General features: G+C 76.0%; 91 protein-coding genes, 1 tRNA gene and 2 pseudogenes (1 of these 94 only partly in view). 43 read left to right on the top strand and 51 right to left on the bottom strand.

Annotated elements, in window-relative coordinates; translation table 11 throughout:
• A protein-coding gene (locus LO771_RS09525) for a MarR family winged helix-turn-helix transcriptional regulator (RefSeq protein ID WP_230649778.1) crosses the window boundary here: on the bottom strand, positions 1–124 show its start. 308 nt of this gene lie to the left of the window's left edge; only the first 124 of its 432 coding nucleotides appear in the window; it begins with the start codon at positions 122–124; its stop codon lies off the left edge, out of view.
• A gap of 92 nt (positions 125–216) precedes the next feature.
• On the opposite strand from LO771_RS09525, the gene LO771_RS09520 reads away from it, so the two are divergent.
• A complete protein-coding gene (locus LO771_RS09520; RefSeq protein ID WP_230649775.1) occupies positions 217–1,242 on the top strand; it encodes an NADP-dependent oxidoreductase in 1,026 nt (341 codons plus the stop codon).
• Between the two features lie 64 nt (positions 1,243–1,306).
• Here LO771_RS09520 and LO771_RS09515 read toward each other — a convergent pair whose 3' ends face one another.
• Positions 1,307–1,954, bottom strand: coding sequence for a hypothetical protein (locus LO771_RS09515; protein WP_230649773.1), 648 nt, complete (start codon positions 1,952–1,954; stop codon positions 1,307–1,309).
• 244 nt (positions 1,955–2,198) lie between these two features.
• Positions 2,199–2,480, bottom strand: coding sequence for a hypothetical protein (locus LO771_RS09510; protein ID WP_230649770.1), 282 nt, complete (start codon positions 2,478–2,480; stop codon positions 2,199–2,201).
• Between the two features lie 413 nt (positions 2,481–2,893).
• Here LO771_RS09510 and LO771_RS09505 point away from each other — a divergent pair, with 413 nt between their 5' ends.
• A complete protein-coding gene (locus LO771_RS09505; protein WP_230649768.1) occupies positions 2,894–3,388 on the top strand; it encodes a DUF3145 domain-containing protein in 495 nt (164 codons plus the stop codon).
• 148 nt (positions 3,389–3,536) lie between these two features.
• On the opposite strand, the gene LO771_RS31020 is transcribed toward LO771_RS09505, so the two are convergent.
• The 7 genes from LO771_RS31020 to LO771_RS09470 all read right to left on the bottom strand — a co-directional run bounded on the left by LO771_RS31020 (position 3,537) and on the right by LO771_RS09470 (position 10,416).
• Positions 3,537–4,280 carry a class F sortase gene (locus tag LO771_RS31020; protein WP_304944784.1) on the bottom strand — a complete coding sequence of 248 codons (744 nt, stop codon included), beginning with the start codon at positions 4,278–4,280 and terminating at the stop codon, positions 3,537–3,539.
• Between the two features lie 125 nt (positions 4,281–4,405).
• The gene (locus LO771_RS09495; RefSeq protein ID WP_230649766.1) at positions 4,406–5,098 is read right to left on the bottom strand and encodes a hypothetical protein; all 693 of its coding nucleotides are present in this window, start codon (positions 5,096–5,098) and stop codon (positions 4,406–4,408) included.
• Positions 5,099–5,377: 279 nt separating this feature from the next.
• A complete protein-coding gene (fabF, locus tag LO771_RS09490; RefSeq protein WP_230649764.1) occupies positions 5,378–6,646 on the bottom strand; it encodes a beta-ketoacyl-ACP synthase II in 1,269 nt (422 codons plus the stop codon).
• Between the two features lie 142 nt (positions 6,647–6,788).
• Complete coding sequence (locus LO771_RS09485; protein WP_230649762.1) at positions 6,789–7,031, bottom strand: acyl carrier protein; 243 nt, start codon at positions 7,029–7,031, stop codon at positions 6,789–6,791.
• A 109-nt stretch (positions 7,032–7,140) separates the two neighbouring features.
• Positions 7,141–8,187 (bottom strand): beta-ketoacyl-ACP synthase III, encoded by a 1,047-nt coding sequence (locus LO771_RS09480; protein WP_230649760.1) that lies wholly within the window; start codon positions 8,185–8,187, stop codon positions 7,141–7,143.
• Positions 8,184–9,146 carry an ACP S-malonyltransferase gene (locus tag LO771_RS09475; protein ID WP_230649758.1) on the bottom strand — a complete coding sequence of 321 codons (963 nt, stop codon included), beginning with the start codon at positions 9,144–9,146 and terminating at the stop codon, positions 8,184–8,186. Before LO771_RS09475 ends, LO771_RS09480 begins: the two co-directional genes overlap by 4 nt.
• Before the next feature lie 91 nt (positions 9,147–9,237).
• Positions 9,238–10,416: a CdaR family transcriptional regulator gene (locus LO771_RS09470; protein ID WP_230650224.1), complete on the bottom strand. Its 1,179-nt coding sequence runs from the start codon at positions 10,414–10,416 to the stop codon at positions 9,238–9,240.
• A 436-nt stretch (positions 10,417–10,852) separates the two neighbouring features.
• On the opposite strand from LO771_RS09470, the gene LO771_RS31295 reads away from it, so the two are divergent.
• The gene (locus LO771_RS31295; protein ID WP_230649756.1) at positions 10,853–11,626 is read left to right on the top strand and encodes a pirin family protein; all 774 of its coding nucleotides are present in this window, start codon (positions 10,853–10,855) and stop codon (positions 11,624–11,626) included.
• 92 nt (positions 11,627–11,718) lie between these two features.
• On the opposite strand, the gene LO771_RS09460 is transcribed toward LO771_RS31295, so the two are convergent.
• A complete protein-coding gene (locus LO771_RS09460) occupies positions 11,719–12,552 on the bottom strand; it encodes a serine hydrolase (RefSeq protein ID WP_230649755.1) in 834 nt (277 codons plus the stop codon).
• Positions 12,553–12,777: 225 nt separating this feature from the next.
• Between LO771_RS09460 and LO771_RS09455 the strand changes: the two genes are divergently transcribed.
• A complete protein-coding gene (locus LO771_RS09455) occupies positions 12,778–13,281 on the top strand; it encodes a MerR family transcriptional regulator (RefSeq protein ID WP_230649754.1) in 504 nt (167 codons plus the stop codon).
• Positions 13,278–14,285 (top strand): aldo/keto reductase, encoded by a 1,008-nt coding sequence (locus LO771_RS09450; RefSeq protein WP_230649752.1) that lies wholly within the window; start codon positions 13,278–13,280, stop codon positions 14,283–14,285. Before LO771_RS09455 ends, LO771_RS09450 begins: the two co-directional genes overlap by 4 nt.
• Before the next feature lie 70 nt (positions 14,286–14,355).
• On the opposite strand, the gene LO771_RS09445 is transcribed toward LO771_RS09450, so the two are convergent.
• The 3 genes from LO771_RS09445 to aceE form a co-directional block, all read right to left on the bottom strand.
• Positions 14,356–14,706 (bottom strand): MmcQ/YjbR family DNA-binding protein, encoded by a 351-nt coding sequence (locus LO771_RS09445; RefSeq protein ID WP_230649750.1) that lies wholly within the window; start codon positions 14,704–14,706, stop codon positions 14,356–14,358.
• A 99-nt stretch (positions 14,707–14,805) separates the two neighbouring features.
• On the bottom strand, positions 14,806–16,008 hold the full coding sequence (locus LO771_RS09440; protein WP_230649748.1) for an alpha/beta hydrolase: 1,203 nt from the start codon (positions 16,006–16,008) through the stop codon (positions 14,806–14,808).
• A 435-nt stretch (positions 16,009–16,443) separates the two neighbouring features.
• Positions 16,444–19,194 (bottom strand): pyruvate dehydrogenase (acetyl-transferring), homodimeric type, encoded by a 2,751-nt coding sequence (aceE, locus tag LO771_RS09435; RefSeq protein WP_230649747.1) that lies wholly within the window; start codon positions 19,192–19,194, stop codon positions 16,444–16,446.
• Positions 19,195–19,822: 628 nt separating this feature from the next.
• Between aceE and LO771_RS09430 the strand changes: the two genes are divergently transcribed.
• The 5 genes from LO771_RS09430 (at position 19,823) to LO771_RS09410 (ending at position 23,935) form a co-directional block, all read left to right on the top strand.
• Entirely contained in the window at positions 19,823–20,263 is a 441-nt protein-coding gene (locus LO771_RS09430; protein WP_230649746.1) for a DUF3052 domain-containing protein, read from the top strand.
• A 331-nt stretch (positions 20,264–20,594) separates the two neighbouring features.
• A complete protein-coding gene (locus tag LO771_RS09425; RefSeq protein WP_230649744.1) occupies positions 20,595–21,053 on the top strand; it encodes a peroxiredoxin in 459 nt (152 codons plus the stop codon).
• Positions 21,054–21,324: 271 nt separating this feature from the next.
• Positions 21,325–21,900 (top strand): TerD family protein, encoded by a 576-nt coding sequence (locus LO771_RS09420; RefSeq protein WP_230649742.1) that lies wholly within the window; start codon positions 21,325–21,327, stop codon positions 21,898–21,900.
• A gap of 252 nt (positions 21,901–22,152) precedes the next feature.
• Positions 22,153–22,728: a TerD family protein gene (locus LO771_RS09415; RefSeq protein ID WP_230649740.1), complete on the top strand. Its 576-nt coding sequence runs from the start codon at positions 22,153–22,155 to the stop codon at positions 22,726–22,728.
• A 73-nt stretch (positions 22,729–22,801) separates the two neighbouring features.
• Positions 22,802–23,935, top strand: coding sequence for a DUF475 domain-containing protein (locus tag LO771_RS09410; protein WP_230649738.1), 1,134 nt, complete (start codon positions 22,802–22,804; stop codon positions 23,933–23,935).
• 302 nt (positions 23,936–24,237) lie between these two features.
• On the opposite strand, the gene LO771_RS09405 is transcribed toward LO771_RS09410, so the two are convergent.
• On the bottom strand, positions 24,238–25,308 hold the full coding sequence (locus LO771_RS09405; RefSeq protein WP_230649736.1) for a DUF2637 domain-containing protein: 1,071 nt from the start codon (positions 25,306–25,308) through the stop codon (positions 24,238–24,240).
• 333 nt (positions 25,309–25,641) lie between these two features.
• Between LO771_RS09405 and LO771_RS09400 the strand changes: the two genes are divergently transcribed.
• Positions 25,642–26,361, top strand: a complete 720-nt coding sequence (locus LO771_RS09400; protein ID WP_255744066.1) for a Tellurium resistance — start codon at positions 25,642–25,644, stop codon at positions 26,359–26,361.
• Between the two features lie 60 nt (positions 26,362–26,421).
• On the opposite strand, the gene LO771_RS09395 is transcribed toward LO771_RS09400, so the two are convergent.
• Positions 26,422–27,318 (bottom strand): TerD family protein, encoded by an 897-nt coding sequence (locus LO771_RS09395; protein WP_230649734.1) that lies wholly within the window; start codon positions 27,316–27,318, stop codon positions 26,422–26,424.
• Between the two features lie 463 nt (positions 27,319–27,781).
• Here LO771_RS09395 and LO771_RS09390 point away from each other — a divergent pair, with 463 nt between their 5' ends.
• From LO771_RS09390 to LO771_RS09375, 4 genes and pseudogenes are all read left to right on the top strand, one after another.
• Complete coding sequence (locus LO771_RS09390; RefSeq protein WP_230649732.1) at positions 27,782–29,023, top strand: HpcH/HpaI aldolase/citrate lyase family protein; 1,242 nt, start codon at positions 27,782–27,784, stop codon at positions 29,021–29,023.
• A gap of 354 nt (positions 29,024–29,377) precedes the next feature.
• Positions 29,378–32,224, top strand: a pseudogene (locus LO771_RS09385) (phosphoribosyltransferase).
• A 169-nt stretch (positions 32,225–32,393) separates the two neighbouring features.
• Complete coding sequence (locus tag LO771_RS09380; protein ID WP_230649730.1) at positions 32,394–33,284, top strand: HAD family hydrolase; 891 nt, start codon at positions 32,394–32,396, stop codon at positions 33,282–33,284.
• Positions 33,281–34,060, top strand: coding sequence for a GDSL-type esterase/lipase family protein (locus LO771_RS09375; protein WP_230649728.1), 780 nt, complete (start codon positions 33,281–33,283; stop codon positions 34,058–34,060). Before LO771_RS09380 ends, LO771_RS09375 begins: the two co-directional genes overlap by 4 nt.
• Before the next feature lie 412 nt (positions 34,061–34,472).
• Here LO771_RS09375 and LO771_RS09370 read toward each other — a convergent pair whose 3' ends face one another.
• Both LO771_RS09370 and LO771_RS09360 read right to left on the bottom strand, forming a co-directional pair.
• On the bottom strand, positions 34,473–34,694 hold the full coding sequence (locus LO771_RS09370; RefSeq protein ID WP_230649726.1) for a zinc ribbon domain-containing protein: 222 nt from the start codon (positions 34,692–34,694) through the stop codon (positions 34,473–34,475).
• A gap of 204 nt (positions 34,695–34,898) precedes the next feature.
• Complete coding sequence (locus LO771_RS09360; protein WP_230650218.1) at positions 34,899–36,155, bottom strand: hypothetical protein; 1,257 nt, start codon at positions 36,153–36,155, stop codon at positions 34,899–34,901.
• A gap of 344 nt (positions 36,156–36,499) precedes the next feature.
• On the opposite strand from LO771_RS09360, the gene LO771_RS09355 reads away from it, so the two are divergent.
• Positions 36,500–36,571, top strand: a tRNA-Val gene (locus LO771_RS09355).
• Between the two features lie 103 nt (positions 36,572–36,674).
• Here the strand turns inward: LO771_RS09355 and LO771_RS31290 are convergent.
• Positions 36,675–36,812, bottom strand: a complete 138-nt coding sequence (locus LO771_RS31290) for an integrase (RefSeq protein ID WP_308188870.1) — start codon at positions 36,810–36,812, stop codon at positions 36,675–36,677.
• A 435-nt stretch (positions 36,813–37,247) separates the two neighbouring features.
• On the opposite strand from LO771_RS31290, the gene LO771_RS09345 reads away from it, so the two are divergent.
• The 3 genes from LO771_RS09345 (at position 37,248) to LO771_RS09335 (ending at position 39,149) form a co-directional block, all read left to right on the top strand.
• The gene (locus LO771_RS09345; protein WP_230649724.1) at positions 37,248–37,787 is read left to right on the top strand and encodes a GNAT family N-acetyltransferase; all 540 of its coding nucleotides are present in this window, start codon (positions 37,248–37,250) and stop codon (positions 37,785–37,787) included.
• 215 nt (positions 37,788–38,002) lie between these two features.
• A complete protein-coding gene (locus LO771_RS09340; RefSeq protein ID WP_230649722.1) occupies positions 38,003–38,686 on the top strand; it encodes a DUF6000 family protein in 684 nt (227 codons plus the stop codon).
• 253 nt (positions 38,687–38,939) lie between these two features.
• Positions 38,940–39,149 (top strand): dehydrogenase, encoded by a 210-nt coding sequence (locus tag LO771_RS09335; RefSeq protein ID WP_230649720.1) that lies wholly within the window; start codon positions 38,940–38,942, stop codon positions 39,147–39,149.
• Between the two features lie 177 nt (positions 39,150–39,326).
• On the opposite strand, the gene LO771_RS31285 is transcribed toward LO771_RS09335, so the two are convergent.
• Both LO771_RS31285 and LO771_RS09325 read right to left on the bottom strand, forming a co-directional pair.
• Complete coding sequence (locus tag LO771_RS31285) at positions 39,327–40,094, bottom strand: RNA polymerase sigma factor (RefSeq protein WP_230649718.1); 768 nt, start codon at positions 40,092–40,094, stop codon at positions 39,327–39,329.
• Positions 40,095–40,651: 557 nt separating this feature from the next.
• Complete coding sequence (locus LO771_RS09325; RefSeq protein ID WP_230649717.1) at positions 40,652–41,704, bottom strand: acetylserotonin O-methyltransferase; 1,053 nt, start codon at positions 41,702–41,704, stop codon at positions 40,652–40,654.
• Between the two features lie 756 nt (positions 41,705–42,460).
• On the opposite strand from LO771_RS09325, the gene LO771_RS09320 reads away from it, so the two are divergent.
• The 3 genes from LO771_RS09320 to LO771_RS09310 all read left to right on the top strand — a co-directional run bounded on the left by LO771_RS09320 (position 42,461) and on the right by LO771_RS09310 (position 45,299).
• The gene (locus LO771_RS09320; protein WP_230649715.1) at positions 42,461–43,264 is read left to right on the top strand and encodes a hypothetical protein; all 804 of its coding nucleotides are present in this window, start codon (positions 42,461–42,463) and stop codon (positions 43,262–43,264) included.
• 223 nt (positions 43,265–43,487) lie between these two features.
• The gene (locus tag LO771_RS09315) at positions 43,488–44,261 is read left to right on the top strand and encodes a hypothetical protein (RefSeq protein WP_230649714.1); all 774 of its coding nucleotides are present in this window, start codon (positions 43,488–43,490) and stop codon (positions 44,259–44,261) included.
• A gap of 213 nt (positions 44,262–44,474) precedes the next feature.
• Positions 44,475–45,299, top strand: coding sequence for a ZIP family metal transporter (locus LO771_RS09310; RefSeq protein ID WP_230649712.1), 825 nt, complete (start codon positions 44,475–44,477; stop codon positions 45,297–45,299).
• A gap of 160 nt (positions 45,300–45,459) precedes the next feature.
• On the opposite strand, the gene LO771_RS09305 is transcribed toward LO771_RS09310, so the two are convergent.
• The gene (locus LO771_RS09305; RefSeq protein ID WP_230649710.1) at positions 45,460–46,578 is read right to left on the bottom strand and encodes an LCP family protein; all 1,119 of its coding nucleotides are present in this window, start codon (positions 46,576–46,578) and stop codon (positions 45,460–45,462) included.
• Between the two features lie 618 nt (positions 46,579–47,196).
• On the opposite strand from LO771_RS09305, the gene LO771_RS09300 reads away from it, so the two are divergent.
• The 3 genes from LO771_RS09300 to LO771_RS09290 all read left to right on the top strand — a co-directional run bounded on the left by LO771_RS09300 (position 47,197) and on the right by LO771_RS09290 (position 54,448).
• Complete coding sequence (locus LO771_RS09300) at positions 47,197–50,874, top strand: bifunctional glycosyltransferase family 2 protein/CDP-glycerol:glycerophosphate glycerophosphotransferase (RefSeq protein WP_230649708.1); 3,678 nt, start codon at positions 47,197–47,199, stop codon at positions 50,872–50,874.
• 192 nt (positions 50,875–51,066) lie between these two features.
• On the top strand, positions 51,067–53,619 hold the full coding sequence (locus tag LO771_RS09295) for an ATP-binding protein (RefSeq protein ID WP_230649706.1): 2,553 nt from the start codon (positions 51,067–51,069) through the stop codon (positions 53,617–53,619).
• A gap of 145 nt (positions 53,620–53,764) precedes the next feature.
• Positions 53,765–54,448 (top strand): response regulator, encoded by a 684-nt coding sequence (locus LO771_RS09290; protein WP_230649704.1) that lies wholly within the window; start codon positions 53,765–53,767, stop codon positions 54,446–54,448.
• Here LO771_RS09290 and LO771_RS09285 read toward each other — a convergent pair.
• The 6 genes from LO771_RS09285 to LO771_RS09260 all read right to left on the bottom strand — a co-directional run bounded on the left by LO771_RS09285 (position 54,411) and on the right by LO771_RS09260 (position 62,149).
• Complete coding sequence (locus tag LO771_RS09285; RefSeq protein WP_230649703.1) at positions 54,411–57,125, bottom strand: ATP-binding protein; 2,715 nt, start codon at positions 57,123–57,125, stop codon at positions 54,411–54,413. The genes LO771_RS09290 and LO771_RS09285 overlap by 38 nt on opposite strands.
• 152 nt (positions 57,126–57,277) lie before the next feature.
• Positions 57,278–57,907: a potassium-transporting ATPase subunit KdpC gene (gene kdpC / locus LO771_RS09280; RefSeq protein ID WP_230649701.1), complete on the bottom strand. Its 630-nt coding sequence runs from the start codon at positions 57,905–57,907 to the stop codon at positions 57,278–57,280.
• A 66-nt stretch (positions 57,908–57,973) separates the two neighbouring features.
• The gene (gene kdpB, locus LO771_RS09275) at positions 57,974–60,139 is read right to left on the bottom strand and encodes a potassium-transporting ATPase subunit KdpB (protein WP_230649700.1); all 2,166 of its coding nucleotides are present in this window, start codon (positions 60,137–60,139) and stop codon (positions 57,974–57,976) included.
• Between the two features lie 3 nt (positions 60,140–60,142).
• A complete protein-coding gene (gene kdpA, locus LO771_RS09270) occupies positions 60,143–61,801 on the bottom strand; it encodes a potassium-transporting ATPase subunit KdpA (protein ID WP_230649699.1) in 1,659 nt (552 codons plus the stop codon).
• Complete coding sequence (gene kdpF, locus LO771_RS09265; protein ID WP_230649698.1) at positions 61,801–61,890, bottom strand: K(+)-transporting ATPase subunit F; 90 nt, start codon at positions 61,888–61,890, stop codon at positions 61,801–61,803. Before kdpF ends, kdpA begins: the two co-directional genes overlap by 1 nt.
• A gap of 55 nt (positions 61,891–61,945) precedes the next feature.
• A complete protein-coding gene (locus LO771_RS09260) occupies positions 61,946–62,149 on the bottom strand; it encodes a hypothetical protein (protein WP_230649696.1) in 204 nt (67 codons plus the stop codon).
• Positions 62,150–62,489: 340 nt separating this feature from the next.
• On the opposite strand from LO771_RS09260, the gene LO771_RS09255 reads away from it, so the two are divergent.
• Together LO771_RS09255 and LO771_RS09250 are read left to right on the top strand one after the other, a co-directional pair.
• Positions 62,490–63,041, top strand: a complete 552-nt coding sequence (locus LO771_RS09255; protein ID WP_230649694.1) for a universal stress protein — start codon at positions 62,490–62,492, stop codon at positions 63,039–63,041.
• Between the two features lie 190 nt (positions 63,042–63,231).
• Positions 63,232–63,702 (top strand): hypothetical protein, encoded by a 471-nt coding sequence (locus LO771_RS09250; RefSeq protein ID WP_230649693.1) that lies wholly within the window; start codon positions 63,232–63,234, stop codon positions 63,700–63,702.
• A gap of 93 nt (positions 63,703–63,795) precedes the next feature.
• On the opposite strand, the gene LO771_RS09245 is transcribed toward LO771_RS09250, so the two are convergent.
• The 3 genes from LO771_RS09245 to LO771_RS09235 form a co-directional block, all read right to left on the bottom strand.
• Positions 63,796–65,763 (bottom strand): amino acid transporter, encoded by a 1,968-nt coding sequence (locus LO771_RS09245; protein ID WP_230649692.1) that lies wholly within the window; start codon positions 65,761–65,763, stop codon positions 63,796–63,798.
• 334 nt (positions 65,764–66,097) lie between these two features.
• Positions 66,098–67,474, bottom strand: a complete 1,377-nt coding sequence (locus LO771_RS09240) for a deoxyribodipyrimidine photo-lyase (RefSeq protein WP_230649690.1) — start codon at positions 67,472–67,474, stop codon at positions 66,098–66,100.
• Positions 67,475–67,666: 192 nt separating this feature from the next.
• Positions 67,667–67,957: a hypothetical protein gene (locus LO771_RS09235; protein ID WP_230649688.1), complete on the bottom strand. Its 291-nt coding sequence runs from the start codon at positions 67,955–67,957 to the stop codon at positions 67,667–67,669.
• 280 nt (positions 67,958–68,237) lie between these two features.
• Between LO771_RS09235 and LO771_RS09230 the strand changes: the two genes are divergently transcribed.
• The 3 genes from LO771_RS09230 to LO771_RS09220 are packed head-to-tail and all read left to right on the top strand — an operon-like array spanning position 68,238 to position 71,745.
• Entirely contained in the window at positions 68,238–69,497 is a 1,260-nt protein-coding gene (locus tag LO771_RS09230; protein WP_230649686.1) for a PP2C family protein-serine/threonine phosphatase, read from the top strand.
• Entirely contained in the window at positions 69,494–71,308 is a 1,815-nt protein-coding gene (locus LO771_RS09225; protein ID WP_230649685.1) for a CHASE3 domain-containing protein, read from the top strand. Before LO771_RS09230 ends, LO771_RS09225 begins: the two co-directional genes overlap by 4 nt.
• Positions 71,305–71,745, top strand: a complete 441-nt coding sequence (locus LO771_RS09220; protein ID WP_230649683.1) for a response regulator — start codon at positions 71,305–71,307, stop codon at positions 71,743–71,745. Before LO771_RS09225 ends, LO771_RS09220 begins: the two co-directional genes overlap by 4 nt.
• A 78-nt stretch (positions 71,746–71,823) precedes the next feature.
• Here LO771_RS09220 and LO771_RS09215 read toward each other — a convergent pair whose 3' ends face one another.
• Positions 71,824–72,999: an exo-alpha-sialidase gene (locus LO771_RS09215; protein WP_230649681.1), complete on the bottom strand. Its 1,176-nt coding sequence runs from the start codon at positions 72,997–72,999 to the stop codon at positions 71,824–71,826.
• A gap of 165 nt (positions 73,000–73,164) precedes the next feature.
• Here LO771_RS09215 and LO771_RS09210 point away from each other — a divergent pair, with 165 nt between their 5' ends.
• Complete coding sequence (locus tag LO771_RS09210; RefSeq protein ID WP_230649679.1) at positions 73,165–74,598, top strand: NAD(P)/FAD-dependent oxidoreductase; 1,434 nt, start codon at positions 73,165–73,167, stop codon at positions 74,596–74,598.
• Here LO771_RS09210 and LO771_RS09205 read toward each other — a convergent pair.
• The 6 genes from LO771_RS09205 to LO771_RS09180 form a co-directional block, all read right to left on the bottom strand.
• Entirely contained in the window at positions 74,586–75,461 is an 876-nt protein-coding gene (locus LO771_RS09205) for a DedA family protein (RefSeq protein ID WP_230649677.1), read from the bottom strand. The two genes, LO771_RS09210 and LO771_RS09205, sit on opposite strands and share 13 nt — an antisense overlap.
• A 149-nt stretch (positions 75,462–75,610) precedes the next feature.
• Positions 75,611–76,747 (bottom strand): acyl-CoA dehydrogenase family protein, encoded by a 1,137-nt coding sequence (locus LO771_RS09200; RefSeq protein WP_230649675.1) that lies wholly within the window; start codon positions 76,745–76,747, stop codon positions 75,611–75,613.
• A complete protein-coding gene (locus LO771_RS09195) occupies positions 76,744–77,967 on the bottom strand; it encodes an acyl-CoA dehydrogenase family protein (RefSeq protein ID WP_230649674.1) in 1,224 nt (407 codons plus the stop codon). Before LO771_RS09195 ends, LO771_RS09200 begins: the two co-directional genes overlap by 4 nt.
• A gap of 3 nt (positions 77,968–77,970) precedes the next feature.
• The gene (locus tag LO771_RS09190; RefSeq protein ID WP_230649672.1) at positions 77,971–79,191 is read right to left on the bottom strand and encodes an acyl-CoA dehydrogenase family protein; all 1,221 of its coding nucleotides are present in this window, start codon (positions 79,189–79,191) and stop codon (positions 77,971–77,973) included.
• Between the two features lie 10 nt (positions 79,192–79,201).
• Positions 79,202–79,654, bottom strand: coding sequence for a MaoC family dehydratase (locus tag LO771_RS09185; protein ID WP_230650215.1), 453 nt, complete (start codon positions 79,652–79,654; stop codon positions 79,202–79,204).
• A 211-nt stretch (positions 79,655–79,865) separates the two neighbouring features.
• Positions 79,866–80,630, bottom strand: coding sequence for a DUF4239 domain-containing protein (locus tag LO771_RS09180; protein WP_230649670.1), 765 nt, complete (start codon positions 80,628–80,630; stop codon positions 79,866–79,868).
• Between the two features lie 999 nt (positions 80,631–81,629).
• Between LO771_RS09180 and fdh the strand changes: the two genes are divergently transcribed.
• The 4 genes and pseudogenes from fdh to LO771_RS09160 all read left to right on the top strand — a co-directional run bounded on the left by fdh (position 81,630) and on the right by LO771_RS09160 (position 87,959).
• A complete protein-coding gene (fdh, locus tag LO771_RS09175) occupies positions 81,630–84,893 on the top strand; it encodes a formate dehydrogenase (RefSeq protein ID WP_230649668.1) in 3,264 nt (1,087 codons plus the stop codon).
• The gene (locus LO771_RS09170; protein ID WP_230649666.1) at positions 84,890–85,912 is read left to right on the top strand and encodes a 4Fe-4S dicluster domain-containing protein; all 1,023 of its coding nucleotides are present in this window, start codon (positions 84,890–84,892) and stop codon (positions 85,910–85,912) included. The genes fdh and LO771_RS09170 overlap by 4 nt, the downstream gene beginning before the upstream one ends.
• Positions 85,909–86,907, top strand: a pseudogene (nrfD, locus tag LO771_RS09165) (NrfD/PsrC family molybdoenzyme membrane anchor subunit); the annotation flags it as partial. The gene LO771_RS09170 and the pseudogene nrfD, both read left to right, overlap by 4 nt.
• Before the next feature lie 236 nt (positions 86,908–87,143).
• On the top strand, positions 87,144–87,959 hold the full coding sequence (locus tag LO771_RS09160; RefSeq protein WP_230649664.1) for a trypsin-like peptidase domain-containing protein: 816 nt from the start codon (positions 87,144–87,146) through the stop codon (positions 87,957–87,959).
• A 213-nt stretch (positions 87,960–88,172) separates the two neighbouring features.
• Here LO771_RS09160 and LO771_RS09155 read toward each other — a convergent pair whose 3' ends face one another.
• Both LO771_RS09155 and LO771_RS31620 read right to left on the bottom strand, forming a co-directional pair.
• A complete protein-coding gene (locus LO771_RS09155; protein WP_230649662.1) occupies positions 88,173–89,219 on the bottom strand; it encodes a cytochrome P450 in 1,047 nt (348 codons plus the stop codon).
• Between the two features lie 143 nt (positions 89,220–89,362).
• Positions 89,363–89,443 (bottom strand): tryptorubin family RiPP precursor, encoded by an 81-nt coding sequence (locus LO771_RS31620; protein WP_374228126.1) that lies wholly within the window; start codon positions 89,441–89,443, stop codon positions 89,363–89,365.
• Positions 89,444–89,995: 552 nt separating this feature from the next.
• On the opposite strand from LO771_RS31620, the gene LO771_RS09150 reads away from it, so the two are divergent.
• Entirely contained in the window at positions 89,996–90,727 is a 732-nt protein-coding gene (locus tag LO771_RS09150) for a sensor domain-containing protein (protein WP_230649661.1), read from the top strand.
• Between the two features lie 139 nt (positions 90,728–90,866).
• On the opposite strand, the gene LO771_RS09145 is transcribed toward LO771_RS09150, so the two are convergent.
• The gene (locus LO771_RS09145; RefSeq protein WP_374228117.1) at positions 90,867–91,871 is read right to left on the bottom strand and encodes a TetR/AcrR family transcriptional regulator C-terminal domain-containing protein; all 1,005 of its coding nucleotides are present in this window, start codon (positions 91,869–91,871) and stop codon (positions 90,867–90,869) included.
• A 185-nt stretch (positions 91,872–92,056) separates the two neighbouring features.
• On the opposite strand from LO771_RS09145, the gene LO771_RS09140 reads away from it, so the two are divergent.
• Both LO771_RS09140 and LO771_RS09135 read left to right on the top strand, forming a co-directional pair.
• Complete coding sequence (locus tag LO771_RS09140; RefSeq protein ID WP_230649656.1) at positions 92,057–93,265, top strand: FAD-dependent monooxygenase; 1,209 nt, start codon at positions 92,057–92,059, stop codon at positions 93,263–93,265.
• A 418-nt stretch (positions 93,266–93,683) separates the two neighbouring features.
• A complete protein-coding gene (locus LO771_RS09135; RefSeq protein ID WP_230649654.1) occupies positions 93,684–95,150 on the top strand; it encodes a cellulose binding domain-containing protein in 1,467 nt (488 codons plus the stop codon).
• 127 nt (positions 95,151–95,277) lie between these two features.
• Here the strand turns inward: LO771_RS09135 and LO771_RS09130 are convergent, their stop codons facing one another.
• The 6 genes from LO771_RS09130 to LO771_RS09105 form a co-directional block, all read right to left on the bottom strand.
• The gene (locus tag LO771_RS09130; protein WP_230649653.1) at positions 95,278–96,789 is read right to left on the bottom strand and encodes a CdaR family transcriptional regulator; all 1,512 of its coding nucleotides are present in this window, start codon (positions 96,787–96,789) and stop codon (positions 95,278–95,280) included.
• A 445-nt stretch (positions 96,790–97,234) separates the two neighbouring features.
• On the bottom strand, positions 97,235–98,185 hold the full coding sequence (locus LO771_RS09125; protein WP_230649651.1) for a DUF3618 domain-containing protein: 951 nt from the start codon (positions 98,183–98,185) through the stop codon (positions 97,235–97,237).
• Positions 98,161–98,598, bottom strand: coding sequence for a phage holin family protein (locus LO771_RS09120; protein WP_230649649.1), 438 nt, complete (start codon positions 98,596–98,598; stop codon positions 98,161–98,163). Before LO771_RS09120 ends, LO771_RS09125 begins: the two co-directional genes overlap by 25 nt.
• Positions 98,599–98,819: 221 nt before the next feature.
• Positions 98,820–99,827, bottom strand: coding sequence for a rod shape-determining protein (locus tag LO771_RS09115; protein WP_230649647.1), 1,008 nt, complete (start codon positions 99,825–99,827; stop codon positions 98,820–98,822).
• Positions 99,828–100,086: 259 nt separating this feature from the next.
• Positions 100,087–100,455 carry a co-chaperone YbbN gene (locus LO771_RS09110; RefSeq protein WP_230649645.1) on the bottom strand — a complete coding sequence of 123 codons (369 nt, stop codon included), beginning with the start codon at positions 100,453–100,455 and terminating at the stop codon, positions 100,087–100,089.
• Positions 100,456–100,644: 189 nt separating this feature from the next.
• Entirely contained in the window at positions 100,645–101,475 is an 831-nt protein-coding gene (locus LO771_RS09105; protein WP_230649643.1) for a VOC family protein, read from the bottom strand.
• Positions 101,476–101,683: 208 nt separating this feature from the next.
• Here LO771_RS09105 and LO771_RS09100 point away from each other — a divergent pair, with 208 nt between their 5' ends.
• From LO771_RS09100 to LO771_RS09085, 4 genes are all read left to right on the top strand, one after another.
• Positions 101,684–102,490: a rhomboid family intramembrane serine protease gene (locus tag LO771_RS09100; protein WP_230649641.1), complete on the top strand. Its 807-nt coding sequence runs from the start codon at positions 101,684–101,686 to the stop codon at positions 102,488–102,490.
• Positions 102,491–103,078: 588 nt separating this feature from the next.
• The gene (locus tag LO771_RS09095) at positions 103,079–104,293 is read left to right on the top strand and encodes an EfeM/EfeO family lipoprotein (protein ID WP_230649639.1); all 1,215 of its coding nucleotides are present in this window, start codon (positions 103,079–103,081) and stop codon (positions 104,291–104,293) included.
• The gene (efeB, locus tag LO771_RS09090; protein WP_230649637.1) at positions 104,290–105,534 is read left to right on the top strand and encodes an iron uptake transporter deferrochelatase/peroxidase subunit; all 1,245 of its coding nucleotides are present in this window, start codon (positions 104,290–104,292) and stop codon (positions 105,532–105,534) included. The genes LO771_RS09095 and efeB overlap by 4 nt, the downstream gene beginning before the upstream one ends.
• Positions 105,535–105,738: 204 nt before the next feature.
• Entirely contained in the window at positions 105,739–107,595 is a 1,857-nt protein-coding gene (locus LO771_RS09085) for a phospholipase C (RefSeq protein ID WP_230649635.1), read from the top strand.
• Between the two features lie 189 nt (positions 107,596–107,784).
• Here the strand turns inward: LO771_RS09085 and LO771_RS09080 are convergent, their stop codons facing one another.
• The 4 genes from LO771_RS09080 to LO771_RS09065 form a co-directional block, all read right to left on the bottom strand.
• On the bottom strand, positions 107,785–108,597 hold the full coding sequence (locus LO771_RS09080) for an SAM-dependent methyltransferase (protein ID WP_374228116.1): 813 nt from the start codon (positions 108,595–108,597) through the stop codon (positions 107,785–107,787).
• Positions 108,598–108,930: 333 nt separating this feature from the next.
• On the bottom strand, positions 108,931–111,348 hold the full coding sequence (locus LO771_RS09075) for an EAL domain-containing protein (RefSeq protein WP_308188869.1): 2,418 nt from the start codon (positions 111,346–111,348) through the stop codon (positions 108,931–108,933).
• Positions 111,345–112,145, bottom strand: a complete 801-nt coding sequence (locus tag LO771_RS09070) for an SAM-dependent methyltransferase (RefSeq protein WP_230649632.1) — start codon at positions 112,143–112,145, stop codon at positions 111,345–111,347. The genes LO771_RS09075 and LO771_RS09070 overlap by 4 nt, the downstream gene beginning before the upstream one ends.
• Positions 112,146–112,318: 173 nt before the next feature.
• On the bottom strand, positions 112,319–113,965 hold the full coding sequence (locus tag LO771_RS09065; RefSeq protein WP_230649630.1) for a M4 family metallopeptidase: 1,647 nt from the start codon (positions 113,963–113,965) through the stop codon (positions 112,319–112,321).
• 316 nt (positions 113,966–114,281) lie between these two features.
• Here LO771_RS09065 and LO771_RS09060 point away from each other — a divergent pair, with 316 nt between their 5' ends.
• Positions 114,282–115,262 carry an NAD-dependent epimerase/dehydratase family protein gene (locus LO771_RS09060; RefSeq protein ID WP_308188868.1) on the top strand — a complete coding sequence of 327 codons (981 nt, stop codon included), beginning with the start codon at positions 114,282–114,284 and terminating at the stop codon, positions 115,260–115,262.
• The last annotated feature ends 81 nt before the right edge of the window (positions 115,263–115,343 follow it).

Below are 115,343 nucleotides of genomic sequence, written 5' to 3'. Positions count from 1 at the left end.
TGGCCTGGGCGCCGGTCAGCGAGCGGGCGGCGGCCGCCTCCTCGTACTCCTTGTGGAAGAGGGAGACCAGCTTCGCCATGAGGTCGACGACCTCGAGGGTGAGGGGATCCGACTGTCGCGACATGCGACACAGCCTAGCTGAATATTTGACAAGGTGAACTTTTCATCCCCATGGTTGCTTCAGTACCTCGATCTTTTCGGAAGGGACGCGACACCATGGCAGACCAGGCAATCCCCGCCACCGGCCGCGAGTGGCACCTGACCGCCCGGCCCCAGGGCTGGCCGACCCCGGAGGACTTCGCACTCCGCGAGGCCCCCGTGCAGCAGCCCGGACCCGGCCAGATCCTGGTGCGCAACGCGTACATGTCGGTCGACCCCTACATGCGCGGAAGGATGAACGACGTCAAGTCCTACGTCCCCCCGTTCCAGCTGGACCGGCCCATGGACGGCGGCGCCGTCGGCCGCGTGGTGGCCTCGCAGGCCGAGGGCTTCGCCGTCGGCGACGCCGTCCTCCACGGGCTCGGCTGGCGGGAGTACGCCCTCCTCGACGCCGAGCGCGCGGTGAAGGTGGACGCCGACGCGGCGCCGCTCTCGTACTTCCTCGGCGTGCTCGGCATGCCGGGCCTCACCGCCTACGCGGGCCTGCTGGAGGTCGGCTCCTTCAAGGAGGGCGACGCCGTCTTCGTCTCCGGCGCGGCCGGCGCGGTCGGCGGCCTGGTCGGCCAGATCGCCCGCCTCAAGGGCGCCTCGCGGGTCGTCGGCAGCGCCGGCTCCGCGGAGAAGGTCGCGAAGCTGGTCGACGAGTACGGCTTCGACGACGCCTTCAACTACAAGGACGGCCCGGTCGCCGAGCAGCTCGCCAAGGCCGCCCCCGACGGCGTCGACGTCTACTTCGACAACGTCGGCGGCGAGCACCTGGAGGCCGCCATCGGCGCGATGAACGTGCACGGCCGCGCCGTCCTCTGCGGCGCCATCGCCCAGTACAACGACACCGAGCCGCCCGCCGCCCCGCGCAACCTGGTCCAGGTGATCGGCAAGCGGCTGCGCCTGCAGGGCATGCTGGTCGCCGACCACGCCGGACTGCAGCAGCAGTTCACCGAGGAGGTCGCCGGCTGGCTGCGCGACGGCCGCCTCCGCTACGACGAGACCGTCGTGGACGGGATCGACGGCGCCGTCGACGCCTTCCTCGGCATGCTGCGCGGCGCCAACACCGGCAAGATGGTCGTCCGCCTGGCCGGGTGACCCGCCCCGCACGGACCGGAGGCCGTCCCCGCCCGGGGGCGGCCTCCGGCCTGCCGAGAGGCCGTCAGGAACCGCCGTCCGCCGCGTTCCCGTCCCGGGGAGGCGGCACGGCGGCGCCGCGGGGCCCCGCGGGGGGCTCCTCCAGCGGTGCGAGGCGCCCCCCGGCGTCCGCCGCCACGAGCAGGACCAGCGCCCCGCCCCGCCGCTCGGGCCGCACATGGCCGCGGGTGGCCACCCGGTCGGCGGCGCCGGCGGTCCCCCCGCCCCGGAGGGACACCCGCTCGATCGCCGACCGGTCCAGCAGCTCCCCCACGGCGAGGGTCCCGGTGAGCGACGCCGCGCCGGGGTAGCGGACGGCCCGGCCGCGGCCCAGGGCGTGGGACGCCGCCGCGGCGTTCGCCGCCTCTGCGGCCGGGGCGGCGCCGTGCCGCCGGTGCCCCCAGGACGCGCCGCCGCCGGGCACGGCGTCCGCGGCGGCCCGCAGCAGGGGCCAGACCGACGGGGCGTCGGCGGCGGACACCTCCACGGTGACGGCCACGTGCGGGTGCTCGCCCAGGATCCGGTGCGTGCAGGCCACCGTGTCCGCGGGCAGCCCGGCCAGGGCGTGCAGGAGCGCGTCGGCGGCGGGCAGGTCGGCGGTGCCGGTGTCCAGGCCCAGCACGGACCGCGGAGCGGCGGCCCGGACCGCGGGAGCGGGCGCGGGCGCCGTCATGCCGGCCGGGGCCGGGCCGCGGCGGTGCCGCAGGGGGTGCCGGTGGTGGCCGGGGTGGACTGTCGGTGCCCCATGGGGACTCCTCGCTCGCCGGGATGCCGTACGGGTGCGAGGCCGATGCTGGGCGGTCCGGGTGAACGCCGGCCGTCGTGTGCGTGAGACCGCGCCGTACGCCGGATGTGCGTCCGGCGGCCCGCAGCCGGCGGGCCGTACCCGGGGCCCCGCCCGGAGGCCGGAGGGGCCGTCACCCGTCCACGAGCCACTCCACCACGGTCACCCGGAACCAGAAGACCCGGGTGGCGCCCCGGACGTGCACGTGCCAGACGCCGTCGTCCTGGCGGAACGCCTGGCGGGCCTGCGGGCGCGAGGGGTGCTGGGGCCGGTGGGTACGGGCCACCTGCTCCGCGAGGCGGCACGCCTCCTGCCGGTCGCGGCCGCCCGGCAGGAAGAAGGGAGTGCGCAGGGCGACCCCCGACCCGTAGCCCGGCTCGGTCTCCTCCACCATCACGTGCCACCCGCCGTCCACGGCGCCTCCTCCTCGGGCCGTCCGGCCGTCCGGCCGCCCATGCTGCCACCCGCCGTCGGCGGCGCCACCGCCGGGAGGGGTGCTGCGGGCGCCTCCGGCGGTGGCTGATTCCGGCCGGGTCCGATCGACCGTCACCCGCGACGGTCCGCCCCGCGATAACGTGTGCTCCAGCAGCGGCCCCGTGGAGCGGTGCGGTGCCGCTGAGGGGTACTCAGCTCTGGATCCGATCACCTGGGGTGACAATCTGTCCGCTTTGGTGGATTTAGTGATCGGATAGCGTTTACCGAAAGTCACGCCGGGTAGTGGTGCAGTAGTGGCAGTTGGTGCAGAATGACGGTGCCGGACTGGAAGCACGGGCAAGGGGCACGAGGACGCTGGGGAAGGCGACCCTCGTCCACAGCCTGGAGGTCCCGGTGACGACACGTGGAGTTCTGTACGTCCACTCCGCGCCGCGCGCGCTCTGCCCGCACGTCGAGTGGGCGGTCGCGGGCGTGCTCGGCGTGCGCGTCAACCTCGACTGGATCCGCCAGCCCGCCGCGCCGGGCACCTGGCGTGCCGAGTTCTCCTGGCAGGGGGAGCCCGGTACCGCCTCGCGGCTCGCCTCCGCCCTGCGCGGCTGGCACCTGCTGCGCTTCGAGGTGACCGCTGAGCCCTGTGCCACGGCCGAGGGCGAGCGCTACAGCAGCACGCCCGAACTCGGCATCTTCCACGCCGTCACCGGCATCCACGGCGACATCCTCATCCCCGAGGACCGCCTGCGTGCCGCCATGGCCCGCGCCCGCACCGGCGAGGCCGACCTCGAGGCCGAGGTCTCCCGCCTGCTGGGCAAGCCCTGGGACGACGAGCTGGAGCCCTTCCGCTACGCCGGCGAGGGCGCCCCGGTCCGCTGGCTCCACCAGGTCGTCTGAGCCGCCCGGTCCGGCCGGACGCCACCGGCCGGACCGCCGCCGCGAACGGAACGCGCCGCACCCGACGGGGGACGTCGGGTGCGGCGCTTCTGCGTGGGTCCCGGGCCGGGCGTCCGGGGCGGGGGCGCGGCCCGGCCGCGCCCCCGGGTCAGTGCCGGCGGTAGGAGTCCAGGTGGGCGAAGACCACGACGTTGGCCGTGTAGTCCCGCCGCTTGTGGTCGTACGAGCCGCCGCAGGTGATCAGGCGCAGCTGGGCGCTCGGGGTGTCCGCGTAGACCCGCTCGTCCGGGAAGTCGTCCTTCCGGAAGACCTCCACCGAGTCGACCGTGAAGACGGCGGTGGAGCCGTCCGCCCGGGTGATCTCGGCCTTGTTGCCCTTCTTCAGGGCGCCCAGGCCCCAGAAGACGGCCGGGCCCAGCTTGGTGTCCACGTGGCCGAGCACCAGCGCGGTGCCCCGCTCGCCCGGCGTCGCGCCGTCCCCGTACCAGCCGACCAGGTTGCTGTCGGTGTTGGGCGGCGGCTGCAGCACGCCCTTCTTGTCCAGCGTCAACCTGGTGAAGGGCGCGTTCACCCCGATGCGGGGGATGGAGAGCCTGACGGGGGCGGAGGCCGGCATGGCCGGTCCCTGCGGCGCGGGGGCGGCGGCCGGGGCCGACGGCGGGACGGCCTGGGTGCGCGCCGACGCCGCGGGGGTGCCCGGGGTGCCGGAGGCCGGCGCGGGCGCGGCGGCCGGGGCCGGGGCCGGCGGTGAGGTGGCGCCGTCCAGCGAGCTGTGGATCATGAAGAGGCCGAGCAGCACCGCGGCGCCGGCCAGCCGCAGCCGGCCGGCGCCGGCGTCGCGGCCTCCGGCGGACGGTGCCGCGGCGCTGCTCGGCTGTTCCTTGATGCCCATCCTGGCAACCGCCTTCCGTTAGCGGCGGTGTGGCCACCGCCGGGAGTCGGCGGTGGCCACACCGGGTTGTTCAGCAGGACCGGACCGTCCGGGGGGACCGAGCCGTCCGGCGGTTCCCGGCCGTGTCAGATGGCGCGGCCCACGCCGCCGCGGCGGCGCAGGCTCCAGGCGCCGGCGCCGAGGCCGCCCGCGAGCAGGACGCCGCCGGCGGCGAGCCCGCCGGTCGAGGCCATGCCGCCACCGCCGGTGTGGACGCCGCCGTGGGGCCTGCGGCCGTAGCCCTCCCCGCGGCCGTAGTCGCCACCGTTGTCGCGGCCGTAGCCGCCGCCGTAGCCGCCGCCGTTGTTGTGGCAGCAGTCGCGGTTGTCGTCCTTGCCCCAGCCCTTGTCCCAGCCCTTGTCCCAGCCGCGGCCGCGGTCGCAGTCCTTGTCGCGGCCGCGGCCGTAGCCGCCGCCGTGGTCGCCCCCGCGGCCGTAGCCGCCGCCGTAGCCGCCGCCGTGGTCGTCGCCGCGGTTGTCGTCCTTGTTGCCCCAGTCCTTGCCGTGGTCGTCGCCGCGGCCCTCGTCCCGGCCGTGGTCGTCGCCGCGGTTGTCGTCCTTGTTGCCCCAGTCCTTGCCCCAGTCGCGGCCGGAGTCCTTGCCCCAGTCCTTGTCGTCCTTGCCGCCCCAGTCCTTGCCGCCCCAGTCCTTGCCGTGGTCGTCCTTGCCCTGCACGGCGGACTTGCCGGGGTCCCAGGAGTCCGCGTGCGCGGCCGGGGCGGCGAGGGCGAGGGCGGCGGCGCTCAGTGCGGCGCCGGCGACGAACGTGCGTGCACGCATGGCGTTGACCTTCCAGCGCCTCCTACGATCGGTGACAGGAAGTCAACTCAGGGGAATCGCGGAGGCACCTCGCTCACCGTCCGTCACCGGAGTCCCCGGCGCCAGCCGACAGTCGCAATCGGGTGAGATGATGATTCTTTCGGCCGAACCGACGGTCCCTCAGACGCCTCGAACGCGGGTGTTCGAGCACGTCGGGCGGGGTGCCCGCAGACGGCGAGGACCCCGCCCGGATGTCCGGGCGGGGTCCTCGCTGACGGGTCGTCGGGAGCGGTCGCGTGATCAGTCGCGGCGGAAGGCCAGCACCACGTTGTGACCGCCGAAGCCGAAGGAGTTGTTGAGGGCCGCGATCGGCCCCTCCGGCAGGCTCCTGGGCTCGCCGCGGACGATGTCCGCGTCCACCTCGTCGTCCAGGTCGTCGAGGTTGACCGTCGGCGGTGCCGTGCGGTGGTGCAGGGCCAGCACGGTGGCGACGGTCTCGATGCCGCCGGCGCCGCCCAGCAGGTGGCCGGTCATCGACTTGGTGGCGGAGACCGCGATGTGGTCGAGGTCGTCGCCCAGCACCTTGCGCAGCGCCTTCACCTCGGCGACGTCGCCCTGCGGGGTGGAGGTCGCGTGGGCGTTCACGTGCACGACGGAGGCCCTGTCGAGCCCGGTGGACTCGAACAGGTTCGTCAGCGCGGCCGCCACGCCGCGGCCGGAGGGCTCCGGCTGGGCGATGTGGTGGCTGTCCGCGGACAGGCCCTGGCCGACCGCCTCGCAGTACACGCGGGCGCCACGGGCCGCCGCGTGCTCCGCCGACTCCAGGACCACCACGCCGGCGCCCTCGCCCAGCACGAAGCCGTCCCGGGCCTTGTCGTAGGGGCGCGAGGCGCGCTGCGGCTCGTCGTTGTTCTTGGACATCGCCATCATGTTGGCGAAGGCCACGATCGGCAGCGGGTGGATGGCCGCCTCGGTGCCGCCGGCCACCACGATGTCGGCGCGGCCGCTGCGGATCATCTCGATGGCGTAGCCGATGGCCTCCGCGCCGGACGCGCAGGCGCTCACCGGGGTGTGCACGCCGGCGCGGGCGCCGATCTCCAGGCCGACGTTGGCCGCCGGGCTGTTCGGCATGAGCATGGGCACGGTGTGCGGGGAGACGCGGCGGACGCCCTTCTCCTTCAGCACGTCGTACTGGTCGAGCAGGGTGGTGACACCGCCGATGCCGGAGGCGACGACGGTGCCCAGGCGGTCCGGGTCGACCTTGGAGGAGGCGTCGGTCGCCGGGGCGTCGAAGCCCGCGTCGGCCCAGGCCTCCTTGGCGGCGATCAGCGCGAACTGCGCCGAGCGGTCCAGCTTCCGCGCCACCGGGCGCGGCAGGACCTCGCCGGGGTCGACGGCGGCGCGTGCGGCGATCCGCACGGGCAGCTCGGCGGCCCACTCCTCCGTGAGGACGTCCACGCCGGAGCGTCCGGCGAGGAGTGCCTCCCAGGTCGACGCGGCGTCGCCGCCCAGCGGCGTGAAGGCGCCGACACCCGTGACGACCACGGTGGTGCGGTTGTCAGTGGTCACTGGTCTCTTACTCCCACGTGTTCAGCGTGCGAGGCGGCGCTGGTGCCGAGGGGACGCCGGCAGGTGCGCGTCGGCCCGAGCGGTGCTCAGGCGGCCCCGTGGACGGTGGGGGCGGCCCTGCGGCCGCCCCCGGTGCTGTTGGTCAGCTGTTGGCGAGGATGTAGTCGACGGCGTCGCCGACGGTGCGGAGGTTCTTCACCTCGTCGTCCGGGATCTTGACGTCGAAGCGCTCCTCGGCGGCGACGACGACCTCGACCATGGAGAGCGAGTCGACGTCCAGGTCGTCCGTGAAGGACTTGCCCAGCTCGACGTCCTCCGTGGGGATGCCGGCGATCTCGTTGACGATCTCGGCGAGACCTTCCAGGACCTCGTCCTTGGTAGCCATTGCGGCGCTCCTATTCGGGGTGTGTTCTCTGTGGGGCCGGTCCGTCCCGGGCGGGTGCGGACGGCTGTCTGCGGAAAGGGGCGGCAGGCCCCGGTGCCGGGGCCGCGCCCTACGGGAGGGTGACGACCGAGGCGGCGTAGACGAGCCCGGCGCCGAAGCCGATCACCAGGGCCAGGTCGCCGCTCCTCGCCTCGCCGGAGGCGAGCATCCGCTCCATGGCGAGCGGGATGGACGCCGCTGAGGTGTTGCCCGTCTCGGCGATGTCGCGGGCCACCGGCACGGACGCCGGCAGCCTGAGCGCCTTGATCATGGCGTCGGTGATGCGCATGTTGGCCTGGTGGGGGATGAACGCGCCGAGCTGGTCGGCCCTCACCCCGGCGGCGTCCAGCGCCTGCTGGGCGACCTTCGCCATCTCCCACACCGCCCAGCGGAAGACCGTCTGGCCCTCCATGCGCAGCGCCGGCCACCTCACCTCGTCACCGGCGCCGTTGACCGCGTCCTGCTTGGCGAACGCGGTGTCCCACGCCTGGGTCTGCGAGATGACGTCGGCCTGGGAGCCGTCCGACCCCCAGATCACCTTGCCGATGCCGGGCTCGTCGGACGGGCCGACCACGGCCGCGCCCGCGCCGTCGCCGAAGATGAAGGCGGTCGAGCGGTCCGAGGTGTCGGTGAGGTCGCTCAGCCGCTCCACGCCGATCACCAGCACGTACTCGGCGCTGCCGGCGCGGACCATGCCGTCCGCCAGGCCCAGGCCGTAGCCGAAGCCGGCGCAGGCGGCGGAGATGTCGAAGGCGGCGGCGGTGCCGCAGCCCAGCCGGTGCGCGATCTCGGTGGCGATCGCCGGCGTCTGCTTGAAGTGCGAGACGGTGGAGACCACCACCGCGCCGATCTGCTCCGGGGCGATGCCGGCCTGGGCGATCGCCTTGCCGGCCGCCTGCACCGACATCTCGGAGACGCTCTCCTCCGGGCCCGCCCAGCGGCGCTCGGTGATGCCGCTGCGGGTGCGGATCCACTCGTCGGAGGAGTCGATCCACCCCAGGACCTCCTCGTTCGGGATCACCCGGACGGGGCGGTAGCCGCCCACGCCGTGGATCCGCGAGAAGGCCGCGCCGCTGCTGGGGCGGATGCGCGGGGCCGCGCCGGTGGTGTCGGTCATGCGTTCACGCCTTCCGTGGCGGTCGGCCGGGTGGCCTCGCCGTGCTCGGCGACCAGCCCGCGGGCCCTGTCCAGGTCGGCGGGGGTCTTGAGGGCCAGGGTCTCGACGCCCTTGAGGTTGCGCTTGACCAGGTTGGTGAGGGTGCCTGCGGGCGGCACCTCGATGACGCAGGTGGCGCCGAGCCGCTCCAGGGCCTCCATGCACAGGTCCCAGCGCACCGGGCTGGAGACCTGCGAGACGAGGCGGGCCAGGACCTCGGCGCCGGAGGCCACCACGCCGCCGTCCCGGTTGGAGACGTAGGCGGGGCGCGGGTCGGCGGCCGTGATGCCGGGGGCGATCCGGGCCAGGGCCTCGACGCCGGGGGCCATGTGGTGCGTGTGGAAGGCGCCCGCGACGCTCAGCGGCATCAGCCGGGCGCCTGCCGGCGGGTCCGCCTTGAGCGCGTCCAGCTGCTCCAGGGTCCCGGCGGCGACGAGCTGGCCGCCGCCGTTGTTGTTCGCCGCGGTCAGGCCGTGCGCCTCCAGCTTCGCGGCCACCTCGGCGGCGTCCCCGCCGAGGACGACGGTCATGCCGGTGGCGGTCGTGGCGGCGGCGCCGGCCATGGCCAGGCCGCGCTGCCGGACGAAGGCCATCGCCGACTCGTCGCTCAGCACGCCCGCGGCGGCGGCCGCGGTGATCTCGCCCACGCTGTGCCCGGCCACCGCGCCGACCTGCCCGAGGGCGGCGGCGTCGGGCAGCAGGGCGTGGACGGCGGCGAGGCCGGCGGCGACCAGCAGGGGCTGCGCGACCGCGGTGTCCCTGATCTCGTCGGCCGACGCCTCGGTGCCGTGGCGGACGAGGTCGAGGCCGGCGACGGCGGACCACCAGTGCAGCCGGTCGGCCACACCGTCCACCTCGAGCCAGGGGGCGAGGAAGCCGGGCGTCTGGGCGCCCTGTCCGGGAGCGACGAGTACGAGCACGGAATCAACCCTCTCCTGCCGGGCACTCCGGCACGGGTAGACGGCGGTCACCAAGAAACTACACGCGGTTTGTGGATTCCCTACAGCGGCCTCAGCGTCGGCCTTCCGGCGCGTCGAGGCGGCCCAGCGCGAGGGCGATCCGCAGCGTGAAGGCCGAACGGACGTCCGAGGGCGTGTAGCCCGTGACGTCGGTCACACGTCGCAGCCGGTAGCGGACGGTGTTGGGATGGACGAAGAGCATCCGCGCCGCGCCCTCCAGCGACGACGCCTGCTCCAGGTAGACCGAGAGCGTCTCCAGCAGCGCGGAGCCGGCCTCCTCCAGCGGGATGTAGATCTCCTCCACCAGCTGGCGGCGCGCCGCGGGATCACCCGCCAGCGCCCGTTCCGGCAGCAGGTCGTCCGCCAGCACCGGCCGCGGCGCGTCCGGCCACGCGCCGCAGGCCCGCAGCGCCCCCGACGCGGCCTGCGCCGACCGGGTCGCCGACAGCAGGTCGCCCACCGTCGGGCCCACCACCACCGGGCCGGGCGCGAACTGGCCGATCAGCGCCCGCGCGGCGTGCATCGGATCCATCGAGCCGCCGACCACCACCACCAGGCGGTCGCCCAGCACACCGGTCAGCACGTGCAGCCGGGCCCGGCGGGCGGCCCGCCGGATCGCCTCCACCACCAGCTCGCTGTCGCCCTCCGGCGCGCTGCCCATCACCACCATCACCTGGTCGGGGGAGCCCCAGCCCAGGGCCGCGGCCCGCGACAGCACCCCCTCGTCGGCGTCGCCGGACAGCAGCGAGTTGACCACCAGGGCCTCCAGCCGCGCGTCCCACGCGCCGCGGGCCTCGGCGGCCTGCGCGTACACCTGCGCCGTGGCGAACGCCAGCTCCCGCGCGTACACCAGCACCGCCTCGCGCAGCCCCGCCTCGTCGCCGGGGGCGGCCACCTCGTCGATGGCCTCCTCGACCACCTCGATGCTGATCCGGATCATCTCCACCGTCTGACGCAGCGTCACCGCCCGGGTCAGCTCGCGCGGGGCGGTCCCGAACACGTCGGTGGACATCGCCTGCGGCGCCTCCGGGTGGCGGAACCACTCGGTGAAGGCGGCGATGCCGGCCTGTGCGACCAGGCCGATCCAGGAGCGGTGCTCCGGCGGCATGCGCCGGTACCAGGAGAGCGTCTCGTCCATCCGCTGGATCGCGTTGCTGGCGAGCCGGCCCGAGGCCTTCTCCAGGCGGCGGAGCGTCTCGGCGTGCCGCTCGGCGGCGAGCCTGCGCTCCAGTGCGGTGCCGCGCCGCGAGCCGCGGTCCGCGGAGACGGCGGTGTCCGCGCCGTCGGCCGTACCGGGGCCGGCGCCGGGGCCGGCGGCGGCGTCCTCCGTCCCCGCGGCGGAGCCGTCGGCCGTGCCGTCCCCCGCGCCGGCCCGGGGGCGGACGGGCTGCGAGCGGACGGTGGCGCGGGACCGGGCGGCGGGCGGGGCGGCTCTCCGCGCAGCGGCGGGGGCCACGTCGGTCACCGGATCGGTCGCTGCGTTCTTCGCTGAGGCGGCTGGCACAGCACTAGCGTGCCTCACGCATTGCGGTGCTCGTGCACGCCCTCCCGTCCGAAAGCGGTGGCAACGGTCACATATCCGCAGGTCGATCCGGTTGCCGGGGCAATTCCCGATATCTTCCCGGTGCCGGGTCCCCGCCCGGCAGCCCACCGGAAGGGACCGTGCCGTGACCGACCAGCCCCGCCCGCGCGCGGAGGTGCGCCGCGCCGCCGAGCGCTACCGCTCCACCCCGGCCGAGGGTGTCGAGACCCGGCACTCCTTCTCCTTCTCCGGCCACTACGACCCGCGCAACACCCACTTCGGGGCGCTGCTGGCCTGCAACGAGGAGCTGCTCGCCCCCGGCGCGGGCTTCGACGAGCACCGCCACCGCGACGTCGAGATCCTCACCTGGGTCCTGGAGGGGGCGCTCGCCCACCGCGACGACCGCGGCCACGCCGGGGTGGTCCGGCCGGGCATGGTCCAGTACCTGGGGGCCGGCTCCGGCGCCGTCCACACCGAGCGCAACGCCGGGGGCGCCTCCGGGCCGGTGCGGTTCGTGCAGATGTGGCTCCAGCCCGACCGCTTCGGCGCCGAGCCCGTCTACGGGCTGCGCCGCCCGGAGCCCGGGACCGGCGGGACCACCCTGCTGGCCTCCGGCATGCCGCGCGACGCCGGCCGCGACGCCCTGCGGCTGCGCCGCGCCGACGCCGCCCTCCACCACGTCGCGGCGGGCCCCTGGGAGCCGCCGGCCGGACTGCCGCAGGCGCCCTTCCTCCACCTCCACCTGCTGCGCGGCTCGCTGGGCTTCCGCACCGCCGCCGGGCCCCACGGCACCGGGCGCGACCTGCGTCCCGGCGACACCGCCCGGATCACCGGCCCGGCGCTCGTCGCCCCCGCGGCCGGGGAGGACGGCGCCGAGCTGCTGGTGTGGGAGATGCACTCGGGCCTGCTGGTGGGCTGAACCCGGCCCGGCGGGGCTGCCACGGCCCGACCGGCCCGGCGGGGCTGCCACGGCCCGACCGGCCCGTCGCCCCGACTGCCGCGCCGGTTCGGCTACCGCGCCAGTTCGGCGAGGACGCCGTCGGTGAAGGGCGGCCATGCCTCGGCGGACCAGTGGCCGAAGGCCCGGTCCGTCAGGCAGACGCAGGCCGCGCCCGCCGCCGGGTCGACCCACAGGAAGGTGCCGGTCTGGCCGAAGTGGCCGAAGGTCTGCGGCGAGCTGTGTGCGCCGGTCCAGTGCGGGGACTTCCCGCCGCGGATCTCGAAGCCCAGCCCCCAGTCGTTGGGCCGCTGGTGCCCGAAGCCCGGCAGCACCCCGCTCAGCCCCGGGTACGCCACCGTCCGGGTGGCCGCCTCCACCGTGGAGGGGTCCAGCAGCCGCGGGGCCTGCAACTCGGCCGCGAAGCGCGCCAGGTCGGCCGCGGTCGACACCCCGCCCGCGCCCGCCGGGCTCCGGTGGTCGGCGTCGATCCTGGTGGCGGTCATGCCGAGCGGCTGGAACACGGCCTCCGCCGCGTACTGCGCGAAGGGGATCCCCGACGCCTTCTCCAGCGCCTCCGCCAGCACGTCGAAACCGGCGTTCGAGTACAGCCGCCGCGTCCCGGGCGCCGCCATCGAGCGGTGCTCGTCGAAGGCCAGGCCCGAGGTGTGGGCGAGCAGGTGCCGCACGGTGGAGCCCTCCGGGCCCGCCGGGTCGTCCAGCTCGAAGACCCCCTCCTCCACCGCGACCAGCGCGGCGTACGCGCTCAGCGGCTTCGTCACCGACGCCAGCGGGAACGCGTGCTCCTGCGGCCCGTACGACCCCAGCACCGCTCCGTCCCGGCCCCGCACCACGGCGGCCGCCGCCGTCGGCACCGGCCACTGCCCGATCACCCGCAGACTCTCCATGGCCCCGACTCTACGGGCCCGCCCCGGACGGCCCCGGCGCCGGGGCGGTGGACCAGGACGGTGGATCCGGGCCGTGGAGCTGGGCGGTGGACCTGGGCCGTGGACCGGCATGCGGGGCCGGATCCGGGGGAGCAGCCTGACGTGCTTGCCTGGAGTGCACTCCAACTCGCTAGCGTCGAGGACGTCGCACCTCGCACCGAACCGCAGGGAACCAGGGGTACCGCCATGGCCGTCGCCCGTCCGATCACGCCGATCACGCCGACCGCCCCTGCCGCCGCGCCCCGGGCCTCCGCCGCGGCGGAGGCCCGCACCCCGCCCCCGGCACCGGCCGAGCCCGACGACACCCCCCGCCACACCATCGGCGAGGCGGCCGCCCGCAGCGGCCTCAGCGTGCACACCCTGCGCTGGTACGAGCGGATCGGCCTGCTGGACCCCATCGACCGCTCCTACTCGGGGCAGCGCCGCTACAGCGACCGGGACCTGGGCTGGCTGGCCTTCCTCGGCAAGCTGCGCCTCACCGGCATGCCCGTCGCCGACATGGTCCGCTACGCGGAGCTCGTCCGCGCCGGGAGCCACACCTCCGGTGAGCGGCTCGACCTGCTGCGCGCCCACCGCGAGGAGGTCCGGCAGCGCATCTCCGACCTGCAGGCCACCCTCGCCGTCCTCGACCACAAGATCGACCTCTACTCGGACGCCGCACGCGCGGCGGAAGGGAACCGCACCGCATGAACACCCTCCCCACCACCACCCTCGGCACCGGCGGCCCCGTCGTCGGCGTGCAGGGCCTCGGCTGCATGGGCATGAGCGAGTTCTACGGCCCCACCGACACCACCGAGGCGCTCGCCACCCTCGACCGGGCCCTGGAGCTCGGCGTCACCCTCTTCGACACCGCCGACATCTACGGCTCCGGCCACAACGAGGAGCTGATCGGGCCCTTCGTGCGGGCCAACCGCGACCGGGTGGTCCTGGCCACCAAGTTCGCCATCGAGCGGCGCGCCGACGACCCGGCGTACCGGGCCGTCAACAACAGCCCCGCCTACATCCGCTCGGCCGTCGACGCCTCGCTGCGCCGCCTCGGGGTGGACGTCATCGACCTGTACTACATGCACCGCCGCGACCCCGCCGTGCCGCTCGCCGAGTCGGTCGGCGCCATGGCCGAACTGGTGCAGGCCGGCAAGGTCCGCCACCTCGGCCTGTCCGAGGTCACCGGTGCCGAGCTGCGCGAGGCGCACGCCGTGCACCCGATCGCCGCGCTGCAGTCGGAGTGGTCGCTCTTCTCCCGCGACACCGAGCGCTCCGCCGTGCCGGCCGCCGCCGAGCTCGGTGTCGCCCTCGTCCCGTACTCGCCGCTCGGCCGCGGCTTCCTGACCGGTGCGTTCGCCTCCGCCGAGGAGCTGGGCGAGGACGACTTCCGCCGGCACCAGCCCCGGTTCAGCGGCGACAACGCCCGCGCCAACGCCGCGCTGGTCGAGCCGGTCCGCAAGATCGCCGCCGACCGCGGCGCCACCCCCGCCCAGATCGCGCTCGCCTGGGTGCACCAGCGGGCGGAGGTCCACGGCCTGTCCGTCGTGCCCATCCCCGGCACCCGACGCCGCAGCCGCCTGGAGGAGAACACCGCCGCGGCCGCGCTGCACCTCACCGAGGCGGAGCTGGCCGCGCTGGAGCCGATCGCCGGCCGCGTCGCCGGCGACCGCTACCCGGACATGAGCTCCACCTCGGCCGCCCGGGAGTGACCGCCCGGGAACGGCCCCACGGGCAGCCCCCCGCCCGGGGCGGCCGGCCCCCCCGCCGGCCGCCCCGGGCTCAGCCGCGACCGGCCGCGTCGGACTCCCGGACCAGCCGCCTCGGCGCGGTGCGCCGCCACGCCTCCGCCAGCAGGTCGCGCAGCTCGTCGGGGTCGACCCGGCCCAGCTCCACCCGCACCCACCCGAAGCGGCCGGTGTACGGCGCGGGCGAGAAGACCTCCGGATCCTCCGCGACCAGCTCCGCCTGCTCCTCCCGGGACGCCTTCACCGAGACGGCCCCGTCGTCCTCCGCGCCCATGGCGAAGATCCGCTCCCCGACCCTGAGCGTCACCTGCGTCTCCCAGGTCAGCCGCTCCACGGCCCGCGGCAGGGCGAGCCCCATGGCCCTGAACTCCTCGAACGTCACCACGCGCCCAGGCTAGGGGCCGTGTCCGACAACCGGCCCGCCCCCGCGCCGCGGCCGGGCCGCCCCTCCGCCCCCGGGCGCCCGGCGCGTGCGTCCGCGGCCTCAGCGCACGTCGCCGTAGCGGCCGAGGGCGATGGCGGCGAAGTTGTGCAGGCTGGCGGTGCCCGGCGAGAGGTAGCCGGTGTGGCCGGCGGCGCCTGCGGCGGAGACCACCCGGGCGCCGAAGGCCGGCCCGGTGGGGTCGGCGCCGTGGCCGATGCCGGCGATCTCCACGTACGGGACGTCGCCGATCCAGTCCGTGGCGTCGCGCGCCGCCCACAGCCGCACCCCGTCGCCCAGCTGGCGGGCGTGGTCGACGCCCATGCCCGGGCTGCCGAAGACGACCATGTCGGTGACACCGGCCGGGTCGTCCGCGGTGCGCCGGCCGGCCCGGATGCCCGGCGCGGCCGCGCCGCACACGACGGAGCCGTAGGAGTGGCAGAACAGGGACGGCACCCCCGCGTCCGGCGCGGTCGCGGCGAGCCCGGCGAGCAGGCGCCGCAGCCTCGGCGCCCCGGCGCGGGCGAGGCGGTCGGTGGCGGTGTCGGGGCCGAGGCCGACGGGGGTGGTGTACCCGGCCCAGGCGACCACCGCGGTGCGGACGTCCGGCGCCAGCCGCCGCTGCTCGGCGTGGAGGGCCCGGCCCATGCCGGCCGCGGAGTGCGCCGCGTCCTGTCCGGGTGCGGGCTCGCGGTCGAAGCGGCCGAGGTCGGTGTCGGCCCCGGGCACCAGCACCGAGACCCGCCGGGCGGAGGCGAGGTCCCCGTAGACCTCGGCGACCAGGCCGCGTCCGCGCGGGTCGAAGGCGAGGATGCGGCGGCCCGGCCGCAGGAGCCGGTCGCAGACGGCGGCGCGGTCCGCGGCGGCGGAGCGTTCGGCGGCGGGGCGGGCGGGGTCGGCCGCCGTGCGCCGGGCGGCGGACCGCTCGGCGGCCAGGGCGAGCGCGTTGGCGCGGTAGCGCAGGGCGGGCGGCGCCCCGTCGAGGTTGCCGACGACCAGCGGGTAGCGGGCCGTGAGCAGCTGCCGCTCGACCGGGGTCAGGCGGGCGAAGAAGGCGGCCACCGAGGCCGGTGACGCGTCGGCGGGGTCCGGCGGCGCCTGCCCGCCGAACAGCTGCCGGTTCCAGGCGTCGCTCCCGGCCGGGGGAGCGGTGACGGGCACCTGCTCGCCCGCGGCGACCGCGCCTCCGGCCGCGGCGCCCGTGTCGGCGAGGACGGCGACGGCGGCGAGGACGGCCACGCCCAGGCGCCTGAGTTCGATCCGCATGGATGGGTTCCCCCCTGGTACGCCGACCGTCGAGCCGGTCGTGCCCGGAGGTCCTGCTGTGCCGTGTGCCGTCTGCGGCGGCGTCTTTCCGCACGTGGTGCCGTGCGCCGCCCGCAGTGCCGAGTTCCGGGCCCACCCTAAGCGGACGCGGGCACCCCTCCCGACCACGGACGGCCCAGCGAACCAGGATGAAAATGCGCAAAGCGCCTCCTTGGGGAGGCGGTTTTTACGGCTTGCTCACATGCGGATGGTCCGGAGGAGGCGCTCCGTCGCGCGTCGGGGGCGCGTGCTTCCAGCGACCCGCCCCACGCGGGGGTCGACGGCGCCGGGTCCGCCGTCGGCGCCGCCGGGCCCGGCCGGCCCGGCCGGGGGACGCCGCAGGGGCCGGACCCCGGGGAGGGATCCGGCCCCTGCGGAGGAGGCGTACCGGGACGGTCAGGCGTCGCCGCCCGCCGCGCCCGGGTCGGCCGCGGACACGTCCAGCAGCTGGTAGCGGTCGATGGCCGCCTTCAGCACGCTGCGGTCGACCTTGCCCTCCTTGGCGAGCTCGGTCAGCACCCCCAGCACGACGGACTGCGCGTCGATGTGGAAGAAGCGGCGCGCCGCCCCCCGGGTGTCGGCGAAGCCGAAGCCGTCCGCACCCAGCGACTGCCAGGTGCCCGGCACCCAGCGGGAGATCTGGTCCGGCACGGCCCGCATCCAGTCCGAGACCGCGACGAACGGCCCCTCGGCGCCGGCGAGCTTCCGCGTCACGTACGGGACGCGCTGCTCCTCCTCGGGGTGGAGCAGGTTGTGCTCCTCGCACTCCACCGCCTCGCGGCGCAGCTCGTTCCACGAGGTGGCGGACCAGACGTCGGCCTTGACGTTCCACTCCTCGGCGAGGATCCGCTGCGCCTCCAGCGCCCACGGCACGGCCACGCCCGAGGCGAGGATCTGCGCCGGGATCTGGCCGGCGTCGCCGGCCCGGTACCGGTGCAGGCCCTTGAGGATGCCGTCGACGTCCACGTCGGCGGGCTCGGCCGGCATCTGGATCGGCTCGTTGTAGACGGTGAGGTAGTAGAAGACGTCCTCGCCGTTCGGGTGCGCCTCGTCGGAGCCGAACATCCGCCGGATGCCGTCCTTGACGATGTGGGCGATCTCGAAGCCGTACGCCGGGTCGTAGGCGACCACGGCCGGGTTGGTCGAGGCCAGCAGCTGCGAGTGGCCGTCGGCGTGCTGCAGGCCCTCGCCGGTCAGCGTGGTGCGGCCCGCGGTGGCGCCGAGCACGAAGCCGCGCGACAGCTGGTCCGCCATCTGCCAGAACTGGTCGCCGGTCCGCTGGAAGCCGAACATCGAGTAGAAGACGTACACCGGGATGAGGTGCTCGCCGTGGGTCGCGTACGAGGAGCCCGCCGCGATCAGCGAGGCGGTGCAGCCGGCCTCGGAGATGCCGTCGTGCAGCATCTGGCCGGTCGGCGACTCCTTGTACGCCAGCAGCAGCTCGCGGTCGACCGACTCGTAGGTCTGCCCCAGCGGGTTGTAGATCTTCGCCGAGGGGAAGAGCGAGTCCATGCCGAAGGTGCGGTACTCGTCCGGGGCGATCGGCACGAAGCGGTTGCCGATGCCCTTGTCCCGCATGAGGTCCTTGAGCAGCCGGACGAAGGCCATCGTGGTGGCGATGGACTGGTTGCCCGAGCCCTTCTTCATGGCCTTGTAGGTGTCGTCCCCGGGCAGCTGCAGCTTCGTGGGCCGCACCTTGCGGGTCGGCACGTAGCCGCCGAGCTCGCGCCGGCGGTCGTGCATGTACTGGATCTCCTCGGAGTCCCGGCCGGGGTGGTAGTACGGCGGGGCGCCGGACTCCAGCTCCTTGTCCGTGATCGGGAGGTGCAGCCGGTCGCGGAAGCGCTTGAGGTCCTCGACCGTGAGCTTCTTCATCTGGTGCGTGGCGTTGCGGCCCTCGAAGTTCGGGCCGAGCGTCCAGCCCTTGACCGTCTGCGCCAGGATCACCGTCGGCTGGCCCGTGTGCTCGCGGGCGGCCTTGAAGGCGGCGTAGACCTTCCGGTGGTCGTGGCCGCCACGGCCCAGGTGCTGGATCTGCTGGTCGGTCATCGACTCGACCATCTTGCGCAGCCGCAGGTCGCTGCCGAAGAAGTGCTCCCGGATGTACGCGCCGGTCTCGGTCGCGTAGGTCTGGAACTGGCCGTCCGGGGTGGTGTTCAGCTTGTCGACCAGGACGCCGTCGCGGTCCTGGGCGAGCAGCGGGTCCCAGGTGCGGTCCCAGATCAGCTTGATCACGTTCCAGCCGGCGCCGCGGAAGACCGACTCCAGCTCCTGGATGATCTTGCCGTTGCCGCGGACCGGGCCGTCCAGGCGCTGCAGGTTGCAGTTCACGACGAAGGTGAGGTTGTCCAGGCCCTCGCGCGCGGCCAGGCTCAGCTGGCCCAGCGACTCCGGCTCGTCCATCTCGCCGTCGCCGAGGAACGCCCAGACGTGCGAGTCCGAGACGTCCTTGATCCCGCGGGCGGTGATGTAGCGGTTCATCCGGGCCTGGAAGATCGCGCCGAGCGGGCCCAGGCCCATCGACACGGTCGGGAACTCCCAGAAGTCCGGCATGGAGCGCGGGTGCGGGTAGCTGGACAGGCCGTACGGCGCCTTGGACTTCTCCTGGCGGAAGGAGTCCAGCTGCTGCTCGGAGAGCCGGTCCAGCAGGAAGGCGCGGGCGTAGATGCCGGGGGAGGCGTGGCCCTGGAAGAAGATCTGGTCGCCGGAGGCGCCCTCGGCGTCCTTGCCGCGGAAGAAGTAGTTGAAGCCCACGTCGTACAGCGACGCGGAGGAGGCGAAGGTGGCGATGTGGCCGCCGACGCCGATGCCCGGGCGCTGCGCGCGGGAGACCATCACGGCCGCGTTCCAGCGGGTCGCGTTGAGGACCTTGCGCTCGATCTCCTCGTTGCCGGGGAAGAACGGCTCGTTCTTGGTCGCGATGGTGTTGATGTAGTCCGTGCTGCGCATCTCGGGCACGGCGACACGCTTCTCGCGGGCGCGCTCGATCAGCCGCAGCATGAGGTAACGGGCGCGCTCGCGGCCGCGCTCGTCCACGGCCGCGTCGAGCGACTCCAGCCACTCCGCGGTCTCCTCCGGATCGAAGTCCGGGACCTGGCTGGGAAGGCCGCCAATGATGATCGGGTTGCGATCGGATCCGGAAGCCACGCTGTTCCTTCACTGTCGGTCGTAACTGAGGTGGTGTCGCGCCGCCTCCATCGTGTACCGCGCTCGGAGATCCGTCATCTCTACCGATGGGTAACCGGTTCCGCCACCGGGGCGGGCCGGTCGGGCGCCGCAGCGGCGGCCGCACCCGGTGACGGGCCGCGCTGCCCGCACCCTCGGCGCCCGCACCGCTCCGGTGCCGGTTGTTACGACGAGGTGGCCCGACCTGTGCCCGTGAGGGCTGGTGTGAGGGCCAACAGGAGACTCTACGCCGCGTCGCGCGGTGCCTTCGAACGGCGCCCGTCCCGGGCGCCCCCGAAGGGGGCCGGGCGCCGTCGCGAACCGCCGCCGGACGGCGCGCGTCCTCACCGTCGCGCGTGCACCGGATGTACCGCGGGTAGGCGGACGGCGACCGAGCGGTGTCCGGCGGGCCGCCATCCGGCTCCGCCACGCCCGTTCGGATCAGGACAAAACCGGGGCACAGGCCCCACAATCGACAGCGAGGCTTGCTGCGACACGTCAACGTTCGGGCGGGAACGGGCGCCGGGTACTTGCGCGAACCGCCCCGCCCGTGTGGACTACGGCCACAAGCCCGGCACCGACGCCGGGCCGGATACAGGAGGTCATTCCCGTGAGCGCGACCGCGGACCCCGCGGAGGACAGGTCCAACCCGGCACTCCGGTTGGGCTTCGAGCCCGGACAGGTGGTCCAGGAGCTCGGGTACGACGACGACTGCGACCAGGAGCTCCGCGAGGGGATCGAGGGCCTGACCGGCACCGATCTCGTCGACGAGGACTACGACGACGTCGCCGACGCCGTGCTGCTGTGGTTCCGCGAGGAGGACGGTGATCTCACCGACGCCCTGGTCGATGCGCAGGAGTACCTCGCGGACGGCGGCCTGGTGTGGCTGCTGACCCCGAAGACCGGCCGCGACGGCCACGTGGAGGCCAGCGACATCGCCGACGCCGCCCGCACCGCCGGTCTCTCGCAGACCAGCTCGGTGACGGTGGCCAAGGACTGGGCCGGCACCCGTCTGGCGACCCCCAAGGCCGCCCGCCCGGCCAAGCGCTGAGCGGACCCCGATCTGCAGGCCGGTTCCCCGGCCGCACCGCGGGCCCCGCCGGAGACCTCTCCGGCGGGGCCCGCCGCCGTGTGCCGGCGGACCGCCGGTGCTCCCGCCCGCCGGCCGTCGTTTCCGCCGGCCGCGCACCCGCCCGTCCGTCCGTCCGCCCGCCCGCCCGCCGGACCGTCCGCCTATCCGCCCGTCGTTCACCCTTGGCGAACGCGGCTGCACGAGGAGCCCCGGGGTGCAGAGCCCGGCCCCCGGACTCCGGCCCGAAGTGCAAGGATGTGACCCGGCCGCCCCGCCCGGGACGGCGCAGTCGAACAGGAGGGTCGCACCCATGGCGATCGAGGTCGGCAGCAAGGCCCCGGACTTCGAGCTGAAGAACCAGCACGGCGAGCCGGTCAGGCTCTCCGACTACCGCGGTGCCAAGAGCGTCGTCCTGGTCTTCTACCCGTTCGCGTTCACCGGCGTCTGCACCGGCGAGCTCTGCGCGATCAAGGAGGAGCTGCCCCGCCTGCAGAACGACGACGTGCAGATCCTCGCCGTCTCCGTGGACTCGCCCTTCACCCTGCGCGTCTTCGGCGAGCGCGAGGGCCTGGAGTACCCGCTGCTCTCCGACTTCTGGCCGCACGGCGGCGTCGCCACCGCCTACGGCGTCTTCGACGACGAGAAGGGCTGCGCGGTCCGCGGCACCTTCGTCATCGACAAGGAGGGCGTGGTCCGCTGGTCCGTCGTCAACGGGCTGCCCGACGCGCGCGACGAGCAGGAGTACCTCAAGGTGCTCGCCTCGCTCTGACCCGGCCGCACCCCGAGGCCGCCGCGCCGCGGGCCCGCCCCGTCCGGGGCCCGCGGCACCCGCGGTCCGGAGCGCCCGCGGGCCGGGGGCTCCCGGTCCGAGGGCTCCCGGACCGTCCCGTTCCCGGTCTGCCGCGCCTGATCCCCGCCGGGGGAACCCGGCACTACGATCGGGCCGTTGGCCGGACAGACCCCCGGCCGTTTCGGACGCACCGGCCGGGGCAGACCGCACCGCGGGGGCACCGGCGTGCTCCCCGACCATTGGAGGACTCGTGGGTGTCAGCCTCAGCAAGGGCGGCAACGTCTCGCTCACCAAGGAGGCGCCCGGCCTGACCGCCGTCATCGTCGGCCTGGGCTGGGACGTCCGTACGACCACCGGGACCGACTTCGACCTGGACGCCAGCGCCCTCCTGGTCAACGAGGCCGGCAAGGTCGGGGCGGACGGCAATTTCGTCTTCTTCAACAACCTCAAGAGCCCCGACGGCTCCGTCGAGCACACCGGCGACAACCTCACCGGTGAGGGCGAGGGCGACGACGAGCAGATCAAGGTCAACCTGGCCGCGGTCCCCGCCGACGTCGCCAAGATCGTGTTCCCGGTGTCCATCTACGACGCCGAGAACCGCCAGCAGAACTTCGGCCAGGTCCGCAACGCCTTCATCCGCGTGGTGAACCAGGCGGGCGGTGCGGAGATCGCCCGCTACGACCTGTCCGAGGACGCCTCGACCGAGACCGCCATGGTCTTCGGCGAGCTCTACCGCAACGGCGCCGAGTGGAAGTTCCGGGCCATCGGCCAGGGCTACGCCTCGGGCCTGCGCGGCATCGCGCAGGACTTCGGCGTCAACGTCTGAGTCCGGCGCACCACGGCCGCGGCGGGGCCGCCGGGCGAACGGTCCGGCGGCCCCGCGCCCCATGCGGGACCCACACCCGTGCGGAGCGGCGGCCGGCCGGCGAGTCCGGCAAGTCCAGCGGGCCGGGCACCAGCCGTCCGGGCCGGCGGGGGCGCAGTGGTCCTGCGCGCCCGTGCGGCGGCGGCGCGGAGGAGCCGGTCCGGTGTGCACGGGAGATCCCGCCGCCGCGCGGGACACGGGAGGAAGAACCACATGGGCGTCACGCTCGCCAAGGGGGGCAATGTCTCCCTCACCAAGGCCGCACCCAACCTCACCCAGGTCCAGATCGGCCTGGGCTGGGACGCGCGCTCGACCACCGGCGCGCCCTTCGACCTGGACGCCAGCGCCCTGCTGTGCGCCAACGGCCGGGTGCTCGGCGACGAGTACTTCGTCTTCTACAACAACCTCAAGAGCCCCGAGGGCTCGGTGGAGCACCAGGGCGACAACCTCACCGGCGAGGGGGAGGGCGACGACGAGGTCGTCGTCGTCAACCTCGACCTGGTGCCGCAGCAGGTCGACAAGATCGTGTTCCCGGTGTCGATCTACGAGGCCGAGGCGCGCATGCAGTCCTTCGGCCACGTCCGCAACGCCTACATCCGGGTCGTGAACCTGGCGGACGGCAGCGAGCTGGCCCGCTACGACCTCACCGAGGACGCCTCCAGCGAGACCGCGATGATCTTCGGCGAGCTCTACCGCTACCAGGGCGAGTGGAAGTTCCGGGCGGTCGGACAGGGGTACGCGTCGGGGCTGCGGGGTATCGCCCTAGACTTCGGAGTCAACGTTCAGTAAAAAACTGCGGGCAGTGCGGGGGAAAGACGACCTGTCGCTGGCCTGACCACCGACGAAAGGTAGACGTACTCCCGTGTTCTTCCGCACTTTCGGATGGTCCTTCGCCATCACGGTCGTCGGACTCGTCGTGGCCGGCCTCGTATGGGGCCCCACCGGGTTCGGCGTCGTGGCGATCCTGTCCGTCCTCGAGATCTCGCTGTCGTTCGACAACGCGGTCGTCAACGCCTCGGTGCTCAAGCGGATGAGCCCCTTCTGGCAGAAGATCTTCCTCACCGTCGGCGTGCTCATCGCCGTCTTCGGCATGAGGCTGGTCTTCCCGCTGCTGGTGGTGGGGCTCACCGCGCACATCGGCCCGGGGACCGTGATCGACCTCGCGCTCCACTCGGACAAGACCTACGACGGCCTCACCTACGCGCAGCACCTCCAGGAGGCCCACCCGGCCATCGCGGCCTTCGGCGGGATGTTCCTCCTGATGATCTTCCTCGACTTCATCTTCGAGGACAAGGACTACCAGTGGCTGCGCTGGATCGAGCGCCCCCTGGAGAAGATCGGCAAGCTCGACCAGCTCTCCGTGCTCATCGCCATGGTGGTGCTGGCCCTGTCGGCCAACTTCTTCGGCGACGGCCACGCCGAGACGGTGCTGCTGGCCGGCCTCCTCGGCCTCGTCACCTACCTCGCGGTCAACGGCCTCGCCAACGTCTTCGAGGGCACCCTGGAGGACGGCGACGAGGACGAGGCCGAGGAGGGCGAGGCGGCGGAGAAGGCCCCCGCGTCCGCGGGCGCCAACGCGTCCGTCGCGGGCGTGGTCGGCAAGGCCGCCTTCTTCCTCTTCCTCTACCTCGAGGTCCTGGACGCGTCCTTCTCCTTCGACGGCGTCGTCGGCGCCTTCGCCATCACCAGCGACATCTTCCAGATCGCGCTCGGCCTCGGCATCGGCGCCATGTACATCCGGTCGCTGACCGTGTACCTGGTCCGCAAGGGCACCCTGGACGACTACGTCTACCTGGAGCACGGCGCGCACTACGCGATCGGCGCCCTGGCGATCATCCTGATGGTCTCCATCAAGCACGAGATCCCGGAGATCGTCACCGGCCTGATCGGCGTCGCCTTCATCCTGGCGTCGCTGGCCTCCTCGATCCTGCGCAACCGCCGCCTGGAGTCGGCAGGGGGGCCGTCGGAGCCCGAGAGGGTGACCTCCGAGGTCTGACGCGTGCACCGGCGGCCCGGCGGAAGCCGGACCGCCGCCCGCTCCCCGAGCACCGCCCGCGCCCTGCGCACCGCCCCGCCGCCCGAACCGGGCGGCGGGGCGGTGCCGTGTCCGGGGCGGCCCGCCCGGCGCGCCCCCGCAGCCGGCCCGGGTCCCCCGCGGACGCGGGCAGCCCCCGCAGGCCCCCGGGAGAGCCCCGGAAACGCCCCCGGGGCGGCCGACCGGCGTGTGCCGGGCGCGGCCGCCCCGGGGGCGGAGGGGCGTGCGCGGAGGAGCCGGGGCCGGGAGCCCCGGGCCGTCCGTCAGCCCAGGGTCTGCTCGATCGCCCGCAGCTTGCGCTCCAGGGAGTCCAGCCGCGGCATCGCCAGGGTGTCGTCGTCGGCGGTGAGGTCCACCGTGCGGCCCGCCGGCAGCGCCGCCGACTCGGGGGCGGCCGTGACGGCCCGCCGCCCGGTCACCGAGGCCGGCTCCAGGGCGGCCGCGCCGACCGCGCTCTCCGCCGCTCCTGGGGCAGGCTCCGTAACGGGCTGCTGCTCCCCGGCGGCGGTCAGCGCCGGAACCTGGCGCCCGCCGCGGCGGCCGCTCCACACCCGGCCCTGGCGGGCGATGGCCTTGAGCTCGGCGCGCTCGCGCCGGTCCGCGGCCCGGGCCCGGACCTTGGAGTCCAGCTTCTGCTGCCGCTCGTCGCGGACCTCCTCGACGGCCTCGTCCAGGCTGCGCACGCCCTCCAGGAGCATCAGCGACCAGGCGGCGTAGGTCTCGCGGGGGGCCCGCAGCCAGCGGACCATGCGGATCTGGGGGAGCGGGCGCGGCACCAGGCCCTGCTCGCGCAGGGCGGCCTTGCGGGTCTGCTTCAGGGCGCGGTCGAAGAGGATCGCGGCCGAGATGGACATGCCGGAGAAGAACTGGGGGGCGCCGTCGTGGCCGCCGCCGCGCGGGGCGTGGACCCAGTTGAACCAGGCCGAGGCGAAGGCGAAGAGCCACACCAGCAGCCGGGAGCCCAGGGCGGCGTCGCCGTGGCTGGCCTCGCGGACCGCCAGCACCGAGCAGAACATCGCGGCGCCGTCCAGCCCGAACGGCACCAGGTACTCCCAGCCGCCGGACAGGTTGAGGTTCTCCCGTCCGAAGCCGACCAGCCCGTGGAAGGAGAGCGCCGCGGCCACCGCCGCACAGCAGAACAGCAGCACGTAGGAGGCGATGCCGTACACCATCTCCTTGCGGCGGCGGCGCTCCTCGCTGCGCTCCCAGGAGTCCTGGTTCTGCGCCTCGGCGGGAGTCCGCTTGGTGCGGAGCATGACGAGGAGGATGGCCGTGAAGAGCAGCGCGGCGCCGCCGACGACGGCCCAGACCAGCTGTATGGAGGAGAGAGTCATGTGCGGAGTGAGCCTCGGCTTTCCGGCCGTGCAACGGGCAGGTGAGGAGGGTGTCCTGACGTGCGGTCGCGCCGCCTGGGGCGGCGGGGGACACCTGTGCGGCATGACGATATCGCGTCCGGGGGGCCGCATAGTAAGCGGTGAGGCGGAGGGCGGCGGGGGCGGTCGGGCGTTTTCCGGCCGAGTACGGAAAGCTGGTGCCCCGGGCACGTCCCGCGGGTAGTCCCTGGGTGGCGGCGCACCGCCGGCCCGCCGCAGGGCGGGGCGGGTGCGACGTGTACGGACGACGGCTGTACGGGCTTACGGGTGTGGGGGGTGGCATCGGTGACTGCGCTGTGGGACTACCTGCGGCGGTCTCGGCAGGCCGTGGAGGCGGCCGGCCTGCACAAGGTGACGCTGACGAAGGCGTCGCCCCTGGTCTCGCTGACGGACCAGGGGGCGGTCACCGGACACCTGCAGATCAACCTGCACTGGACGATGCGTCAGGCCGACCTGGTGCAGCAGCGCGGCGGCCTGCTGCGGCCCGGGCTCTTCCGCCCGACGCAGCCCCAGGTCTCCACCCGGCCGATGGTCAACGTCGACCTCGACCTGGCCTGCATGTACGAACTGGCCGACGGCAGCCGGGGGGTGGTCCAGCCGCTGGGCAACCTCCTCGGCGACCTCCAGCGGCCCCCGTACATCAAGATCAGCGGCGACGACCGGTACGGCGCCCCGTCCGGCGAGACCATGTACATCAACCTGGACAAGCGGGACAGCTTCAAGCGCCTGCTGGTCTTCGTGTACATCTACGACGGCACGCCCGCCTTCGACCGCACCCACGCGGTCGTGACGCTCTTCCCCTACGTCGGGCCGCGGATCGAGGTGGCGCTCGACGAGCGCGCCCCCCAGGCGCGCTCGTGCGCGGTCGTCATGATCGAGAACAAGGACGGCAACCTGACGGTCCGCCGCGAGGTGCGCTACGTCTACGGGTTCCAGGCCGAACTGGACCGGCTGTACGGCTTCGGCATGCAGTGGCAGCGGGGCTACAAGACGCCGCAGGGCACACCCGAGTGAGGGAGCCGCCCCGGCCGTCCCGGGGCGGCCGCCCGGTGCCGCCGGGCCGGCCGGACCCGCTCAGCGCGGCTGGAACTGGGGGCCCTGCGGCGGCAGCGTGAACACCGCCGGGTCGGGCTGCGACGGCTGCGGCTGCGGCTGCAGCGCCTGGGGCTGGAGGGGCTGGAGCGGCTGCTGCGGGGGTGCGGACGGCGCCCGCGGCGGCGGGGGAGGGTACGCCGTGGCCGGATCCGGCCGGGGCGGCTCCCAGGCGGGCGCTGAGGGTCCGTCGGGGGACGCGGCCGCGGCGCGCTGCTGCGGCCGGGCCGCCGGGTCCTCCCGCTCCGAGGGCGGTGCCGGCGCGGGCCCGGGCGGCGCCGGCGCGGTGGCCGCCTGCGCGGGGGCGCCCTCGGCCGCCCCCGCCGGTACCGGCCCGTCCTCCTCCACCGCGATCCCGAAGTCCGTCGCGAGCCCCGCCAGTCCGCTGGCGTAGCCCTGGCCGATGGCCCGGAACTTCCAGCCGTCGCCCCTCCGGTAGAGCTCGGCGCAGAGCAGCGCGGTCTCCTCGCCGGCGTCCGCGATGTCGAACCGCGCCAGGGGCTCGCCGTCCTCGGGCGCCGCGGCGTCGTACAGCAGCACCTGCAGGTCCGGCACGGCGCCGAAGGGGCCCTCCTCGGCGGAGCCGGCGAGCACCACCCGGTCCACGTCCGCCGGGAGCTGCGCCAGGTCCACCTCGACGGTGTCGGCGACCGCGTCGCCGACCCGCTGCTTGGCGCGGTGGCGCACCAGGCCCGACGGGTGGTGCGGCTGGTTGTAGAAGACGAAGTCCTCGTCGGAGCGGACGCTGCCGTCGGCCCCCAGGAGCAGCGCGGAGGCGTCCACGTCGGGCGCGCCGGACGCCGCGCCCCAGCGCAGCACCGCGCGCACCGCGGCGGCGGACAGCGGGATGTTGGAACCCTTCACCATGACCTGCGTCATGGCGCACCATCCTGCCCGGTGCGGGGCCCCGCGGACAACGCGCCCTCCCGTCGGCGCGCCCTCCCCGTCCCGAGGGGCCTCCCGGCGGCCCCCGGGACGCCGCGCGGCGGCCGGGGGACGGCTCCGCCTGTGAACCGGAAGGCAATGCTCCGATAATTCGATGTTGCGGGTCTGGATTCCGGACCCGGGGTACGTACGATGGTCGGCCAACGGCCTCCGGCCCGCAGGGCGCACGGCGGACGGCGGACCCATGGAACGGCTGCCACGGGGTAGCGGGGGAGTCGTGCGGTCGCGGCCGTCGTCGTGGTGCACACCGCAGGGCGCCGCCGCAGCCGCCCTGCCCCGTCCCGGCCGCCGGGTCCCACCCCTCCGCTCGTCCGCACCGACGCACGCCCGCACACCGACCGACCGCCACCGGCCACCACCCCCGCGACCCGCGGGACGGACCACCAGGGGAGAGCACATGCGCCACTTCGGGCACCTGGACGACGACGTCCGGCAGAGGCTCTTCCACCGCGAACCCGAGCACTTCACCCGCGGCGCCGATCCCGCCGTCCTCGCCACCGCCCTCGGCGCCACCCTCTACAGCCCCGCCACCCGCCCCCGCCTCCTGGAGGACGTCCGCAGGCAGGCCGCCCGCGGCGTCGTCTCGATGGTGCTCTGCCTGGAGGACGCCATCGACGACCGCGACGTCCCCGCCGGCGAGGCCAACCTCGTCGCCCAGCTCCGCGCGCTCGCCGACGCCGCGGAGCACGGCGGCCCGGCGGACGGCACCCCGCACCACGGCGGCCCGGCGGACGCCACCCCCGAGGACGACGGCGACTGGCCGCTGCTCTTCATACGGGTCCGCACCCCCGAGCAGATAGGCGACCTCACCCGCCGCCTCGGCCCCGCCCTGCGGGTGCTCTCCGGCTTCGTGCTGCCGAAGTTCACCGAGGACTCCGGTGCGGCCTTCCTGGAGGCGCTCGCCGCCGCCGAGGCCGCCTCCGGCCACCGCCTCCTCGCCATGCCGGTCCTGGAGTCCCCCGAGCTCGCCCACCTGGAGACCCGCCGCGACGTGCTGACCGGCGTCGCCCGCGTCCTGGAGAAGTACCGCGACCGGGTCCTCGCCGTGCGCCTCGGCGTCACCGACCTGTGCTCCGCCTACGGCCTGCGCCGCTCCCCGGACCTCACCGCCTACGACGTCGCCCTCGTCGCCTCCGTGATCGGCGACGTGGTCAACGTCCTCGGCCGCGCCGACGGCACCGGGTTCACCGTCACCGGCCCGGTGTGGGAGTACTTCCCCGTCCACGAGCGGATGTTCAAGCCGCAGCTGCGCCGCTCGCCCTTCCTCCAGCAGACCGACCCGCCCGGCGAGGCGGTCCGCCGCAGGATCATCGAGCACGACCTCGACGGCCTCATCCGCGAGATCGAGCTCGACCGCGCCAACGGCCTGCTCGGCAAGACCTGCATCCACCCCAGCCACGTGCCCGCCGTGCACGCCCTCTCCGTGGTCACCCACGAGGAGTTCTCCGACGCCGCCGACATCCTCCACGAGGACCGGTCCGGCGGCGGCGTCCTGAGGTCCGCGTACACCAACAAGATGAACGAGGTGAAGCCGCACCGCGCCTGGGCGCAGCGCGTCATGCTGCGCGCCTCCGCCTTCGGCGTCGCCCGCGAGGACGTCACCTTCGCCGAGCTCCTCTCCGCGTGCCTGTGCTCCTGAACGCCCCGCCCGCGCGCCGGGCGCCCCCGCCCGCACGCCCCCGGGCCGCCACCGCTCCGGACACCCGCCGGACGGCCCGGCGACACCCCGCCGTCACCGCCGCATGGTCACCTGGGCCCCGACCTCGGTGACGGTCCCCGCGGCGGGGCACGTACCGTCGTACGGGCGTTCCCGGCCGGCCGCCCGCGGCCGGCGTGCGCCCCGCGGGGCCGCCCGGCCCCGGACGGACCCCGGGACGCACCGCCGGACACCCCCGCCGCCGCGGACGGCGCCCCGCCGCGGACGACGGGGAACCGCGGACGGCAGGGACGACAGAGACCGCAGAGACGACAGAGACGACAGAGAGCAGGGACCTTGACCCACCAGGACACCTGGACCGGCCAGTGGGTGGCCGACCGCCTCGGCGTGCGCGTGGACGGCGACCCCGCCCTGCGCGGCCTCCTCGGCCTCGCCCTGCGCCGCAACCCCCGCCGCGCCCACCTCCTGGTCTCCACCGTCCTCGGCAAGCACGTCCCCCAGCTCCCCGCCGCCGTCCACGGCGCCGGCCTGGCCCTCGGCGCCCGCGTCCGCGACCTCCTCGGACCGGACGAGGCCCGCCGCGCCGTCGTCCTCGGCTACGCCGAGACGGCCACCGCCCTCGGCCACAGCGTCGCCGACGGCCTCGGCAGCGCGCCCTACCTGCACTCCACCCGCCGGCCCGTGGCCGGCGTCGAACCGGTGGGCGGGTTCGAGGAGGAGCACTCCCACGCCACCTCCCACCTGCTGCTCCCCGAGGACCCGCACCTCCTCTCCGGCGGCGGGCCGCTGGTGCTGGTCGACGACGAGTTCTCCACCGGCCGGACCGTCCTCAACACCATCCGCGCCCTGCACGCCGCGCACCCCCGCGACCGCTACGTCGTCGTGTCCCTCGTCGACATGCGCGACCCCGGGCAGCGCGGGCACCTCGCCGAGGCCGCCGCCGCACTCGGCGCCCGCCTCGACCTGGTCGCCGCGGCCTCCGGCACCGTCCACCTGCCCGCCGACGTCCTGCCCCGCGCCCAGGCGCTGGTCGAGGCGCACGACGAGGCCCACGGCGGGGCCCACGGCGGGGCCGCCGCCGGCACCGGTCCCGCCCCCCTCGTCCGCGCCGGCCTCGACTGGCCCGCCGGCCTCCCCGACGGCGGCCGCCACGGCTTCACCCCCGAGCACCGCCGCCGCCTGGAGGCCGCCCTGCCCGGCCTCGGCCGCCGCCTCGCCGCCGCCCTCACCGGCACTCCGCGCCGCGTCCTCGTCCTCGGCTCCGAGGAGCTGATGTACGTCCCGCTGCGCCTCGCCGAGGCCCTCGGCCACGCCCTCGGCGACCGCGCCGAGGTCCGCTTCTCCACCACCACGCGCTCGCCCGTCCTCGCCGTCGACGACCCCGGCTACGCCATCCGCACCCGGCTGGCGTTCCCCGCCCACGACCGCCCCGCCGACGGCCCCGGTACCCGCTACGCCTACAACGTGGCGCCCGGCGCCGACCCCTCCCGGCGCTTCGACGCCGTCGTCCTCGTCGTCGACGACACCGCCGACACGCCCGAGCTCCACCGCTCCGGCGACGGCCTCGCCGCCCTCCTCGCGCAGGTCACCGACCAGGTCGTCCTGGCCGTCGTCCCCTCCCGCCTGCCCGGCCCCCGCACCCCGCGGGGAACCGGAACGGCCCCCCGGGACGTTGGAACACACCGAACCCACCCGGGCCCCGAGCCCCTCCGTACCGGGCCCGCCCGTACCGGGCCCGCCGGCACCTGACCCGCCGGGCCCCCTCCGCCCCCGACCTCCGGCCCCCGACCTCCGGCCCCCGACCTCCGGCCCCCGACCTCCGGCCCACCGACCCCGCACGCACCGGCGGCAGCGACCCCGGCCACCCGCCCGAACCATTCGGCGCCCACACCGAAGGCGAGCATGACCACGATGCCGAGCACCGCCGTCCCGGCCCAGCCCCGGGCCGCGGGAGTGCTGCCCGGGCCCCTGCACGGGCCCCAGTTCTCCTCCTACGCCGCCCACGAGGTCTCCTGGCTGCTCACCGACCTCTCCGACGTGCCCCTGGAGGCCCCCACCGAGGAACGGGAGGAGGCCATCCAGTCCGGCGGCGCCCACTACGCCGAGATGCTGCCGGTGGAGTACCAGCCGAGCCCCGACTACCAGGAGCTCTTCCACCAAGCGCTGCGCGCCTCCGCGCCCCGCATCGCCCGCGCCGTCGGCGCCGTCACCGAGACGCTCCTCGCCGAGCGCGGCACCCGCTCCGACAGCGGCGGCGTCGTCCTCGCCTCGCTCGCCCGCGCGGGCACCCCGGTCGGCGTCCTCATGCGGCGCTGGGCCGCCTACGCCCACGGGGTCGACCTGCCCCACTACGCGGTCTCCATCGTCCGCGGCCGCGGCATCGACCCCGTCGCCCTGCGCTACCTCGCCGCCCACCACGACCCGCTCGACGTCGTCTTCGTCGACGGCTGGACCGGCAAGGGCGCCATCACCCGCGAACTCCACGACGCCCTCGACGGCACCGGCTTCGACCCCGGCCTCGCCGTCCTCGCCGACCCCGGCCGCTGCGTCTCCACCTACGGCACCCGCGAGGACTTCCTCATCCCCTCCGCCTGCCTCAACTCCACCGTCTCCGGCCTGGTCTCCCGCACCGTGCTGCGCACCGACCTCATCGGGCCCGACGACTTCCACGGCGCCAAGTACTACCGCGAACTCGCCGCCGCCGACGTCTCCCGCGCCTTCCTCGACACCGTCGCCGACCACTTCCCGGCCGTCCGCGACGACGCCGTCCGCGACGCCGCCGACCTCGTCGAGGCCGACCCCGCCGACCGGGCCCCCACCTGGGAGGGCTGGGCCGCCGTCGAGCGGATCAGCGAGGAGTACGGCATCGGCAGCGTCAACCTGGTCAAGCCCGGCGTCGGCGAGACCACCCGCGTCCTGCTGCGCCGGGTGCCCTGGCGGGTCCTCGCCCGCCGCGGAGCCGGGTCCGACCTCGACCACGTGCGCCTGCTCGCCGCCCAGCGCGGCGTCCCGGTCGAGGAGGTCGACGACCTGCCGTACTCCTGCGTCGGCCTCATCCACCCCCGGTACACCCGCGGCGCCACCGGCGACGACGGCACCGCCGCCACCGCCACCGCCACCGCCGGCGCCACCGCCACCGCCACCGCCCTGCCCGCCCCGGCCCCGGCAGGTGACGCCCGGTGACCGCCCCAGCCCGCCGGCGCCCCACCGCCCGCTTCCCCGGCGCCCGCCTCCCGGCCGCCCGCCCGCCGTCCGCCGGCGGCCCCGACCGCACCCCCGCCGCGGCGCCGTCCCGGGGGGCGACCCCCGCACCCCCGGCCGCCGTCCGCCCCACCCCGGAAGGCGCCGCCCGGTGACCGCCCCCCGCCAGTCCGCCGCCCGCTTCCTGGTCGCCAGCGACCTCGACCGCACCCTCGTCTACTCGCCGCGCGCCCTAGCCCTCGGCGTCCCCGACGAGGAGGCCCCCCGGCTGCTCGCCGTCGAGGTCCACAACGGCAGGCCGCTCTCCTTCATGACCGAGCACGCCGCGGAACTCCTCGTCGAGCTGGCCCGCTCCTGCGTCTTCGTCCCCGCGACCACCCGCACCCGCGCCCAGTACGGGCGGATCAACCTGCCCGGCCCGCACCCCGGCTGGACCCCCCGCTACGCGATCTGCGCCAACGGCGGCCACCTCCTCGTCGACGGCGAGACCGACCACGACTGGCACGCCGACATGCGCGGCCGCCTCGCCGACGCCTCCGCCCCGCTGGAGGAGGTCGTCCACCACCTGGCCCTCACCGCCGACCCCGAGTGGACCCTCAAGCGCCGCGTCGCCGAGGACCTCTTCGCCTACCTCGTCGTCGAGCGCGAGCAGCTCCCCGAGCACTGGCTGGGCGAACTCACCGCCTGGGCCGCCGAACGCGGCTGGACCGTCTCCCTCCAGGGGCGCAAGGTCTACGCCGTCCCCGCACCGCTCACCAAGAGCGCGGCCCTCGCCGAGGTGGAGCGCCGTACCGGCGCCGCCACCGTCCTCACCGCCGGCGACTCCCTCCTCGACGCCGAACTCCTCCTCGCCGCCGACGCCGGCTACCGGCCCGGCCACGGCGAACTCGCCGAGACCGGCTGGACCGGCCCCGGCGTCACCGCGCTCCCGCAGGTGGGCGCCGCGGCCGGCGAGGAGATCGTCCGCCGCCTGCTGGAGCACGTGCGGGAGGGCGTGCCCGTCCGCGACGGCGGCCTCGCCCCGGCCGCCGGGCGCCGGTGACCGCTCCTTCCGCCGCCGGGGCGCACGCCGCCGCCGGGGCGCGGGCCGCCGCACCGGCGCGGGCCGCCGCCGGGACGCCGGTCCCGGGCGGCGGGCCCCTGCGGATCTGCTTCCTCGGCGACTCCTTCGTCCAGGGCGTCGGCGACCCCCAGTACCGCGGCTGGGTGGGCCGGGTGCTCGCCGCCACCGCCGCCGCGGATCCCGCCCGCGACGTCACGGGCTTCAACCTGGGCGTCCGCCGCGACACCTCGGCCGACGTCCTCGCCCGCTGCTGGGACGAGGCCGGCCGCCGCACCGCACCCGGTGCCGACCACCGGCTCGTCGTCTCCTTCGGCAGCAACGACGCGGTGGAAGAAGGCGGCGCACCACGTGTCCGGCCCGCCGACACCGCCGGCCACCTCGGCCGGCTGCTCGCCGGGGCCGCCGACCGCGGCACGGACGTCCTCGTCGTCGGCCCGCCGCCCGTCCACGACCGCGGCGCCGCGCACCTGCGGCGGCTCCTCGACCTGGAGGAGCGGCTCCGCGACGTCTGCGACCGGGCCGGCGTGCCGTGGATCCCCGTGGCCCGGCTGCTCGCCGGGGACCCGGACTGGCAGGCCGAGGCGGCGGCCGGCGACGGAGCCCACCCGGGCGAGCGGGGCTACGACCGCCTGGCCGACCTCGTCCTCACGGGCGGCTGGCACGACTGGCTCGCCGCCCCGGGCCGCCCTGCGGCCACCGGCCGTGCCCACGGCCCGGCCGCCGTCCCCCTGCCGTCCGCCGACGTGTCGCGCTGAACGCCGCCCGGATCCGCCCACCGTTCACCGTCCACCGTCCGGCCGGGAAGCGCGGCCCCGGCTCCCGGGAGCACGCAGCGCCGGGCGCTTGCCGCGCTGCGCCGAAGGCCGGTCGCCGAGCGGGTGCGCAGGGGCCGTGAGGGCACCGTAAGCCGGCTTGGGCCGTCAGGGCCGCGGCTCGGCCCGGCGGCCGCCGAACGGGCGGAGGCGTGCAGCAGCCGCGCATGGGACCACCCACGCATGGGACCACTCGCGTACGGGACACCCGCACGCGGGACCAGCTGCACACGGAGCCACCCGCGCACGGACCGCAGGGCCGGAGGCCGCCCCGGCCGGCCCCGGCGGGACGGGAAGCCCCCCGGGTCGGCCCCAGTCACGGGCGGGACGGCCGCTCCTCAGTCCGAGGAGCGCGTCACCCGCAGCAGCCTCCGCCGCAGCAGCCGCCGCCCCCGCCCCCGGACGGGGCGGCGGCCGCGCCGCCGGAGGCCGTGCCGGTCACCGCGACGGTGGAGAGCAGCTTCACCGTGTCCTCGTGCCCTTTGGGGCAGACGGCCGGCGCACCGGACTGCGACATGGGACGGCGGAGCTCGAAGGTGGCGCCGCAGGAGCGGCACCGGAAGTCGTAGCGAGGCATGGCGACAGCGTACCCAGACGCCCCCGCCCCGCCGCCCGACCCGCACCGGGATCCGTCCCGCGCCCGCCGCACGGCCCCGCCCGCAGCCCGCACGGTCCCGTAGCTCGCCCCTGCGGCACGGTCCTGCTCCGCCGCCCGCCGCAAAGCCCGCCGCCCGACCCCGCAGGCTCCCGTTCCCGTTCCCGTTCCCGCCACCGGTCCGCGTCAGCGGCCGCCGGCGCCCATGTCCTCCCGGATCCGCTGCACCACCCGGGCCGCGGTCTCCCGCACCGCCGCCGTCTCCTGCAGGAAGTGCCAGTAGTCCGGATGCCGGCCCGTGAGCCCGGCCACCGCCCGGTCCAGCCGCTCCACCGCCGCGTCCAGCGGAGCCGCGTGCCGCGGGTCCGGGGCGCTGCGGCCCGTCATCGCCAGCCGCTGCGCGTCCCGCACCGCGAACCGGGTCCGCTCGATCTCCGCCTTCGGGTCCCGCTCCACCTCGGTCAGCTGCCGCAGCCGCTCGCCGACCGCCGCCACCGCCCCGTCCGAGGTGTTGAGCAGCGCCCGGGCTGTGGCCAGCGCCGCCGTCGCGTCCGCCCACCGCTGCTCGTCGCGCGCGACCGCGGCCTCGTCCACCCTGGCCCGCGCCGCCGCCACCGACTCCGCGGTCTGCCGCGGCACCCGCTGCAGGTCCTGCCAGCACTCCGCGCTGAACCGGCGCCGCAGCTCGCTGAGCGTCGGGTCCAGCGTGCCCGCCCTGGTCTCCAGCGCCTGCATCCGGGTCCGCAGGCTCACCACCCGGCGGTCGACCTCACGCGCCCGCTCCGGCAGGTGCTCGGCCTCTCCCCGCACCGCCTCCGCCCGGCGCAGCACGTCGTCGGCGCGCCGCAGCGTCTCCTGCACGCCGTGCCGGCCCGCGCCCTCGTTCAGCCGGGTCAGCTCCGGGGCCAGCGCCGCCAGCCGCGCCGCCATGTCGTCCGCCCGCAGCCCGGCCTCCCGGACCGCGTCCAGGGCCGCCGTCGCCGCCAGCAGCGCCTGCTTCGCCCGCTCCACCGCCGGGACCACCCGCGCCAGCTCGCTCTCGGCCCGGCCCAGCAGCGGCTCCAGCGTGCGGTGGTACGCCTCCAGCTCGCCCTTCGTCCGCTGCAGCTGCTGCCGTGCCTGGTCCAGCTCGCGGCGGGCCCGGGCCGCGGCTCCCGTCTCCAGGCCGTCGGCGTCCAGGTCGTGCGCGTCCAGGGCGGCGATGTACGCGCTGCTCACCTCGTCCACCCGCCGCGACAGGTCGTCGAACTCGCCCACCGCCCGCCGCGCGAGCGGCGAGGTGTCGACGGCCTTCACGGTCTCCACCGAGATCCGCACGTCGCGCTGCGCCGAGTCCAGCTCGTAGAAGGCCTGCGCGGCGGCGTCGCGGGCGGCCTGCGCATCGGCCCGCATGTTCTCGTTGCGCCGCCACCACGAACGCGTCCCTCCGCCCGGGTGCGACATCGGCGCGGCCGCCAGCGCCACCGCGGCGAACCCCGCCAGCAGGGGCAGCGGCGCGACCAGCCCGCCCAGCACGGACCTGCGGCGCCCCCGCGTGATTCCCGCCGTCACATCGCACTCCAAGCTCGCCCACGCCCGGCGCGGCCCCCGCCCGTACGGCAGTTCGGCCGTCGGTCCGCTGATCGGCTCCCCATTGTCGCCGAACCCATCCTCCCACCCGCCGCCCCCCGTCAACCCCGCCCGCCGCCCCCGTCCCGCCCGCCCGGCACTGCAGCGCTCCACCCCCCGGAGCAGGTACGCTGACCTCTCGCTGCGATCGTGCCGCTCCCGGGAGCGCACGTCCGCGCGGGCGCATAGCTCAGTGGTAGAGCACTGCTCTTACAAAGCAGGGGTCGGCGGTTCGAAACCGTCTGCGCCCACCCGATCCGATCACGGCGAAGGCCCAGGCCGCCGGCGGTTTCGCCGAGGCGCTGGGCCTTTGCCGTTCCGGACGCCGCGAGCGGTCGGCGGCCGTCGTGCCAGTCACGTGCCAGATGCCGCCCCGCGGCCCCCGTCGCCGAGGCGGCGGATCAGCCCGTCGACGTGCGCGGCGATCTCCTCGTCACGGCTGGCCAGGAGGTGCTGGTAGACCAGCGCCGCCCGGGTCGACGAGTGGCTCATGCGCTGCATCAGCTCCCGCAGGCTGGCCCCGCCGGACGCTGCCAGGGGGTTCCCGGTGTGCCGCAGGCCGTGGAGGTGCCTCCGTCAAAGCTCGTTGCGCTCGCCGCGGCGCCGCTCACTGCCGCTCCTGGCTCCGCCGCGTTCCGGCGGCGGCCCGCTCCGCGCCGCAGGGCGGGAAGGAGTGGGCCGGGCGGGCCAGTGGCCGAGGGCGGGGGCCGGCACGATCTTCAGCTGCCTTCCCGGTCGGGGACCCGCGTCGAGCACGACTCCCGCACCCTGCACGACCGGGGGCCGATCGTGCAGGGTGCGGGCAGGCGACGAGCCTGCCCGAGCTGAGCAGGAACCGGTGACCACCAGGCTCAGCCGCGTTGCCCGGATCCGGGTGGACTTGGCGTTTCCCGTTGGGTCGGCTCGACCGCCTGTTAGCGTGCGCGGATGGAGGATCTGGGACCCGTGGTGTGGCCGCCCGAGCCGATCAGGACCGAGAGGCTCGTGCTCCGTGAGTCCGAGACCGGGGACCGTGCGGTGTTCATCGAACTGCTCACCTCGCCGGAGGTGCACACCTATCTCGGCGGCCCCCGGCCGCGTGACGAGCTTGAGCGTGAGATGCCCGGAACGCCCGAGCGGTGGCCCGGAAGCTTCGTCGTCGATCTCGATGGGGCCATGATCGGCCAGATCCTGCTCAGGAGAGCAACGGGGCACCGTCGCCCGGCTGCCGCGGGGAAGGCCGATCTCGGCTACCTGTTCCTGCCGCGGGCGTGGGGATTCGGGTACGCCGCCGAGGCGTGCGCGGCGGCACTCGGCTGGCTCGCAAGCGCGCTTCCTGGCGAGCCGGTGGTGCTCACCACCCAGACCGCCAACGTCGGCTCGATGCGTCTCGCCGCGAAGCTGGGGTTCTCCGAGGTGGAGCGGTTCGAGGCCTGGGGCGCCGAGCAGTGGCTCGGCATGCGGTCCCCGGTCACCCCGTCCGGTTGAGTCCGCGACGGAACCGCCGGGGATTACCCGCCCGTCCACGCGCAAACGGCCTGCCGCCGCGACTGGCCCGCGCGCGTGCCGGGCGGCGCCTCCCGGGGCTGTCTCCGGGCCGTACGAGGCAGACCCGGGACGGCAGTCCTCCGGACCGGCCGCGCGAGCCCTGGCTTCCCTGCTCCGTCGCGCAGGGGCCGACGGGCATGCGGGAGGATGGCGTCGTGCCGTACCCGCATGAGGACCCCTCGTTGCTGGAATTGGTCCGCCGCTACGTCACCCCGGGGCGGAGGTACCTGCGGCTCGGCGGGAGCGTGCTGCGGATGGGTGCGGCAGAGCGGGAGGCCTTCGCTCGTGAGCTCGCCGAAGCCACAGGCGGCATCACGGCGGACGAACTGCAGGCACTTCTGGACGGCGGCTGGCGGGAGCGGAGGACCGCGGCATGGCTCATCTCGGTGGCCGGTCGCAGGGAGTACCGCGCGCGTCTCGGAGCCCTGCTGCTGGCCGGCGAGGATCCCTACGCGGGCGGCGCCTACTGCCTGGCGCTCGCCACGTTCGCCACGGCGGGGGACGCGGAGCTGCTCTGTGCCTATCTGGACCGCTTCCTGCCGCGACTCGAACTGTCCTACGACCAAGGGCCGGCGATCGGCGCGCTGCTGCATATCGACACTCACCTCGGGACCGGACGGGCGGAGGCGTACCTGGGGCCAGGCGGCCTTTGGGAACGATGGACTGCCGGGCCGCCGGCCAAGGCGCACGAGCCGGCCGCCTACCAGGAGGCCGTCGGGGCGCTCTGTGCGTTCGCCCGAGAGAGCAGTGGGCACCTGTACGGCAGCGGAGTGCAGCGACCACCGCTGCCCCGGCCGACCGGCCACGACTCGCCTTCAACCCGTCGACCGGCGCAGTAGCCCTCAGCTGCCGTCGTGCCCAGGGTCTTGCGGCAGGGCATGCGGCGGGTCCCGTCGATCGGACATGCAAGGCAGAACCTCGCGGCTCCGGTGCAGTCCCGACGGCGAGGTGCAGCAGCCGCACCGGCTCTCCCCGACAGCGGACGGCTGCGCCCGCCGTGCCGGACGGTCCGGCACCTTCCGTCGACCACCGTGCCGTGTGCTGGGGCAGGTGACCGGGCCGGCCGGCCGAGCGGGGTACTACGGTCATGCCGTGGAGGCAACGAGCACGGCACCCGGCTGCCCGTCCTGCGGCCGGTCGATGACCGGTACGGCGATGGTGCTCGCGCGACGGGAGGAGGACGGCAGGCGTGTCTGCCGAGGTGTGTGGCAGTGCAGCGACCGCCACCTCTGGTGGCGCTGGAGCGACCGCCCGGACGAGCCGTGGGAGGTCTGCCCCCACCCCGAGCGCTTCGGTGCCTGACCGGGCGTGCCGAAGCCGTGCCGGACCGGGCGGGGCCTGAGGGACACTCACGGTGCACGCCGGCGTGGCCCGTGATGCGTCGCAGGTCGGAGGCCGGTCAGGTCGGCCCCTGGCGGCTGCGGCGGACGCCCGGTGCCGCCCGTCCCGCGGGGCCGCCCGTCCCGGAGGCCGCGGTCCTCACTCCAGGAGGGGGAAGCGCCCCGAACGGAGGAGGGTGAGGACGGCCGCGGCGCGGGTGGGCGGGGCGGCGTGGTCGGGGTGGGCGCCCAGGACGGCGGCGGCGTCGTGGAGGCGGTGCAGCTGGGCGGCGGCCTCGGCGACGTCCCGTCCGCCCGGGCTGACGGGGTGCGTGGCCAGGGCCGGACGCCGCGGGTCGACCCGGCCGGACGCGACGGCCGCCCCCACCCGCCGCGCGCAGCGGCAGAACGCCCGCGGGTCGACCAGCCCGCAGGTCGACCGCATGAAGGCCCGGACCTGCTGCCGGGCGCGCTCCAGCCGCTTGCGGTACGCGGCCGGGGTGACGTCGAGGATCCACGCCGCCTGGTCCGACGGCAGGTCGAAGACCTGGCCGAGGACGAAGGCGACCCGTTCGCCGCGCTCCAGGCACTGCAGGACCGCCTGCGAGCAGGTGAGCCGGGCCTCCTCGGCCAGGAGCGCCGCCTCCGGGCCCGCGTGGTCCTCCGCCGCCAGTCCGTCGGCCGGATTCTCGCGGAACTGCTCCAGGCTGAGCTCCGCCGCCTCCTGCGGGGTCCTGCGGCGGAGGTTCGGCAGGTGGTGGACGCCGATCCGGTACGCCCACGTCAGCAGCTGCGCCTTGGCGCGCCAGGTCGCCGGCCGGGTGAGGACCCGCACCAGGATCTCCTGCAGGGCGTCCTCGGCGTCGCCCGGGCGCCAGACCATGCGCAGGGCCGGCCGGTAGAGGGGGTCCTGGAGGAGGCGGACCACCCCCTCCAGCGCGGCCGCGTCGCCGGCGACGGAACGGGCGACGAGGTCCTTCCCCGCGTCCGGGACGTCCGTGACATCCGGGATGCCCGGGACGGTGGGGAGTTGGGGAGGGGGCGGCGGGGTCCGCGGCGGCAGGGAGGCCCGCGGGAGCAGGAGGGCCCGTGGCCGCGGTGGCGCGCGGGCGGTCCCGGGCCCCGGGGCCGTCCGGGGCTCCCGTGATCTCCTGGGGGCCTGTGGTGCCCCGGGCGTCCCCGGTGCCCACGCCGCCGCCGTCAGGCCGTGGCGGTCCAGCCGGCGGGCGACCGCCGCGCCGATGGCGTCGGGCCGGTCCTCGGGCACGGGCGCTGATGCCGCGTACCGAGGAGGTGCCCGGGTGGCCGTCCACCGAGGGGACGGCGGGCACGGCGGGGACGTCGGGCGGTCACCGAAGCCCCCGGTGGATCCGGCCGACCTCGGCCGACACCCCGTCCACCGGGAGCCTCGTCGTGCTGCCGCCTCGACCGTCCTGCCCGGCGGGCAGGTCGGAGGGGTCCCGCCGCCCTGCTCCGCCGGCCCGGTCAGACCGCCACGATCTCCTGGACGGACCACGGCGTGCTGGTCTGCAGGGTCGAGGTCCGCCGCCATCCACTGGCCGCGTACAGGGCGTCGTAGGCGTCGAAGTCCCTTTCCTGCCCGGTCGTCCCTGCCAGCATGTTCATGTCCAGAAGGGCTCCGAAGCTCGGCTCGCCGATCCTGCCGACCACCGCCTCGATGACGACGCCTCGGGTTCCCGGCTTCGCCGAGGCGCGGCAATTGCGGAGAATCTGCACGCACTGCTCGTCGTCCCAGTCGTGCAGGACCATCTTGAGGAGGTACAGGTCGGCTGCCGGCACCTCCTTGAAGAAGTCTCCCGGAACCGCGCTGAACCGGTCGAGAACGCCTGCTTCCTCTGCTGCCCGGACGGCGCTGTCCATGACGTGGGGCAGGTCCAGGACCATGCCCGTGAGCCCCGGACGGGTCTTCATCAGCGACTGGACCAGGGCGCCGGTGGAGCCGCCCACGTCAATCGCGAGGGAGACGCCCTCGAGGTCCAGCATGCGGGTGACGTCGTCGATGACGACGCCTGTCGCATTGGACATGGCGGCGGCGAAGTACGCGCCTTCCTCCGGGTTCCGGCCGAAGTAGTCGAACTGGGTCTCGCCCTCCGCGAGCCCCAGGGCGGCCTGCATCTGCGTCCCGCCCTTGCGCACGGCGTCCGGAAGCACTCCCCAGGACTGCCAGTGGAGCGGGGAGCCCTGGACGATCGCCATCTCGCGCAGCGATCCTGGGGCCCCCTTGCGGAGCAGGCCCCCCAGCGGCGTCACACGGAACCGGCGGTCCCCGGCGTCGCCGAAGAGGCCGATGGAGGCGCCGGCGCGAAGCAGGCGGTAGGTGGTCGCCGGGTCGGTTCCCTCCCGTGCCGCTATCTCCTCGGCGGTCGACGCCCCGGCGGTGACGTGGTCCACGAGGGACAGTTCGGCGGTGGCGCGCAGGATCTGCGTGACCCAGTACCCGGAGATCATCTCCAGCATCGTCATCGCGTTCTGCGCCGATTCGGCCTTGTTGTGCGCGCCTTCGAGTTCTTCGCTCATGACCGCCCCTGTCCTGGAAGTCGTGACGACGCGCGAACGGCGCCGTTCGGGTACCCTTTGAAAGTTTAACCTTCAAGTGTTCGTCGTTCGGGTGCCCTCCGCTCGTCGGGGGCACTTGAGGCCGGTCGGCTGGAGATTTTGCCTTTTCGTCCTTCGTGGCCGGGCGCGGGGCCGCGGTGTGCCGCTGAGGGCGGGCCCGGGGTCCGCTTCTCCGGGATGCCGGGGAGGGGCCTTCGTTCCGGTCGTCGTCGCGCGGGGGCGGTTCTCCTCCGGTCGCAGCCTGCCGGGCGGGTGTCCGGAGTGCCCAGGGCGGATAGGGCGGGTCGCCCCCCGTCGCATGCCGCACGGGCGCCGCCCGGCCGTGCGGAGGGCGCATACGGTGGGCCGGTGGGCCCGCCGCAGGGTGGCGTCCTTCTGCAGGGTGGCGTTCTCCCTGGTGGCGGGGTCGCGTCGGCGCCCGCTCGCCCGCTGCTCCTGGCCCCCGTGTCGACCCGGGGCTTCGCCGGGCCCGCCGCCGTGGACGGGTGGGGGTGGAAGGCCGCCCCCGCCCTCTGGCGTCTACAGAGTTGTAGACGATAGAGTGCCGGTGTCGTCCCCCGCATCCGGCGGGACCCGGGCTCCGCCGTGCCGTGGCACCGGTGTTCCCGGAAACGGTAATTCCGCGCGCCGGAGCGGCCATTCCCCGTACCGGAAACGGAAATACGGCGGGCGGGACCCCGTCAGGGGCGGGAAAGAGGATGTGCCATCCTTTCCGCCATGACGACAGGTCAGATCCAGCAGAATGCACCCCTGGCGCCCGCGCGCCACGCGTGGAGCAAGGTCCCGGAAGTCACCGCCCTTTTCTGGGTGGTGAAAGTCCTCACCACCGGAATGGGCGAGACGGCCTCCGACTTCCTCGCCCACCGCCTCGGCCCGGTGCCCGCCGTCGGCCTCGCCGGCGTCGTCCTGGCCGCCTCCCTCGTCCTGCAGTTCCGGGCCCGCCGCTACACGGCATGGGTCTACTGGACCGCCGTCGTCATGGTCAGCGTCTTCGGGACGATGGCCGCCGACGTCCTGCACGTGGGGCTCGGCATTCCCTACCTCGTCTCCACCGTGTGCTTCGCCGCCGCCCTCGCCGCGGTGTTCGCCGGCTGGTACGCCTGCGAGAGGACGCTCTCGATCCACAGCATCCGCACCCGCCGCCGCGAGTCCTTCTACTGGGCGACCGTCATGGCGACCTTCGCCCTCGGCACCGCGGCCGGCGACCTGACCGCGGTGACCATGCACCTGGGCTACCTGCCCTCCGGCATCGCCTTCGCCGCGCTGATCACCGTCCCGGCCCTCGCCTTCCGCGTGCGCGTCCTCAACGGGGTCGCCGCCTTCTGGGCCGCCTACGTGCTGACCCGGCCGCTCGGGGCCTCGTTCGCCGACTGGATGGGCGTCTCCCGTGACCGGGGCGGCCTCGGGCTGGGCACCGGACCGGTCAGCCTGGTCCTGCTGGCGGTGATCGCCGTCCTGGTCGGCTGCCTGGCGGCCACCCGCGCCGACGTGGCCCCGGAGGAGCGGGCCGCGCGTCCGTAGCCGACGGCCGGGCCGCCGCCGTCCCGCCGCCCGCCCGCCCGCCCGCCCGCCCGCTCCCGCTGCCGCCACCCGCCCCGGCCCGCCCGCTCCGGTGGCGGGGCGGGGCGGGCGGCCTCCCCCGATCGGGTGCGGCGCGGCCGACACGGCCGGCGCGCGGCCGGTCCCGCCGGTCCCGCTGGAAGCATGGCGCGGAGGTGCGAGGACCCGCGAGAGATCGGCCCCCATGAACAAGCTTCCCCAGGTCACCCTGGCCTTCTGGATCATGAAGATCGCGGCGACCACCCTGGGCGAGACCGGCGGCGACCTGCTCGCCCAGACCCTGGCCGTCGGCTACGCCGTGAGCTCCGTCGTCCTGGTCGCCCTCTTCCTGGCGAGCCTGGTCGCGCAGCTGCGGGCCGACCGGCTGCACCCGGCCCTGTACTGGACCGTCATCCTCTCCACGAGCACCGCCGGCACCACGATGTCGGACTTCATGAACCGCACCGCCGGACTCGGCTACGCCAGGGGCGCGCTGGTCCTCGTCACGCTGCTGGCGGCGGTCTTCGCCGTCTGGAAGGCCTCCGGCCTCCCCTTCGACGTCACACGGATCGCCACGTTCCGCGGGGAGCTCCTGTACTGGACCGCCATCCTGCTCTCCAACACGCTCGGCACCTCCCTGGGCGACTTCCTGGCCGACAGCTCGGGCCTCGGCTACGGGGGCGGGGCGCTGCTGATCTGCGGCCTGCTGGCGCTCGTGGTCGCCGCCCGGTACGCCACCCGCATCCCGGTCCCGCCGCTGTTCTGGGCCGCGTTCGTCCTGACCCGGCCGCTGGGCGCGACCGTGGGCGACTTCTTCAGCAAGCCGGTCGCCAAGGGCGGCCTCGGGTACGGGACCGTCGGCTCGTCCCTGATCCTCGCCTCGGTCCTCGCCGTCCTGGTCGCGCACTCCGCCCGGCAGCAGCGCCGGCGGGCGGCGGAGCTGCGCGAGGAGCAGCCCGCGCCGTCACCGATCGGCTGACCGGCTGACCGGCTGACCGGCCGGGCTGACCGGCGGCGGGCACAGCGGCTGCGGGCGGACCGGCGGCCGGGCGCACCGGCGGGCGGGCCCGGCCCGGAGGCGGCCGGGCAGGGGGCGGGGTGCCGGTCCGGGGGCCGGCCGCAGTAGCTTGTTAGGTAAGCCTCATCTGTTCTATCGTCTGCGGGCCGTCCCCCCGACCCGGCTGGAGCCCCCGTGTCCTCCTCGCAGATCGTCCTCCTCGGGGCCGTCGCCGGCCTCACCATCTACCTCGGCCTGCCGATCGGACGCCTGCGCAACCCCGCGCCGCGCCTCGCGACCGCCCTCAACGGGGTCGCCGTCGGCATCCTGGTCTTCCTGGTCTGGGACGTCCTCAGCGCCGCCTGGGCGCCGGTCGACGCCGCCGTCGGGGACCACCGCTGGGGGACCGCCCTCACCGACGGCCTGGTCATGGCCGCCGGCCTGGCCGCGGGGATGGCCGACCTGGTCCACTACGACCGCTGGATCGCCCGGCGCCGGACGGCGGCCCTCTCCGAGGGGCCGGGCGCCGCGGCCGCCACCGAGCTGGCCCGCCCCGTCCGCTCCCGGGCCGCCGGCCTGTCCATGATGATCGCCACCGGCATCGGCCTGCACAACTTCGCCGAGGGCCTGGCCATCGGCAACTCCGCCGCCCGGGGCGAGATCTCGCTCGCCGTCCTGCTCGTCATCGGCTTCGGCCTGCACAACGCCACCGAGGGCTTCGGGATCGTCGCCCCGCTGGCCGCCGCGGGGGAGCGGCCCTCCTGGGGGGCCCTGGCCCTGCTCGGCCTGATCGGCGGCGGGCCCACCTTCCTCGGCACGCTCGTCGGGCAGCACGTGGTCAGCGACACCCTCTCCATCGCCTTCCTCGGCCTCGCCGCGGGCTCCATCCTCTACGTCGTCGTCGAGCTCCTGGCCGTCGCCCGCCGCGCCGCCATGAAGGAGCTCACCACCTGGACGATCCTGCTGGGCCTCTTCCTGGGCTTCGCCACCGACGCCGTGGTGACCGCCGCCGGCGTGTGACCCGCCGGGCCTCACCGGCCAGGGCTGCACCGGACCGGACCGCACCGGACCGCACCGCACCGGACCGGACCGGCCCGGGCCGCACCGGACCGGGACCTCGCCGGTTCCGTCCGGGGCGCCCGGCCGCAGCGGTCACCCCGCGGCGGTCACCGCGCGGCGGTCACCCCGAGACGCCGCCGCCGGCGGCGGGCGAGTGCTTCGCGGACTCCGGGACGGGCGAGTCCTCGCGGATCGCCTTCCACAGCGCGGACGCCTGCGGCTCGGCCGCCACCACCCGGTTCGGGTCGATCCGGTCGTACCGGACCGGCAGCATGAGCGTCTCCATGGTGTCCGGGTCGACGCCCTTCACACTGCGGCCGAACTCCGCGAGCGCGGTCAGCGACCCCAGGTCGGAGTCGGTGGTGAGCAGCTTGGTGGCGGCGTCGGCCATCTTGTAGCTCTTGACCGGGCTGCCCAGCAGGTCCTGCTTCTTCACCTCGGCCACCAGGGCCGTCATGAACTGCTGCTGCAGCCCGATCCGCCCGAGGTCGCTGCCGTCGCCGATGCCGTGCCGGGTGCGGACGAAGGCGAGGGCCTGGGTGCCGTCCAGCCGGTGCGTGCCGGGGGCCAGGTGCAGCCCGCTGTGCCGGTCGTCGATGGCGGTCGTCGTACGGACGGTGACGCCGCCGATGGTGTCGACCAGGTCCTTGAAGCCCACGAAGTCGATCTCGACGTAGTGGTCCATGCGCACGCCGGACATCTTCTCGACCGTCTTCACCACGCACGCCGGCCCGGCGAGGCTGTAGACGGAGTTGAACATGACCCGCTTCGCGGCGGGCAGCGCGGCGCCGTTGCGCCCGGTGCAGGAGGGGCGGGTCACCAGGGTGTCGCGGGGGATGCTCACGACGGTCGCCCGGCCTCCGCCCGCGGGTATGTGCACCACCATCGCGGTGTCCGAGCGGGCGCCGCCGACGTCGCCGCCGCCCAGGTCCTGGTTGCCGCCGGCCCGGGAGTCCGAGCCCAGGACCAGGATGTCCCTGGCCGCGGCGGCCACCTTCGCCGGGCGGTCGGTGCCCAGCTCCCGGCCGAGGTCGACGCCGGTGTGGATGTTGGAGTCGAGGTGCCGGTACAGGCCGTAGGCCGTCCCGGCGGCGGCGAGCACGGCCACGCCCGCGACCAGGCCGACGACCTTCGGCCACCTGCGGCGGCGCCGAGGCGCCGGTCCTGCGGCCTCCGCGCCGCCGTTCCCGGCCGGGGCGGCCTGCTCCTCGGCGGCGTGCTCACGGGCGCTCTGTGCCATGGCGTCTCCACGCTCCTTGCGCTGCTGGTGGTCCGGTCGTTCGGGAGGGCGCGGAGGGGGCACTGCGGGCGTGCGGCCCCGGCCGGCGACTGCGCCGACCCCCCCTGCCCCCTGCCGCCGGCCCCCTCCGCCGGTCCGGACCTCCGGGGGCCGCGGGTGCGGTTCCGGGAGGCGGCGGGGCGGCGGGGCGGCCCCGGGAAGCATAGGGGCATGCCCTCCTTCCGCCGCAGGGTGGTCCGTCCGCGGCGGCCGGAGCCCGCCGGGGGGCCGGGCCGACGGCCGCTGTGCACGGCGTGACCTTCACATCTTCTTCGCGAGGACGGTCGGGCGGCCCGCATCCGCCGGAGGGTGTCCCCGCATGTAAAACCGCCGGTCGAAGCCGCTCTCCGGCGCCGGCCCGACGGAGGTGCCGCCGGAAGATCGAGTTCTCCCGGCGGAAAACACGTTGTATGGTTCACGAACTGGTTACAAATCCTTTGCCTTTCTTTTGGCCGGGGGACACATCCGTGACCGGAGGGGCCGCTCGCCGGCCCCGAGCGAGAGGGCTGTGGGCCGGCCGGTGCAGGGCGCCACGACGAGAGAGACCCGGAGGACCCGTTGGCGCCCGTGCATCCCCGTGTGAGCATCGTCGTGCCCTTCCAGGACGTGGAGGAGTACCTCCCCGAGTGCCTGGAGTCCCTCGCGGGGCAGACCTTCGAGGACTTCGAGGTGCTCCTGGTGGACGACGGCTCCACCGACTCCTCCCCGCGCATCGCCGAGGACTTCTGCCGCCGCGACCCCCGCTTCCGGATGCTCCGGCAGTCCGCGCAGGGCCCCGGCGCCGCCCGCAACGCCGGCATCCGCGCGGCCCACCCCCGCGCGGAGTACCTCGCCTTCGCGGACGGCGACGACGTCGTGCCCGAGTACGCCTACGAGCTGCTGGTCCGCACCCTGGACGGCTCCGACGCCGACTTCGTCTCCGGCAACGTCCAGATGATGGACTCCACCCGGCGCTGGCAGTCCCCGCTGCACAGGGCCCCCCTGGGGAAGAGCCGCCGCGGCACCCACATCACGCGCTTCGACGCGCTGATCTACGACCGCACCGTGTGGAACAAGCTCTTCCGCCGCTCCTTCTGGGACGGCCACGGCCTGGCCTTCCCCGAGGGCGTCCTCTACGAGGACTCCTGGGTCAACATGACCGCCCACTACCGCGCCGCCAAGGTCGACGTCGTCCAGGACGTCGTCTACTACTGGCGCCGCCGCGACGGCGGCTCCGCGCCGTCCATCACCCAGCGCCACCACGAGCTGCCGTGCCTGCGCGACCGGGTGGCCGCGGTCCGCTCCGTCAGCCGCTTCCTGGCGGAGTTCGGCGGCGGGACCCACCTGGAGCACAAGCGCAGGTACGACCAGGCCTGCCTCAGGTCCGACCTGATGATCCACCTGAACGTGCTCCCCGACGCGGACGAGGAGTTCCGCCGGTACTTCATGGAGGCGGCCAACGCCTTCATCGACGAGGCCCACCCGTCCGTCGTCGACGACCTCCCCGCCGAGATGCGGGTCAAGTGGTCGCTGGTCCGCCAGGGCAAGCTCGACGAGCTGCTCGCCGTCGTGGAGTTCGCCCGCAAGGGCGGCCCGCCCCCGATCCGCCGCCGGCTGCACCGCTACCTCGACTACCCCTTCCTCGGCGACCGCGAGGCGGGCGTGGACAAGAGCGCGTACCGGGTGGAGAAGGACCTCTCGCTCTTCTCCTCGCTCGGCGGCGCCCACTGGGAGGGGGACCGGCTCCACCTCTCCGGGGCCGCGTACATCCGCTTCATCAACGTCCACAAGCGCCGCATGTCGATCAAGGCCGTGGCGCTGCGCAACCGCAGGCAGGGCCGGCTGGTCGTGGTCCCCGCGAGGACCGTCCACCGCCCGCAGGCCACCGAGTCCTCCGGGCAGAACCGCTACTGCTACGACTGGTCCGGTTTCGAGACCAGGATCGACGTCTCCCGCCTGAAGAAGCGGGACGAGTGGGTCGAGGGCACCTGGGACGTCGCCGCCGGCGTCCTCAGCCGCGGCCTGTTCCGCTACCGCGGCATGGTCGCCGGGAGCGCCGGGAGCGCCTCCCACCCGCCGTACCGGTATGTGGACCGCAATGTCCGGGCCGTGCCGCTCTTCGTCCAGGGCCGGCTCAAGCTGCGGATCGAGGTCGTGCGCTGCCGCATCACCGGGCACCGCGCCGACGGGGACGCCGTGGAACTGCGCGGGGTGCTCCTCGCCCCCGAGGTCCCCGAACGCGCCACCCTGCGGGTGCGCAGCCTGGCCGGCGCCGCCCAGTACGACGCCCCGGTGCGCTTCGCCCCCGGCGGCGAGGGCTGGTGCACCTTCACCGCCCGGGTCCCCATGTCCTGGCTGGTCCCCCGGTCCCGCCGCGAGGCCAGGGCGGACACGCCCCGGTCCTGGAACATGGGCAGCAACGGCTGGAAGACCTCCTTCCACATCGCCGGCCGCAGGGCGCCGCTCCACCCGGTGGTGGCCGAGGACGTCCCCGACGGCTGCCACCGCCTGCCCGACGCCCTGCAGAACCCCGAGGGCGACCGCGAGGTCGTGGTCCACCGCAACGGCGCCGGCTACCTGGTGCTGTTCGAACGGGCCGCGCTCCCCGTGGCCTCCGCCGTGTCCTGGCACCCCGACGGCTCGCTGGAGCTGCGCTGCCGCTACCCCGCCGCACGCCTCCTGACGGCCGCCCAGTACGCCACCGCGCAGCTGGTGGTCCGCTCGCGCGCCCACGGCGCCGAGCGGACCGTGCCCCTGCAGTGGCTGGGCGACGAGTTCCGGGCGGTGCTCACCCCCGCCCGGATGCGGACGCTCGCCGGGAGCATCCCGCTCGCCTCCGGCCGGTGGGACTTCTTCCTGCGCCGCCAGGACGCCGCGCTCCCGCAGGAGGCGCGGGAGGACGGACCCCCGGCCGACCTCATGGTCAAGGTCGACCAGCGGCTGATCCCCGGCCTGCCCGCCGACCTCGCCGTGGACGGCCGCCGCTACGAGCTGCAGTCCGAGGCGTGGGACCGGCTCTCGCTCCTGGTGCACTCCGCGATGCCCGAGGACGCCCGCGGCCCCTACCGGCAGAAGCTGCTACGCACCAAGGCCTACCCCGAGGCGCGCCGCCGGCCCGTGCGCCCGGCGGTGCTCTTCGACTCCTTCAAGGGCAGCCAGTTCTCCGACAGCCCCCGGGCCCTGCACGAGGAGCTGCTGCGCCGCGGCACCGGGCTGGAGCACCTGTGGGTGGTCAAGGACGACCAGGTGGAGCTGCCGCCGTCGGTCCGCCCGGTGCGCATGTGGTCGCCGGACTGGTACGAGGCGCTGGCCACCTCCCGGTACGTCGTCGCCAACAACCACCTGCCGGACTGGTTCCGCAAGCGGGAGGGCCAGCTGGTGGTGCAGACCTGGCACGGCACCCCGCTCAAGCGGATCGGCCACGACATCGAGGCGGTCCACTTCGCCGACCGGCGCTACCTGGAGAGGCTGCGGTCCGAGGTCGCGCAGTGGGACGTGCTCGTCTCGCCCAACAGCTTCAGCACGCCCATCCTGCGGCGGGCCTTCGGATTCGAGGGCGAGCTCGCGGAGACCGGCTACCCCCGCAACGACGTCCTCGTCCGCGCCGACCGGGGCAGGAGGGCCGCCGAGGTCCGCGCCCGGATCGGCATCCCCCCGGGCAGGCGCGTCGTCACCTACGCCCCGACCTGGCGCGACGACCAGTTCCACGGCGCGGGCCGGTACAGGTTCGACTTCCGCATCGACCTGGAGCACGCCCGCCGGGTGCTGGGCCGTGACCACGTCCTGCTGGTCCGGCGCCACCCCAACGTGGTCGACCCCGTGCCGGGCGCCGGGAACGGCTTCGTCTGGGACGTGTCCGCCTACCCCGACATGGCCGACCTGTCGCTGATCACCGACGTCATGGTCACCGACTACTCGTCGCTGATGTTCGACTTCGCGAACACCGGCCGGCCGATGCTCTTCTTCACCTACGACCTGGAGCACTACCGGGACACCCTGCGCGGCTTCTACTTCGACTTCGAGCAGTGCGCCCCCGGGCCGCTGCTGTCCACCTCGCGGGAGCTGGTGGAGGCGATCGCGGACGTCGGGGAGGTCGAGTACGCGTACGCCGACCGGTACCGGTGGTTCCGGGAGGAGTTCTGCGACCTGGACGACGGCCACGCCGCGCACCGGCTCGCCGACCGCATCCTGGAGGCGGGCGGCGACCTGCCCCGGCCCGACCCGCGCCTGCACGTCCCCGAGCAGCGGCCCCGGCACACCTTCATGCCCACCGTCTGAGCGCCGCCGGCGCCCGGACGGGTGCGCAGCGGCGCCGGGGCGGCCCGTGCCGGGCGCCGTCAAGATGCCGTCAGGATCGCCCGGCGGCCCCCGCCCCGCGGACCGGCCGCCGCCCGGACGGCCGTACGCTCGGCGGGGCGGCCCCGGACCGCGGAGGGCGCGGGCAGGCCGCCCGTGCGGAGAATGGTGGTCATGGCGCGCGGCAGGTTGAGGATCCTCCTCGGGGCGGCCCCCGGGGTGGGCAAGACCTACGCCATGCTCGCCGAGGCCCACCGCCGCGCCTCCCGCGGCACCGACGTCGTCGTCGGCTTCGCCGAGGACCACGGCCGGGCCCGCACCGCCGAGCTGCTGGAGGGCCTGGAGGTCGTGCCGCGGCGCCGGACGGAGTACCGGGGCACCGTCCTCACCGAGATGGACCTCGACGCGGTCCTGGCCCGGCGCCCCCGCGTCGCCCTGGTCGACGAGCTCGCCCACACCAACGCCCCCGGCGGCCGCCACGCCAAGCGCTGGCAGGACGTCGAGGAGCTCCTCGCGGCCGGCATCGACGTGGTCTCCACCGTCAACGTCCAGCACCTGGAGTCGCTCGGCGACGTCGTCGAGGGCATCACCGGCGTCCGGCAGCGCGAGACCGTCCCCGACGAGGTGGTCCGCCGCGCCGACCAGATCGAACTGGTCGACATGGCCCCCGAGGCGCTGCGCCGCCGCATCGCCCACGGCAACGTCTACGCCCCCGACCGGGTCGACGCCGCCCTCTCCCACTACTTCCGGCCCGGCAACCTCACCGCGCTGCGCGAACTCGCCCTGCTGTGGACCGCCGACCGCGTCGACGAGTACCTCCAGCGCTACCGCACCGAGCACGGCATCGAGGCGACCTGGCCGGCGCGCGAGCGGATCGTCGTCGGGCTCACCGGCGGACCGGAGGGCGCCACCCTGCTGCGCCGGGCCGCCCGGATCGCCGCCCGCGGCTCCGGCAGCGAACTGCTCGCCGTCCACGTCCGCCGCTCCGACGGCCTCGCCGGCCCCCCGCCGGAGCACCTGGCCGCCCAGCGGCAGCTGGTGGAGGACCTCGGCGGGACCTTCCACACCGTGGCCGGGGGCGACACCGCCACCGCCCTGCTCGACTTCGCCCGCGGCGTCAACGCCACCCAGGTCGTGCTGGGATCCAGCCGCCGCGGCACCCTGCAGTCCCTCCTCGGCCCCGGCGTCGGCGCCACCGTCGCGCGGGAGTCCGGCGACATCGACGTCCACATCGTCACCCACGAGCACGCCGCCCGCGGCCGCCCCGCCCTCCCCGGGCGGCTGCCGGTCAAGCTCGGCCGCGTCCGCGCCGTCTCCGGCTGGCTCCTGGGCTGCGGCGGGCCGCTGCTGCTCACCCTGCTGCTCACCCGCGTCACCGGGGACCCGGGACTCCCCACCGCCCTGCTGCTCTTCCTCACCCTCACCGTCGGCGCCGCCCTGGTCGGCGGGGTGTTCCCGGCGATCGCCGCGGCCGTCCTCAGCTCACTGCTGCTCAACTGGTTCTTCACCCCGCCCGCCCACACCCTCACCGTCTCCGACCCGAAGAACCTCCTGGCGCTGCTGGTCTTCGTCGGGGTGGGCACGGCCGTCGCCTCCGTCGTCGACCTCGCCGCGCGGCGCGCCCAGCAGGCCGCCCGCAGCCGCGCCGAGGCGGAGGCCCTGGGCCGCCTGGCGGGCGCCGTCCTGCGCGGCGAGGACAGCCTTGCGGCGCTGCTCCAGCGGGTCCGGGAGGACTTCCAGGTCGAGTCCGCCGCCCTGCTGGAGCGGACCGGCGACCGCGGCCCCTGGCACCGCACGGCCTCGGCCGGACCCGACCCCGCGGGGCGGCCCGAGGACGCCGCGACGGAGGTCCCGGTGGGCGACCGCCTCTCGCTGGCGCTCGGCGGCCGGGTCCTGCCCGCCGACGACCGCCGCCTGCTGGGCGCGTACGCCGCCCAGGCCGTGGCCCTCCTGGAGCGCCGCCGCCTCGCCGAGCAGGCCGCCGGCGCCCGCCGCCTCGCCGAGGGCAACCGCATCCGCACCGCGCTGCTCGCCGCCGTCTCCCACGACCTGCGCACCCCCCTCGCCGGGATCAAGGCCGCCGTCACCTCGCTGCGCTCGCAGGAGGTGCGGTGGAGCCCCGAGGACGAGGCCGAGCTGCTCGCCGGCATCGAGGACGGCGCCGACCGGCTCGACCACCTCATCGGCAACCTCCTCGACATGAGCCGCCTCCAGACCGGCACGGTCGCCCCGCTGCTGCGCGAGGTCGACCTCGACGAGGTGGTCCCGGTGGCGCTGGGCGGCGTCCCCGCCGACGCGGTGCGCCTGGAGGTCGGCGAGGACCTGCCGATGGTCCTCGCCGACGCCGGCCTGCTGGAGCGGGCCGTCGCCAACGTGGTGGAGAACGCCGTCAAGTACAGCCCGCCCGGGACCCCGGTGGTCGTCCGCGCCGACGCCCTGCGCCTGCCGGGCGGCGACCGGGTGGAGCTGCGGGTCGCCGACCGCGGGCCGGGGGTGCCGGACGACGCCAAGGACCGGATCTTCGAGCCCTTCCAGCGGTACGGGGACGCTCCGCGCGGCAGCGGCGTCGGCCTGGGCCTCGCGGTGGCCCGCGGCTTCGTGGAGGCCATGGGCGGGCGGCTGACGGCCGAGGACACCCCCGGCGGCGGGATGACCATGGTGGTCGCCCTGCCCGCGGCGGTCGGCGCCGCCGCGGGCGTGCCGCCCTCCCCCGAGGAGGCCGCGTGACGTGCCCCCGGCCCCGGCCCCGCCCCCGGCCGCCGCGGGCCGCGCCGCCCCCCGGCGGCATCCGGACCCGTACCGGCATTCCGGCCCGTACCGGCATCCGGACCCGTACCGGCATCCAGACCCGTACCGAAAGGCAGCGCACCCCATGACCCGGGTCCTCGTGGTGGACGACGAACCCCAGCTCGTCCGCGCCCTGGTGATCAACCTCAAGGCCCGCGGCTACGAGGTGGACGCCGCCCCCGACGGGACGGGCGCCCTGAAGCTCGCCGCGGCCCGCCACCCCGACGTGGTCCTCCTCGACCTCGGCCTGCCCGACATGGACGGCGCCGACGTCATCCGCGGCCTGCGCGGCTGGACCCGGGTCCCCGTCATCGTCCTCTCCGCCCGCCACGCCTCCGACGAGAAGGTGCAGGCCCTGGACGCCGGCGCCGACGACTACGTCACCAAGCCCTTCGGCATGGACGAGCTCCTCGCCCGCCTGCGCGCCGCCGTCCGCCGCGCCGAGCCCGCCGCCGGGCCCGGCGAGGGCGCCGTCGTGGTCACCGACGCCTTCACCGTCGACCTCGCCGCCAAGAAGGTCCGGCGCGCCGACGCCGACGTGCGCCTCACCCCCACCGAGTGGCACCTGCTGGAGGTGCTGGTCCGCAACCGCGGCCGGCTGGTCACCCAGACCCAGCTCCTCCAGGAGGTCTGGGGCCCCGCCTACCGCACGGAGACCAACTACCTGCGGGTCTACATGGCCCAGCTGCGCCGCAAGCTGGAGGCCGACCCGTCCCGCCCCCGGCACTTCATCACCGAGCCCGGGATGGGCTACCGCTTCGAGGCGTAGCCGCCGGTCCGGCCCCGGGCGCCGCGTCGCCGGCGGGCGCGGCGCCCGACGGGGACGGCGCCGCGGGGAGGGTGAGGACGAGGGTCGCGCCGCCGCCGGGGGTGTCCTCCACGCCGAGGGAGCCGCCCATGGCCTCGGCGAGGCCGCGGGAGAGGGCGAGGCCCAGGCCGGTGCCGGTGGTGTTGTCCGTGTCGCCCAGGCGCTGGAAGGGCTGGAAGACCCGGTCGCGGTCCTCCGCCGGGATGCCGGGGCCCCGGTCGATGACCCGCAGTTCGACGCGGTCGCCCAGGGCGCCCGCGGTGACGGTGACCGGCCGGCCGGGGGTGTTGTGGCGGGCGGCGTTGGCGGCGAGGTTCGCGAGGATGCGCTCCAGGAGCGGCGGGTCGGCGAGGACGGGCGGGGCCGCGCCGAGCCCGTCGCCCGCGACCGCCGGCTGCGGGGCGGGCAGGCTGTCCACGGCCCGGGAGAGGGCCTCGCCCAGGTCCGTCGCCTCCAGGTGCAGGGTGAGGGCCCCGGCCTGGAGGCGGCTCATGTCGAGGAGGTTGTCGACCAGCCGCGCCAGCTTGGCGAGGGAGTCCTCGGCGGTGGCGAGCAGCTCGGCCTCGTCCTCGGGCGGGAAGTGCACGTCGGGGCTGCGCAGCGAGCCGACGGAGGCGAGGGCGGCGGCCAGCGGGGTCCGCAGGTCGTGGCTGACGGCGGCCAGCAGGGCGGTGCGCATGCGGTCGGCGGCCCGGATGGGCTCGACCTCGGCAGCGGCGCGGGCGAGGCGCTCGCGGTCCAGGGCGGCCGCGGCGTGGGCGGCGAAGGCGGCGAGGACGCGCTGGTCCGAGGCGGGCAGCCGGCGGCCGGTGAGGACGAGGACGGCGTCGTCGCCGACCGGGACCTCGGTGACCGGCGCGTCCGCCGCGGGGGAGCCCCCCGCGTGCCGGGCTGCCGCGGAGCCGTCCCCGGCCGGTGCCGGAGCCGGTGCCTGCGCTGCCGCCGGCGTCCGGGCCGGGTGCGCGGCCGGGACGGGGGCGTCGCTGCGGGCGACGGCCCCGCCGGTGCCGTCGGGGCCGCGGCGCAGCAGCGCGGCGCTCGCCATGCCGAAGGCGACCCGGGAGCGCTCCAGGAGGGCGGGCACGGTGTCGGCGCCCCGCAGGACGCTCCCGGCCAGGTCGGAGAGGGTCTCGGCCTCGGCGGTGGCGCGGGCGGCGCGCGCGGTCTGCCGGGCCGCGCGGTCCACGACCGCCGCCACGGCGAGCGCCACGCAGGCGAAGACGCCGAGCGCCAGGACGTTGTTGGGCTCGGCGATGGTGAAGCGGCCCACCGGGGGGATGAAGTAGTAGTTCAGGAGCAGCGAGGCGGTGAGCGAGGCGAGCAGCGCGGAGGCGACGCCGCCGAGCAGGGCGACCCCGACCACGGCGAGCTGGAAGAGCAGGGCGACGCTGGTGAGGTTGACCTCCTCGCGCAGGTGGGTGAGGACCAGGGTCAGCAGCCAGGGCAGTGCCAGCCCGGAGGCGAAGCCCGCGGCCGAGCGGGGCCGGGAGTGGCGGCGGCCCAGCGGCGGCAGCCGGCCGTGGCCCGCCTCCTCGTGGGTGACCATGTGGACGTCGATGTCGGCGGAGAGGTCGACGGTGGTCTCGCCGATGCCGCGGCCGGTGAGGAAGCGGGTGAGGCGGCCCCGGCGGCTGGTGCCGAGCACCAGCTGCGTGGCGTCCTGGGCGCGGGCGAAGTCCAGCAGCGCGGTTGGCACGTCGTCGCCGACGACCACGTGGTAGGTGCCGCCCAGGGACTCCACGAGCTGCCGCTGCCCGGCGAGGGCGGCGTGGGAGGCCCCGGCCAGGCCGTCGCTGCGGGCGACGTGGACGGCCATGACCTCGCCGCCCGCCGTGCGGTCGGCGATGCGGGCGGCCCGGCGGACCAGCGTGGCGCCCTCGGGGCCGCCGGTGAGGGCGACCACGACCCGTTCCCGGGTCTCCCACACCTTCCCTATGCCGTGGGCGGCGCGGTAGTCGCGCAGGCCCTCGTCGACCCGGCCGGCCACCCACAGGAGGGCGAGTTCGCGCAGCGCGGTGAGGTTGCCGACCCGGAAGTAGTTCGAGAGCGCGGCGTCCACCTTCTCGGCGGCGTAGACGTTGCCGTGGGCCATCCGGCGGCGCAGCGCCTCGGGGGCCATGTCGACCAGCTCGATCTGGTCGGCGCGGCGGACGACCTCGTCGGGGACGGTCTCGCGCTGCGGCACCCCGGTGATCTTCTCGACGACGTCGTTGAGGGACTCCAGGTGCTGGACGTTGACGGTGGAGACCACGTCGATGCCGGCCGCGAGGAGCTCCTCGACGTCCTGCCAGCGCTTGGCGTGGCGGCCGCCGGGGACGTTGGTGTGGGCGAGCTCGTCGACCAGGGCGACGCGGGGGCGCCGGGCCAGGACCGCGTCGGTGTCCAGTTCGGTGAACTCCGCGCCGCGGTGGGTGCGGACGGCCCGGGGCACGACCTCCAGGCCCTCCAGCATGCCCTCGGTGCGGGCCCGGCCGTGGCACTCCACGTAGGCGACGACGACGTCGGTGCCGCGGTCGGCGCGGCGGCGGGCCTCGTCCAGCATGCGGTAGGTCTTGCCGACCCCGGGGGCGGCCCCCAGGTACACCCGCAGGCGGCCGGGCCGGCGGCTGCCGGGGTACGGGTCCTGGTTGCGCGTCACCGTCGCGCTCCTCCTCCGTGGGGCGGGGGCGGTCCGTGGGGCGGGACCGGTCCGTGGGGCGGGGTCGTCCCACGGGGTGCGGCCGGCCCGCCGGCGGGGGCGTCCCCGCGCGGCCGGGCCGGCCGGTGGTCACGGCGTGTGCCGGCCGTGCGTCACCTCAGGGCGTCGAGCGCCCGGTTGAGCTCCAGGACGTTGACGCGCTCCTGGCCGAGGAAGCCGGCGACCGGCCCCTGCACGTGCCGCTCGACCAGGGCGGCGACGGCGGCCCGGTCCAGCCCCCGCACCCGCGCGACCCGGGCGACCTGCTCCCGGGCGTAGGCGGGGGAGATGTGCGGGTCGAGGCCGGAGCCGGAGGCGGTCACCGCGTCGGCGGGGACCTGCGAGGGCGCGACGCCGTCGAAGGCGGCGACGGCGGCCCGGCGCTCCCTCACGGCCCTGACCAGGTCCTCGCTGTTCGGACCGAGGTTGGAGGCGCCGGTGGCGGTCGGGTCGTAGCCGCCCGCGGACGGGCGGGGCTGGAACCAGCGGGGGTCCGGCCGCGCCGGCTCGTCGGCGTCGCCCGGGTCCTTCTTCGGCAGGTCGAAGCCCTGGCCGATCAGGCTGGAGCCGACGACCTTCCCGTGCGACTCCACCAGGGAGCCGTTCGCCTGCCGGGGGAAGGCGGCCTGGCCGACGCCGGTGAGCAGCAGCGGGTAGGCGAGGCCGAGGAGGACGGTCATGACGAGCAGCATGCGCAGCGCCGTCAGGTGCGTGCGGAGTGCTGCGGGGAGAGGGGTTGCCATGGTGGCTTCTTCCGTTCTCTCCGGGGCCCGGACCTCTCCGGGCCCCGGATCTCTTCGGGCCTCGGGTCAGCGGAGCCCGGGGACGAACTGGACGACGAGGTCGATGAGCTTGATGCCGGCGAACGGCAGGACGAGCCCGCCGAGCCCGTAGACCCACAGGTTGCGGCGGAGCAGGGAGGCCGCCGAGGACGGCCGGTAGCGCACGCCGCGCAGCGCCAGCGGGATCAGCACCACGATGATCAGGGCGTTGAAGACGATCGCCGAGGTGATCGCCGACTGCGGGCTGTGCAGCTGCATGACGTTGAGCCGGTCCAGGCCCGGGTAGACCGCGGCGAACATCGCGGGGATGATCGCGAAGTACTTCGCGACGTCGTTGGCGATGGAGAAGGTGGTCAGCGCGCCGCGGGTGATCAGGAGCTGCTTGCCGATCTCGACGATCTCGATCAGCTTGGTGGGGTTGGAGTCCAGGTCCACCATGTTGCCGGCCTCCTTGGCCGCCATGGTGCCGGTGTTCATGGCCACGCCCACGTCGGCCTGGGCCAGCGCCGGGGCGTCGTTGGTGCCGTCGCCGGTCATGGCGACCAGCTTGCCCCCGGCCTGCTCCTGCTTGATCAGGGCCATCTTGTCCTCGGGGGTGGCCTCGGCGAGGAAGTCGTCGACGCCCGCCTCCTCCGCGATGGCCCGTGCCGTCAGCGGGTTGTCGCCCGTGATCATCACGGTGCGGATGCCCATCCGGCGCAGCTCCTCGAAGCGCTCCCGGATGCCGTGCTTGACCACGTCCTTGAGGTGGATGACGCCCAGCACGCGCGGCGCGGCGTCGCCCTCGCGGGAGGCGACGACCAGCGGGGTGCCGCCGGAGGCGGAGATCCGCTCCACCAGCTCCCCGACGTCCGCACCGACCGTGCCGCCGTTGTCGGACACCCACGCGGAGACCGCCCCGGCGGCGCCCTTGCGGACGCTGCGCACCGTCCCGTCCTCGTCCAGGTCGACGCCGGACATGCGGGTCTGCGCGGTGAAGGGCACCCACACGGCGTGGCCGAGCTCGCCCTGCTGCCGGGCCCGCAGCCCGTACTTCTCCTTGGCGAGCACGACGACGGAGCGGCCCTCGGGGGTCTCGTCGGCGAGCGAGGAGAGCTGGGCGGCGTCCGCCAGCTCCCCGGTGGCGGTGCCCGCGGCCGGGAGGAACTCGGCCGCCTGCCGGTTGCCCAGGGTGATGGTGCCGGTCTTGTCCAGCAGCAGGGTGTTGACGTCGCCCGCGGCCTCCACGGCGCGGCCCGACATGGCGAGCACGTTGCGCTGCACCAGGCGGTCCATGCCGGCGATGCCGATCGCGGAGAGCAGCGCGCCGATGGTGGTCGGGATGAGCGCCACGGTCAGCGCGGTCAGGACGACGAGCGTCTGCGGGGCGCCCGCGTAGGCCGCCATGGGCTGCAGGGTGACGACCGCCAGCAGGAAGACGACGGTGAGGGACGCCAGCAGGATGTTGAGGGCGATCTCGTTGGGGGTCTTCTGCCGGGCCGCGCCCTCGACGAGGGCGATCATCCGGTCGATGAAGGTCTTGCCGGGCTCGGAGGTGATCCGCACGACGATCCGGTCGGAGAGCACCTTCGTGCCGCCGGTGACGGCCGAGCGGTCGCCGCCGGACTCGCGGATGACCGGTGCGGACTCGCCGGTGATGGCGGACTCGTCGACGCTGGCCACGCCCTCGACGACGTCGCCGTCGCCGGGGATGGTCTGGCCCGCCTCGACGACCACCGTGTCGCCCAGCCGCAGCGCGGTGGCGGACACCTCCTCCTCGGCGGCGCCGGTGCGCCCGGGGGCCCAGTCGACCAGGCGGCGGGCGGTGGTGTCGGTCCTGGTGCGGCGCAGGGTGTCGGCCTGCGCCTTGCCGCGGCCCTCGGCCACGGCCTCGGCCAGGTTGGCGAAGACCACGGTGAGCCAGAGCCAGGCGGCTATCGACCAGGAGAAGACGCTCGGGTCGGCGACCGCCGAGCCGGTGGTGAGCACCGAGCCGACCTCGACGACGAACATCACCGGGTTCCTCACCATCACCCGGGGGTCGAGCTTGCGCAGGGCGCCGGGGAGGGCGGCGAGGAGCTGTCCGGGCTCCAGCAGGCCGCCGGAGACCCGGTGCGGCCCGGAGTCCCGGCCGGGGGTCCCGGCCGGCTGCGGCACCGGCCCGAGGGTGGCGGCGCCGGCGGGGCCCGCCTCGGTGGGGGTGGGGGACGGCATGGCTCACAGACCTTCCGCGATCGGCCCCAGCGCGAGCGCCGGGAAGTAGGTGAGGCCCACGACGATCAGGACGACGCCGGTCAGCAGGCCCACGAACAGGGGCTTGTGGGTGGGCAGGGTGCCCTCGGTGGCCGGGACGGGCTGCTGGCGCGCCAGTGAGCCGGCGAGCGCCAGGACGAACACCATCGGGAGGAAGCGGCCGACGAGCATGGCCAGGCCGAGCGCGGTGTTCCACCAGGGGGTGCTGACCGTGATGCCCGCGAAGGCGGAGCCGTTGTTGTTGGCCGCCGAGGTGAAGGCGTACAGCACCTCGGAGAAGCCGTGCGGCCCGCTGTTGAGCATGTCCGCCCGCTCGCCCGGCAGTGCCATCGCCAGGCCGGTACCGACCAGCACGACCGCGGGGGTGGTGAGGATGTACAGCGAGGCGAACTTCATCTCCCGGGCGCCGAGCTTCTTGCCCAGGTACTCGGGGGTGCGGCCCACCATCAGGCCGGCCACGAAGACCGCCACGACCGCGAGGACCAGCATGCCGTACAGGCCGGAGCCCACGCCGCCGGGCGCGATCTCGCCCAGCATCATGTTGAAGATCGTCACGCCGCCGCCGAAGGGCGTGTACGAGTCGTGGAAGGAGTTCACCGCGCCGGTGGAGGTGAGCGTCGTGGACGCCGCGAACAGCGCCGATGCCGCGATCCCGAACCGCTGCTCCTTGCCCTCCGTGGCCGCGCCCGCCGCCTGGGCGGCCGCGCCGTGGTGCTGCGCCTCGAAGAAGGTGACCAGCGCCACGGAGGCGACCCAGAAGACCGCCATCACGGAGAGGATCGCGTAGCCCTGGCGGTTGTCCCCGACCATCCGGCCGAAGGTGCGCGGCAGCGCCACCGGGATCAGCAGGATGAGGAAGACCTCCAGCCAGTTCGTGAAGCCGTTGGGGTTCTCGAAGGGGTGGGCGGAGTTGGCGTTGTAGAAGCCGCCGCCGTTGGTGCCCAGCTCCTTGATGACCTCCTGCGAGGCCACCGGCCCGCCGGTGATCGACTGGCTGCCGCCGACGAGGGTGTGCACGTCGGTGAGGCCGTGGAGGTTCTGGACCGCGCCCGCGGCCACGAGGACCAGGCCGAGGACGACCGCCAGCGGCAGCAGCAGGCGCAGCACGACCCGGGTGAGGTCCACCCAGAAGTTGCCGACCCGGTCGGTGCGGCTGCGGGTGAAGCCCCGGATGAGGGCGGCCACGACGGCGATGCCCACCGCGGCGGAGACGAAGTTCTGCACCGCCAGGCCGGCCATCTGCACCAGGTGGCCCATGGTCGACTCGCCCGAGTACGACTGCCAGTTGGTGTTGGTCACGAAGGAGACGGCGGTGTTGAACGCCATGTCCGCCTTGACGGCGGGGAAGCCGAGGCTGAGCAGCAGGTGGTTCTGCACCCGCTGGAGGACGTAGAGGAAGACGACCGAGACCGCCGAGAAGGCGAGGACGCTGCGCAGGTACACCGGCCAGCGCTGGTCGGCGTCGCCGTCCACGCCGGTCAGCCGGTACAGGGCGCGCTCGGCCCTCAGGTGCCTCGGCGAGGTGAACAGGTGCGCGATCCAGTCGCCCAGCGGGCGGTAGCAGGCGGCCAGCGCGCCCACCAGGACGCTCACCTGGAGCCAGCCGGCCAGGGTGGGGCTCATCAGAACTTCTCCGGGTGGATCAGGGCCAGCACCAGGTAGCCGACCAGCACGACGGCGACGACCAGACCGACGACGTTCTCGACACTCATCGCTTCACTCCGGCACGGGCGGCGGACGGTTGGCGTGTGCAGGGGGGCAGGGCGCTCACAGGCGCTCCACCCCCCGCGCGATCAGGGCGAGGACGGCGAAGACGACGACCGTGACGCCGATGAGGACGACGTCGAGCATGGGATCACCCGGGGTTTTCGGGAGTGGGGGACCGGGCGTGGCCCGGTGCCGGTGCACGACCGGCCATGGAGCAGGAAACAACCTGCTCAGGGGCGCGGCGGCCGCCTTGACGCCGCCCATACGGCCCCTTCGCGGGCCTTGACGCCTTCCTGACGCCGCGCGCCCGGCGGCCCGGTCCCGGGGCCGCTCCTCCCGGGGGCCGCTCCTCCCGGGTCCGGCGGTGCGGCGCGGTGCGGTGCGCCGTGGTGCCGGATCAGGGTCCCGTCAGGAGGCGGCCGCCGCCCGTCAGGACGGTGTCAAGGGCGGCCGGGACCTGGCTGCGGACCCGGTTGCATGGCAGGGGGCGGCCCGCGGGGCCGTCCCGCCGTACGGCCCCGCCACGGGCGTGCGGCCCGCCCGCACCCCGGGCGCACGCGCGGGGGCTGCGGGCGCAGGACGACGAGGACAGGAGCGGTGAGCGGTGGACGAGGGCGGCGGTCGACGCGTCGTGGTCGGGGTCAGCGGTTCCCTGGGCAGCCTGGCGGCGCTGCACCGGGCGGTGGGCGAGGCCCGGCGCACCGGCGCCGAGGTCCTGGCGGTCCTGGCCTGGGAGCCCCCCGGCGGGGAGTTCGGCTACCGCCGCTTCCCGTGCCCGCCGCTGCTCGGCGAGTGCCGCCGGCTGGCCCGGGAGCGGCTGCGCGCCGCGCTGGACGCCGCGCTCGGCGGCGCCGACCCCGGGGTGCGGGTGCTCTCCTGGGCCGTGCGCGGCCGCGCCGGCGAGGTCCTGGTGCGCACCGCGGACCGGGACGCCGACCTGCTGGTCGTCGGCACCGGTCCGCGCGGTGTGCCGGCGCGGGCCCTGCGCCCCTCCCCGGCCCGGTACTGCCTGACACACGCCTCCTGCCCGGTGCTGGCCGTGCCGCCGTCCCCGCTCCGGCGCGACCTGGAGGCGCTGCACCGCCGCAGCGCCCGCCGGCTGCGCCTTCCCCCGGACGGACCAGTGGCGGGGGCCGGCCGGCCGTCGCGCGGGTGAGGCGCCCCGGCCCCGGGCCGGGCGTCAAGGACGCGTCAGGATCCGGGCCCCCGCCGCTCGGGGCGCGTCAACGGGCCCTGCCGTCCGTGCCCCCGGGTGGTGGTCTGGAGGTGCGCGCCGCGTGTGCTCCGGACGGGTCCGGACCGGACGCGGCGCCCGGCAGAAGGTCCGACGAGCGAGGGAGGCGGCCGTGTCCGTCCTCAGGGGTCCCCTGTACTACGCCCGGCCGGGCGGGCGGCGCCTGCGGCCGGCCGCGGGCCGGCTGACCGTGCCCGTCTCCGGCGCCGCGGCCGCCGTCGGCGCGGCCGCGCTGTGCCTCGTCCTCGCCGCCGCCGGCCAGGACCGGGCCTCCTGGCTGTCCCTGGCCCTCCTCGCCGGCGTGGCCGCCGCCGTGGGGGCCTTCTCCCGGCCCTGGGCGGCCCCGGTGGTCGCCGTCGCCTGCTGGCTGTTCTACGACGGCTTCGTCGCCCACCGGTACGGCGGCCTGGGCTGGGCCGGCCCGGGGGTCGAGCTGCCGCGCCTGGCCGTGCCGGCGGCGGCCGCGCTGCTGGCCTCCCTGCCGGGCTCGCTGCCCCGCCGCCGCGTCCGGGCCGCCGTCGTGCACCTGCCGTCCTCCCCCGGGGGGACCGCCGCCCGGGGGAGGGCCCGGGTGCGCGGCTGAGCGGTGCGGACGGGCCACCCGGCGGGCGGTCCACCGGACGGTGGACCGCCCGCCGGGCGGACCACCGCAGCCCGGGCGGGGGATTCGGGGGGCTCAGCCCACGTGGACGCGGGGGCGGCGGGCCCGGTCGCACTCGGCCTCGCGCAGCACCTCGCGGGTGACCGGGGCGACCTCGCCCTGGCCGAAGAGGAGGAACCGCAGGAACTGGGCGAACGGGCCGCCCTCGGTCCACTCGAAGTAGACGTGCGGGATCACCCCGGTGACGTCCCGCACGTGCAGCAGCAGCGCGGCGATGGCGTTGGGGATCGCGGCGCCCTCCAGGGTGAGCACCCGGTACTTCCCGTGCAGCACCTCGCCGTGCACCCGCACCTCGGTCTCGAAGTCCGAGGGGTCGCGGACGGTGACCTCGACGAGGACCAGGTCGTCCTCGGCCGGGAGGTCGTTGTCGGCGCGCACCTGCCGCAGCTTGTCCCGGTACTCGGCCGCGTCGCGCACCCCGGGCTCGTTGGCGACGAACCGGATGCGGCGGTGGGCGGCGTCGCGGACGAACCGCTCCGCCATCGCGTCCAGCTGCAGGCCGGTGACCCGCAGCTCGAAGGCGCGGGAGAGCCGGGAGAGCAGCGACACCAGGATGATGCCCGCGATGAAGCAGGCGCCGATCTTGACGCCGTCGGGCCGCTCCACCACGTTGGCGCCGGTCGTGTACAGGAAGACCAGCGAGATCGCGCCGAAGACGGCCGTCCAGCCGCGCTGGCGGGCGCGCCGGGCCGCGATGGTCACCGCGATCGCGGCGGAGGTGATGAGCACCAGCACGCCGGTGGCGTACGCGCCGCCCTGGGCGTCCACGTCGGCCTTGAAGAGCCAGGTGACCAGGAAGGCGATGAGGGTGAAGACCATCACCATCGGGCGCACCGCCCGCGCCCAGTGCGGGGCCATACCGTAGCGGGGGAGGTAGCGGGGCATGAGGTTGAGCAGGCCCGCCATGGCGGAGGCGCCGGCGAACCACAGGATGGCGATGGTCGAGACGTCGTAGACCGTGCCGAACCCGGAGCCCAGGTACTCGTGGGCCAGGTAGGCCAGGGCGCGTCCGTTCGCCGCCCCGCCCGGCTGGAACTCCTTCTGCGGGATGAGCAGGGTGGTGATGATGCTGCTGGTGATCAGGAAGCAGCTCATGATGACCGCGGCCGTGGTCAGCAGCTTGCGCGCGCCCTGGATCCGGCCGGTCGGGCGCTCCTCGGTGTCATCGGGCGCCCCCTCGATGTGGGGCATGACGGCCACGCCGGTCTCGAAGCCGGACAGGCCCAGCGCCAGCTTGGGGAAGACCAGCAGGGCGACCCCGACCATGGCGACCGGGTTGCCGTGCTGGGCGGTGAGCGCGTGCGACCAGTCGGTGACCAGGTGCGGCGACCCGCCGACGTGCCACAGGCCGACCGCGACGACCACCACGTTCAGCGCCAGGTAGACGCCGACCAGGACGACGGCGACGCCGATCGCCTCGGTGAAGCCCTTGAGGAAGACGGCGCCGAGCAGCGCCACCAGCACCAGGGTGATGACGACCTCGTGGCCCTGGAAGGTGCTGGTCAGGTGCGGGTTCTCCACCAGGTGGGCGGTGGCGTCGGCGGCCGAGAGGGTGATGGTGATGAGGAAGTCGGTCGCCGCGAAGCCCAGGAGGGCCAGGACGAACAGCTTGCCCTGCCAGAACGAGAGCAGCCGCTCCAGCATCGCGATCGAGCCCTCGCCGTGCGGGCTCTCGTGCGCCACCCGCCGGTACACCGGCAGTGCGCCGCAGAGCGTCACCACGACCAGGACCACCGTGGCCAGCGGGGAGAGCAGGCCGGCCGCCAGGGCGGCGATGCCGGGCTGGTAGCCCAGGGTGGAGAAGTAGTCCAGGCCGGTGAGGCACATGACCCGCCACCAGCGCTGCCCGGCGTGCCCGGCCTGCGGCGCGGCGTGCGGGCCGGACTGCTGCCCGGCCCGGTCGGACAGCCCCTCCAGCAGCCAGGCGCGGAAGCGGCCCCCGGCTGTCCGGCCCTGCTGCGAGGGGACGGTGGTGGACACCATGGACTCCTGTCGTACCGGCTGACGATATGACCGCCCGGGTGGACGGCCAGGCGAGCGTACGAGAAACCGTCACCGCAGACGGGGAGCGCGCGGGTGCCGTCCCGGCGCCGGGCGCGGGCCAACGGGCCGGTGGGGCGGGCATCCCCGGCACGTGCGGCGGTGTGCACCGCGGCCCCGCATCTTGACGCGACCTTAACGCCCCGGGCGCGGCGGTGCCGGGTGCGGCGGCCCGGGGCGGGCCGCCACCGCCGGGCCGCCGGGGCGGGCCGGGGGTTCCCCACCCGGCCCGCCCCGCCGTACGGCCCCGGCCGCCGCCCGTCCCGGACCGGCCCTCCTACGGCTCCAGGCCCCGCCCGCGCCGGAAGCGCTCCCCGACCGCCCCCGGGTCCACGACCGGCGCCGGATAGCCCAGTTGCTCCCGCCGGGAGCGCGGCAGCCGCCACGGCTCGTGCACCGCAGCCCCCTCCACGCCCGCCAGCTCCGGCACCCAGCGGCGGACGTAGTCCCCCCGCGGGTCGAAGCGCTTGGCCTGCACCAGCGGGTTGAGGACCCGGTTGGGCCGGGTGTCGGTGCCGGTGCCGGCCACCCACTGCCAGTTGAGCTGGTTGTTGGCCATGTCCCCGTCGACCAGCAGGTGCAGGAAGTGTGCGGCGCCGAGCCGCCAGTCCGCGTACAGGGTCTTGGTGAGGAAGCTCGCGGTCAGCAGCCGGGCCCGGTTGTGCATCCAGCCCTCGTGGGCGAGCTGCCGCATGCCCGCGTCGACCACCGGGAAGCCGGTGCGGCCCTCCCGCCAGGCCGCCACCTCCCGCGCGTCCGCCTCCCACGCGTCGCCGCGCGGCCGGTAGTCGGCGGACGCGGCGCCGGGGCGGGCCGCCAGCACCTGGTGGTGGAAGTCGCGCCAGGCCAGCTGCCGCACGAACGACTCCGCGCCGACGCTGCCCTCGGCACCCGCGCCCCGCACCGCCTCGGTCGCCGACAGGCAGCCGAAGTGCAGGTAGGGGCTGAGCCGCGAGGTGGCGTCGCCCGCCAGCTCGTCGCGCCGGTCCTCGTAGGCCGCCACCGGGCCCGACACCCACGCGTCCCAGCGCCGGCGCGCCTCGGTCTCCCCGCCGCGCGGCAGGCCCGGGGAGGGCTCCCCGCCGCCGGCCTTCGCCAGGGCGGCGCGGACGTCGGCCAGGGGCTCGCCGCGGACCCCCTCCGGGACCGCCACCCGGTGCGGCGGGTCCAGGACCTCGCGCCGGGCCGCGGCCTCCCAGCGCCGCAGGTAGGGGGTGAAGACCGCGAAGTGGTCCTTGCCCGCGGGCACCGCGGCGCCGGGGGCGACGACGGTCACCACCGCGTCGTGGACCCGCAGCCGGCCGCCGAGCGCCTCCCGCAGGCGGTCCTCGCGCCGCTGGGCGTGGCGGCTGACCCCGGACGCGACGTGCACGGTGTCCGCCCCGGTCTCCGCGGCCAGCTCCGCCGCCACCCTGGCCGGGTCGCCGCGCCGGACCACCAGCCGGCCGCCGAGGTCCCGCAGGGAGGCGTCGAGGTCCTCCAGGGAGTCGGCGAGGAAGGCCGCGCGGTTGGGGGCGGTGAAGCCGGAGGCGAGGACGGCGTCGTCCAGGACGAACAGCGGCACCACCCGGTCCGCGTCGTCGAGCGCGGCACGCAGCACCGGCTGGTCGTGGACGCGCAGGTCGGAGGTGAAGAGGGCGATCGAAACGGGCATACCTCAACGGTGGCGCGGCGGCCGGGGCCGCGTCGCGGTGACACGCCGCGCGGACGGCGCGGGACCCGGGGCGCCGCCCCGGGTCCCGCCGTCCTGTCCCGTCCTGTCCTGTACCGTCCTGCTCCGGCCTGTCCGCGCCCGGCCCGCCCGGCCCGGCCCGGCCGGCCCGTTGCCGTCGCGGCCGCCGCGGTCCTACCCGGAGGTGCGCTGCGGGCGCTCGGGCCGGGCCGGCAGCCCCTGCGAGCGGCGCAGGCCCTCGTCGACGTCGGCCTGCGGGTCCCAGAGCATCTCCACGACCCGGTCCTCCCAGGCGTCGAGGTCGCCGGCGACCAGGTCCGCCTTCTGCTCCGGGGTGCCGGCGGAGTGGTCCGTGATCAGGGGGTGGTCGAGCAGGACACCGATGGCGTAGTCGCGGGGGGCGGAGCCGTTCTGGACGGCCCTGCCCCAGAAGGCGAGGGCTTCGACGTAGGGCACGAAGGTCATCGCTGTCTCCGATCGCGAGGGGTGGGCTGCCGCCCCCCGGTGGGGCTCCCCGAAGGGGTTGTGACGAGCATCCCCCCCGGGCTGTAAGGATGGCGTAGGGAAATGCAACAAAGCAGGTCAAAAGGGGTGCGGCTCCTGTTCCGGAGCGCCACCGGCCCGCTCCCCGCCGCCGTTGCGGCCGGTGAAACCGCCTGTACGTGCCCTCGGGCAAGTACCCTTCCCCTGGTTGTGTGCTGCCCGGTGTCGCCGTGCGCGCAGGCGGGTGGTCGAAGGGAAGAGGATGGCTGAGGCCCTGGAAGGGGTGCCGGCGCCGCGCAGGAACGCGGACGCGGTGCTGAGCGGGACGCTGGAGGCGTCCCGCTCCGCGTGGCCGGGGGACCCGGTCGCGCTGCTGCTGGTGGAGGACGACCCGGGCGACGCCCTCCTCGTCGAGGAGCTGCTCGCCGACAGCGGCATCTCCGCCGCCCTCTCCTGGGCCCGCTCCCTCGCGGACGCCCGCCGCGTCCTGGCCGAGCAGGGCGTCCCCGGCTGCATCCTGCTGGACCTGCACCTGCCCGACGCCCACGGCCTGGACGCGGTCACCCAGCTCCTCGCGGCCGCCCCCGGGGCCGCCGTGGTCGTCCTCACCGGGCTCGCCGAGGAGGCCTCCGGCCTCGCCGCGGTCGCCGCCGGCGCCCAGGACTACCTGGTCAAGGGGCAGCTGGAGCCGCAGCTCTTCGGCCGCGCCGTCCGCTACGCCGCCCAGCGCAAGCAGGTCGAGCAGGCCGCCGCCGCCCTCCAGGTGGAGCGGGTGCGCGCCCAGGAGAACTCCCGCCTGGAGCGCGGCCTGCTGCCGGTGCCGCTGCTGCGCGGCGACGGCTTCGAGGTCGTGTCCCGCTACCGCCCCGGCCGCGCCCAGGCGCTGCTCGGCGGCGACTTCTACGACGTGGTGGAGACCGCCGACGGCACGGTGCACGCCGTCGTCGGCGACGTCTCGGGCCACGGACCGGCGGAGGCCGCCCTCGGCGTCTGCCTCCGGGTGGCGTGGCGCTCCTTCGTCCTGGCCGGCAGCTCCGGGTCGACCCTCATGGAGCTGCTGGAGCAGATCCTGGTGGCCGAGCGCGACGGCGAGCAGCTCTTCGCGACCCTGACCAGCCTCTCCTTCACCCCCGACCGCCGCCGGGTGCGGGTGGTGCGCGCCGGCCACCCGGGCATGCTGCAGCGCGTCGGCGGCGACGTGGAGTGGGTGGAGCCGCCCGGCGGACCCGCCCTCGGCCTCCTGCCCGGCCTGGCACACTGGCCGCAGGAGGAGCTGCCCCTGCCGCCCGGCGCCGGGCTGGCGCTCTTCACGGACGGCCTCTTCGAGGGGCACACCGGCCGCGGCCGCGAGCGGCTGGGGGAGCGTGGCCTGCTGGCGCTGGCCCGCAAGGCCGCCGGCCTGGCGTCCGACCTGTTCGTCGACACCCTCATCAGCGACGCCGAGGCCGCGGCCGCCGGACACGGCGGCCTGGCCGACGACGTCGCCCTCGTCCACCTCGGATGGAAGCAGACCGACTCATGAGCCCCGCGCCGCCCGCCTCCCGCCGCACCCTGACCGGCCGGCTGACCGTGCAGGGCTGGTTCAACCTCGTCCTGGCCCTGATGGGCGTGCTGGTCGTGGTCGCCGCCGTGGTCGGCTCCCAGCTCCTGTCCCGCACCGCCGACGTCTCCGACCACCTCCAGGGCGAGGTGCTGCCCTCCCGCACCCAGGCCTACCGCCTGCAGGCGGCCCTGGCCGACCAGGAGACCGGCGTGCGGGGCTACGTCATCAGCCGCGACCCGCGCTTCCTGGACCCGTACACCCGCGGCCTGGCCGAGGCCGCCGACGCCGGGCGCCTGCTGCGCACGATGACCGCCGGCAGCCCCGCGGCCGCCGCCGACCTGGACCGGGTCGAGCAGGCCGCCGCCTCCTGGCGCCGCGACTTCGCCGAGCCGCTGATCGACAGGACCCGCGCGGGCGAGCGGCCCGGCGACGACAGCACCCTGCTGGACCGGAGCAAGCGGTCCTTCGACCAGGTGCGTACGGCCTTCACCGACCAGGACCGGCACCTGGTCCAGGAGCGGGACCGCGCCCGCGCCGAGCTCAAGCGCATCCGCACCATGCGCGACGGGGTCCTCGGCGCCATGGTCGGCGGCTTCCTGGTCACCTGCGCGGGCCTCGCGGTGCTGCTCCAGATGATCGTCGGACGCCCGCTGCGGGCCCTGGGCGCCGACTCCCGCAAGGTGGCCGCCGGGCAGTTCGGCCACCGGATCACCGAGGACGGCCCCGCCGACCTGCGGCTCCTCGCCGCCGACGTGGAGGCCATGCGCGACCGCATCGTGGAGGAGCTGGAGTCCTCCCAGGCCAAGCGGGAGACCCTCGCCCGGCAGGCCGCCGACCTCGACGCGCAGGCCGTCGAGCTGCGCCGCTCCAACGCCGAACTGGAGCAGTTCGCCTACGTCGCCTCGCACGACCTCCAGGAGCCGCTGCGGAAGGTCGCCTCCTTCTGCCAGCTGCTGGAGAAGCGCTACGGCGACAAGCTGGACGAGCGCGGCACCCAGTACATCGGCTTCGCGGTGGACGGCGCCAAGCGCATGCAGGTCCTCATCAACGACCTGCTCACCTTCTCCCGCGTGGGGCGGCTCAACGACGCCCGGCTCCCCGTCGAGCTGGACCGCACCCTCGACAAGGCGCTCGCCAACCTCGCCGCCGCCGTCGAGGAGAGCGGCGCCGTGGTCGAGCGGCCCGACGCCCTCCCGGAGATCACCGGCGACCCCATGCTGCTCGCCATGCTCTGGCAGAACCTGGTCGGCAACGCCGTGAAGTTCCGCGACCCGTCGCGCCCGCCCGTGGTCCGGATCGAGGCCCGTCCGGACGAGGAGGAGGGCTGGCACTTCTCGGTCACCGACAACGGCATCGGCATCCCCGGGCAGTTCGCGGAGAAGGTCTTCGTGATCTTCCAGCGGCTGCACGGGCGCGACGCCTACACCGGCACCGGCATCGGCCTGGCCCTCTGCAAGAAGATCGTCGAGCACCACGGCGGCCGGATCTGGCTGGACACCGACCGCGCCGAGGGTGCGAGCATCCACTTCACGCTGCCGGCCGCGCAGGCGGACACCGCCGCGGACGGGGACGCCGCGGCCCCCGGCTCCGACGCCGCCGCGGCCCCCGGCTCCGACGCCGCCGCGTCCGTCCCCCGGCCCGCGACCGCCGCCGACCGCACCGCTGCCGCCTCCGCCGCCGAGGCCGCCCCCGCCGCCGAGACCACCTCCCGCCCCGCGACCGCCTCCAGCACCGAGACCGAGGCTCACGCCGAGGCCGAGGCCGCCTCCACCGAAGGAGCCCCCGCATGAGCACCCCCGCAGCCCCGATCGAGGTCCTGCTGGTCGAGGACGACCCGGGTGACGAGCTGATGACCCGGGAGGCGTTCGAGGACAACAAGATCGGCAACACCCTGCACGTGGTGCGGGACGGCGAGGAGGCCCTCGACTTCCTCTACCGCCGGGGCGCCCACACCGACGCCCCCCGGCCGGACCTGATCCTGCTCGACCTCAACCTGCCCAAGTACGACGGCCGGCAGGTGCTGGAGCGCATCAAGTCCGACCCGGACCTCGCGCTCATCCCGGTCGTGGTGCTCACCACCTCCGCCGCCGAGGAGGACATCCTGCGCAGCTACAAGCTGCACGCCAACGCCTACGTCACCAAGCCGGTCGACCTGGACCAGTTCATCGCCGCCGTCCGCCAGATCGACGAGTTCTTCGTCCAGGTGGTCCGCCTGCCGCGCCGCTGAGCCGCCCGCCGCCGGCCCGGCCGGGGAGGGTCCGCCCGGGGAGGGGCCGCCCGCCCCTCCCCGGTCCGCCCCGGCCGCTCACCACCCCGCTCCGCAGCCCACCGGGACCAGCCGGAAGGCGATCCGCTCGTACGGGCCGCCGCCGCCCGTCTCGTACAGCACCCCCACGACCCCCGGCGCCACCTCGGCCAGGTCCGAGTACGCCGCCGGGCCGTCCGTGAGCCGGGCCTCCGTGTTCCAGCCGAGACCGCCGTCGGTGCTGCGCCGCACGGCCATGCCCCGCCGCCGGGCCGGGTCGTCCGGCGCCGCGAGCAGCAGGGGAAGGCAGGGCGCGCCGCGCACCTGGAGCAGCGACCCCTGCACCACCGGCGCCGCGAGCCCCGGCAGCGGCCGGAAGGGCGCCGTGAACGACTCCCCGCCGTCCTCGCTGCGGGTGAAGGCCCGGGTCGCCGGGGTCCGCCCGTACTGGTCGCGGGTGTTGAGGTAGAGGCTGCCGTCGGGGAGTTCGGCGACGGCCGTCTCGTCCGGGTTCAGCTCCCCGTCGTCGTGGTCGTCGACCGCGCCGATCCGCCAGTGGCGCCCGCCGTCGTCGCTGAGCAGCAGGTGTGCGCCGTGCAGGCTGCCGCCGTCGGTGTGGTCGGCCGCGACCGCCATGCGGCCGGAGCGCAGCTCCACGCCGTGGCCGGGGCCCGTCGCGTACCAGCGCCAGCCGGGCCGCTTCACGTCGGCGGTGATCTCCACCGGCTCCGTCCAGGAGGCGCCGCCGTCGGGGCTCGACTGCAGCCACACCCGCCGGTCGCGCGCGCCCGCGCGGCCGCCGTGCTGGCGGGTCGTCAGCAGCACGACGCGCCCCGTCCCCCGGTCCACCACGGGCGCCGGGTTGCCGACGGTGTCCGGGCCGTCGTCCGCGACCACCCGCAGCGGCCCCCAGCTGCAGCCGCCGTCGAGGGAGCGCCGCGCCACCACGTCGATGTCCCCGTCGTCGGCCGGGCCGTCGCGGCGGCCCTCGGCGAACGCCACCAGCACCCCCCGCGTCCACGCCAGGGCCGGGATGCGGAACACCGCGTAGCCGTCCTCGCCGGAGGCGAATGGGACGGAGCCGGTGCAGCCCGCGGCCGGTGCGGCCCGCACCGCCGGGGCGTCGGGAACCGGCCGGACGCCGTGGTCCGCGGGGACCCCGGATCCCGCCGGGGCGCCGCAGAGCACGGCGGAGAGGGCGGCGGCCGGCAGGACCGCCGCGGTCGGGATGCGCACCCCCGAAGGATGCGCCGCACCGCCCCCGCCCACACCGCCCGGTCCGCCGATCGGGTGCGCCCCGCGCGAGCCCCCCTCGGGCCGCCGGTTCGGCCCCCGCCGCCCGGGGGAAGGGATGGCAGCGGGTCCGCACCGGGTCCGCCGGCAGCACGAAGGGGAGCACGCATGGGCGCGTCCGACACGTACGACGTCGTGGTCATCGGGGCCGGACCGGTGGGCGAGAACGTCGCCGACCGGGCCCGCGCCGCCGGGCTGACCACCGCCGTCGTGGAGAGCGAGCTCGTCGGCGGCGAGTGCTCCTACTGGGCCTGCATGCCCAGCAAGGCGCTGCTGCGCCCCGCCGCCGCCCTCGCCGACGCCCGCCGCGTCGCCGGCGCCCGCGAGGCCGTGACGGGGGAGCTGGACGCCGCCGCCGTCCTCGCCCGCCGCGACGGCTTCACCTCCCACTGGCACGACGACGGCCAGGCCGACTGGGTCAAGGGCATCGGCGCCGACCTGGTCCGCGGCCACGGGCGGCTCGACGGCCCCCGCCGGGTCCTCGTCGACACCGCCGAGGGCGGGCGGCTGGTGCTCACGGCCCGTCACGCCGTCGCCGTCTGCACCGGCACCCGCGCCGCCGTCCCCGACCTGCCCGGCATCGCCGAGGCCCGGCCCTGGACCAGCCGGGAGGCCACCGGCTCGCACACCGTCCCCGGCCGCCTCGCCGTGGTCGGCGGCGGCGTCGTCGCCGTGGAGATGGCCACCGCCTGGCGGGCCCTCGGCTCCGCCGTCACCCTGCTCGTCCGCGGCGGGCGCCTGCTGCCCCGCATGGAGCCCTTCGCCGGCGAGCTCGTCGCCGAGGGGCTCGCCCGCGCGGGCGTCGACGTCCGCACCGGCACCTCCGTCGCCGAACTGCACCGGCCCGGCGGCAGCGGCCCCGTGACGCTCGTCCTCGGGGGCGGGGAGCGGCTGGAGGCCGACGAGGTGCTCTTCGCGACCGGCCGCGCGCCCCGCACCGCCGACCTCGGCCTGGAGACCGTCGGCCTGGAGCCCGGCTCCTGGCTGGACGTCGACGACACCTGCCGGGTCCGCGGCGTGGAGGGCGGCTGGCTGTACGCGGTCGGCGACGCCAACCACCGCGCCCTGCTCACCCACCAGGGCAAGTACCAGGCGCGGATCGCGGGCGCCGCCATCGGCGAGCGCGCCGCCGGGCGGGAGCCCGACACCGCGCCCTGGGGCGCCCACGCGGCCACCGCCGACCACGCGGCCGTCCCGCAGGTGGTCTTCACCGATCCCGAGGCCGCCGCCGTGGGGCTCTCGGCGGCGGAGGCCGAGCGGGCCGGGCACCGCGTCCGCGCCGTCGACCAGGACCTCGGCGCGGTCGCCGGGGCGAGCCTGTACGCGGACGGCTACCGGGGGCGGGCCCGCATGGTCGTCGACGAGGACCGGGGCGTGCTGCTCGGCGTCACCTTCGTCGGGCCGGGCGTCGCCGAGCTGCTGCACTCGGCCACCGTGGCGGTGGCCGGGGAGGTGCCGCTGGACCGGCTGTGGCACGCGGTCCCGTCCTACCCGACCGTCAGCGAGGTGTGGCTGCGGCTGCTGGAGGCCTACCGGGGCTGAACCCGGCGCGGGTCCCGGGGGCCGCCCCCGGGACCCGCGCCGCCGCTCCCGGTGCCGCCCGTGCCGCCCGTCCTGCCCGTGCCGCCGGCCCGGCCGGCGCTCCCGCCGTCCTCACCGGCGTCGGCGCCCCCCGGAGCCCGCCGCCCGGCGTCCGGGCCCGCCGCGGTGCGGTCCGCCGCCGCGGCCGGGCCCCGGACGGGAGTCCTCCGCGGGCCGGGCCCGCCCGTACACCCCTCCTCCGGAGCGGGCCCCGCGGACTCCCTCCCGTCCCTGCCGCCCCGGTAGCGCCGCACCGCCAGGGCGGCGGCGCAGGCCGCGGCCAGCAGGACCAGCAGCGACCCGCCGACGGCGTGCGCCGCCCGGCTCCAGGCCGCGCCGGCGGCGTAGCCGAGCAGGGCCGAGCCCGTGCCCCAGACCAGCCCGGCGAGCGCGTCCACCAGCAGGAACCGCCCGTACGGCATCCGGGCCGCGCCCGCCAGCAGCGGCACGGCCGAGCGGACGAACGGGACCAGGCGCCCGGCGAAGACGGCGGCCGCGCCGTGCCGCTCCATCAGCCGCTCCGCCCGCCGCAGCCGCTCGCCGTTGCGGCCGCGCGGCGCGGCCTCCCGGAGCCGGCCGCCGGTCAGCCGGCCGACGAGGTACCCGGCGGAGTCCCCGGCGACGGCCGCCGCCGCGGCCACGGCGGCGACCGCGGCCACCGAGACCCGTCCGTGCTGCGCCAGCACCCCGCCGAGCACGACGGAGGTCTCGCCGGGCAGCAGGAACCCGAAGGGGACCGCCACCTCGCAGAAGACGAGCAGTGCCACCGCGCCGTAGGCCGGGGCCCCGGCCAGGTCGCCGAGCCACTGCGTGAGCTGCTGCATCCGCCGGTCCGCTCCTCGGGGTCCTCGGGGTTCCCCTCCAGCTTGACCGTGCCGGGGCGGTCCGGCGAGGGCGCGGACGGCCCCGGCGGGCCCCGGGACCGTGTCCGGGGCCCGCCGGGGCCGTGGGGTGCGGGTGCGGCGCCGGGGCGTCAGCCCGTGGGGGCGGGCAGGTCGGCGAGGACCGCGAGGGCGGCGCGGTGGCGGCCCGGGGTGCCCAGCGCGATCTGGTCGGCCTTCGCCCGCTTGAGGTACAGGTGGGCCGGGTGCTCCCAGGTCATGCCGATGCCGCCGTGCAGCTGCACGCACTCCTCGGCGGCGCGCACCGCCGCGTCGCCGCAGTACGCCTGCGCCACCGCGACGGCGAGCGGCGCGTCCTCCGCGCCCCGGGCCAGCGCGTCGGCGGCGCCCCGGGCGGCGGCCCGGGCCCCGGCCGCCTCCAGCCACAGGTCGGCCAGGCGGTGCTTGACGGCCTGGAAGGACCCGACCGGGCGGCCGAACTGGCGGCGCTCCTTCAGGTAGGCCGTCGTGGTGGCGAGGCACCACTCGGCGATGCCCAGCTGCTCGGAGGCGAGCAGCCCGGCGCCGGTGAGCAGGGCCCGCTCCACGGCGGCGGGGGCCTCCGCCGGACCGGCCAGGCGGCGGGCCGGCACGCCGTGCAGGGCGAGGTCGGCGAGCGGCCGGGTCAGGTCGAGGGAGGTCCGGGGCGCCACCGCGAGGCCGGCCGCGTCCGCCTCGACCGCGTACAGGCCGGGCCCGTCCGGGCCGGCGGCCGGGACCAGCAGCACGTCGGCGGCGGCCGCGTCGGCGACGGCGGCCACCCGGCCGGTGAGGGCGCCGGCGCCGTCGGCCCGCACCGTCTGCGGGAGGCCGGCCCACGGGAACCCCGTCCCGGGCGCGGCCGCCAGGGGGACGGCGAGGGCGGCGGTGCGCTCCCCGGCGGCGAGCTCCGCGAGCAGCTCCGCGCCGCCCGCGCAGGCGAGCAGGGCGGTGGTGGCCAGCACGGCGCTGCCGAGGAACGGGGTGGGCGCGGCGGCCCGGCCCAGCTCCTCCAGCACGACGGCGGTCTCGCGCAGCGTGGCGCCCGCCCCGCCGTGCTCCTCGGGCACCTGGAGCCCGGCGGCGCCCAGCTCGCGGGCGAGGGCGTGCCAGAGCTTCCCGTCGTACGGGGCGGGCCCCTCGGCGCGGGCGAGGACCGCCGCGGGCGGGCAGCGGTCCGCCAGCAGGGCGCGGACGCTCGCCCGCAGGTCCTCCTCGACCTCGGAGTAGAGCAGGTCGGGGGTGGTCATCGGGGGAGCTCCTTCCAGGGCACGTCCTTGTCGGTGCGCGGCTCGGCGGGCAGGCCCAGCACCCGCTCGGCGATGATGTTCCGCAGGATCTCCGAGGTGCCGCCCTCGATGGAGTTGCCCTTGGCGCGCAGGTACCGGTAGCCGGCGTCGCGGCCGAGGAAGTCGACGTGGTCCGGCCGGACCATGGTCCAGTCGCCGTAGCCGAGGCCCTCCTCGCCCAGCAGCTCCACCTCCAGGCCGCTGAGGTGCTGCGCGAGCCGCGCGAAGGCGAGCTTCATCGCGGCGCCCTCGGGGCCGGGCTGGCCCACCGCGAGCTGCTGGCGCAGCCGCTCGCCGGTGAGCCGGGCGACCTCGGCCTCGACCCAGCCGTGCAGCAGCCGCTGGTGCAGGTCGTGGGTGCGCAGCTCGGGCCGGTCGCGCCAGGTGGCGGCGACGGTGCCGATCATGCCGCCCTCGCGGGGCGTGCGCTGGCCGCCGATGGCGACGCGCTCGTTGTTGAGGGTGGTCTGGGCGACCCGCCAGCCGTCGCCGGCCTCGCCGATCCGGTGGGCGTCGGGGATGCGCACGCCGGTCAGGAAGACCTCGTTGAACTCGGCCTCGCCGGTGATCTGCCGCAGCGGCCGGACCTCGACGCCGGGGTCGGTCATGTCGCAGACGAAGTAGGTGATGCCGCGGTGCTTGGGCGCGTCCGGGTCGGTGCGGGCGACGAGGATGGCCCAGCGGGCGGTGTGGGCGCCGGAGGTCCACACCTTCTGGCCGTCGACGGTCCAGGTGTCCCCGTCGAGGACGGCCCGGGTGCCGAGCGCGGCCAGGTCCGAGCCGGCGCCGGGCTCGCTGAAGAGCTGGCACCAGGTCTCCTCGCCGGTCCACAGCGGCCGCAGGAAGCGGGCCTGCTGCTCGGGCGTGCCGAAGCGCAGGAGGGTGGGCGCGGCCATGCCGAGGCCGATGCCGTTGGCGCGGGGGTTGTTGTCGGGGGCGCCCGCGGCGGCGAGCTCCGCGTCGGCGACGGCCTGGAGCCCGCGGGGGGCGCCGAGGCCGCCGAGGCCCTCGGGGAAGTGCACCCAGGCCAGTCCGGCGTCGAAGCGGGCGCGGAGGAAGGCGGTGCGGTCGGCGGTGCCGTGGGCGTCGAGGAGGGCGCGGACGCGGCGGCGCACGTCCTCGGCGGTGACGGCGGGCCCGGTCCCCCCGGCGGGGGCCGTCCCCTTGGCTGTGGTCGTCATGGCTCAGGACTCCCGGAGGTGGCGCTTGAGCTCGCGGCGGGCCAGGGACCGCTTGTGGACCTCGTCGGGCCCGTCGGCCAGCCGCAGCGTGCGGTTGCCGGCCCACATGGCGGCGAGCGGGAAGTCCTGGCTGACCCCGGCCGCGCCGTGGACCTGGACGGCCTTGTCGAGGATCCACTCGACGGCCGCCGGAACGATGATCTTGATGGACTGGATCTCGGTGTGGGCGCCGCGGTTGCCGACGGTGTCCATCAGCCAGGCCGTCTTCAGCACCAGCAGGCGGGCCTGCTCGATGCGCACCCGGGACTCGGCGATCCACTCCTGGACGACGCCCTGCTCGGCGAGCGGGCGGCCGAAGGCGCTGCGGTCCAGCGCCCGGCGGCACATCAGCTCCAGGGCGCGCTCGGCGAGGCCGATGGCGCGCATGCAGTGGTGGATGCGGCCGGGGCCGAGGCGGGCCTGGGCGATGGCGAAGCCCTCGCCCTCGCCGCCGATGATGTTCGCGGCGGGCACCCGGACGTCCTCGAAGACGATCTCGGCGTGGCCGCCGTGGTCGGCGTCGTCGTAGCCGAAGACCTGCATCCCGCGGCGGACGGTGACGCCGGGGGTGTCGCGGGGGACCAGCACCATCGACTGCTGCCGGTGCTTCGGCGCGTCCGGGTCGGTCTTGCCCATGACGATCAGGATGCGGCAGTCGGGGTTCATCGCCCCGGTGATGTACCACTTGCGGCCGTTGACCACGTACGTGTCGCCGTCCCGCTCGATCCGGGTGGCGATGTTGGTGGCGTCGGAGGAGGCCACGTCGGGCTCGGTCATGGCGAAGGCGGAGCGGATCTCCCCCGCGAGCAGCGGCTCCAGCCACTGCTTGCGCTGGGCCTCGTCGCCGAACTCCGCCAGCACCTCCATGTTGCCGGTGTCCGGCGCGGCGCAGTTCAGCGCCGCGGGGGCGAGCTGGATCGAGCGGCCGGTCACCTCCGCCAGCGGGGCGTACTGGAGGTTGGTGAGCCCGGCGCCGTGCTCCCCGGGCAGGAAGAGGTTCCACAGCCCCTGCCGGCGGCCCTCCGCCTGGAGGCGGCCGACGACCGGCGGCACCGTCCACGGGGTGCGGGCGGGGTCGGCGAGCTCGGCCTGCAGGACCGGCTCGGCGGGGTGGACGTGCTCGTCCATGAAGGCGAGGAGCCGCTCGCGCAGCTCCAGGGTGCGCGCGTCGTACGCGAAGTCCACGGCGTCCTCCTCAGGGGACCAGCAGGGAGACGGTCTCGGCCACGCAGGCGGGCTTGGCGCCGCCCTCGATCTCGACCGTGTGGCGCACCACGGCCTGCTTCCCCATGGCGGCGTCGCGCAGGTCGAGCAGCTCGGCGCCGGAGCGGACCCGGGAGCCGACGCGGACGGGGGAGGGGAAGCGGACCTTCTCGGTGCCGTAGTTGACGCCCATGGTGATGCCCTCGACCCGGAAGATCTCAGAGGTCAGCATGGGGATCAGCGAGAGGGTGAGGTACCCGTGGGCGATGGTGCCGCCGAACGGCCCGGCCGCGGCCCGCTCCGGGTCGACGTGGATCCACTGGTGGTCACCGGTGGCCTGGGCGAAGAGGTCGACCTGCTCCTGGGTGACGGTGTGCCAGCCGCTGTGTCCGAGGTGCTCGCCCTTGGCCGCGGCGAGTTCGTCGAGCCCTTGGAAGAGGCGCATGTCCGGGTCCTGTCCTGGGAGGAGTGTGAGTAAGCGCTTGCTCATGCTTCATCCCGGCGGCCCGCCGTGTCAACGGTCCGCCCCCGCCCGCCGTGCCCGCGGGCGGGTGCGGGGCGCGGCGGACGGGGGCGGGGGCCTCCGGGAGCGGTGCGGCGGGCGGCGGTGCTGCCGCGCGGCGGGCGGTGCGGCGGACGGCTCGGCGGGCGGCCGGTCAGCCCGCCACGTGCGGGAAGAGGTCGAGGAAGGGCCCCGCCGTCACGGACAGGCCGCGGGCGAAGGGCGCGTCGAAGTCCCAGATCAGGAAGAGCAGGAACGCGATCAGGGCGCTGAACAGCCCCGCCAGCAGCAGCTCCCGGGCCGAGCGCCGGATCTGCAGCGTGAAGACCAGCCCCACCGTGACCAGCGCGCCCGCGACCAGCCCGAACCAGACGATCGGCGGCATGGTCTCCCCGGCGTTCTGGCCGCGCGAGGTGCGGGCCAGGTCCGCCAGGGCGACCTGGTCGACCAGCGGCTGGTACGCCTGCCCCTCCAGGTCGCCCTGCGGCGCGCGGTCGGTGACGTCGCGACGCACCCGCTCCAGCAGCGCCCCGCCCCGGTCGGTCAGCTCGCCCCGGGCCGCCATGTGCGGCCACTCGGTGTGCACCACGTAGGAGACGTACGCGTCGATGTCGGCCCGGGTGCGGTCGCGGACGGCCGGCGGGTACACCTGCACCCGCGAGGCGACCTCGTGCAGCGCCTGCGCCTCCTGCAGCGTGCCCGCCTGCGCGCCGCTGCGGCCCTCCCAGACGCCGGCGATCGCCAGGCCCAGCACGATGGCGTAGACCACGCCGATCATCATCGTCATGTACTCGATCACGTCGGGGGTCTCGGAGGGGTCGTCGTCCTCCGGGATGCGCCGCTGCCGCAGCACCACCACGGAGACGACCACCGCCCCGGCGGCGGCCATGGCGAGGGTGAGGGCGAGCCATTCGGACACGGCGGTACCTCCAGGGGTGACGGGAACGGGGTGCGGGAACGGGTGGCGGGGCGGACGGCGGCGGTCGCCCGGGGAGGCCGGGGCGGGACGGCTCCGTGCGGGACCGTCCCCCGCGGGGCGGTCCCGCACGGGGTGGTCCCGTGCAGGGGCGCGCCCTGCTCCGGGCCTCCCGGATCAGGACGACCGGCGGCCGCCCGCCCGGCCCGCGCCGGACCGCGGCCGCAGGGAGACGGCGGTCAGGACGGCGGGCACGGTGACGAGCAGGGTGGTGCGGACGGTGGACGCCCCCTGCGGGACCGGGCGCGCCGCCGCGGCGGCGCGCGGCAGGGCGGGGCGCGCAGGCGCCGGTGCCGGTGGGGGAGCGGGGGACGGCCGCGGGGCGGGCCGCGGTGCCGGGGCGGGCGCCGGCGCGGGCCGCCGCCGCGGCGCGGGCGCGGGGACCCGCGCGGGCACGTGCGGCCGGTGCGGTGCGGGGAACACCGGCAGCCTGGGCGGCACCGGCGGCACCGGCGGTACCGGCGGGCGCGGCGGCACCACGGCGGGCGGGACGGGCGGCGCCGGGCGCACCACGGCCGGGGGTGCCGGCGGGACGGGCGTCGGGGGCGCGGGCGGCGGGAACGCCGCCGCGACGCCGCCGCACACCCCCGCCGCGACCGCGGCCAGCAGCGCGACCGCGCCGGCGCGGGCGCAGTGACGGACGCCGGTCCGTTCGCCGGTCCGTTCGTCGGTCCGTTCGTCGGTCCGTTCGCCGGTCCGGACGTCGGTCCGGGCACCGGTCCGGGCACCCGTCCGGGGGAGAAGCCGTTCGCTCACACGCAGGATGCTGCGGGCCCCCCGGAGGCGGCACGCCGCATCCGGGATGCGGTTAGCCCGAAAGACCGTATTCCCGCCCGAAGAGGATTATCCGCCCGACCTGCGGCGCGATCCCCGGGCCAGGCGTGAACCCGTGCCGACGGGGCACCCGCACCACGCGGACCGATCACCACGGGAGGACGCGCCATGGGCGTACGCACCTGGATCCAGGACTGGCCGGTGTACCGGCAGCTGAGCGGAGGCGACCCGCTCGGGCGCGGCGCCGCCGCGGAGTCCCGGCAGACCCGCGCCCTCACCGCCCGCACCGAGACCGCCGACAGGGTGGTGAAGTCGGTCTGCCCCTACTGCGCCGTCGGCTGCGCCCAGAACGTCTACGTCAAGGACGGCGAGGTCGTCCAGATCGAGGGCGACCCCGACTCGCCGGTCAGCCGGGGCCGCCTGTGCCCCAAGGGCTCGGCCAGCCTCCAGCTCACCACCGGCGAGGCCCGCCGCCACGAGGTGCTCTACCGGCGCCCGTACGGCACCGACTGGGAGTCCCTCGACCTGGACACCGCCATGGACATGGTGGTCGACCGCATCCTGCGCACCCGCTGGGAGACCTGGCAGTCCGAGCTGGACGGCAAGCAGGTCAACCGCACCATGGGCATCGCCCACCTCGGCGGCGCCACCCTCGACAACGAGGAGAACTACCTCATCAAGAAGCTGTGGACCGCCCTCGGCATCGTCCAGGTCGAGAACCAGGCCCGCGTCTGCCACAGCTCCACCGTCGCCGGCCTCGGCACCTCCTTCGGCCGCGGCGGCGCCACCACCTTCCTCCAGGACCTGCAGAACTCCGACTGCATCGTCATCGAGGGCTCCAACTTCGCCGAGGCCCACCCCGTCGGCTTCCAGTGGGTCATGGAGGCCAAGGCCCGCGGCGCCAAGGTGATCCACGTCGACCCGCGCTTCTCCCGCACCAGCGCCCTGGCGGACCTGTACGTGCCCATCCGGGCCGGCACCGACATCGCCTTCCTCGGCGGCATCATCAACCACGTGCTCAGCACCGGTTCCGACTTCCGCGAGTACGTCCTGCACTACACCAACGCCGCCACCCTGGTGAGCGAGGACTTCCGCGACACCGAGGACCTCGACGGCGTCTTCTCCGGCCTGGACGAGGAGACCGGCCACTACGACGTCTCCAGCTGGCAGTACGAGGGAGCCGACGTCCAGGCCGCCGCCGAGGACCGCGACTCCCTCTACGACGAGCGCAACGCCGGGAACCACGGCGTCGCCGAGTCCGGCCGCTCCGAGTCCCACGGCTCCGGCGGCGCGCCCGCGTCGAGCCGGGCGCAGCGCGACGAGACCCTCCAGCACCCGCGCTGCGTCTACCAGGTCCTCAAGCGGCACTACGCCCGCTACACCCCGGAGATGGTCGAGGAGACCTGCGGCATCCCCCGCGAGACCTTCCTGGAGGTCTGCCGCGCCCTGGTGGAGAACTCCGGCCCCGACCGCACCTCCGAGTTCGTCTACGCCGTCGGCTGGACCCAGCACACCGTCGGCGCCCAGTACATCCGCACCGCCTGCATCCTGCAGCTGCTGCTCGGCAACATCGGCCGCCCCGGCGGCGGCATCCAGGCCCTGCGCGGCCACGCCTCCATCCAGGGCTCCAGCGACATCCCCACCCTGTTCAACCTGCTGCCCGGCTACATCCCCATGCCGCACGCCCACCAGCACGAGGACCTCGACGCCTTCGTCGAGGCCGTGAAGGCCGAGAAGGGCTTCTGGGCGAACATGCGCGCCTACGTCGTCAGCCTCCTCAAGGCCTACTGGGGCGACGCGGCCACCGCCGAGAACGACTACTGCTTCGACCACCTGCCGCGCCTCACCGGCTCCCACAGCACCTACGAGACCGTCCTCGCCCAGCTCGACGGCACCTGCAAGGGCTACTTCCTCATGGGCGAGAACCCCGCCGTGGGCTCGGCCAACACGAAGATGCAGCGGCTCGGCATGGCGGAGCTCGACTGGCTGGTGGTCCGCGACTTCTCCCTCATCGAGTCCGCCACCTGGTGGAAGGACGGCCCGGAGATCGAGACCGGGGAGATGCGCACCGAGGACATCGGCACCGAGGTCTTCTTCTTCCCCGCCGCCGCCCACACCGAGAAGGACGGCTCCTTCACCAACACCAACCGCATGCTCCAGTGGCACCATGCGGCCAAGGAGCCCGACGGCGAGGCCCGCAGCGACCTGTGGTTCATGTACCACCTGGGCCGCCGGATCAAGGAGCGGCTGCGGGAGTCCACCGACCCCATGGACCGCCCGGTCCTCGACCTCGTCTGGGACTACCCCACCGAGGGCCCCCTGGAGGAGCCCAGCGCGGAGGCAGTCCTCGCCGAGATCAACGGCCGCGGGCCCGACGGCGCACCCCTGGGCGCGTACACCGAGCTCAGGGACGACGGCTCCACCTCCTGCGGCTGCTGGATCTACTGCGGCGTGTACGCCGACGGCGTCAACCAGGCCGCCCGCCGCAAGCCGCACACGGAGCAGGACTGGGTCGCCGCCGAGTGGGCCTGGGCGTGGCCCGCCAATCGCCGCATCCTCTACAACCGGGCCTCCGCCGACCCCGACGGCAACCCGTGGAGCGAGCGCAAGGCGTACGTGTGGTGGGACGCCGAGCAGGGGAGGTGGACCGGCCACGACGTGCCCGACTTCATCCCCGACCGCGCCCCCGGCTACCGGCCGCCCGAGGACGCCGCCGGCACCGACGCCCTCGCCGGCGACGACCCGTTCATCATGCAGGCCGACGGCAAGGCGTGGCTGTACGCGCCCGCCGGGCTGGTCGACGGGCCGCTGCCCACCCACTACGAGCCGCAGGACTCCCCGGTCCGCAACCCGGTGTACGGCAAGCAGCAGCGCAGCCCCGTCCGGCAGCTCCTCGCCCACCACCACAACCCGATGCACCCCGGTCCCGGCGACCCCGGCTCCGAGGTCTTCCCGTACGTGGTGACCACCTACCGGCTCACCGAGCACTTCACCGCCGGCGGCATGACCCGCTGGTCCCCCTACCTCGCCGAGCTGCAGCCCGCCTTCTTCTGCGAGGTCTCCCCGGAGCTCGCCGCCGAGCGCGGCCTGGAGCACGCCGGGTGGGCCACCGTCGTCACCGCGCGCGGCGCCGTCGAGGCCCGGGTGCTGGTCACCGAGCGGATGACGCCGCTGCGGGCCGGCGGCCGGACGATCCACCAGATCGGCATGCCGTTCCACTGGGGCCCCAACGGCCACACCACCGGCGACGCCGTCAACGAGCTGACCGCCATGGCGCTCGACCCCAACGTGCACATCCAGGAGGACAAGGCGCTCACCGCCGACATCCGCCCCGGGCGCCGCCCGCGCGGGCCCCGCCTGCTGGACCTCGTCCGCGACTACCGGGAGCGGGCCGGGATCACCGCCTCCACCGGAACGGAGACCAAGGGATGACCGACTCGCTGATCGGCCGCAACCTGCTCGCCGGGGCCGAGCCGGACCCGGCCCGCGACGCCGGGCACACCGACGCCCCGCCCCGGGTCGGCTTCTTCACCGACACCTCCGTCTGCATCGGCTGCAAGGCGTGCGAGGTGGCGTGCAAGGAGTGGAACGCCATCCCCGAGGACGGGCTGGAGTTCACCGGCATGTCCTTCGACAACTCCCAGGGCCTGGGCGCCTCCACCTGGCGGCACGTCGCCTTCATCGAGCAGGGCAAGCCGCTGGGCATGACCCACGCCGACGTCGACCACAGCGGCCTCGACGTCCTGGCGCTCGCCGCCCAGGGCTCCGCCACCCCCGTCGACCGGGCCGCGATCACCCCCACGACCCCCGGGCCGCCCACCGCCGACGGCCGCACCGAGCTGCGCTGGCTGATGTCCTCCGACGTCTGCAAGCACTGCACCCACGCCGCCTGCCTCGACGTCTGCCCCACCGGTGCGCTCTTCCGCACCGAGTTCGGGACCGTGGTGGTGCAGCAGGACGTCTGCAACGGCTGCGGCTACTGCGTGCCCGCCTGCCCGTACGGCGTCATCGAGCAGCGCCCCGGCGACGGACGCGCCTTCAAGTGCACCATGTGCTATGACCGGCTCGGCGCCGGCCAGGAGCCCGCCTGCGCCAAGGCGTGCCCCACCGACTCCATCCAGTTCGGCCCCCTGGACGAACTGCGCGAGCGCGCCGCCGCCCGCGTCGAGCAGCTGCACGACCTCGGCGTCGCCGACGCCCGCCTGTACGGCGAGGACCCCGGGGACGGCGTCGGCGGCGACGGCGCCTTCTTCCTCCTCCTCGACGAACCCGAGGTCTACGGCCTGCCGCCGGACCCCGTCGTCACCACCCGCGACCTGCCCGCCATGTGGCGGCAGGCCGGGATCGCCGCCGCCGGCCTCCTCGGCGGCCTCGCCGCCGTCTTCGCCGCCCACGGCCGCCCCGGCCCCTCCGGCCTCGCCGCCCTCCTCGGAAGGACCCGCCGCCGATGAGCACCTCCGACGTCACCAGGCAGGGCCTCCGCGGGGAGCGCCCCGGCCGCGAGGCCGAGGTCGGCGGCGGCCTGCGCCGCCGCGGGCGGCGCGCCGAGCAGAGCATGGTGCCGCAGGCCGAGTTCACCTCCTACTACGGCCGGCCCGTCATCAGGAAGCCCGGCTGGGAGCCGCTCGACATCGCCGGGTACTTCTTCCTCGGCGGCCTCGCCGGCGCGGGGTCCGTCCTCGCCGCCGGCGCCCAGGCCACCGGCCGGCCCGCCACCGCCCGCGCCCTCAAGCTCTCCTCGCTCGCGGCGATCACCGCCTCCGCGGCCGCCCTCGTCCACGACCTGGGCCGCCCCGGGCGCTTCTACAACATGCTGCGGGTCCTCAAGCCCACCTCGCCGATGTCCGTCGGCTCCTGGCTGCTCGCCGCGTACGGCCCGGCCGCCGGCGCCGCCGCCGCGCTCGACGTGACCGGCCTGCTCCCGCGCCTCGGCCGCACCGCCACCGGCGCCGCCGCCCTCCTCGGGCCCGCCGTCGCCTCCTACACCGCCGTCCTCGCCGCCGACACCGCCGTGCCGGCCTGGCACGACGCCCACCGCGAGCTGCCCGTCGTCTTCGTCGGCTCCGCCGCCGTCGCCGCCTCCGGCATGGCGCTCGTCACCGGCCCGCTCGCGGAGAGCGGCCCGGCGCGCAGCGCCGCGCTCCTCGGCGCGGCCGTGGAGACCGCCGCCGTGAAGGCCATGGAGCGGCGCCTCGGCGTCGTCGCCGAGACCTACCGCGAGGGGAGGGCCGGGCGGCTGATGCGCGCCGCCGGACTGCTCACGGCGGCGGGCGCCGCCGGGGCGGTGCTGGGGCGGCGCAGCCGCGCCGTCTCCGCGCTGAGCGGCGCGGCCCTGCTGGCCGCCTCCGCCTGCACCCGGTTCGGGGTCTTCCACGCGGGCGTGCAGTCGGCGGAGGACCCGAAGTACACGGTGCTGCCGCAGCGCGAGCGCCTGGAGCGGCGCCGGGCCGAGCAGGCCGGCGACCGCCCGGTCGGCGACCACCCGGTCGGCGACCACCCGGCCGGCGACCACCCGGACGGCGGACGTCCGGACGGCGGACGTCCCGGTGGCGGGCCCGGGGACGGCGACCGCCCGGACGGCGGGTCCCCGGGCACGGGCGCCGCCGCCGGCCGGGCGGACACCGGCGGTCCGGAGGGCGTGTGACCCCCGCGCGCGGGCGCGCCATGGTGCACAGTAGGGGCGTGAAGACCGCGACCGCCGAGGCGCCGGGGCCCGCCGCCGGGCGGCGCCGGTGGCCCGGCGCCCCCGCCGGCGTCGTCCTGCTCGCCTCCCTCCTGCTCGCCGCCGGCGCCACGCCCACCAGCGCCGTCCTGGCCCACCGCCCCGGCACGGCCCACGTCTCCCACCGCACGCCCCAGGCCGCCCGGGTCGGCGCACTCTTCCGGGGCAGCCTCGCCAACGGGCACTTCTGCACGGCCAGCGTCGTCGACAGCCCCGGCCGCAGCCTGGTCCTCACCGCAGCCCACTGCCTCGACGACCCCGGGGCGGGCGGCGACCTGCTCTTCGTCCCCGGGTACCGCAACGGCACCGCCCCCTACGGCGTGTGGCACCTCGCCCGCACCTTCACCGACCCCCGCTGGGACTCCGACGGCGACGAGGACGCCGACGTCGCGTTCGCCGTCGTCAGCCGCACGGACGGGGCCCGCGTCGAGGACGCGGTGGGCGGCAACCGCCTCGGCGCCAGCCCCGCCGACCACGCCCGGGTCCGCCTCACCGGCTACCCCGACTCCGGCGAGGAGCCCCTCACCTGTACCAACACCGCCACCCGGATCAGCGCCGGGCAGCTGCGCATCGCCTGCTCCTCGTACAGCCAGGGCACCAGCGGCAGCCCCTGGGTGACCGGCACCGACCGCGCCGACCCGGCCCGCACCGGCACCGTCGTCGGCGTCATCGGCGGCCACGAGCAGGGCGGAGACACCGACGAGGTCTCCTACAGCTCCGTCTTCGGGCCCGGCGTCACCGCCCTCTACCGCCGCGCCGTCGCCGCGGGCGGCTGAACCCGCCTTCCCCGGAGAACGGCCGGGCCGTCGGCCCGGAGCGGGTTCCTGACGCAGGTGCGGGCACGGGGCTGCGGAGGGAGCGGCGGGCGTTCGACGCGCAGTCCGGGTGCCGTGCCGTGCCAGGGGCCGACGGGCGCCGGGACGAGCGTTTCCGGCGCCCGTCGGCCGCCGGGTCCAGCGGAGGCACCGGCATCCGGCGGCCCGGCCGCCTCAGGAGCGCGGCACCATCCGGACGCCGACGACGCTCATCAGGCCGGCGAGGGGCACGCGGGCGGTGGTCTGCCCCGGGTCCGGGGCGAGGCCGTTGTGCCGGGCGATGTCGAGGAGGCGCTCGGCGAGCGGCATGACCATGTGGCGGCCCCAGCAGCGCTCGTTGGCGTGGCCGAAGGGTAGGTAGCCCGGGGTGTCGTCGGGGTCGAGGTGGTTCCACCGCTCGGGGCGGAACTCCAGCGGCGCGTCCCAGACGGCGGGGTCACGGTGGCTCAGCAGCGGCAGCATCAGCACGTCGTCCCCGGCGCCGATCCGCCCGTCCAGGGCGTGGAACTCGGGGGAGGCCACCCGGAGCAGGTTCCAGGAGACCGGGAGCAGCCGGAGCGACTCGTGGATGATGTGCCGGTTGGGCACGTCGTCGGCGAAGGGGGCGCCGAGCCACAGCGCGTTCGCGACGAGGGCGGAGACGGTGAAGCAGACCGGAGCGGCCGCCCGCCGGTACATGCCCATGGCGTGGCGGCGTTCCCCGTACGTCGGGGCCGCGGTGGCGGCGGCGAGGCGGGAGGCCGGGCGTCCGGTGCCGCGGTCCCGGGGCAGGGCCGCACCACCGGCGATGACGGCCCAGGTCAGTTTGGGCGTCCACTCCAGCCTGCGGTCCACCAGGACCTTCAGCCGGTACGGGTCGGACCCGAAGACCAGGTCCCGGAGATGGTTGTGCGCGACGTGCGGCCACTCGCCCGACAGGTCGGCCGAGAGGTCCACCGGGGTCTGCAGGGCGGCGCGGACGTCCTGGCCGACCGCGCGCATGAGCGCGGACGCCTCGGTCCTGGGAATGGCCCTGCCCTGGAGCGGTTTGAACGTGGGACGTTCGAAGTCGTTGGCGGGACGGGCCGCGAGGATCTCGTCGATCAGCGCCGGAGAGGCGACTCCCACGGTTCCGGGATCCAGTCGGAAGACATCCTCGCCGAGGTGGTCGCGGAGGAGCGCGTCGATCCGCGGGGCGAAGGCCGTCGCGCGGCGCCCCGGGGCTGTGACGGAAGCGTGCATGGGATCTCCAGGAGCGGGCGGCGCGCCCGGCGGGCCTTCGGGGGCCGCGCCGGACGCGCCGGAGAGCGGAATGCCGGGAGGCCGCGGCCGCCTTTCCCGCAGGGGATTCGACGACCCCGCGCTTCCGGCGAACCGCCCGCCTTCTAGTACCAGATGTACCAGGCGTACGCCTTCAGGCTCTTCTCGCCCGAGAGCTTCTTCTTGAGGGAACCGACGAGCTTCATGAATTTCCTCCTGCGGTCGTCGCGGATGACGGAAATGCTCGGCGAGCCTTGCGGGAATTGTTTTCCGATTCTTCCGGTACTCCGCTTCCCCTCGCCGCGACGAGTGAATCCCAGGGGATCTCACGCGTCAATGGTGATGCACGTCACACGGCGGAGCGGTGTCGTCCCGACCCGATTTCGCGCGGGGTGTTCCGCCGCAAAAGCGAACATGCGGGAGGCGTGGTGCGGATCATGTATCCGGTGGGAAAAGCGGTGGAAACGGATGGCATCCTGCCTGATTCTCCACGCCCGGATGCACTTTAGTGCAGAGTGCGGATTCCGCGCGGCCGCGGCCCGTATTCCGTCCGCGTCCGCGGGTCCGGCCCCGGCCTCCCCGCGTGCCGGTCCGGCCCGCACGGATCCGCCCGGGCGCGGCGCCCGCGGGGACGCCGGGGTGGGGACAGCCCCACCCCGCACCGGGCGGCCCGCCGGATTCCGGGGGAGGGGTCCGGCGGGACATCGTGGGGGAGCCGGCCGCGAGGGAGCCGGAACCCCGGAGGAACGAGGACCGAGATGAGCACCAGCACCCCGCTGTCCGGCGAGTACGGCCACCGCGCCGGCCGCGGCGTCCGCGAGCGGACCGCGTCCGGCGCCGCCCGGCGGCCGCCCTTCTGGCTGGCGCCGGTGTCCGGTGCCGCCTACCGCGAGATCGGCCACGCCCTGTCGTCGCTGCCCGTCGCCGTCGCGGGCTTCTGCTTCGCCGTCACGCTCCTCTCCGCCGGCGCCTCCCTGCTCGTGACCGTGGTCGGGCTGCCGGTGCTGGCCGCGCTGACGGCGGGCGCGCGGGGCCTCGGCGCACTGGAGCGCGCGCGGGCCCGGGGCATGCTCGGGCTCGACGTCGCCGCCCCGCCGCCCGTCCGGCCGCGACGCCCCGGGTTCTGGGGCCTCGTCACCGCCCGGCTGGCCGACGCCGCGGGCTGGAGGGCGGTGCTGTACCAGGTGGTGATGCTCCCCTGGGCGATCCTCGCCTCCACCGTCTCGCTGACGTTCCTGGTCACCGGCTGGGTGCTCGCGCTCTACCCCGCCTACCACTGGGCCCTCGCCCGCTGGACGCCCTGGCCGGGCTACCGCCTCTTCGAGTACACCCGGAACGGCAGGCACCACGAGTACGTCCTCACCTCGCCCGCCCAGATCACCGGGACCTGCCTGCTCGGCGTGGCCCTGGTCCTGCTCACCCCCGTGCTGGTGCGGGGCCTGGCGAACGTCTCGCGCCTGGCGGTCCGGAGCCTGCTCGGCGGGCGGTGACCGGACGGCGGGCGGCGACCGGGCCGCGGCGGGCGGCCCGGGGCCTGGCGGCCGGCGCCGGTGGCGCGGGGCGCCGTCCACCCCGGTCCGCCGTGCGCCGCGGGCCGGGGCGCGCGCCGCCGGTTCCGCGGGCGCCGGGTCAGGGCGTCTCGCCGAGGAGCACCGCGATGCCGTCGAGGAGGCGCTGCAGGCCGAACTCGAAGAGGACGTCCAGGTCGAGCTCGTACCCGGCTGCGGTGAGCCGTCCTAGGGCGGGGAAGCGGCCGGTGGCCAGGAGCGCCCCGAGCGCCGGTCCCTGGGTCTCCAGCCACTCCTCGACGTCCAGGCCGCTGAGCGCCTCCGCCTCCGTCTCCGCCTCGACGTTGACGGCGGTGCCGCGCACGTAGTTGACCAGGGTGAGGTGGGCGGTCATGACCGTGGGGAGGTCGAGGCCGCGGCCCTCCAGGGCCGCGAGGGCCCACTCGGTGAAGGGCAGCGCGCCGGGCACCGGCTGGGGCCGGGTTAGGGACAGGGCCGGGGCGAGCCACGGGTGGCGGCGGAACATGCCCCACAGCAGCCGGGCGGCGACCGTGAGCCGCTCCCGCCAGCCCTCCGGCGGGTCGGCGGGGAGCGGCTGCTCGGAGAAGGCCGCGTCCATCATCTGCAGGAGCAGGTCGTCCTTGTCGGCCACGTGCCGGTAGAGCGCCATGGTGGAGACGCCCAGCTCGGCGGCGACCCGGCGCATCGAGACCGCGGCCAGCCCCTCCGCGTCGGCGACCGCGACGGCGGTGGTGACGACCCGTCCGGGCGTGAGCGCCCCGTCGGTGGCGCTCCTGCGGCGGGCGCGTGCCGCAGGGGCTGGGGCGGGGGCGGGGGCGGGGCGCGGTCCGGTCTGCCGGGCGTCCCGGACCGGCCGGCCCGCGCCCGCGCCCGCGCCGGCGTCGGCGACGACGGTGCCGACGCCCGGGACCGCCCGGACCAGGCCCTCGCGGCGCAGTTCGGTGAGCGCCCTGGTGGCGGTGGCCATCGCCACGCCCCACTCGCGGGTGATCTCCCGGGTCGAGGGCACCCGGTCCCCGGGAGCCAGCTCGCCCGCCGCGATCCGCCGGCGCAGCTCCGCGGCGATCCGGCCGGAGCGCGGCGCCTCCGTCCCGTCCACGGGCATCCCCTCCGCACTAGTGCACTCCGGGCCGCACCACCCTAGCCGTCACGCTGCCGCGACGCCCCGCGCCGGGGCCCGCACCAGGGCCCCCGCGCGCCAGCGCACTAGTGCGCTGGGGAAGAAGTGCCCTGTCCTTCATGGCTTTTCGGGGCTTGATGCAGTGAAGTGTACGCTGTACATTCCGCGTCATGGAGAACACGGACATCCTCATCTCCGGCGGCGGCATCGCCGGGAACGCCCTGGCCCACTGGCTCTGCCGGGCCGGCTTCACGCCCACCGTCGTCGAGCGCGCCCCCGGCCCCCGGCCGGGCGGCCAGACCGTCGACCTGCGCGGCGCCGGCCGCACCGTGGTCGAGCGGATGGGCCTGCTGAACCGGGCGAAGGCCCTCTCCGTCGACCAGCGCGGCATCGCGATGGTCGACGCCCGCGGCCGCGTCGCCGCCCGGATGCCGGTGGACGCCTTCGGCGGCGAGGGCATCGTCTCCGAGGTCGAGATCCTCCGCGACGACCTCGCGAACCTGCTCCACGAGGCCGCCCTGCCGGGCACCCGGTACCTCTTCGACGACACCGTGACCGGGCTCGCCGAGGACGCCGACGGCGTCACCGCCGTCCTCGAGAAGGCCGGTCCGCGCCGCTTCGGGCTCGTCGTGGGCGCGGACGGGCTGCACTCCGCGGTGCGCGCCCTGGCCTTCGGCCCGGAGGAGGAGTGCGTCCGGCCCCTGGGCCTGTACACCTCCTGGTTCACCGTCGCCGAGGACATGGGCCTCGACGGCTGGTTCCTCATGCACAACGCGCCCGGCGGGCTCGTGGCCTCGGCCCGCCCCGGCCGCCTGGCCGGCGAGACCAAGGCGGGGCTCAGCTTCCGGTCGGAGCCGCTCGCCCTCGACCGCCGCGACACCGCGGCCCAGCGGGACCTGCTGGCCCGGCGCTTCGCCGGTGCCGGGTGGGAGGTCCCGCGCCTCCTGCGGGCCATGCGCGAGGCGCCCGACTTCTCCTTCGACTCCGTGGGCCAGGTGCACCTCGACCGCTGGTCGCGCGGGCGGACCGTGCTGCTCGGCGACGCCGGGTACTGCCCGACGCCGCTCACGGGCCTGGGGACCAGCCTCGCCCTGGTCGGCGCCTACGTCCTGGCCGGCGAGCTCTCCGCCGCCGGGGGCGACCACCGTGCCGCCTTCGCGGCCTACGACCGGCTCATGCGCCCCTACGTCGCCCAGGCGCAGCAGCTGCCGCCCGGGGGCGCCTCCGGGTACGCCCCCTCCGGCGCCCTGGCCATCCGGCTGCGGAACGCCTCGATGCGCGCGATGAACCGCCGGCCGCTGCGGAACCTGCTCGCCGCGCAGTTCGCCAAGGCCAGGGACATCGACCTGCCCGACTACGCCCTCGCGGCCGTCCCGTAGGGCGCCGGCGGCGGCCTCCGGCCGGCCGGCCTTGGTGTCCGCCCGGCCGCGCCCGCCTCGGCCGGCCGTGCCCGCGCCCGTGCCGGGTCGTGCCCCCGGCCCGCGGCGGGCCGCGCGCCGCGGCCACGCTCCCGGGCCGCCGCCGTCCGAAGCCTTGACCGTTCACGCTCATGGGTGCTTCCATCGCAGCAGCCGGGGCTGCGCGACTGTCGAGCGGCCCCAGGGCCGCCCCCGGCCCGGTGCCCGGCGCGGACGTCCCGCCGGGTGGGCGGCCCCGCCGCCGCGCCGGTACGGCGGCCGCGCGAGATCCCCCGCCGTCCTGTCCCGCCGCCGTGCGGCGCCGCAGGATGACATCGTTGTCAGGGCTCCGGCGCCCCGAGGCGCGCCGCGCCCGGCCCCCACCCGGGAGAAACCCCCCATGCTGCGCTTCCTCCACCCCCGCGCCCTGCCCGCGCGCCCCCCGTCCCTCCGGGCCCCGTCCCCCCGGGCCCTGTCCCCGCGCGCCCTGTCCGGCCGCGCCGGAGCCGCGGCCGCCGGCCTCCTCGCCGCCCTCCTGCTGTCGACGGCGGCCGTCCCGTCGGCGCCCGCCGCCACCGTGCCGCCGCCCGGCGCGGAGGTGACCGGCAACGCCACCCACTTCGACGGCCTGGGCTCCCCCTACGGGGGCTGCGGCCTGCCGCAGTCCCGCCTGGACTCGCAGGACTTCGTCGCCCTCAACGTCTTCGACACCCCCGGCGACTACTCCGACTCCTACCCGCGGCCCGTGCCGTCCTCGATGGACGCGAAGAAGGGCGTCTGGGACAACGGCCTCAACTGCGGCCGCTGGGTGAAGGTGACCATCGGCGACTACTGCACGGGCACCAACGACGGCGCACCCCGGCAGCCGTTCTGCCGGAACGGCGCATGGACGGCGGACGCCTACAACGGCGCGACCCTCACCATGCTCGTCGCGGACAGCTGCGCCGACCCCAACGCCTGGTGCCGCGACGACCCGGCCCACCTCGACCTCGCCACCGGCTCGCTCGCCCGCTTCGCGAAGAACGGCAGCCCGGTGACCGGCATGTACCCGGACCACTGGAACAACCGGCACATCTCCTGGAGCTTCGTGCCCGCCCCCGGCTACACCGGCGACATCCGGATCGGCTGGATGCAGGGGGCGCAGCCGTACTGGCCGGCCGTCGCCCTCTCCCACCTGCCCGACGGCATCCACGGCGTGCAGTACCTCGCCGACGGCGCCTGGCACGACGCGCGGATGAACAGCGACATGGGCCAGTCCTACATCCTCGCCCCGACCACCGCCGGGGGGACGCGGTTCACGGTCCGGGTGCGCGACGCCTCCGACCGCTACCTCTTCGGCGGCCGCACCTATGACTTCTCCCTCCCGGCGGCCTGCTCGGGCGGCTGCTCCCAGGACTACACGCCCGCCGACTACACCACCGGCCAGGACGGCTCCACCCCCACGCCAACCCCGACCGCGACGCCCACCCCGACCCCCACACCCACCCCGACCCCCACACCCACCCCGACCCCCACGCCCACCCCGACCGCGACGCCGACCCCCACCGCCACCCCCACGTCCGGCGGTGCGGCGTGCAGTGCGACCTGGCGGGTCACCAACTCCTGGACCGGCGGCTACCAGGTGGACGTGACGGTCGCGAACACCGGCTCCCGCACCACCACCGGCTGGGCCGTCGGCCTGGTCCTGCCCCCGGGGGTTCGCATCAGCGGCATCTGGAACGCGGCCGTGGACGCCTCCGCGCCGCCCACGACGACGCGCAACGTCTCCTACAACGGCTCCCTCGCCCCGGCCGCCTCGACCTCGTGGGGCATGACCCTCGACGGCTCCGACCGGAACCTCGGAACACCGGCCTGCACCGCCTCCTGACACCCGTCCGCTCCCGCTCCCGGGACCTCCGAGGGCGCGGCCGGGCCGCGGTCCGACGCCGCCGCGGCGGGGCGAACCGGCGGGGCGGTGCCCGGGCCGCGGGGCCCGGGCACCGCGGCCCGGCCGGTCAGCGGGCGGGCCGGGCCGCCGCCCGCGAGGAGACCCCGGCCGGTCCGGCCACCCGCGCCGCGACGGACCGCCGCAGCGTCGGCAGTCCGCCGGGCGCGCCCGCGTCCCCGGCGCCCCCCGCCCCGGTCCCGGTCCCGGCACCGGCCCCCGGGACGGTGGACGGGGCCAGGCCGGACAGCAGGCGGCGCGCCCGCAGGGCCAGTTCCAGCTCGAAGCGGACGTCCGGGTCGTGCAGCCCCTCCCCGAACAGCTCCTCGATCTGCCGCAGCCGGTAGCGCACGGTCTGCGGGTGGACCCCCAGCAGCCGGGCCACCCCGGGCGCGCTGCCGCCGCAGTCCAGCCAGGCCAGCAGGGTCTCCGCCAGCCGTTCCCGCTGGCGGACCGTCAGCTTCTGCAGCGGTGCCAGGCGGCGCCCGGCCATGATCCGGACCAGGGTCTCGTCGCCCAGCAGGACCAGGGCCGGCAGGTGGTCGGCGCAGTGCAGCACCGGTCCCTCGCCCAGGCCCCGGGCGCCCAGGGCCAGCAGGCGGCGCGCCCACCGCAGCGAGACGCCCGCGTCCGCCAGCCGCACCGGCGGCCCCACCGCGGCCGGCCGGCCGCCCAGGGCCCGGTCCAGCACCGGGCGGGTGCGCGGACCGAGGTCGGCGAGGAGCAGGTACGGCTCGGGCCCCTCGGTGTCCGCGAGGGCGTCGACCCCGGCGGCCGGCAGGAGGGGGTCCGGCGGGAGGGGGCCCGGCTCCCCGGCCCGCCCGGACGGCCGCAGCGCGACGGCCCGCACGGTCTCCGGCAGCGGCCAGCGTGCGGCGCGGGCCAGGGCGGCGACGGCCTCGCGGCCCGGTACGGGCGTCCCGGTCAGCAGTTCCAGCAGCCGCCGCCGGTTGCGCTGCACCTCCCCGGCCAGGGCGGTGCGGACCTCGCCGTACCCCTCGGCACTGTGGCCGGTGAGCTCCTCCGCGTACGCGAAGACGGCCTCGGCGACCCGGTACATCCGCTCCGGCGGCACGCCGGCGCGGGAGCCGGACTCCACCAGCCACCGCCAGACGGCGCGGGCGCCGGTCCGGTACGCGGCCCGCAGGGCGTCCGGGCCGCGGCCCTCGCGGGCCTCGGCGCGGCCCAGCGACCGGAACAGCTCGGCCGTGTCCGGGTCCGGGGCGCCGCGGACGGCGGCGGCCCGGTCCGCGAACCCCGCCAGGGCGCGTTCCACGCCGAGCCGGACGGTGCAGCCGCCGGCGGCGTCCGGACCGCCGGCCGGTGCCGGCCGGCGGAACTCCGGTACGCACCTCAGGATCTCCCTCACCGTCAGGTCCGTCAGGTGCGGCAGTCCGGCGCGGAGCAGCGGCACGACCTCCTGCGGCAGGTCGTCCCTGATGTCGTCCCAGTCGTCGTCGGCGAAGCAGTGCATCGCGGCCACACTCCTCGTCTGCGAGGGCAGCCGCCGGCGCGGGTGGGGGGCCTTCCTGCGGCTGCCGCGGGGGCGCCGGGGCGGCGGCGCCTCTCGACGGTAGGCCATCGCGCTACCCGGCGGTAGCCTCCGCGTCCGAACCCGTCCTGCCCCCGGTCGGCCGCGGTGGGGAGCGGTCGTTCGTGCGCGACGCTCGACGGCCGCCGCCGCCCGGGCGCACACCGCCCGCCGCCCCCCTGTGCCTGCTCCTGCGTCCGGGGCCCCTGCGTCCGGGGCCCCTGCGTCGCGGTGCCCCCGGGGCCGGCGTTCCCGCGTCCTGCGCTCCCGGGCCCGGTGCTGCGGACCGGGTGTCCCGCGGCGCCCTGCGGTCGCGTCCCCCCGGCCCGACCCGGCCCGGCCCGATCCGGCCCGATCCGGTCCGTCCGGACCCGGACCCGGACCCGGCCCGTCCCGGCCGTGACGCGCACCGCCGCGCGGACCCGGCCCGGTGCTCCGGGCGGTCCGCGCGGCGGTCCGCGTCCTGTGCGTCCTCCTCAGGGGGCCGGCGGCTCCCTCACCGGGTCCGGCCGACCCGGTTCCAGGAGGCGGCGGTCCTTCCGCCGGCGGCGCCCCTGCGGGTCCAGGCGACCGCGCGGCGGGGCCGGCTCGCCCAGGAGGTGACGGCCCCGGCCGCGGCGCCCCTGCGGGACCAGGCCGCGGTGCGGCGGGCGCCCCCGCCCGTCCACGAGGCCGCGGTCCGGCCGGCGGCGGTGCCCTTCCGCGTCCAGGCGGCCGCGCGGCGGGGCCGGCTCATCCACGAGGCGAGCGCCCCGGCGGCCGCGCCCCTGCGGGTCCAGGCGACCCTGCGGCGCGTCCGGCCCGGCCAGGCGGCGAGCGCCCCGGCGGTGCCCCGGCGGGCCCGCGCGGTGGTCCGCGGCGCCTTGCTCGGCCAGGAGGCCGCGCCGCGGCGCGTCCCCTTCCGCACGACGACGACCGCGGTCGCCACGCCCGCGCAGGCCGCCAGCACCCCGGCCGCCAGCGGTGCCTGCCTCCGCAGGCGTCCGGCCACGCCCTCCGCCCCGGTGGCGGGGTGCGCGCCCGCGGCCTCGCCCGGTGCGCCGGCCACCGGGACCGCTCCGGGCCCGGCGTCGGCCGCCGTGCCCGCGCCGGTCACCGGGACCGCCCCGGCCATCGGCCCCATGGCCGCCGCCGGTTCCGCGCCGGCGGCCGGGACCGCCCCGGCCGGGGGGACGGCCGCCGCGGACCCGTTGCCGTTGCCGTTGCCGTGTCCGTTCACCGTGCCGCGGTGCGGCATGTGCACCGCGCTCCGCACACGCTGCGCCGTGCTCTGCGCCGTGCCGGCGACGGAGGCGCGGGCGTCGCCCAGCCTGCGCCTGGCGTCCTCGGTGCGGCGGTGCGCCACCCGGCCCGGCGTCACCTTGTCGGCGATCCGGTCCACCGTCTCCGTGAGATGGCGGCGGGTGTCCTCGATCTCGTGCCTCAGCTCCTCGGGTGTCGAGCCCACTGCGCGTCCTCCTTCAGCGTCTCCATGGTGTGCTGGGGCTTGGGGTGCACCGCGTGCAGCTTCCGCCGCCCGGTCAGGAACAGCACTCCCGCGACCAGCGCCCACACACCCGTCACCACCAGGGCCGCCCAGGCGATGTCCATGACGTGGGCCAGGCCGAAGACCCCGGCGAGGCTGCCGAACAGGACCAGCATGTGGCCGGCGTACCCGGCGCCCCCGAGCATGCCCGCGCCCTTGCCGGCCTTGGCGGCCTCCTGCTTCAGCTCCATCCGCGCCAGTGCCATCTCCTGGCGCACCAGCAGCGACATGTCCCGGCCGAGCTCGCCGACGAGTTCTCCCACCGAGGCGCGGTCGGCCCCGCGGACGTGCCCCCGCTGCTCGGTTGCCGGTTCGTACACCTGGGTTCGGGCCATGGTCGGCCTCCTTCGCAGTCCCCGCGCTTCGACGCCCCCCTACTGCGCCGGGTTTCCCGGGAGGGCCGGGGCAAACCCGCCGCGGCCCGTCCGACCCGTCCCCGACCGGGCGGATCCGGCATCGCCGTCGCCTCCCGGACCAGGCCTCCCGGAACCGGTCCTCCGCAGGTCAGGCCCGCACGGGACCCCGCAGGACCGCGGGCCGCCGCGCCGTGCGGACGTCAGCGGGAGACGGCCTCCAGGAGGTTCGCCAGGGAGGGGTCCTCGGCGCAGCGGCCCGCGCCGCGCACGGCCGCCGTCCCCGGCTCGGAGGCGATGTGCACCGGCGTCCCGGTGGCCCGCCGCAGGAGCTCCTCCAGGCCGTCCAGGCGGGCGCCCTCGCCCGTGAGGGTGACCCCCCGGCCCAGGAGGTCGCGCGACAGCTCCGGCGGGCAGCGGTCGAGGACCGCGACGACCTCCGCCGCGATCCGCTCCAGCGGGTCGCGCAGGGCCGCACGGACCTCGTCCGCCTCCACCGCCAGGGTGACCGGCATGCCGGTCGACGTGTCCCGGCCCCGTACCGTCAGGGTCCGGCCCGCCGCGTCGGCGGCGGCCAGGCCGGTCTTCAGCCGCTCCGCCGTGTGCCGGCCGACGTCCACCTGGAGGCGCTTGCGCAGCCGGGTCCGGATCGCCTCGTCCAGGACGTCGCCGGAGACCGGCACGGACCGGGCGGCGACCACGCCCCCCAGGCACAGCACGGCGATCTCGGTCGTCCCGGCGCCCACGTCGACGACGAGCGTGCCGGTGGCCTCCTGCACCGGCAGGCCCGCGCCCAGCGCCGCGGCGACCGGCTTGGGGATGAGCCGCACGCGGCTCACGCCCGCCACCCGGCAGGCGTCGAGGACGGCCCGGCGGCCCACGCCGGTGGTGTCCGACGGGGCGCAGACCACCGCCTGGGTGCGGGCCGGGCCGCGGCCGCGCCCGGCGAGCATCAGCAGGTGGCGCAGCATCCGCTCGGCGACCTCGAAGTCGTCGATGTTGCCGGCCCGCAGGGGGCGGACGACCTTCACGTGCGCGGGCGTGCGGCCGTACATGCGGCCCGCCTCGGCGCCGATGGCGAGGATGCGGCCGGTGGTGGTGTTCACGGCGACCGCCGTGGGGACGTCGACGGCGATGCCGCCGTGCGCGTTGTAGATCCGGGTGGATGCGGTGCCGAGGTCGAGTGCTATGTCGCGTGTCAGCAGTCCCACGAATCCCACGGTCGTCCTCCCGGATGGCTGCGGCCGCGGCGGCGTCCGCCCGGGGTCCGCCCGTCCGGCCCCGCGCCCCTGCCGCCCTCACGACCCATGCTGTCCGGCCGGGGCCGCGCCGCAATCCGTGCGAGGTGCGTTCGAGGACCGCACGGCCGTCCGGACCGGGGTGCGGGCGCGCGGACCTGCGGTCCCCGCCGGGAACGGGGGATTCCGCGGGGCTGGGCCGCCCGGGTGACCGGGCGGCCCGTCCGTCCGGTCAGTTCTGCGCCTTGGCCGCCCGGCTCCGGACCTCGTCCATGTCCAGGGCGCGCACCTGCGCCAGCAGGTCCTCCAGCGCGGCCTGCGGCAGGGCGCCCGGCTGGGAGAAGACGAGGAACCCGTCCCGGAACACCATCAGCGTCGGGATGGAGGTGATCTCCAGCGCGGCGGACAGCTCCGGCTCCTGCTCGGTGTCGACCTTCGCGAAGACGACGTCGGGGTTGGCCGCGGCCACCCGCTCGTAGACGGGGGCGAACGCCTTGCAGGGGCCGCACCAGGAGGCCCAGAAGTCCACCAGCCGGATACCGTCGCCCTCGACGGTGCGGACGAAGTCGTCCTTGGTCACATCGATCGTGGAAGTCGCCATGTGCGCGCTCCTGGAGCCTGGTCGTGGTCGCGACCACCGTTCCGGCCGTCGCCGTACCCGCCAACCCCGCGCCGCCGTCCGGTATTCCGGATACGTCCCCCGCCCGGGCCCGCCCCGCCGCTGCGCTGCCCGCCTCCGCCCGCCCGCGTCCCGCGCCCCCGCCAGCTCAGGCCACGGCGCCCCACCCGCTCAGGCCACGGGCAGGCAGGCCGTCCCCTCCCGGCCGTTCGGCGCCCGCAGGTCGGCCACCCGGAACAGGCCGCCCTCGCGGTCCCGGAGCGCCGCCACCCGCCCGTACGGGGTGTCCGTCGGCGGCCCGGCGACCTCGCCCCCCAGGGCCGCCGCCGCGCGGGCCGCCGCGTCCACGTCCGGCACCGCGAAGAAGACGTCCCAGCGCGGGCGCACCCGCGGGTCCGGCGCCGCCTCCACGGCACCCCCGCACAGCCCCGCCACCGGGTGCCCGTCGACCCGCAGCACCACGCGGTCGTGCTCCCACGCCACGTCGCTGCGCCCCTCCGGGTCCGACCCCCAGCCGAAGACCTCCCCGTAGAAGACCGCCGCCGCGAAGGCGTCCCGGGTCTGCAGCTCGATCCAGGCGGGCACCCCGCGCGAGCGCCGCATCCGCCAGCCGGGCGTCTTGTCGCCCTGCCAGATCCCGAAGACCGCGCCCGCCGGGTCGGCCGCCAGCGCCGCCCGGCCGTCCTGGAAGCCCAGCGGGCCCACCGCTACCGTGCCGCCCGACTCGCGCACCGCCTGGGCGCGGGCGTCGGCGTCCTCCGCCTCGAAGAAGACCGTCCACGACACGGGGAAGCCCAGGTTCTGCGCCATCGCGCCGATGCCCGCCACCGGCATGTGGCCGACCACCGCCTCCAGGTACGGGCCCAGCCGCGCCGAGGGCGCCGCCCGGAACTCCCACCCCAGCAGCGACCCGTAGAACTCCTGGGCCGCGTCCAGGCTGCGCGCCATCAGGCTCACCCAGCACGGTGTGCCCGGCATGGACCGCCACGCCTGCTCCGCCATCCGACGCCGCCTTCCTCGTGCGTGCCCCCGTGTGCGTGCCCCGTCCGATCCTCACAGCTCCGTCCGCGGCGCGCGCGCCGGGCGCCCCCCGCCCTCGCCCTCCCGGGGGTCCGGCCGCCTGCCTGCCGCCGGCCTCCGCCTGCCGGCCGACGGCCTCCGCCTGCCGGCCGCCGGTTGGCCCGCGGCGCGCGCGGGCAGAGAGCCCTCTGTGGTCATCCCCGTGCACGACCTCAACCCGGTGCGCCGCACCCCGTGGGTCACCTATGCCCTGATCGCCGCCAACCTCGCGGTCTTCCTGCTGACGCCGGGGGTGGTCTCCTCCCCGGGAGGCGGCACGGCCCTCGCCGACCTGTGCCGCCTCCAGGCCTTCATCGAGCACTGGGGCGCCGTCCCGCGCGAGCTGGTCCTGGGCCGGACGCCCGAACTGGTGCCCACCGGCGGCACGGGGGTGGGCCCGCAGGGGCCCGGCTGCCTCCTCGCCCCGCCGGACTACGGCAAGTCGCCGGTGCTGTCGGTGCTCACCGCCATGTTCGTGCACGGCAGCTGGGTGCACCTGCTGGGCAACATGCTCTTCCTGTGGATCTTCGGGAACAACATCGAGGACCGTCTCGGCAGGGTCCGCTACCTGCTCTTCTACCTGCTCTGCGGGTACGTCGCCGGGTACGGCTTCGCGCTGCTCGACCCGCGGTCCGGGACGCCGCTGATCGGGGCGTCCGGCGCCATCGCCGGCGTCCTCGGCGCCTACCTGGTGCTCTACCCGCGGGTGCGGGTGTGGAGCCTGGTGCCGTTCCTGTTCTTCATCCCGCTGCGGCTGCCCGCGTGGGTGGTGCTCGGCCTGTGGTTCGTCCTCCAGGCGTTCTACTCGGCGGGGTACGGCCTCACCGAGGCCGGCACCGTCGCGTACGCCGCCCACGTCATCGGCTTCGCCGTCGGCGCCGCCCTCGCCGTCCCGCTGCGGCCGGGCACCCGGCAGCCCCCGCCGCCCGGTCCGCGCAGGCCCCGGGCGGCGGTGTAGCGGCGCTGCGGTGCGGCGGCGGGGGAGCGCGGCGCCCCGCTCGGCGGCGGCCCGGACCACGGCGTCGGGCTCCTCGAAGCGCTCCGGCCCGGAGGCGTACGCGCACGGCTGCAGGGTGCACACCGCCGTGCCGTCCCCGGGGCGGAACGCGGCGGCCACCGGGCGGCCGCGCTGCGCCGGGAGTGTGCACTCCACCCCGCTCCGCACGCTCGCCGTCCCGGCGCACCCCGGGCAGGGAGAGGTCGGGCAGCGGCTCGCCGGTCCGCGAGGCCAAGGGGGACCGCCGTTCCTGGTCGCAGGGGCGGCAAGGGGGCGTCAGGGTGCGTGCGGGGGCCGATCCGGCGGTCCCGCGCGGGCGGGCGGGGCGCCCCCGCGCCCCGCCCGCCCCACCACTGGTTCGGATCCGAAGCGTCCGCGGATGGGTGCGCTCCGCATCCGGTACGCCCGCTGCGCCCGGCGTGCCGTCCCGGCCCCCCGGGCGCGCCGGGTGACCCGCGGGCGGCGTGCGGGGGAACTTCCGGCGAACTCCGGCCGCCCCGCCCGTCGCGGGCCGCGCGGGACCCCGCCGCGCGCCTAGCATCGGCTTCCATGCGCCCCCCACTCCGCCGCCCCGCCCGACCGGCTGCCCTCGCCGCGGTGGCGGCCGCCGCGGCCGCCGCCGCGGGCGCCGCGGTGCTGCTGCCGGCCGGCGCACCGGCCGGCGCGCCCGCACCCCCCGACGGCCTGCCCCGCACCGCGGTCGAGGCGTCCCCGGGCTCCTGCGGCCGCGGCTGGGACCGCCCGCACCCCGGCCGCCAGGTCTTCGACGTGCGCAACACCTCCTCCGACGCGACCGAGGTGTACCTCACCGACGCCGCCACCGGCGCCCTGCTCGGCGAGATCGAGGGTCTCGCGCCCGGCGTCACGCGCCCCCTGCAGGCGGTCCTCGGCCGCGGCAGCTACGCCTTCCGCTGCCTGCCCGACGACGCGGACGCGGTGACCGGCCCCACCGTCCGCGTGGCCGCCGGGCCCCGCACGGGCGGCCCCGCCGTCCTCCCCGTCACCGTCCACGACCTGATCCCGCCCGCGATCGCCTACCAGGCGAGGGTCGCCGCCGGACTGGACCGCCTCACCGGGAAGGTGGCGGCCCTGCGCGCCGCCGTCGACCGCGGCGACACCGCCGCCGCCCGGAGCGCCTGGCTGGACGCGCACCTCGCCTACGCCCGCCTCGGCGCCGCCTACGGGGCCTTCGGCGACCTCGGCGAGGCCGTCGACGGCCTCGCCGAGGGCCGCCCGCTCGGCGTCCGCGACCCCGCCTTCACCGGCTTCCACCGCATCGAGCACGGCCTGTGGCACGGGGAGCCCGCCGCCGCCCTGCGCGGGCCCGTGCGGCGGCTCGCCGACGACGTGGCGGCGCTGCGCCGCCACTGGGCGGACACCCGCATGGACCCCGCCGACCTGGGCGTGCGGGCCCACGAGATCACCGAGGACACCCTCCGCCTGGACCTGTCCGGCCGGACCGACCACGGCAGCGGCTCCGTCCTCGACACCGCCCGCGCCCGGCTCGACGGCACCGCCGAGGTGCTCGGCCTGCTGCGCCCGCTGCTGGTCCGCCGCGACCCCGGCCTGCCCGGCACCGAGCGGTGGCTCGACCGGACCCGGCGCGACCTGGACGCCGTCCGCCCGGTCCGGCCCGGCGGCCCCCGCCCGCTCCCGGGCGCCCTGCCGGCGGGGCGGCGGGAGCGCCTGGAGGCCGACTTCGGCGCCCTGGCGGAGCGGCTGGCCGCGGTGGCGGCGGTGTGCGACCCGAGGAGGACCTCGTGAACCGGCGGCAGGGAGTGGGCCGCAGGTCGTTCCTGCGCGGCGCGCTGGCGGCGGGGGCGGCCGGTGCGGCCGCCGGTGCGGCGGCGGTGGGTGCGGCGGAGACGGCCCGGGCGTCGTCCCCCGCCGGCACCGGGCCGGCGCCCGCGGTGCCGTTCCACGGCCGCCACCAGGCGGGCGTCCTCACCCCGCCGCAGCGCCACGGCGTCTTCGCCGCCTTCGACGTCACCGCCCGCGACCGCGGCGAGCTGGCCGGACTGCTGCGGACCCTCACCGACCGGCTGCGCCTGCTGACCGCCGGGGGAGCGCCGGAGCCCGCGGGCGTCGGCGCCCCGCCCGCCGACACGGGCGTCCTCGGGCCCGTGCCCCCCGCCGACCGGCTCACCGGCACGGTGGCCGTCGGCGCCTCGCTCTTCGACGGCCGGTACGGCCTCGCGGACCGCCGGCCCCGCCGGCTGCGGCCCATGGACGTCTTCCCCGACGACGCGCCCGACGAGGCGTGGTGCCACGGCGACCTGCTGCTGCAGCTCTGCGCGGACAGCCCCGACACCGTGCTGCACGCCCTGCGGGACGTGGCCCGCAGCACCCGGGGCCTGATGCAGGCGCGGTGGCGGGTCGACGGCTTCGTCCCCCCGCCGCGGCCGGAGGGAGCCCCCCGCAACCTCTTCGGCTTCAAGGACGGCACCGCCAACCCCGACACCGCGGACGCCGCCGCGATGGACCGCCTGGTCTGGGTGGGGCCCGGCACCGGTGAGCCGGACTGGGCGGTGGGCGGCAGCTACCAGGTGGTGCGGCTGATCCGGATGCACGTGGAGTTCTGGGACCGGGTGACGCAGGGCGAGCAGGAGCGGATCATCGGCCGGGCCCGGGACACCGGCGCCCCGCTGGACGGCTCCGCCGAGCACGACGCGCCGCGGTACGCGCAGGACCCCAAGGGCGACGTCATCCCGCTCGACGCCCACATCCGCCTGGCGAACCCCCGGACCCCCGCCGCCGCGCCCACCCGGATGCTGCGGCGCGGCTACAGCTACGACCGGGGCCTGCAGGCGGACGGCGACCTCGACACCGGCCTGGTCTTCTGCTGCTTCCAGCAGGACCTCGACCGGCAGTTCGCGGCGGTGCAGCGGCGGCTGGCGGGGGAGCCGCTGACCGACTACGTGACCCCCTACGGCGGCGGCTACTTCTTCGTCCTGCCGGGCGTGCGCGACGGCGCGGACCGGCTGGGCCGCGGGCTGCTGCCGTGACCGCGGCGCCGCCGCCGGCCGCCGGCCCGCCGAAGGCCGGCGGCCGTCATGGGCCGCCGCGGAACGGGAAGGCAATGCCCGGGCAAAGAAACCCGGGGATCTCCTGACCATCAGTTCATCCGACCGCCGCCCGCAGCCCGCGCGCCGCTCGCCGGGCCGCGCCAGGATCAACCCCGTCGTCCCGCTCAGCCCGGAAGGCCAGACATGCCCAGCAGGAGACTCACCAGCCCGCCGGTCCGCCGGTCCGCCCGCCGCGCCGGCGCCCTCGCCGCGGCCGCGGCCCTCACCGCCCTCGGCGCGGCCGCGCCCGCCTCCGCCGCGCCCGCGCACGGCGGCGGCCCGGCCCGGACCGCCACGCCGATCAAGCACCTGGTGGTGATCTACGGCGAGAACGTGTCCTTCGACCACTACTTCGGGACCTACCCGGTGGCGGCGAACACCGACGGCACGCCCTTCCACGCCGCGCCCGGCACCCCCCGCTCGATCGACACCCTGAGCGCCGCCGGCCTGCTGAAGGACAACCCCAACCAGTACGCCCCCAAGCGGCTCGGCCCCGCCCAGGCGGTCACCTGCGACCAGAACCACAACTACGGCGCCGAGCAGCTCGCCTACGACGGCGGCAAGGCGGACAAGTTCGTCCAGTACACCGACTCCGGCAAGTGCTCCGGCACCCTCTACGGCGAGCCCGGCCTGGTGATGGACTACTACGACGGCAACACCGTCACCGCGCTGTGGAACTACGCCCAGCACTACACCCTGAGCGACCGGGCCTTCGGCTCCACCTACGGCCCCTCCACCCCGGGCGCGCTCAACCTCATCGCGGGCCAGACCCACGGTGTCGTCTCGGTCGACCCCGCCACCGGCACCGAGAACCCGGGGCAGACCTCCACCCCGGACCCGTACACCGTGGCCTCCCCCGACGCGCACGGCGTGGGCACCGTGATCAACGACCCGGACCCCGCCTACGACGACTGCTCCGACAAGGACCACACGAGCAGCTACAAGCTGGCGGCGATGAAGGGCCGCAACATCGGCGACCTGCTCAACGCCAAGGGCGTCAGCTGGGGCTGGTTCCAGGGCGGCTTCCGCCCCAGCACCCCCTGGGACGGGCAGGCCGGCCACTACGCCAAGTGCGGCGGCACCACCCACGCCAACGTCGCGGGCAACGCCTCCGTCGACTACAGCCCCCACCACGCGCCGTTCCAGTACTACAGGTCGACGGCCAACCCGCACCACCTGCCGCCGGCCTCCGTCGCCGAGATCGGCCACGCCGGGCGCGCCAACCACCAGTACGACATGAGCGACTTCGACGCGGCCCTGGCCGACGGCAACCTGCCCGCCGTCTCCTTCCTCAAGGCCCCGGAGTACCAGGACGGCCACGCCGCCTACTCCGACCCGCTCGACGAGCAGCACTTCCTCGTCTCCGAGATCAACCGCATCCAGCAGTCGCCGGAGTGGAAGGACACCGCCGTCGTCGTCGCCTACGACGACTCCGACGGCTGGTACGACCACGCCTACGCCCCGGTGCGCAACGGCTCCACCGACGCCACCAAGGGCTCCAACGGGCTGCCCACCGACTCCCCGGCCTGCCAGGCCGGCCCCGCGGCCAAGGGCGGCTACCAGGACCGCTGCGGCCCGGGCGCCCGCCAGCCGCTGCTGGTGATCTCCCCGTACTCCAAGGTCGACCACGTCGACCACACCCCGACCGAGCAGGCCTCGATCACGGCCTTCATCGAGGACAACTGGGGCACCGGCCGCATCGGCGACTCCTCCTTCGACCGCCGGGCCGGGAAGCTCACCCACGCCTTCGACTTCCGCCACCCGAACCGGCAGCAGGTCCTGCTGAACGCCGACGGGTCCGTGAAGTCCGCCGGCCCGATCCCCGCGCACCCCGTGCGGCCCGCCCGGGTCGGCCTGAAGGACGCCGGCACGGTCGCCGCCGCCACCCCCGCCGGCTCCTCGGCGGCGCTGCCCGCCGCGCTCGGCGGTGCCGCCGCGGCGGCCGTCGCCGGCGGCTGGGTGCTCAACCGCCGCCTGCGCCGCCGCGGCGCGGCCGTCTGACGGAGGCGCGGAGGCGCGGAGGCGCCGCAGCACGGAACCACGGAGGGGCGGCCCGGTCACCGGGCCGCCCCTCCGCCGTCCCCGCTCCGTGCGGCGCCGTGCCACGGGGCCACGGGGCCACCGCGCCACGGCGTCACGACGTCATGGGGCCACGGTGTCACCGGGCCCCGGGGCCACGGCCCCGCGGCGTCACGGCTTGCGGCCCAGGCCCGCCGCGATCAGCTGCTCCCAGACGCCGGGCTCGCGCTGCTCCTCGCCGATGCGGGACATGCCGTCCTCCGGGTCCGGCCGCCAGGACGCGCAGGTGACGACGCCCGGCTCCAGCAGCTCCAGGCCGTCGAAGAGGGCGCGCAGCTCGTCGTCGGTGCGCCAGCGGCCCCGGCCGAAGGTCTCCTGCAGCTTCGCCTCGGCCTCGGCGGTCTCCGCGTTGGCGCCGGAGCGGAAGTGCGAGATGAAGACGTGGCTGCCGGACGGCACCTGGTCGCGCCAGTAGCGGACGATGGCGCCCGGGTCCTCGTCGTCGTTCACGTGGTGCAGGATCGCGGAGAGGATCACGGCCACCGGCTGGTCGAAGTCGATGAGGGCCGTGGTGTCCGGGTGGCTGCGGATGGCCTCCGGGTCGCGCACGTCGGCCTGGATGACGCGGGTGAGCTCGTTCTCCTCCAGCAGCGCCCGGCCGTGGGCCAGCACGATGGGGTCGATGTCCACGTACACCACGCGCGAGCCGGGGGCGTGCCGCTGCGCGACCTGGTGCACGTTGTCGGCGGTGGGCAGCCCGCTGCCCATGTCGAGGAACTGGCGTATGCCGGTGTGCGCGGCGATGTCCCGGACCGCCCGGGTGAGCGCCGCGCGGTTGGTGTGCGCGATCGCCACCGAACCGGGCAGGTTGACCTTGAAGTGGTCCCCGACGGCCCGGTCGGCGGCGTAGTTGTCCTTGCCGCCGAGGAGGTAGTCGTAGACCCGGGCGATGCTCGGCCGGGTCTGGTCCACCTCTGACGCCATCTCGGGCATGCTGACCATCCTGTTCCTGACGGACCGTTGTCTGGCCCCATCGTAGGAGCGCGCTGATCGCCGGGGCCAGGTTCCGGGCGACCTGGTTCCGCCGCCCCCGGGCCGCCGTACCCTGCCGCCGTCCGCTGCCCGCCGTCCGCTGCCCTCCGGGCCTGCGCCCCCGGCCGCGGGCCCGTGCCGCCGCCGGGCCGGGGCGGGCGGCGGGCGTCCTGCGCCGGGACCGGGGTGCCGGACGGCCGGCGGAGGGGGGCGCGCGGTGGGTGTCCGGCGAGGACCCGGTGCCCCGGGCCGCGGCGGACGCGGCCCCCGCCCCGGGGGGCGGGGTCACGGCCGGCCGGCCGCCGTCGGCGCCGCCGGGCCCGTCGCGGTGAGGGCCGCCCGCGCCGCGACGAGCCCGGCGGCCCTCTCGGGGAACGCCTCGGCGGACCCCGGCCGGCCGTAGAGCCAGCCCTGGGCGGTGTCGCAGCCCAGGCTGCGCAGCCGGTCCGCCTGCTCCGCCGTCTCGACGCCCTCCGCCGTCACGGTGAGGCCCAGCGCCCGGGCCAGGGAGACCAGGGCGGTGAGGATCTTCTCGGCCGTCGGGTCGGGCACCCCGGGGCCGGCGAGGTCGCCGACGAGCGACCGGTCGATCTTGAGGCCGTGGACCGGCAGCCGCCGCAGGTGGGAGAAGTTGGAGTAGCCGGTGCCGAAGTCGTCCAGGGCGACGGCGACGCCGTGGTCGGTGAGGCGGCGCAGGGCGTGCAGGGCCTGGTCGTCGGCGCCGATCAGCGCGTTCTCGGTGACCTCCAGGCAGAGCGCCTCCGGCTCCAGCCCGGCCTCCTTGAGGATCCGCAGCACGTCGTGCACCAGCTCGGGCGAACGCGCCTGCTGCGGCGCCAGGTTGACGTTGATGCGCAGCGGCGTGCCGGGCAGCGCCCGCTGCCAGGCACGGGCCTGCCGGCAGGCGGTCTCCAGCACCCAGCGGCCCAGCGGCACGATCAGCCCGGTCTGCTCGGCCAGCGGCACGAAGCTGTCGGGGCCGAGGGTGCCGTGCTGCGGGTGCCGCCACCGCACCAGGGCCTCGGCGCCCACCACGGCCCCGTCGGCGAGCGAGACCAGCGGCTGGTACTCCAGGAAGAACTCGCCGCGCTCCAGGGCCAGCGGCAGGTGGGTGCAGAGGGTGGAGCGGGCGATCTCCCGGGCGTGGCTGTCGGCGTCGTACAGGGCCCAGCGGCCGGCGCCCTCCGCCTTGGCCCGCAGCAGCGCGATGTCGGCGGCCTGCACCACCTCGGCGGGCTCCAGCGCGCCGGCCGCGCAGACGATGACGCCCGCGCCGACGGTGGGGGAGAGGGGGCGGCCCGCGACGTCGACGGGGTCGGCGAGGCAGCCGGTGAGCCGCCGCGCCAGGGCCACCATCTCCTCCTCGCCGTCCGGGTCGGGGACGAGGACGGTGAACTCGTCGCCGCCCATGCGGGCGACGGTCCGGCCCGGGCCGTCCACGCAGCGGCGGAACCGCTCGGCGACGGCGGTGAGGAGCTGGTCGCCCGCGCGGTGGCCCAGGCTGTCGTTGACGGCCTTGAAGCCGTCGAGGTCCAGGTAGCAGACGCCCACGCTGCGGACGGGGGAGCCCGGCGCCAGGGCGGTGTTCAGCCGCTCCAGGAAGAGCGTCCGGTTGGGCAGTCCGGTGAGCGGGTCGTGGGTGGCCTGGTGGTGGAGCCGGTCGTGCAGCATGCGGCGCTCGGTGATGTCCTCCATCATCGCCACCTGGTACTGCGGCAGGCCCCGGTCGTCGCGGATGAGGGAGACGGTGAGGTCGGTCCAGACGACGGAGCCGTCCTGCCGGAAGTAGGGCTTCTCGGCGCGGAAGTGGTCGCGGTCGCCGCGCACCGAGTCCCGGTACAGCTCCCACACGCCGTCGGTGTCGTCGGGGTGGACGAAGTCGTTGACGTTGAGCTGGGTGAGGTCCTCGGGGCTGGCCGCCAGCATGCGGGCGAGGGCGCCGTTGACGTCGGTGATGCGGCCCTGGAGGTCGGCGATGCCGATGCCGATCGCCGAGTCGCGGAAGAGGGCCTGGAAGCGGGCCTCGCTGGCGCGCAGCGCCTGCTCGGCGCGGACCTGCGCGGTGAGCGCGGCCCGGGAGATGGCCTCCTGCTCGCCCAGCGCCCGCTCCCGCAGCTCGCGGGCGTAGCCGGCCGCGAGGTGGTGCTGGAGGCGGGTGAGGCGGCTGCGGGCGGTGCCGGGCTCGCCGCCGAGGCCGGTCGGGCAGTACAGCAGCAGGTAGGACTCGATGACGTCGAGGCTCTGTGCGAGCGCCTGCGGGTCCGTGCAGTGGGCGCGGACCAGGGCGGCCCCGACCTCGCGGGCCGGCCAGGGGTGGAAGGGGCGGGCGGAGAGCAGGGCGTGCAGGCGCGCGGCCAGCGGCTCCAGGTAGGCCTGGAGCTCGGCGCGGCTGAGCGAGGTGGTGGACACCGGGTAGAGGGCGCGGCACCACACGGCGGCGAAGCGGCCGACGGCGTCGCGGGCCTCCTGCCCGAGGGCGCCGAGGGGGTCGGGGGCGCCGAGGGGGCCGGGGACGCCGGGGGTGTCCGGCGGGCGGGGGGTGCCGGGCGCGTCCGGGCCGGGGGCGTGCTGTCCGGGGGCGTGCTGTCCGGGGTGGTCCCGGCCGGGGCCGGCCGGGACCGGGGCGGCCGCCGCGCCCCGGCCGGCCGCCGGGCGGGGGCCCCGCGCGAGGGCGGGGTCCCCGGACGGGGTGGGACCGTTCACGGCTTGCGTCCCACTCCCACGTACCCGCTGAAGCGGCCCGGGTCGTCGCCGGCGGCCTGGGCGTTGTCGCCCCACTCGGCGATCAGCATCACGCCGGGGTCCGGCGTGAAGCCCTCGAAGAAGCGCTCCACCTGGGGCCGGGTCCGCATCACGAACGGGGTGCCGGCGCGCGCGTACAGCTCCTCGATGCGGGCCGACTCCTCCGGCCGGGTGTCCTGGCTGGCGTGGGAGAGCACCAGGACGCTGCCCGGTGCCAGCGCGTCGCGCAACTCCGCCACCAGCGCGTACGGGTCCGCGGACTCCTCCACGAAGTGCAGCACCGCGACCAGCAGGAGGGCCACCGGCCGGTCGAGGTCGAGCAGGCCGCCCTCCTGGACCCGGGAGAGGATCTCCTTGGGCCGCAGCAGGTCCGCCTCGACCACGTCGGCCTGCGGCACGTCGGCGAGCAGCGCCTGGCTGTGGGCGACGGCCACCGGGTCGTGGTCGACGTAGACCACCCGGGAGTCCGGGGAGGCCTCCAGGGCGATCTCGTGGACGTTGCCGAAGGTCGGGATGCCGGAGCCGATGTCGAGGAACTGGGTGACGCCGGACGCCGCCGCGTGCCGCACCGCGTCGCGGATGAAGGCCCGGTTGGCCTGCATGATCTTCGGCAGGTCCGGCAGGATCTCCAGGGCCCGGCGTCCGGCCTCGCGGTCGACCTCGAAGTTGTGCGACCCGCCGAGGAAGAAGTCGTACATCCGGGCCGCGCTGGCCCTGGTGAGGTCGATGCCCTGCGGTGCCCAGGTCGGACGGTCCACTGACGCCACTCCACTCGCCGGTCGTCCGGAGGCGCCGCCGCCCCCGCTGCCGACGGCACGGTACCCCGAACGCCCCTGCGACACCCACACAAACGGAATCCCGACCGTGGATTTGGCGTGAACAGGACGGGCCCGGGGCAACGCCCCGGGCCCGCCTCACTGCTGACGAGTGCTCAGTTCACACCCACCGCGGACCAGGCCGCGGCGACCGCGTTGTACTCCGCGCTGCCCGCCCCGTAGAGGTCGGTGGCGGCCTTGAGGCTCGCGGTGCGGGCGCCCGCGTAGTTCGTGCTCGAGGTCATGTAGACCGTCAGCGCCCGGTACCAGATCTTCCCCAGCCGGTCGCGGCCGATGCCGGTGACGGTGGAGCCGTTGCAGGTGGGGCTGTCGTAGGCGACGCCGTTGACGGTCTTCGCCCCGCTGCCCTCGGCCAGCAGGTAGGCGAAGTGGTTGGCGACGCCGGAGGAGTAGTGGACGTCGAGGTTCCCCACGCCCGACGACCAGCAGTCGGCGGACTTGCCGTCCTTGGAGGGCTTGTCCATGAAGCGCAGCGCGGCCTTGCCGAAGCCGGACTTCACGATCCGCTCGCCGATCAGGTAGTCGCCGCTGTCGGAGGAGTTGGCGGCGTACCACTCCACCAGCGTGCCGAAGATGTCGGAGGTGGCCTCGTTGAGGCCGCCCGACTCGCCGGAGTAGGTGAGCTTGGCGGTGCGCGAGGTGACGCCGTGGGACATCTCGTGCCCGGCCACGTCGAGGGCGACCAGCGGCCCGAAGGTGGTGCCGTCGCCGTCGCCGTAGGTCATGCAGAAGCAGCTGTCGTCCCAGAACGCGTTGTTGTACGCGCTGCCGTAGTGGACGCGGTTGTAGGAGCCCTTGCCGTCGCCCGCGATGCCGCTGCGGCCGTGGACGTTCTTGTAGTAGTCCCAGGTCTCGTCGGTGCCGTACTGGGCGTCGACGGCGGCGCTGGCGCGGTCGGCGGTGGTGCCGGTGCCCCAGTGGTTGTCGGCGTCGGTGAAGACGGTGGCGGGGGCCCGGGAGAAGCAGATGCCGAAGAAGCAGCTGTCGGTCTTGCCCGCCGCGTCGCCGGTGTAGGTGTTGCCGCGGGTGGCGTCCTTCAGCTGGTAGCTGCTGCCGGAGAGCGTGGTCTCCAGCGGCACGGTGCCGCTGTAGAGGGACGCGCCGTCGCCCGCCGCGGTCTCCAGGGCGTCCCAGGCGTCGATGCGGGCGCCGGTGCGGGCGTCGGTGAGCACCACCCGGGCGGCGGGGTTGCCCAGGCTGTCCAGCCCCACGGCGGTCGTCCGCCAGGCCAGGCGCGGCGCGCCGTGCAGGGCGTCCACCACCAGTTCCGGCCTCGCCTTGGCCTGCCGCAGCGCCCGGCCCCGCTCGGCGGCGCGCAGCGAGGCCACCGCGCCGTCGGCGGCGCGGGAGGGCGCCACGGCCGGCGTGGTCGTCGGGACGGCCAGGTCGGAGCGGGCGGCCCGGTCGGCGCCCGCGTACGCCCCGCCGGGGGCCAGGTGCACCACGAGGTCGCCGCCGAGCACCGGCAGGCCGCGGTAGGTGCGGTCGTAGCGCACGTGCTGGGCGCCGTCCGCGTCGACGACGACGTCCCGCACGGTCCGGCCCTGGGCCGCGGTGACGCCGAGGGCGCGGGCGTGGGCGGCGACGGCGGCGTCGGCCCCGGCCACGGCGGTGGCCCGGGAGGGGTGCGGCCGGCCGGCCGCGGCGGCGGTGGCCGCCGTGGGCAGCAGCGCGGCGGTGACGGCGGCGGTGGTGACCGCTGCGGATATCGCGGTGGCGGTGAGCCGGGTGGTGGGCTGCATCGTGCTCCTCGGTTGGCTGCGGGCCCGGGCGGGCATGCAAGGCAGCACCCGTGCGGTGTTCCGTCACGGGTCGCGCGGGTGGAGCGGATGGGGCTGGGCAAGGATTATGTGTTCATGACACTGCGGTGTCCAGAGTGCGTCGCCCACCCCGACGGGCGGGTGCGGCGGGGGCGGCCGGCGCCGCCACGGGCGGCCCGCGACCCCCGCGCTCCCACATTCCCGCGCCGCCCGGCCGTCCGGCCGTCCGGACGGCCCCGGCGGCCCGCCCCGAACGGCATGATGGGCCCCGTCGGAGCGGAGCGGCCGGGGGGTTGCGGTGGGCGGTTCGGTACTGGTCACGGGGGCGTACGGATTCGTCGGCTCGGCGGTGGTCCACCGGCTCGCCGAGGACGGGTACGAGGTGGTCGCCCTGACGGGCCGTCCGCCCGGCACCGCCCTCCCGCCGCTCCCCGCCGCCCGCACCGTCCACGCCGACGTGCGGGACGCGGACGCCCTGCGCCGCGCGCTGCGCGGCGTGGACGCCGTCTGCCACCTCGCGGCCCTCACCCGGGTCCGCGAGTCCTTCGAACGGCCCGCCGACTACCGCGCCGTCAACGCCGGCGGCACCCGGGCCCTGCTGGCCGCCGCCGACGGCCCGCTGCGGCTGGTCCTCGCCTCCACCGCCGCCGTCTACGGCACCCCCGACCGGCAGCCGGTGGCGGAGGACGCCCCGCTGCGCCCCGACAGCCCGTACGGCGCCTCCAAGGCCGAGGCCGAGCAGGCCGTGCGCGACGCCGTCGCGGACGGCCGCGCGGGCGCGGTGGTGCTGCGGACGTTCAACGTCTCGGGCGCCGTCGCCGGGCGCGGCGACGGCGACGGCAGCCGGGTCGTCCCCCGCGCGCTGGCGGTCGCCGCCGGCCGCGCCGACCGCCTGGAGGTGCCCGGGGAGGGCGCCGCCGTCCGGGACTTCGTCCACGTCGCCGACGTGGCCCGGGCCTGCGCGGCGGCCCTCGCGGCCTGCCGCCCCGGCCGCGCCGAGGTGTGCAACGTCGGCGCCACCGCCGCCTCGGTCGCGGACGTGGTCGCCGCCGTCGAGCGGGTGACCGGGCTGCCGGTACCGGTGAGGCGGCTGCCGCCCCGCCGGGAGGCGCCCGTGCTGCTCGCCGACACGGTCCGCATCCGCCGCGTGCTGGGCTGGCGGCCGGTCCGCTCCGGCCTGGACGCCATGGTCGCCGACGCGTGGGCGGCCGTCCACGGCCCCGCACCCCGCGACCCCGGGTCCCCGGGTCCCGCGTTCCATGCCTCCGGAGGCCGATGACCACCCTTTCCGGTGGCGGGGGAGGCGTTCCGTCCGCTTTCCGGACGGAGGGGGCCTAGCGTCCCGTACGACCACCGACCC

This window comes from Streptacidiphilus sp. ASG 303, assembly GCF_020991365.1.
In the GTDB taxonomy this organism is placed as follows: Bacteria; Actinomycetota; Actinomycetes; order Streptomycetales; family Streptomycetaceae; genus Peterkaempfera.
Note: the sequence above shows the minus strand (reverse complement) of the source record. Positions and strands in the feature narration are given on the sequence as shown.

Coding starts and splice junctions, on each gene's coding strand:
- fdh (WP_230649668.1), top strand. CDS start 81,630: ATGGGCGTACGCACCTGGATCCAGGACTGGCCGGTGTACCGGCAGCTG.
- LO771_RS09415 (WP_230649740.1), top strand. CDS start 22,153: ATGGGCGTCACGCTCGCCAAGGGGGGCAATGTCTCCCTCACCAAGGCC.
- LO771_RS09245 (WP_230649692.1), bottom strand. CDS start 65,763: ATGGTGTCCACCACCGTCCCCTCGCAGCAGGGCCGGACAGCCGGGGGC.
- LO771_RS09440 (WP_230649748.1), bottom strand. CDS start 16,008: ATGCGGATCGAACTCAGGCGCCTGGGCGTGGCCGTCCTCGCCGCCGTC.
- kdpA (WP_230649699.1), bottom strand. CDS start 61,801: ATGAGCCCCACCCTGGCCGGCTGGCTCCAGGTGAGCGTCCTGGTGGGC.
- LO771_RS31290 (WP_308188870.1), bottom strand. CDS start 36,812: ATGAGCCACTCGTCGACCCGGGCGGCGCTGGTCTACCAGCACCTCCTG.
- LO771_RS09320 (WP_230649715.1), top strand. CDS start 42,461: ATGACGACAGGTCAGATCCAGCAGAATGCACCCCTGGCGCCCGCGCGC.
- LO771_RS09095 (WP_230649639.1), top strand. CDS start 103,079: ATGCGCCCCCCACTCCGCCGCCCCGCCCGACCGGCTGCCCTCGCCGCG.
- LO771_RS09295 (WP_230649706.1), top strand. CDS start 51,067: ATGGCGCGCGGCAGGTTGAGGATCCTCCTCGGGGCGGCCCCCGGGGTG.
- LO771_RS09345 (WP_230649724.1), top strand. CDS start 37,248: ATGGAGGATCTGGGACCCGTGGTGTGGCCGCCCGAGCCGATCAGGACC.
- LO771_RS09135 (WP_230649654.1), top strand. CDS start 93,684: ATGCTGCGCTTCCTCCACCCCCGCGCCCTGCCCGCGCGCCCCCCGTCC.
- LO771_RS09120 (WP_230649649.1), bottom strand. CDS start 98,598: ATGGCCCGAACCCAGGTGTACGAACCGGCAACCGAGCAGCGGGGGCAC.
- LO771_RS09155 (WP_230649662.1), bottom strand. CDS start 89,219: ATGCACGCTTCCGTCACAGCCCCGGGGCGCCGCGCGACGGCCTTCGCC.
- LO771_RS09110 (WP_230649645.1), bottom strand. CDS start 100,455: ATGGCGACTTCCACGATCGATGTGACCAAGGACGACTTCGTCCGCACC.
- LO771_RS09315 (WP_230649714.1), top strand. CDS start 43,488: ATGAACAAGCTTCCCCAGGTCACCCTGGCCTTCTGGATCATGAAGATC.
- LO771_RS09205 (WP_230649677.1), bottom strand. CDS start 75,461: ATGCAGCAGCTCACGCAGTGGCTCGGCGACCTGGCCGGGGCCCCGGCC.
- LO771_RS09150 (WP_230649661.1), top strand. CDS start 89,996: ATGAGCACCAGCACCCCGCTGTCCGGCGAGTACGGCCACCGCGCCGGC.
- LO771_RS09195 (WP_230649674.1), bottom strand. CDS start 77,967: ATGACGACCACAGCCAAGGGGACGGCCCCCGCCGGGGGGACCGGGCCC.
- LO771_RS09260 (WP_230649696.1), bottom strand. CDS start 62,149: ATGGGCGGCGTCAAGGCGGCCGCCGCGCCCCTGAGCAGGTTGTTTCCT.
- LO771_RS09515 (WP_230649773.1), bottom strand. CDS start 1,954: ATGACGGCGCCCGCGCCCGCTCCCGCGGTCCGGGCCGCCGCTCCGCGG.
- LO771_RS09450 (WP_230649752.1), top strand. CDS start 13,278: ATGAACACCCTCCCCACCACCACCCTCGGCACCGGCGGCCCCGTCGTC.
- LO771_RS09170 (WP_230649666.1), top strand. CDS start 84,890: ATGACCGACTCGCTGATCGGCCGCAACCTGCTCGCCGGGGCCGAGCCG.
- LO771_RS09520 (WP_230649775.1), top strand. CDS start 217: ATGGCAGACCAGGCAATCCCCGCCACCGGCCGCGAGTGGCACCTGACC.
- LO771_RS31620 (WP_374228126.1), bottom strand. CDS start 89,443: ATGAAGCTCGTCGGTTCCCTCAAGAAGAAGCTCTCGGGCGAGAAGAGC.
- LO771_RS09065 (WP_230649630.1), bottom strand. CDS start 113,965: ATGCAGCCCACCACCCGGCTCACCGCCACCGCGATATCCGCAGCGGTC.
- LO771_RS09395 (WP_230649734.1), bottom strand. CDS start 27,318: ATGACGCAGGTCATGGTGAAGGGTTCCAACATCCCGCTGTCCGCCGCC.
- LO771_RS09485 (WP_230649762.1), bottom strand. CDS start 7,031: ATGGCTACCAAGGACGAGGTCCTGGAAGGTCTCGCCGAGATCGTCAAC.
- LO771_RS09210 (WP_230649679.1), top strand. CDS start 73,165: ATGGGCGCGTCCGACACGTACGACGTCGTGGTCATCGGGGCCGGACCG.
- LO771_RS09325 (WP_230649717.1), bottom strand. CDS start 41,704: ATGAGCGAAGAACTCGAAGGCGCGCACAACAAGGCCGAATCGGCGCAG.
- LO771_RS09085 (WP_230649635.1), top strand. CDS start 105,739: ATGCCCAGCAGGAGACTCACCAGCCCGCCGGTCCGCCGGTCCGCCCGC.
- LO771_RS09220 (WP_230649683.1), top strand. CDS start 71,305: ATGAGCACCCCCGCAGCCCCGATCGAGGTCCTGCTGGTCGAGGACGAC.
- LO771_RS09130 (WP_230649653.1), bottom strand. CDS start 96,789: ATGGCCTACCGTCGAGAGGCGCCGCCGCCCCGGCGCCCCCGCGGCAGC.
- kdpB (WP_230649700.1), bottom strand. CDS start 60,139: ATGCCGTCCCCCACCCCCACCGAGGCGGGCCCCGCCGGCGCCGCCACC.
- kdpF (WP_230649698.1), bottom strand. CDS start 61,890: ATGAGTGTCGAGAACGTCGTCGGTCTGGTCGTCGCCGTCGTGCTGGTC.
- LO771_RS09145 (WP_374228117.1), bottom strand. CDS start 91,871: ATGCCCGTGGACGGGACGGAGGCGCCGCGCTCCGGCCGGATCGCCGCG.
- LO771_RS09200 (WP_230649675.1), bottom strand. CDS start 76,747: ATGACCACCCCCGACCTGCTCTACTCCGAGGTCGAGGAGGACCTGCGG.
- LO771_RS09185 (WP_230650215.1), bottom strand. CDS start 79,654: ATGCGCCTCTTCCAAGGGCTCGACGAACTCGCCGCGGCCAAGGGCGAG.
- LO771_RS09460 (WP_230649755.1), bottom strand. CDS start 12,552: ATGGAGAGTCTGCGGGTGATCGGGCAGTGGCCGGTGCCGACGGCGGCG.
- LO771_RS09290 (WP_230649704.1), top strand. CDS start 53,765: ATGACCCGGGTCCTCGTGGTGGACGACGAACCCCAGCTCGTCCGCGCC.
- LO771_RS09480 (WP_230649760.1), bottom strand. CDS start 8,187: ATGACCGACACCACCGGCGCGGCCCCGCGCATCCGCCCCAGCAGCGGC.
- LO771_RS09495 (WP_230649766.1), bottom strand. CDS start 5,098: ATGCGTGCACGCACGTTCGTCGCCGGCGCCGCACTGAGCGCCGCCGCC.
- LO771_RS09105 (WP_230649643.1), bottom strand. CDS start 101,475: ATGGCGGAGCAGGCGTGGCGGTCCATGCCGGGCACACCGTGCTGGGTG.
- LO771_RS09455 (WP_230649754.1), top strand. CDS start 12,778: ATGGCCGTCGCCCGTCCGATCACGCCGATCACGCCGACCGCCCCTGCC.
- LO771_RS09370 (WP_230649726.1), bottom strand. CDS start 34,694: ATGCCTCGCTACGACTTCCGGTGCCGCTCCTGCGGCGCCACCTTCGAG.
- LO771_RS09240 (WP_230649690.1), bottom strand. CDS start 67,474: ATGCCCGTTTCGATCGCCCTCTTCACCTCCGACCTGCGCGTCCACGAC.
- LO771_RS09390 (WP_230649732.1), top strand. CDS start 27,782: ATGCGCCACTTCGGGCACCTGGACGACGACGTCCGGCAGAGGCTCTTC.
- LO771_RS09230 (WP_230649686.1), top strand. CDS start 68,238: ATGGCTGAGGCCCTGGAAGGGGTGCCGGCGCCGCGCAGGAACGCGGAC.
- LO771_RS09305 (WP_230649710.1), bottom strand. CDS start 46,578: ATGGCACAGAGCGCCCGTGAGCACGCCGCCGAGGAGCAGGCCGCCCCG.
- LO771_RS09140 (WP_230649656.1), top strand. CDS start 92,057: ATGGAGAACACGGACATCCTCATCTCCGGCGGCGGCATCGCCGGGAAC.
- LO771_RS31020 (WP_304944784.1), bottom strand. CDS start 4,280: ATGGGCATCAAGGAACAGCCGAGCAGCGCCGCGGCACCGTCCGCCGGA.
- kdpC (WP_230649701.1), bottom strand. CDS start 57,907: ATGGCAACCCCTCTCCCCGCAGCACTCCGCACGCACCTGACGGCGCTG.
- LO771_RS09235 (WP_230649688.1), bottom strand. CDS start 67,957: ATGACCTTCGTGCCCTACGTCGAAGCCCTCGCCTTCTGGGGCAGGGCC.
- LO771_RS09360 (WP_230650218.1), bottom strand. CDS start 36,155: ATGTCGCACCCGGGCGGAGGGACGCGTTCGTGGTGGCGGCGCAACGAG.
- LO771_RS09405 (WP_230649736.1), bottom strand. CDS start 25,308: ATGACTCTCTCCTCCATACAGCTGGTCTGGGCCGTCGTCGGCGGCGCC.
- LO771_RS09225 (WP_230649685.1), top strand. CDS start 69,494: ATGAGCCCCGCGCCGCCCGCCTCCCGCCGCACCCTGACCGGCCGGCTG.
- LO771_RS09080 (WP_374228116.1), bottom strand. CDS start 108,597: ATGGCGTCAGAGGTGGACCAGACCCGGCCGAGCATCGCCCGGGTCTAC.
- LO771_RS09425 (WP_230649744.1), top strand. CDS start 20,595: ATGGCGATCGAGGTCGGCAGCAAGGCCCCGGACTTCGAGCTGAAGAAC.